Source organism: Streptomyces sp. NC-S4, assembly GCF_054353315.1.
Genome location: NZ_CM135937.1, coordinates 2,599,722 through 2,711,913 on the forward strand (window position 1 = coordinate 2,599,722; position 112,192 = coordinate 2,711,913).

Annotated in this window: 102 protein-coding genes and 2 riboswitches (1 of these 104 running past the window's edge); of the genes, 43 read left to right on the plus strand and 59 right to left on the minus strand. The window is 71.7% G+C overall.

What is annotated here, in order from left to right; genetic code table 11:
- The 3 genes in view from ACXNSR_RS11305 to ACXNSR_RS11315 are tightly spaced (each overlapping or abutting the next) and all read left to right on the plus strand, a layout consistent with a single transcriptional unit that may run on beyond the window.
- On the plus strand, positions 1-684 hold the 3' portion of the coding sequence (locus tag ACXNSR_RS11305; protein ID WP_458641945.1) for an AAA family ATPase. 327 nt of this gene lie to the left of the window's left edge; only the last 684 of its 1,011 coding nucleotides appear in the window; the start codon falls outside the window, past its left edge; it ends in the stop codon at positions 682-684.
- A complete protein-coding gene (locus ACXNSR_RS11310) occupies positions 684-2,057 on the plus strand; it encodes a DUF58 domain-containing protein (RefSeq protein ID WP_458641946.1) in 1,374 nt (457 codons plus the stop codon). Before ACXNSR_RS11305 ends, ACXNSR_RS11310 begins: the two co-directional genes overlap by 1 nt.
- Positions 2,054-4,468, plus strand: coding sequence for a transglutaminase family protein (locus ACXNSR_RS11315; protein WP_458641947.1), 2,415 nt, complete (start codon positions 2,054-2,056; stop codon positions 4,466-4,468). The genes ACXNSR_RS11310 and ACXNSR_RS11315 overlap by 4 nt, the downstream gene beginning before the upstream one ends.
- A 60-nt stretch (positions 4,469-4,528) precedes the next feature.
- Here the strand turns inward: ACXNSR_RS11315 and ACXNSR_RS11320 are convergent, their stop codons facing one another.
- Positions 4,529-4,855 carry a rhodanese-like domain-containing protein gene (locus ACXNSR_RS11320; RefSeq protein ID WP_458641948.1) on the minus strand — a complete coding sequence of 109 codons (327 nt, stop codon included), beginning with the start codon at positions 4,853-4,855 and terminating at the stop codon, positions 4,529-4,531.
- A 37-nt stretch (positions 4,856-4,892) separates the two neighbouring features.
- Between ACXNSR_RS11320 and ACXNSR_RS11325 the strand changes: the two genes are divergently transcribed.
- A complete protein-coding gene (locus ACXNSR_RS11325; RefSeq protein WP_458641949.1) occupies positions 4,893-5,507 on the plus strand; it encodes a TetR/AcrR family transcriptional regulator in 615 nt (204 codons plus the stop codon).
- Between the two features lie 382 nt (positions 5,508-5,889).
- Here ACXNSR_RS11325 and ACXNSR_RS11330 read toward each other — a convergent pair whose 3' ends face one another.
- From ACXNSR_RS11330 to ACXNSR_RS11340, 3 genes are read right to left on the minus strand one after another with little or no spacing between them, the layout of a single operon-like run.
- On the minus strand, positions 5,890-6,522 hold the full coding sequence (locus tag ACXNSR_RS11330) for a TetR/AcrR family transcriptional regulator (protein WP_237404093.1): 633 nt from the start codon (positions 6,520-6,522) through the stop codon (positions 5,890-5,892).
- A 29-nt stretch (positions 6,523-6,551) separates the two neighbouring features.
- Positions 6,552-8,648, minus strand: coding sequence for a YhgE/Pip family protein (locus ACXNSR_RS11335; protein WP_458641950.1), 2,097 nt, complete (start codon positions 8,646-8,648; stop codon positions 6,552-6,554).
- The gene (locus tag ACXNSR_RS11340; RefSeq protein WP_458641951.1) at positions 8,620-9,477 is read right to left on the minus strand and encodes an ATP-binding cassette domain-containing protein; all 858 of its coding nucleotides are present in this window, start codon (positions 9,475-9,477) and stop codon (positions 8,620-8,622) included. Before ACXNSR_RS11340 ends, ACXNSR_RS11335 begins: the two co-directional genes overlap by 29 nt.
- A 172-nt stretch (positions 9,478-9,649) precedes the next feature.
- Here ACXNSR_RS11340 and ACXNSR_RS11345 point away from each other — a divergent pair, with 172 nt between their 5' ends.
- The 5 genes from ACXNSR_RS11345 (at position 9,650) to ACXNSR_RS11365 (ending at position 13,859) form a co-directional block, all read left to right on the plus strand.
- Positions 9,650-10,144 (plus strand): SAV_6107 family HEPN domain-containing protein, encoded by a 495-nt coding sequence (locus ACXNSR_RS11345; protein WP_458641952.1) that lies wholly within the window; start codon positions 9,650-9,652, stop codon positions 10,142-10,144.
- Between the two features lie 73 nt (positions 10,145-10,217).
- Entirely contained in the window at positions 10,218-10,976 is a 759-nt protein-coding gene (locus ACXNSR_RS11350) for a methyltransferase (RefSeq protein ID WP_458641953.1), read from the plus strand.
- 291 nt (positions 10,977-11,267) lie between these two features.
- Positions 11,268-11,669, plus strand: coding sequence for a DUF3040 domain-containing protein (locus ACXNSR_RS11355; RefSeq protein ID WP_327735052.1), 402 nt, complete (start codon positions 11,268-11,270; stop codon positions 11,667-11,669).
- 82 nt (positions 11,670-11,751) lie between these two features.
- Positions 11,752-12,378: a DUF4126 domain-containing protein gene (locus ACXNSR_RS11360; protein ID WP_458641954.1), complete on the plus strand. Its 627-nt coding sequence runs from the start codon at positions 11,752-11,754 to the stop codon at positions 12,376-12,378.
- A 62-nt stretch (positions 12,379-12,440) separates the two neighbouring features.
- Positions 12,441-13,859 (plus strand): phytoene desaturase family protein, encoded by a 1,419-nt coding sequence (locus tag ACXNSR_RS11365; protein ID WP_458641955.1) that lies wholly within the window; start codon positions 12,441-12,443, stop codon positions 13,857-13,859.
- Positions 13,860-13,863: 4 nt separating this feature from the next.
- Here the strand turns inward: ACXNSR_RS11365 and ACXNSR_RS11370 are convergent, their stop codons facing one another.
- From ACXNSR_RS11370 to ACXNSR_RS11390, 5 genes are all read right to left on the minus strand, one after another.
- Positions 13,864-14,751 carry a hypothetical protein gene (locus ACXNSR_RS11370; RefSeq protein WP_458641956.1) on the minus strand — a complete coding sequence of 296 codons (888 nt, stop codon included), beginning with the start codon at positions 14,749-14,751 and terminating at the stop codon, positions 13,864-13,866.
- A 49-nt stretch (positions 14,752-14,800) separates the two neighbouring features.
- Positions 14,801-15,715, minus strand: coding sequence for a methylenetetrahydrofolate reductase [NAD(P)H] (gene metF, locus ACXNSR_RS11375; protein ID WP_458641957.1), 915 nt, complete (start codon positions 15,713-15,715; stop codon positions 14,801-14,803).
- Between the two features lie 146 nt (positions 15,716-15,861).
- Positions 15,862-16,497: a thiamine phosphate synthase gene (gene thiE / locus ACXNSR_RS11380; protein ID WP_458641958.1), complete on the minus strand. Its 636-nt coding sequence runs from the start codon at positions 16,495-16,497 to the stop codon at positions 15,862-15,864.
- 85 nt (positions 16,498-16,582) lie between these two features.
- Entirely contained in the window at positions 16,583-16,948 is a 366-nt protein-coding gene (locus ACXNSR_RS11385) for an Rv2175c family DNA-binding protein (RefSeq protein ID WP_030724382.1), read from the minus strand.
- 212 nt (positions 16,949-17,160) lie between these two features.
- Entirely contained in the window at positions 17,161-18,381 is a 1,221-nt protein-coding gene (locus ACXNSR_RS11390) for an NAD(P)/FAD-dependent oxidoreductase (protein ID WP_458641959.1), read from the minus strand.
- Between the two features lie 81 nt (positions 18,382-18,462).
- A riboswitch (TPP riboswitch) is annotated at positions 18,463-18,574 on the plus strand.
- Here ACXNSR_RS11390 and thiO point away from each other — a divergent pair.
- The 6 genes from thiO (at position 18,572) to ACXNSR_RS11420 (ending at position 25,786) form a co-directional block, all read left to right on the plus strand.
- Entirely contained in the window at positions 18,572-19,750 is a 1,179-nt protein-coding gene (thiO, locus tag ACXNSR_RS11395) for a glycine oxidase ThiO (protein WP_458641960.1), read from the plus strand. (Overlaps the previous riboswitch by 3 nt.)
- Positions 19,747-19,947, plus strand: coding sequence for a sulfur carrier protein ThiS (gene thiS, locus ACXNSR_RS11400; RefSeq protein ID WP_458641961.1), 201 nt, complete (start codon positions 19,747-19,749; stop codon positions 19,945-19,947). The genes thiO and thiS overlap by 4 nt, the downstream gene beginning before the upstream one ends.
- 5 nt (positions 19,948-19,952) lie before the next feature.
- Positions 19,953-20,747, plus strand: coding sequence for a thiazole synthase (locus ACXNSR_RS11405; protein WP_458641962.1), 795 nt, complete (start codon positions 19,953-19,955; stop codon positions 20,745-20,747).
- Positions 20,748-22,352: 1,605 nt separating this feature from the next.
- On the plus strand, positions 22,353-24,269 hold the full coding sequence (gene pknB, locus ACXNSR_RS11410; RefSeq protein ID WP_458641963.1) for a Stk1 family PASTA domain-containing Ser/Thr kinase: 1,917 nt from the start codon (positions 22,353-22,355) through the stop codon (positions 24,267-24,269).
- A gap of 9 nt (positions 24,270-24,278) precedes the next feature.
- A complete protein-coding gene (locus ACXNSR_RS11415; protein WP_458641964.1) occupies positions 24,279-25,136 on the plus strand; it encodes a deoxyribonuclease IV in 858 nt (285 codons plus the stop codon).
- Positions 25,137-25,237: 101 nt separating this feature from the next.
- The gene (locus tag ACXNSR_RS11420) at positions 25,238-25,786 is read left to right on the plus strand and encodes a DUF4396 domain-containing protein (RefSeq protein WP_458643270.1); all 549 of its coding nucleotides are present in this window, start codon (positions 25,238-25,240) and stop codon (positions 25,784-25,786) included.
- Between the two features lie 25 nt (positions 25,787-25,811).
- On the opposite strand, the gene ACXNSR_RS11425 is transcribed toward ACXNSR_RS11420, so the two are convergent.
- Positions 25,812-26,444, minus strand: coding sequence for a sulfite oxidase-like oxidoreductase (locus tag ACXNSR_RS11425; RefSeq protein ID WP_458641965.1), 633 nt, complete (start codon positions 26,442-26,444; stop codon positions 25,812-25,814).
- 173 nt (positions 26,445-26,617) lie between these two features.
- Between ACXNSR_RS11425 and bfr the strand changes: the two genes are divergently transcribed.
- The gene (bfr, locus tag ACXNSR_RS11430; protein ID WP_030010525.1) at positions 26,618-27,094 is read left to right on the plus strand and encodes a bacterioferritin; all 477 of its coding nucleotides are present in this window, start codon (positions 26,618-26,620) and stop codon (positions 27,092-27,094) included.
- Positions 27,095-27,119: 25 nt separating this feature from the next.
- Here the strand turns inward: bfr and ACXNSR_RS11435 are convergent, their stop codons facing one another.
- Together ACXNSR_RS11435 and ACXNSR_RS11440 are read right to left on the minus strand one after the other, a co-directional pair.
- Positions 27,120-27,377: a (2Fe-2S)-binding protein gene (locus ACXNSR_RS11435; protein WP_382515398.1), complete on the minus strand. Its 258-nt coding sequence runs from the start codon at positions 27,375-27,377 to the stop codon at positions 27,120-27,122.
- Positions 27,378-27,560: 183 nt separating this feature from the next.
- Complete coding sequence (locus ACXNSR_RS11440; protein ID WP_150257096.1) at positions 27,561-28,916, minus strand: class II 3-deoxy-7-phosphoheptulonate synthase; 1,356 nt, start codon at positions 28,914-28,916, stop codon at positions 27,561-27,563.
- A 340-nt stretch (positions 28,917-29,256) separates the two neighbouring features.
- Between ACXNSR_RS11440 and ACXNSR_RS11445 the strand changes: the two genes are divergently transcribed.
- Positions 29,257-31,161 carry an anthranilate synthase family protein gene (locus ACXNSR_RS11445; RefSeq protein ID WP_458641966.1) on the plus strand — a complete coding sequence of 635 codons (1,905 nt, stop codon included), beginning with the start codon at positions 29,257-29,259 and terminating at the stop codon, positions 31,159-31,161.
- On the opposite strand, the gene ACXNSR_RS11450 is transcribed toward ACXNSR_RS11445, so the two are convergent.
- The 6 genes from ACXNSR_RS11450 to ACXNSR_RS11475 all read right to left on the minus strand — a co-directional run bounded on the left by ACXNSR_RS11450 (position 31,158) and on the right by ACXNSR_RS11475 (position 36,486).
- Positions 31,158-31,460, minus strand: a complete 303-nt coding sequence (locus ACXNSR_RS11450) for a hypothetical protein (protein WP_458641967.1) — start codon at positions 31,458-31,460, stop codon at positions 31,158-31,160. The two genes, ACXNSR_RS11445 and ACXNSR_RS11450, sit on opposite strands and share 4 nt — an antisense overlap.
- Before the next feature lie 75 nt (positions 31,461-31,535).
- Positions 31,536-32,531 carry a 2-hydroxyacid dehydrogenase gene (locus ACXNSR_RS11455; RefSeq protein WP_458641968.1) on the minus strand — a complete coding sequence of 332 codons (996 nt, stop codon included), beginning with the start codon at positions 32,529-32,531 and terminating at the stop codon, positions 31,536-31,538.
- Between the two features lie 68 nt (positions 32,532-32,599).
- On the minus strand, positions 32,600-33,628 hold the full coding sequence (locus tag ACXNSR_RS11460) for a 6-phosphofructokinase (protein ID WP_458643271.1): 1,029 nt from the start codon (positions 33,626-33,628) through the stop codon (positions 32,600-32,602).
- 166 nt (positions 33,629-33,794) lie between these two features.
- The gene (locus ACXNSR_RS11465) at positions 33,795-34,502 is read right to left on the minus strand and encodes a response regulator (RefSeq protein ID WP_458641969.1); all 708 of its coding nucleotides are present in this window, start codon (positions 34,500-34,502) and stop codon (positions 33,795-33,797) included.
- Entirely contained in the window at positions 34,499-35,716 is a 1,218-nt protein-coding gene (gene macS / locus ACXNSR_RS11470) for a MacS family sensor histidine kinase (RefSeq protein ID WP_458641970.1), read from the minus strand. The genes ACXNSR_RS11465 and macS overlap by 4 nt, the downstream gene beginning before the upstream one ends.
- 38 nt (positions 35,717-35,754) lie before the next feature.
- Positions 35,755-36,486 (minus strand): lysophospholipid acyltransferase family protein, encoded by a 732-nt coding sequence (locus ACXNSR_RS11475; protein ID WP_458643272.1) that lies wholly within the window; start codon positions 36,484-36,486, stop codon positions 35,755-35,757.
- Between the two features lie 170 nt (positions 36,487-36,656).
- On the opposite strand from ACXNSR_RS11475, the gene ACXNSR_RS11480 reads away from it, so the two are divergent.
- Both ACXNSR_RS11480 and ACXNSR_RS11485 read left to right on the plus strand, forming a co-directional pair.
- A complete protein-coding gene (locus ACXNSR_RS11480) occupies positions 36,657-37,436 on the plus strand; it encodes an alpha/beta hydrolase (RefSeq protein ID WP_030010357.1) in 780 nt (259 codons plus the stop codon).
- Positions 37,429-38,025, plus strand: a complete 597-nt coding sequence (locus ACXNSR_RS11485; protein ID WP_458641971.1) for a hypothetical protein — start codon at positions 37,429-37,431, stop codon at positions 38,023-38,025. Before ACXNSR_RS11480 ends, ACXNSR_RS11485 begins: the two co-directional genes overlap by 8 nt.
- Positions 38,026-38,230: 205 nt before the next feature.
- Here the strand turns inward: ACXNSR_RS11485 and ACXNSR_RS11490 are convergent, their stop codons facing one another.
- The 6 genes from ACXNSR_RS11490 to ACXNSR_RS11515 all read right to left on the minus strand — a co-directional run bounded on the left by ACXNSR_RS11490 (position 38,231) and on the right by ACXNSR_RS11515 (position 43,290).
- On the minus strand, positions 38,231-38,980 hold the full coding sequence (locus ACXNSR_RS11490) for an endonuclease/exonuclease/phosphatase family protein (protein ID WP_458641972.1): 750 nt from the start codon (positions 38,978-38,980) through the stop codon (positions 38,231-38,233).
- 92 nt (positions 38,981-39,072) lie between these two features.
- On the minus strand, positions 39,073-40,014 hold the full coding sequence (locus tag ACXNSR_RS11495) for an ROK family glucokinase (RefSeq protein ID WP_382549805.1): 942 nt from the start codon (positions 40,012-40,014) through the stop codon (positions 39,073-39,075).
- 61 nt (positions 40,015-40,075) lie between these two features.
- On the minus strand, positions 40,076-40,540 hold the full coding sequence (locus tag ACXNSR_RS11500; RefSeq protein ID WP_458641973.1) for a DUF5304 domain-containing protein: 465 nt from the start codon (positions 40,538-40,540) through the stop codon (positions 40,076-40,078).
- Positions 40,541-40,618: 78 nt separating this feature from the next.
- A complete protein-coding gene (locus ACXNSR_RS11505) occupies positions 40,619-41,776 on the minus strand; it encodes an ArsA family ATPase (protein ID WP_458641974.1) in 1,158 nt (385 codons plus the stop codon).
- Positions 41,777-41,843: 67 nt separating this feature from the next.
- Entirely contained in the window at positions 41,844-42,284 is a 441-nt protein-coding gene (locus tag ACXNSR_RS11510; protein ID WP_327735075.1) for an SRPBCC family protein, read from the minus strand.
- A gap of 166 nt (positions 42,285-42,450) precedes the next feature.
- A complete protein-coding gene (locus tag ACXNSR_RS11515) occupies positions 42,451-43,290 on the minus strand; it encodes a metallophosphoesterase family protein (protein WP_458643273.1) in 840 nt (279 codons plus the stop codon).
- A 255-nt stretch (positions 43,291-43,545) separates the two neighbouring features.
- Between ACXNSR_RS11515 and ACXNSR_RS11520 the strand changes: the two genes are divergently transcribed.
- A complete protein-coding gene (locus ACXNSR_RS11520; RefSeq protein ID WP_458641975.1) occupies positions 43,546-45,342 on the plus strand; it encodes an AMP-dependent synthetase/ligase in 1,797 nt (598 codons plus the stop codon).
- 21 nt (positions 45,343-45,363) lie between these two features.
- On the opposite strand, the gene ACXNSR_RS11525 is transcribed toward ACXNSR_RS11520, so the two are convergent.
- The 7 genes from ACXNSR_RS11525 to ACXNSR_RS11555 form a co-directional block, all read right to left on the minus strand.
- Positions 45,364-46,980 carry a GMC oxidoreductase gene (locus ACXNSR_RS11525; RefSeq protein WP_458641976.1) on the minus strand — a complete coding sequence of 539 codons (1,617 nt, stop codon included), beginning with the start codon at positions 46,978-46,980 and terminating at the stop codon, positions 45,364-45,366.
- A 155-nt stretch (positions 46,981-47,135) separates the two neighbouring features.
- Complete coding sequence (locus tag ACXNSR_RS11530; protein WP_202201898.1) at positions 47,136-48,278, minus strand: glycosyltransferase family 4 protein; 1,143 nt, start codon at positions 48,276-48,278, stop codon at positions 47,136-47,138.
- Positions 48,279-48,301: 23 nt separating this feature from the next.
- The gene (locus tag ACXNSR_RS11535; protein WP_458641977.1) at positions 48,302-49,417 is read right to left on the minus strand and encodes a hypothetical protein; all 1,116 of its coding nucleotides are present in this window, start codon (positions 49,415-49,417) and stop codon (positions 48,302-48,304) included.
- Between the two features lie 25 nt (positions 49,418-49,442).
- Positions 49,443-50,501: a C40 family peptidase gene (locus ACXNSR_RS11540; protein ID WP_458641978.1), complete on the minus strand. Its 1,059-nt coding sequence runs from the start codon at positions 50,499-50,501 to the stop codon at positions 49,443-49,445.
- A gap of 245 nt (positions 50,502-50,746) precedes the next feature.
- Positions 50,747-51,775 (minus strand): C40 family peptidase, encoded by a 1,029-nt coding sequence (locus ACXNSR_RS11545; RefSeq protein WP_458641979.1) that lies wholly within the window; start codon positions 51,773-51,775, stop codon positions 50,747-50,749.
- A 253-nt stretch (positions 51,776-52,028) separates the two neighbouring features.
- Positions 52,029-53,393, minus strand: coding sequence for an NYN domain-containing protein (locus ACXNSR_RS11550; protein ID WP_458643274.1), 1,365 nt, complete (start codon positions 53,391-53,393; stop codon positions 52,029-52,031).
- A 40-nt stretch (positions 53,394-53,433) separates the two neighbouring features.
- Positions 53,434-53,673, minus strand: a complete 240-nt coding sequence (locus tag ACXNSR_RS11555; RefSeq protein WP_008738811.1) for a hypothetical protein — start codon at positions 53,671-53,673, stop codon at positions 53,434-53,436.
- 136 nt (positions 53,674-53,809) lie between these two features.
- Between ACXNSR_RS11555 and ACXNSR_RS11560 the strand changes: the two genes are divergently transcribed.
- Together ACXNSR_RS11560 and ACXNSR_RS11565 are read left to right on the plus strand one after the other, a co-directional pair.
- On the plus strand, positions 53,810-54,532 hold the full coding sequence (locus ACXNSR_RS11560) for a rhomboid family intramembrane serine protease (RefSeq protein ID WP_458641980.1): 723 nt from the start codon (positions 53,810-53,812) through the stop codon (positions 54,530-54,532).
- Positions 54,529-54,810, plus strand: a complete 282-nt coding sequence (locus ACXNSR_RS11565) for an Lrp/AsnC family transcriptional regulator (protein ID WP_030013053.1) — start codon at positions 54,529-54,531, stop codon at positions 54,808-54,810. The genes ACXNSR_RS11560 and ACXNSR_RS11565 overlap by 4 nt, the downstream gene beginning before the upstream one ends.
- Before the next feature lie 529 nt (positions 54,811-55,339).
- Here the strand turns inward: ACXNSR_RS11565 and ACXNSR_RS11570 are convergent.
- The 6 genes from ACXNSR_RS11570 to ctaE all read right to left on the minus strand — a co-directional run bounded on the left by ACXNSR_RS11570 (position 55,340) and on the right by ctaE (position 62,573).
- Positions 55,340-56,728, minus strand: a complete 1,389-nt coding sequence (locus ACXNSR_RS11570; protein WP_458641981.1) for an aminotransferase class V-fold PLP-dependent enzyme — start codon at positions 56,726-56,728, stop codon at positions 55,340-55,342.
- A 222-nt stretch (positions 56,729-56,950) separates the two neighbouring features.
- A riboswitch (SAM riboswitch) is annotated at positions 56,951-57,067 on the minus strand.
- A 96-nt stretch (positions 57,068-57,163) separates the two neighbouring features.
- The gene (gene trpD, locus ACXNSR_RS11575) at positions 57,164-58,228 is read right to left on the minus strand and encodes an anthranilate phosphoribosyltransferase (RefSeq protein WP_458641982.1); all 1,065 of its coding nucleotides are present in this window, start codon (positions 58,226-58,228) and stop codon (positions 57,164-57,166) included.
- Positions 58,229-58,392: 164 nt separating this feature from the next.
- Complete coding sequence (qcrB, locus tag ACXNSR_RS11580) at positions 58,393-60,018, minus strand: cytochrome bc1 complex cytochrome b subunit (RefSeq protein ID WP_458641983.1); 1,626 nt, start codon at positions 60,016-60,018, stop codon at positions 58,393-58,395.
- Positions 60,015-61,070 (minus strand): cytochrome bc1 complex Rieske iron-sulfur subunit, encoded by a 1,056-nt coding sequence (gene qcrA / locus ACXNSR_RS11585; RefSeq protein WP_458641984.1) that lies wholly within the window; start codon positions 61,068-61,070, stop codon positions 60,015-60,017. The genes qcrB and qcrA overlap by 4 nt, the downstream gene beginning before the upstream one ends.
- Positions 61,067-61,876 (minus strand): cytochrome bc1 complex diheme cytochrome c subunit, encoded by an 810-nt coding sequence (qcrC, locus tag ACXNSR_RS11590; protein WP_458641985.1) that lies wholly within the window; start codon positions 61,874-61,876, stop codon positions 61,067-61,069. The genes qcrA and qcrC overlap by 4 nt, the downstream gene beginning before the upstream one ends.
- A gap of 76 nt (positions 61,877-61,952) precedes the next feature.
- On the minus strand, positions 61,953-62,573 hold the full coding sequence (gene ctaE, locus ACXNSR_RS11595; RefSeq protein ID WP_384395869.1) for an aa3-type cytochrome oxidase subunit III: 621 nt from the start codon (positions 62,571-62,573) through the stop codon (positions 61,953-61,955).
- 199 nt (positions 62,574-62,772) lie between these two features.
- Here ctaE and ACXNSR_RS11600 point away from each other — a divergent pair, with 199 nt between their 5' ends.
- A complete protein-coding gene (locus tag ACXNSR_RS11600; RefSeq protein ID WP_458641986.1) occupies positions 62,773-63,174 on the plus strand; it encodes a hypothetical protein in 402 nt (133 codons plus the stop codon).
- A gap of 108 nt (positions 63,175-63,282) precedes the next feature.
- Here ACXNSR_RS11600 and ACXNSR_RS11605 read toward each other — a convergent pair whose 3' ends face one another.
- From ACXNSR_RS11605 to ctaC, 4 genes are all read right to left on the minus strand, one after another.
- Positions 63,283-64,530 (minus strand): L,D-transpeptidase, encoded by a 1,248-nt coding sequence (locus tag ACXNSR_RS11605; protein WP_458641987.1) that lies wholly within the window; start codon positions 64,528-64,530, stop codon positions 63,283-63,285.
- 125 nt (positions 64,531-64,655) lie between these two features.
- Positions 64,656-65,054 (minus strand): cytochrome c oxidase subunit 4, encoded by a 399-nt coding sequence (locus ACXNSR_RS11610; protein WP_033221882.1) that lies wholly within the window; start codon positions 65,052-65,054, stop codon positions 64,656-64,658.
- Positions 65,051-66,781, minus strand: coding sequence for an aa3-type cytochrome oxidase subunit I (ctaD, locus tag ACXNSR_RS11615; RefSeq protein ID WP_458641988.1), 1,731 nt, complete (start codon positions 66,779-66,781; stop codon positions 65,051-65,053). The genes ACXNSR_RS11610 and ctaD overlap by 4 nt, the downstream gene beginning before the upstream one ends.
- Positions 66,778-67,752, minus strand: a complete 975-nt coding sequence (gene ctaC / locus ACXNSR_RS11620; RefSeq protein WP_458641989.1) for an aa3-type cytochrome oxidase subunit II — start codon at positions 67,750-67,752, stop codon at positions 66,778-66,780. The genes ctaD and ctaC overlap by 4 nt, the downstream gene beginning before the upstream one ends.
- A 282-nt stretch (positions 67,753-68,034) precedes the next feature.
- On the opposite strand from ctaC, the gene ACXNSR_RS11625 reads away from it, so the two are divergent.
- Entirely contained in the window at positions 68,035-69,414 is a 1,380-nt protein-coding gene (locus ACXNSR_RS11625; protein ID WP_458641990.1) for an aminotransferase class V-fold PLP-dependent enzyme, read from the plus strand.
- Positions 69,415-69,688: 274 nt separating this feature from the next.
- Here the strand turns inward: ACXNSR_RS11625 and ACXNSR_RS11630 are convergent, their stop codons facing one another.
- Positions 69,689-70,663, minus strand: coding sequence for a carbohydrate kinase family protein (locus ACXNSR_RS11630; protein WP_327385881.1), 975 nt, complete (start codon positions 70,661-70,663; stop codon positions 69,689-69,691).
- Between the two features lie 131 nt (positions 70,664-70,794).
- Here ACXNSR_RS11630 and ACXNSR_RS11635 point away from each other — a divergent pair, with 131 nt between their 5' ends.
- Both ACXNSR_RS11635 and ACXNSR_RS11640 read left to right on the plus strand, forming a co-directional pair.
- Complete coding sequence (locus tag ACXNSR_RS11635) at positions 70,795-71,034, plus strand: hypothetical protein (protein WP_458641991.1); 240 nt, start codon at positions 70,795-70,797, stop codon at positions 71,032-71,034.
- Between the two features lie 72 nt (positions 71,035-71,106).
- Positions 71,107-72,561, plus strand: coding sequence for a hypothetical protein (locus ACXNSR_RS11640; RefSeq protein WP_458641992.1), 1,455 nt, complete (start codon positions 71,107-71,109; stop codon positions 72,559-72,561).
- A 76-nt stretch (positions 72,562-72,637) separates the two neighbouring features.
- On the opposite strand, the gene erpA is transcribed toward ACXNSR_RS11640, so the two are convergent.
- Positions 72,638-72,994, minus strand: a complete 357-nt coding sequence (erpA, locus tag ACXNSR_RS11645; protein ID WP_030010511.1) for an iron-sulfur cluster insertion protein ErpA — start codon at positions 72,992-72,994, stop codon at positions 72,638-72,640.
- A 305-nt stretch (positions 72,995-73,299) separates the two neighbouring features.
- Here erpA and nadA point away from each other — a divergent pair, with 305 nt between their 5' ends.
- Positions 73,300-74,487 carry a quinolinate synthase NadA gene (nadA, locus tag ACXNSR_RS11650; RefSeq protein WP_458641993.1) on the plus strand — a complete coding sequence of 396 codons (1,188 nt, stop codon included), beginning with the start codon at positions 73,300-73,302 and terminating at the stop codon, positions 74,485-74,487.
- 77 nt (positions 74,488-74,564) lie between these two features.
- Here the strand turns inward: nadA and ACXNSR_RS11655 are convergent, their stop codons facing one another.
- The 3 genes from ACXNSR_RS11655 to ACXNSR_RS11665 form a co-directional block, all read right to left on the minus strand.
- A complete protein-coding gene (locus ACXNSR_RS11655) occupies positions 74,565-77,705 on the minus strand; it encodes an efflux RND transporter permease subunit (protein WP_458641994.1) in 3,141 nt (1,046 codons plus the stop codon).
- A 136-nt stretch (positions 77,706-77,841) separates the two neighbouring features.
- On the minus strand, positions 77,842-78,570 hold the full coding sequence (locus tag ACXNSR_RS11660; RefSeq protein WP_458641995.1) for a response regulator: 729 nt from the start codon (positions 78,568-78,570) through the stop codon (positions 77,842-77,844).
- Between the two features lie 32 nt (positions 78,571-78,602).
- The gene (locus ACXNSR_RS11665) at positions 78,603-79,424 is read right to left on the minus strand and encodes an adenosylcobinamide-GDP ribazoletransferase (protein ID WP_458641996.1); all 822 of its coding nucleotides are present in this window, start codon (positions 79,422-79,424) and stop codon (positions 78,603-78,605) included.
- A 70-nt stretch (positions 79,425-79,494) separates the two neighbouring features.
- Here ACXNSR_RS11665 and ACXNSR_RS11670 point away from each other — a divergent pair, with 70 nt between their 5' ends.
- Positions 79,495-80,265, plus strand: a complete 771-nt coding sequence (locus ACXNSR_RS11670) for a hypothetical protein (protein ID WP_458641997.1) — start codon at positions 79,495-79,497, stop codon at positions 80,263-80,265.
- Positions 80,266-80,367: 102 nt separating this feature from the next.
- Here ACXNSR_RS11670 and pspAA read toward each other — a convergent pair whose 3' ends face one another.
- Both pspAA and ACXNSR_RS11680 read right to left on the minus strand, forming a co-directional pair.
- Complete coding sequence (gene pspAA, locus ACXNSR_RS11675; RefSeq protein ID WP_458641998.1) at positions 80,368-80,646, minus strand: PspA-associated protein PspAA; 279 nt, start codon at positions 80,644-80,646, stop codon at positions 80,368-80,370.
- A gap of 13 nt (positions 80,647-80,659) precedes the next feature.
- Complete coding sequence (locus tag ACXNSR_RS11680; protein ID WP_458641999.1) at positions 80,660-81,454, minus strand: PspA/IM30 family protein; 795 nt, start codon at positions 81,452-81,454, stop codon at positions 80,660-80,662.
- 263 nt (positions 81,455-81,717) lie between these two features.
- On the opposite strand from ACXNSR_RS11680, the gene ACXNSR_RS11685 reads away from it, so the two are divergent.
- Both ACXNSR_RS11685 and ACXNSR_RS11690 read left to right on the plus strand, forming a co-directional pair.
- Positions 81,718-82,326, plus strand: coding sequence for a DUF3043 domain-containing protein (locus tag ACXNSR_RS11685; RefSeq protein WP_458642000.1), 609 nt, complete (start codon positions 81,718-81,720; stop codon positions 82,324-82,326).
- A gap of 50 nt (positions 82,327-82,376) precedes the next feature.
- Positions 82,377-83,135 (plus strand): class I SAM-dependent methyltransferase, encoded by a 759-nt coding sequence (locus ACXNSR_RS11690; protein WP_458643275.1) that lies wholly within the window; start codon positions 82,377-82,379, stop codon positions 83,133-83,135.
- A gap of 81 nt (positions 83,136-83,216) precedes the next feature.
- Here ACXNSR_RS11690 and ACXNSR_RS11695 read toward each other — a convergent pair whose 3' ends face one another.
- Complete coding sequence (locus tag ACXNSR_RS11695) at positions 83,217-83,429, minus strand: hypothetical protein (protein WP_030389078.1); 213 nt, start codon at positions 83,427-83,429, stop codon at positions 83,217-83,219.
- Between the two features lie 93 nt (positions 83,430-83,522).
- Between ACXNSR_RS11695 and ACXNSR_RS11700 the strand changes: the two genes are divergently transcribed.
- The 5 genes from ACXNSR_RS11700 (at position 83,523) to ACXNSR_RS11720 (ending at position 89,790) form a co-directional block, all read left to right on the plus strand.
- Positions 83,523-84,728, plus strand: a complete 1,206-nt coding sequence (locus ACXNSR_RS11700) for a bifunctional adenosylcobinamide kinase/adenosylcobinamide-phosphate guanylyltransferase (RefSeq protein WP_458642001.1) — start codon at positions 83,523-83,525, stop codon at positions 84,726-84,728.
- A gap of 95 nt (positions 84,729-84,823) precedes the next feature.
- Complete coding sequence (cobT, locus tag ACXNSR_RS11705) at positions 84,824-85,888, plus strand: nicotinate-nucleotide--dimethylbenzimidazole phosphoribosyltransferase (protein WP_458642002.1); 1,065 nt, start codon at positions 84,824-84,826, stop codon at positions 85,886-85,888.
- Between the two features lie 83 nt (positions 85,889-85,971).
- Complete coding sequence (locus ACXNSR_RS11710) at positions 85,972-87,837, plus strand: phosphatidylglycerol lysyltransferase domain-containing protein (RefSeq protein WP_458642003.1); 1,866 nt, start codon at positions 85,972-85,974, stop codon at positions 87,835-87,837.
- A complete protein-coding gene (locus ACXNSR_RS11715) occupies positions 87,834-88,535 on the plus strand; it encodes a hypothetical protein (RefSeq protein WP_458642004.1) in 702 nt (233 codons plus the stop codon). Before ACXNSR_RS11710 ends, ACXNSR_RS11715 begins: the two co-directional genes overlap by 4 nt.
- 76 nt (positions 88,536-88,611) lie before the next feature.
- On the plus strand, positions 88,612-89,790 hold the full coding sequence (locus ACXNSR_RS11720; RefSeq protein ID WP_458643276.1) for a sensor histidine kinase: 1,179 nt from the start codon (positions 88,612-88,614) through the stop codon (positions 89,788-89,790).
- Between the two features lie 113 nt (positions 89,791-89,903).
- Here the strand turns inward: ACXNSR_RS11720 and ACXNSR_RS11725 are convergent, their stop codons facing one another.
- The 5 genes from ACXNSR_RS11725 to ACXNSR_RS11745 form a co-directional block, all read right to left on the minus strand.
- On the minus strand, positions 89,904-90,713 hold the full coding sequence (locus ACXNSR_RS11725; protein ID WP_458642005.1) for an endo alpha-1,4 polygalactosaminidase: 810 nt from the start codon (positions 90,711-90,713) through the stop codon (positions 89,904-89,906).
- A complete protein-coding gene (locus ACXNSR_RS11730; RefSeq protein WP_458642006.1) occupies positions 90,710-91,393 on the minus strand; it encodes a spherulation-specific family 4 protein in 684 nt (227 codons plus the stop codon). Before ACXNSR_RS11730 ends, ACXNSR_RS11725 begins: the two co-directional genes overlap by 4 nt.
- Positions 91,390-92,958, minus strand: a complete 1,569-nt coding sequence (locus ACXNSR_RS11735; protein WP_458642007.1) for a hypothetical protein — start codon at positions 92,956-92,958, stop codon at positions 91,390-91,392. Before ACXNSR_RS11735 ends, ACXNSR_RS11730 begins: the two co-directional genes overlap by 4 nt.
- The gene (pelF, locus tag ACXNSR_RS11740; protein WP_458642008.1) at positions 92,955-94,508 is read right to left on the minus strand and encodes a GT4 family glycosyltransferase PelF; all 1,554 of its coding nucleotides are present in this window, start codon (positions 94,506-94,508) and stop codon (positions 92,955-92,957) included. Before pelF ends, ACXNSR_RS11735 begins: the two co-directional genes overlap by 4 nt.
- 93 nt (positions 94,509-94,601) lie before the next feature.
- Complete coding sequence (locus ACXNSR_RS11745; RefSeq protein WP_458642009.1) at positions 94,602-96,629, minus strand: hypothetical protein; 2,028 nt, start codon at positions 96,627-96,629, stop codon at positions 94,602-94,604.
- Positions 96,630-96,974: 345 nt separating this feature from the next.
- Between ACXNSR_RS11745 and ACXNSR_RS11750 the strand changes: the two genes are divergently transcribed.
- The 6 genes from ACXNSR_RS11750 (at position 96,975) to ACXNSR_RS11775 (ending at position 106,394) form a co-directional block, all read left to right on the plus strand.
- Positions 96,975-98,513: a leucyl aminopeptidase gene (locus tag ACXNSR_RS11750; protein WP_458642010.1), complete on the plus strand. Its 1,539-nt coding sequence runs from the start codon at positions 96,975-96,977 to the stop codon at positions 98,511-98,513.
- A gap of 309 nt (positions 98,514-98,822) precedes the next feature.
- Entirely contained in the window at positions 98,823-100,211 is a 1,389-nt protein-coding gene (lpdA, locus tag ACXNSR_RS11755; RefSeq protein WP_052872496.1) for a dihydrolipoyl dehydrogenase, read from the plus strand.
- 54 nt (positions 100,212-100,265) lie between these two features.
- Complete coding sequence (gene sucB / locus ACXNSR_RS11760; RefSeq protein WP_458642011.1) at positions 100,266-102,047, plus strand: 2-oxoglutarate dehydrogenase, E2 component, dihydrolipoamide succinyltransferase; 1,782 nt, start codon at positions 100,266-100,268, stop codon at positions 102,045-102,047.
- Positions 102,048-102,178: 131 nt separating this feature from the next.
- Positions 102,179-102,802 carry a GntR family transcriptional regulator gene (locus ACXNSR_RS11765; RefSeq protein WP_189736630.1) on the plus strand — a complete coding sequence of 208 codons (624 nt, stop codon included), beginning with the start codon at positions 102,179-102,181 and terminating at the stop codon, positions 102,800-102,802.
- A gap of 220 nt (positions 102,803-103,022) precedes the next feature.
- A complete protein-coding gene (gene aceE / locus ACXNSR_RS11770) occupies positions 103,023-105,707 on the plus strand; it encodes a pyruvate dehydrogenase (acetyl-transferring), homodimeric type (RefSeq protein WP_458642012.1) in 2,685 nt (894 codons plus the stop codon).
- A 168-nt stretch (positions 105,708-105,875) separates the two neighbouring features.
- Complete coding sequence (locus ACXNSR_RS11775; RefSeq protein WP_030010629.1) at positions 105,876-106,394, plus strand: DUF4240 domain-containing protein; 519 nt, start codon at positions 105,876-105,878, stop codon at positions 106,392-106,394.
- A 12-nt stretch (positions 106,395-106,406) separates the two neighbouring features.
- Here ACXNSR_RS11775 and ACXNSR_RS11780 read toward each other — a convergent pair whose 3' ends face one another.
- Positions 106,407-107,177: an SDR family NAD(P)-dependent oxidoreductase gene (locus tag ACXNSR_RS11780; protein WP_458642013.1), complete on the minus strand. Its 771-nt coding sequence runs from the start codon at positions 107,175-107,177 to the stop codon at positions 106,407-106,409.
- An 86-nt stretch (positions 107,178-107,263) separates the two neighbouring features.
- Between ACXNSR_RS11780 and ACXNSR_RS11785 the strand changes: the two genes are divergently transcribed.
- Positions 107,264-107,920, plus strand: a complete 657-nt coding sequence (locus ACXNSR_RS11785; RefSeq protein ID WP_458642014.1) for a TetR/AcrR family transcriptional regulator — start codon at positions 107,264-107,266, stop codon at positions 107,918-107,920.
- 71 nt (positions 107,921-107,991) lie between these two features.
- Here the strand turns inward: ACXNSR_RS11785 and ACXNSR_RS11790 are convergent, their stop codons facing one another.
- Both ACXNSR_RS11790 and glnA read right to left on the minus strand, forming a co-directional pair.
- The gene (locus ACXNSR_RS11790; RefSeq protein ID WP_458642015.1) at positions 107,992-108,600 is read right to left on the minus strand and encodes a hypothetical protein; all 609 of its coding nucleotides are present in this window, start codon (positions 108,598-108,600) and stop codon (positions 107,992-107,994) included.
- A 141-nt stretch (positions 108,601-108,741) separates the two neighbouring features.
- Complete coding sequence (glnA, locus tag ACXNSR_RS11795; RefSeq protein WP_189736380.1) at positions 108,742-110,151, minus strand: type I glutamate--ammonia ligase; 1,410 nt, start codon at positions 110,149-110,151, stop codon at positions 108,742-108,744.
- A gap of 185 nt (positions 110,152-110,336) precedes the next feature.
- Here glnA and ACXNSR_RS11800 point away from each other — a divergent pair, with 185 nt between their 5' ends.
- Positions 110,337-110,804: an RDD family protein gene (locus tag ACXNSR_RS11800; protein WP_458642016.1), complete on the plus strand. Its 468-nt coding sequence runs from the start codon at positions 110,337-110,339 to the stop codon at positions 110,802-110,804.
- Between the two features lie 101 nt (positions 110,805-110,905).
- On the opposite strand, the gene ACXNSR_RS11805 is transcribed toward ACXNSR_RS11800, so the two are convergent.
- The gene (locus ACXNSR_RS11805; RefSeq protein ID WP_458642017.1) at positions 110,906-111,604 is read right to left on the minus strand and encodes a DUF4191 domain-containing protein; all 699 of its coding nucleotides are present in this window, start codon (positions 111,602-111,604) and stop codon (positions 110,906-110,908) included.
- 10 nt (positions 111,605-111,614) lie between these two features.
- A complete protein-coding gene (locus ACXNSR_RS11810) occupies positions 111,615-111,812 on the minus strand; it encodes an SCO2195 family GlnR-regulated protein (protein ID WP_458643277.1) in 198 nt (65 codons plus the stop codon).
- Between the last annotated feature and the right edge of the window lie 380 nt (positions 111,813-112,192).

Here is a 112,192-nt window from a genome sequence, read left to right on the forward strand (position 1 = left end):
CAGATCGTCATCGGTGACGAGATCAACCGCGCCTCCCCCAAGACCCAGTCCGCGCTGCTGGAGTCGATGGAGGAGCGCCAGGTCACCATCGACGGCACGACCTACACGCTGCCCAGCCCCTTCATGGTCGTCGCCACCCAGAACCCGGTGGAGATGGAGGGCACGTACCCGCTGCCCGAGGCCCAGCGCGACCGCTTCATGGCCCGCGTCTCCGTCGGCTACCCCAGCCCCGAGGCCGAGCTCCAGATGCTCGACGTGCACGGCGGCATCTCCCCGCTCGACGACCTGACGTCCGTCGCGCACTCCCACGAGATCGTCAAGCTGATCGAGGCGGTCCGCGAGGTCTACGTGGCCGAGCCCGTCCGGCGCTACGTCGTCGACCTGGTCTCCGCCACCCGCACCCACCCCGACCTGCGGCTCGGCGCCTCGCCCCGCGCCACCCTGCACCTGCTGCGCGCCGTGAAGGCCTCCGCCGCGCTCGCCGGCCGGGACTACGTCCTGCCCGACGACGTCCAGGCCCTGGCCGCCCCGGTCCTCGCGCACCGGCTGCTGCCCACCGCGCAGGCCCAGCTCAACCGCCGCACCGCCGAGCAGGTCGTCGGCGAGATCCTGCAGCGCACCCCCGTCCCGGCCGCGCACGCCCGCGGCGAGATGCCGCCCGGCGCGGGCGCCCGGGGCTTCTGATGAGCGCCGGTGCCCCGCGCGGCGCCGGTGGCCCGGGGGACGGCGGCGGACTGCGCGCGTCGCTGTCCGGGCTGACCACCCGCGGCCGCTCGTTCCTGGCCGCCGGGATAGCGGCCGCCGCCTGCGCGTACGTCCTGGGCCAGGGCGAACTGCTGCGGGTCGGCATGCTGCTCGCCCTCCTGCCGCTGGTCTGCGTCTACGCCCTCCACCGCACCCGCTTCCGGGTCTCCGGCAGCCGCCGGCTCAGCCCGGGGCGGGTCCCCGCGGGCAGCGAGGCCCGCGTACAGCTGCGCATGGACAACGTCTCGCGGCTGCCCACCGGCCTGCTGATGCTCCAGGACCGGGTGCCCTACGTACTGGGCCCGCGCCCGCGGTTCGTGCTGGACCGGGTCGAGCCCGGCGGCCGCCGCGAGGTGTCCTACCGGGTCCGCTCCGACCTGCGCGGCCGCTACCCGCTCGGCCCCCTCCAGCTGCGCCTGTCCGACCCGTTCGGGCTGGTCGAGCTGACCCGTTCCTTCAGCACCTACGACACCCTCACCGTCATCCCGCGCACCGAGCCCCTGCCGCCCATCCGCCTGGCCGGCGAGTCCAACGGCTACGGCGACGGCAGCCGCCGCTCCCTGGCACTGGCCGGCGACGACGACGTGATCCCCCGCGGCTACCGGCGCGGCGACGACCTGCGCCGGGTGCACTGGCGCTCGACCGCCCGCTACGGCGAGCTGATGGTCCGCCGCGAGGAGCAGCCGCAGCGCAGCCGGGCCACCGTCCTGCTGGACACCCGGCGCCTGGCCTTCGACGGCGCCGGCCCCGACTCCGCCTTCGAGTGGGCCGTTTCGGCGGCCGCCTCCAGCCTGGTGCACGTCCTGGAACAGGGCTTCTCCGTACGGCTGCTCACCGACACGGGCGACGCGGCGCCCGGTGAGGGCGGCGGCGGATTCTCCTCCGGCGGGCAGGAGTCCGCGGAGGCCGCCGGGCTGATGATGGACACCCTCGCGGTCGTCGGGCACTCCGACGGCGCCGGGCTCTCCCGCGCCTACGACGCGGTGCGCGCCGGTGGCGGCGCCTTCGGCGGAGCCGGCGGTGACGGGCTCCTCATCGCCTTCTTCGGCGACCTGGACGACGTGCAGACAGAACTGGCCGCCCGGATGCGCCAGCGCACCTCGGGTGCGGTGGCCTTCGTACTGGACTGCGCGAGCTGGGGCGGACAGCCCGCTCCGGGGCACGACGTGCCCCCGCTGGAGGAGCGGCTGCGCAGGCTGCGCGACGCGGGCTGGACCGCGCTGGCCGTCCCGCCCGGGGTGGCCTTCGGCGAACTGTGGCGCCAGGCCGGGACCGCACGCGTCGGCACGGGAACCTCCGGAGGTCGGGAATGAGCGGGCGGGCGAAACTGACGCTGTTCGCGGCACTGGCGACGCTGCTCACCGCGTGGTCGCTGAATCCGCTGGTGGACTCGCAGGCCTGGCTGCTGCAGGCGGTGCTGCTGCTCGCCGTGCAGAGCGCGGTGGGCGCCGGGGCCCGGCGGGTGCCGTTGGCCCGGACGCTGACCGTGGCCGCGCAGGCGCTGGTGTCGCTGCTGGTGCTCGCGTTCCTGTACGCCGGCAAGGGCGAGTCCCACGGGGACGGGCCGCTGGCCTACCTGGTGACGGACTTCGGCGCGCTGTTCAACCAGGGCCTGCGGGACGTGGGCGAGTTCGCGATCCCGGCTCCGCTGACGGACGGCATCAAGCTGCTGCTGGTCTCCGGTGTGCTGCTGATCGGGCTCCTGGTGGACGCGCTGGCGGTGACCCTGCGCACGGCCGCCGCGGCCGGACTGCCGCTGCTGGCGCTGTACTCGGTGGCCTCGGGCCTGGCCGGCGGCGGGGACGCCTCCTGGTTCTCCTTCCTGCTCGCGGGCTGCGGCTACCTGATGCTGCTGCTGTCCGAGGGCCGTGACCGGCTCGCCCAGTGGGGCCGTGTCTTCGGCGCGGCCCCGCGCCGGGGCGCCGCCGACTCCGGCCTCGGCAACGGGGCGGGCGGGCAGGCGACGGCGCCCGTGAAGTTCGGGCGGCGGATCGGCGCGGTGACCCTGGGCCTGGCGCTGGCGGTGCCGGCCGTACTGCCCTCGCTCGGCGGCGGACTGCTGGGCGGCAACCAGGAGGCCGAGGAGAGCGGCGGCGGCACGGGCGGGACGATCTCGGCGGTCAACCCGCTGGTCTCCCTGCAGAGCAACCTGAACGCGCAGGACAACCGCGTGATCCTGAAGTACCGGACGAACAGCCCGCAGCAGGCCGATCAGTACCTGCGGATCCTGGCCCTGGACGAGTTCAACGGCGTCAAGTGGGAGGCCTCCGGGCGGGCCCTGACCGACGTGCCGGAGCAGCTTCCGCCGCCGCCGGGACTGCGCTCCCCGGTCAGCGGCACCGCGGTCGAGGTCACCACCAGCATCTCGGCGGCGGACTACTACACCCAGCGCTACCTCCCGATGCCGTATCCGGCGACGTCGGTGGCCATAGGCGGCAAGTGGCGGTTCGAGCCGGCCGGCCGGACCCTGGTCGGCGATCAGCTGGGCCGGGACCGGTTCCAGAACGTCCAGGGCGCCGAGTACACCGTGCGCAGCCTGCTGCTGAAGCCGACGGCCCAGCAGCTCCAGAAGGCCGCCGATCCCGACCCGGCGGTCCGGGAGGAGTACACCAAGCTCCCGGACAACCTGCCGCCGGTGGTCGCCGAGCGGGCCCGTCAGGTGACGCAGGGGGCGAAGGACGACTACACGCGGGCCGTGAAGCTGCAGGACTACTTCGCCGTGAACGGCGGGTTCCGCTACAACACGAGGACGGCCTCGGGCACGGGTCCGCAGGCGGTCGCCCGGTTCCTGGACGACAAGGAGGGCTTCTGCGTCCACTTCGCCTTCTCGATGGCGGCGATGTCCCGCTCGCTGGGCATCCCGGCCCGCGTCGCGGTGGGCTTCACCCCCGGCGAGAGGCAGTCGGACGGCAGCGTGAACGTGTCGATGCGCGACGCGCACGCCTGGCCCGAGCTGTACTTCGAGGGCGTGGGCTGGACCCGCTTCGAGCCGACGCCCCGCTCCGGCATCAACATTCCCGACTACTCCCGGGCACAGACGCCGGCCGCCCAGCCGTCCGCGCCGGCGCCGCTGCCCTCGCAGAGCCCGTCGGCGCCGTCGACGGCGCCGACGGCGACCCCCGAGTGCCCGCCGGCCCTGAAGAAGCTCGGCGAGTGCGACGCCGCGGCGCCCGCGCAGCACGCGGGTGACGGCGGCGGGCCGTCGGTGACGGCGGTCCTCGGCTGGACGGCGCTCGCGGTGGCCGTGCTGGGCGTGCCCCTGCTCCCGCTGCTGTGGCGGACCCGGCTGCGGGCCCGGCGCCTGGCGACCGGGGAGGTCCTGACGGCCTGGCGGGAACTGGGCGACACCGCCTGGGACGCGGGGGTGGCCCCGGACGGGGCGCTATCCCCGCGCCGGGCGGCGAGCCGGATCGTGGACCTGGGGCGCCTGGAGCCGGAACCGGCGGCGGCCGTGCACCGGGTCGCCGGTGCGGTGGAGCGGGCCCTGTACGCGCCCCCGGGCGCGGAGGTCTCGTACCCGGAGCTGGCGGACGACGTGCTGCTGGCCCGTACGGGCCTGCTGGCGTCGGCGGACCGGCTCCCCCGGCTGCGCGCGCTGCTGCTGCCGCGCTCGGCGGCCCGCGTCTCCTGGGCCGTCTCGGCCCGTTGGGCCGCGGTCACCTCGGCGGTGTCGGCCCGCCTGACCGCCGTGCGCCTGCGGCTCCCGCTGAGGGGCCGCGGCTGAGCAGGACCTGGAGCGGGGGGCGGAGGCTCCGTGCGGAGTCTTCGCCCCCGCCGGGTGACGTCAGGCGGTTTCGGTGGGGAGACCGGCCTCGACCCAGTCCTGGATGCCCTCGCGGTACTTGCGTACGTCGGTGTAGCCGAGGGCGGTGAGCCGGTCGGCGACCTGTCCGCTGTTGGAGCACGCCGGGTTGGAGCAGTACGTGACGATCGCGGCCTCGCGGTCGGGGAGCACGGTGGACGCCTGGGCGTCGACGTCCGCCGGGGCCAGCGCCAGGGCGCCGGGCAGGTGCTGCCGGGCGTAGTATTCGCCGCCGAGCGTGTCGACGACGGTCACGGCGCCGTCCTCGATCGCCGCCGCCAGTTCGTCACGTGTGATGAGTACAGTCATGCCACTGCCTCCAAAGGAATCGGACTACAGTCCACTTATGGCTCACGACAGTAACGGACTGCAGTCCGGTTCGCCAGTGCCCCTGGAACTCCTGCGGACGCCGCCGCCCAAGGAACGTGCGGACGCGGCCCGGAACCGGGCCGCCGTGCTGGAGGCGGCCGCCAGGCTGTTCGCCGAGCAGGGCGTCGAGACGGTGTCCATGGACCAGGTGGCAGCGGCCGCCGGCGTCGGCAAGGGCACCCTGTTCCGCCGGTTCGGTGACAAGTCGGGGCTGGCCACCGCGCTGCTGGACGCCCGCGAGCGCGTACTGCAGGAGGCGGTCCTGTCCGGGCCGCCCCCGCTGGGCCCCGGGGCCCCGGCCGACGAGCGCCTGGCCGCGTTCCTCGACGCCTACTTCGACTTCCTGCTGGAGCATCTGGCGCTGGTCCGGATGTCCGAGACCGCCACGCCCGGAGCCCGGTACAGGATCGGGGCCTACCGGTTCTGGCACCGCCACGTGGCGATCCTGCTCTCCACCGCGCCCGACCCCGACCACGCCGCCCACGCCCTGCTCGCCGCCCTGGCGGCCGAGCACGTCGCCGCGCTCCTGCCGGAGCTCGGCGAACAGCGGATGCGTACGGGCCTGCTCGGCCTCGCCCGCTCGGCGATGTGAGGCCCGCTCGGCGGCGTGACGCCCGCCCGCGCACCGCGGGCCGCCGCACGATCCGCCGGACCCGCGGACGCGAGAAGGCGGCGAGGCTCGATCCCCCCGAGCCCCACCGCCTTCTCCCGTCCTGCGTCACCGGGTTCGCGTCCCCCGTCCCGGTCACGGAAGGAGGCACCCGGTCCGCTCCGCAGCCCCGTGTCGGCGGTGCGGACCGGGTCTCCTGTCCGTTGCTCCCAGTCTGCCGTCCGCGCAGGTGGGAGCCCATCCGCGCACGTACTCATCTCCGCGCCTAGGTACGGGTACTCAGCCGCCGCGGCCGGCCCCACCAGTTCTACGGGGCGGCACGCCCGCGCGGCACCGCCGACTGGGGGGTGTGGTGCGCCGGGACTCAGCGGTTGCCGCTGACCCGGCCCCTCAGCAGCAGCGACAGCGCCGAGTGCACGTCGTCCAGGGACCGCTCGCTCTGGAAGGACTGCCAGTCCAGCGCGGCCACCAGCACCATCCCGACCATCGCGGCCGCCGTGAGCGGCACATCGATCTCGGCGCTCAGCTCACCGCGTTCGACGCCCTCGCGCAGCACCTTCTCCACGACGGCTACCGCCTCCTGACGGACCACCATCAGCGTGGACTGCCAGGCGCGGTTGGTGCGCCACAGCTCGGCGACGTAGAGCTGGGTGAAGGCCGGGTACCGGTCGATGAAGACGAGCCCCGCGCGGATCATCGCGTCGAGCGCCTCGACCCGGCTGCCGCCGCGGGCCTCCGTCTCCTCCGCCGCGGTCCGCAGGGAGGCCGTCAGCAGGCCGACGCCGTGCCGGAGCAGCTCCTCGAACAGCTCGTTCTTGCTCGCGAAGTTGTAGTAGACGGTGCCCTTCGCGACTCCCGCCCGCTCGGCGATCTCATCGACCGTGGTCGCGGAGAAGCCCTGCTCGGCGATCAGGGTGACGGCCGCTTCGTAGAGCTTCTGCCGGGTGATCGCACGACGGCCCCCGCCGGTGCCCGTACCGGTGCTGCTGCTTTCCATGGCGCTGATTGTCACAGGTCAACACGTCCCTACAGGCTCAGTTCCGGGTGCAGCCGGTCCATGGTCCACACCTGCTTGCCGCGGGCGGCGAGCGCGGTGAGGGCCAGGGCGCCCGCGGTGAAGGCCAGCAGGACCGCGCCGCCCTGCCAGACCGGGGCGAGGTCGCCGCCGGTGATGAGGCGGCGCAGGCTCTCGACGATGTACGACATCGGCAGGTACGGGTGGATCCAGTTGAAGAAGTCCGGGCTGGTCTGAACGGGGTACGTACCGCCCGCCGAGGTCAGCTGGAGCATCAGGACGGCCAGCACCAGGATGCGGCCGGCGGCGCCGAACTTGGCGTTGAGCCACTGGACGATCGCCGCGAAGCAGCCGGTGACCAGGATCAGGAAGCCGATGGTGAGGGCCGGGTGGGCCATCTTCAGGCCGAGGCCGGGCGCCCAGTGCAGGACGGACATCAGCAGGGCCACCTGCGCCGTGCCGAGGCCCGCCACGGGCAGCCAGCCGGCGAGGGCGACCCGCCAGGGCGAGGCACCGGCGGCCAGGGCCCGCCGGTTCAGCGGGGCGATCAGCATGTAGGCGACCATCGCGCCGACCCAGAGGGAGAGCGGGATGAAGTAGGGGGCGAAACCGGTGCCGTAGTTGGGCGCCTTGTGCAGGGACTGGTTGGCGAGCTGGATCGGGTCGGCCATGACCTGGGTGCGCTGGTCGCGCTGCTGCTGGTCGTAGTCGGGGATCTTCCCGGCCCCCTCGTGCAGGCCGCCGGCGAGCTCGCCGGTGCCGTCGACGAGCTTGTACATGCCGCCGTCGAGCTGGTGGGCGCCGTCGCCGAGCTTGCCGACGCCGTCGGAGAGGGCGCCGGAGCCGTTGGTGGCGGTGCCGATGCCGGTGTGCAGCTGGGCCATGCCGGCGGACACCTTGTGGGCACCGTCGTTGAGGGCGTTGACCTTGGCGACGGCCGCGTCGAGGTCGCCCGCGAGCTGCGGGGCCTTGTCGACGAGCACGCGCGCCTGGTTCTCCAGATCGGTGAGCTGGGTGCGGAGCTTGGCGACGTCGCCGCTCGCGTTCTTGGCCAGGACGCTGACGTCCCCGCTGAGCTCGGCGGCCTCGGCCGTGCTGTCCCGGGCCGCCTTCAGGTCGGCGCAGGAGGCCAGGTGCGGTTCGCCGCCGGGGGTCACGCACTGCTTGGTGTAGTAGGTGTTGGTGATGGTGGCCGCCTTCTTGGCAGCAGCGGCGGCGGCCGGGGCCTTCTCGACGAACTTGTCGAGGTGGTTGCGGACGACCTTCGCGCTGTCGGCGACCAGTTCGGCGGTGTCGGCCAGGTTCTTGGGGTCCTTCACGAAGGGACGGGCCTTGTCCGCGGCCCCGTTCACCTTGTTGGCCAACGCCTGGGTGCCGTCCGCGACGCCCTTGGAACCGGTCTCCAGCTTGCCGGCCGCCGTGTTCAGCTTCTGCAGACCGCTGTTCAGCTCGCCCGACTTCTCCTGCGCGGTGTCGAGGCCGTCGGCGAGCTCCTTGGCTCCCTCCTTGGCCTTGCCCGCGCCGTCCTTGAGCTTGTCCGCGCCGTCGGCCGCCTCGGCGGTCTTGTCGTGCAGGTCGGAGAAGTTGACGAAGATCTTGTCGAGGAAGCCGCGGGAGGCGTTGGCGGACGCCGCGGAGCGGACCTCGGCGAAGACGGAGCGCGAGATCGAGCCGACGATGTAGTTGTTGGCGTCGTTCGTGCGGACCTGGAGCGCCCCGGTGGTGGGGTCGTCGCCGGAGCTGGAGGCGATCTTCGCGCTGAAGTCCTCGGGCAGGGTCAGGGTCAGGTAGTACGTACCGTCCTCAAGGCCCTTGGCCGCCTCGTCGGCGCTCGCATAGCGCCAGTCGAAGGACTTCTTGCTGGCGTGCAGCTTCTCGGCGATCTCGGTGCCGACGTCGATGCGCTTGCCGTCGACGGTCGTGCCCTTGTCGGAGTTGACGATGGCGACGGGCACCTGGTCGAGCCGCTTGTACGGATCCCAGAAGGACCACAGGTACAGGGCTCCGTAGAGCAGCGGCAGCAGGAGCAGCGCGACGAGAGCGGCCCGGGGCAGCTTCCCCCGCCCGAACCGCTTCAGCTCAAGCGCGGCCAGCTTCGGCGAGCGCATCGTCCGCCCCCTTCGTGTCGTCGTTGTCGGTGTCGTGCTTCGAATCGTTCTCGGTGTCGCTCTTGCTGCCGTTCTTGCTGTCGCTGCCGGCGTCGGCGGCGGGCTCGGCAGGTGCGGCGGGTGCGGCGGGCTCCTTGGGCGAGGTCCGCAGGACGATCGCGTCGGCGGGCGCCTCGCTGCACACCGCGAGGACGGTGGTCCCGCGGGCGGCGACCGAGCGGAGCAGGTCCCAGGCCTGGGCGCGTTCGGTGTCCGACAGCTTGAGGTCGAGGTCGTCGAGGGCCAGCAGCCCCGGGGAGCCCAGCAGCGCGATGGCGACGGACAGCCGTACGGACTCCAGGCGCTCCAGGTCCCGTACGGAGGTCCGGCCGCCCTTGGGCAGCGCGGCGAGGTCCAGCCCGGCGGCCTCCAGGGCCGCGGCGATCCGCGCCTCGGCGACGGCACGGCGCTCGGCCCGGGGCCGCAGCATGGCGCGGACGGGGGCGCCGTAGTGGCGCTGGAGCAGGGCGCCCTCGCGCAGCTGCTCCGCGACGGTGAGCGCCTGGTCGAGCTCGTTGACCCCGGTGACCGGGCCGAGTGCGGCGATCCGGCGGACCGCCGTCATCCGCTTCGGCAGCCGGTGGCCGCCGACCTCGGCGTGGCCCCGGGTGGGCTTCATCCGCCCGGTGAGGGCGAGGAGCAGGCAGGTGCGACCGCTGCCGGAGGGGCCTTCGACCGCGATGAGCGAGCCTGGCGCCGCGTCGATCCCGACTCCCCGGAAGGCCCAGCCGCGCGGGCCCTTGAGTCCGAAGTCCTCGGCCTTGACGGCCGCGCCGTGCGGGCTGTCCACGCCGTCCCCCTTCTTTTTGAACTGACCGGTCAGTTCAAAAACTAGCATCCTTCTGCGCAGCAGGCGCACAGGAGGGGGGAGTTGCCCGGTTCGTGACCGTAAAAGCGCAGGTCAGCGCAATTGTCAGTGGGGCCCGTCACGATGGGGGCAACGCATCGACAGGAGGTTCGTCATGGCCACACCGTCCCCGTCCCCTGTCCACCCCGTCCTGCGCAAGTCGACGGCCCCACCGGCCGCCCTCGACCTGCTCGCCAAGGCCCACAGCGGCCTGGCCGAGGCCGCGCGGCTGACCCGCCCGAACGAGCGCTACGCCACCGCCCACCTCGCCGCGCTGCGCACCGCCGCGGCCGTGCTCGCCGCCCGCGCCCGGCCCGAACCGGTCGGCCCGCGGCGGCGGCCCCGGATCCGCAGCGCGTGGGAGGTGCTGCCGGAGATAGCGCCGGAGCTGGCCGAGTGGAGCGCGCTCTTCGCCTCCGGCGCCGCACGCCGGGCCAGGGCGGAGGCCGGGATAGCGGACGCGGCGAGCTGCCGGGACGCGGACGACCTGGTGCGGGCGGCCTCGATGTTCCTTCGCCTGGTGGAGCGGATGCTCGCCGTCCGGGCGGCGCCCCAGCCCCTGGACAAACCCCTGCCGCAACCGCGTCCGGAGCATCCGGACGCGGGATGAGCTGCCCGGCGGCGGAAGGCAATAGGGTGGGCCAGGACCGCTCATCCTTTACCGCGCCGAGGAGCCATCAGCCGTGTCGGACACTTCCCGCCCCCGTGCCTCCCTTCGCACCGCCGTGGTGTGGGAGGTCCTCAAGGAGGCGCTCGACCGCCGGGTGAAGGCGACCGGGCGGGATGTCCTGGACGTGCTCGACACCGGTGGCGGCACCGGCAAGTTCGCCGTGCCGGTGGCCCGTCTGGGCCACCGGGTCACGGTGGTCGACCCCAGCCCGAACGCACTGTTCGGACTGGAGCGCCGGGTGGCCGAGGCCGGTGTCGCCGATCTCGTGCGCGGGGTCCAGGGCGATGCCCAGGGCCTCTTGGACGTCGTCGAGCAGGACGCCTACGACGTGGTGCTGTGCCACGGCGTGCTGGAGTACGTGGACGACCCGGCCGAGGGCGTGGCGAACACGGTGGCCGCGCTGCGGGCCGGTGGCACGCTGAGCCTGCTGGCCGCCGGCCTCGGCGGGGCCGTGCTGGCCCGCGCCCTGGCCGGGCACTTCACGGAGGCCCGTACCGCCCTCACCGACCCGGCCGGCCGCTGGGGCTCCGGCGACCCGGTACCGCGCCGCTTCACCGCCGATCAGCTCTCCGAGCTGGTCGGTGGTGCCGGCCTCGCGGTCGGTGCCGTGCACGGCGTCCGGATCTTCGCCGACCTCGTGCCCGGGGTCCTGGTGGACACCGAGCCCGGCGCCGTGGAGGCACTGCTGCGTCTGGAGGAGGCCGCGGCCGAGCTGCCCGCCTTCCACGCCGTCGCCACCCAGCTGCACGTCCTGGGCGAGAAGCAGGCCTGAACGGCGACCGTCCGCGCGGAGTCGGCCGCACACCCTCCGATCCGCCGGCCGGCCCCGTATGATCAGGTGCAAGACCGGCATGGTGGACGGACCATTGGGGAATAAGGGCCTCAGTGACCGCCCCCGCGGCGGTACGGTTTTCACGCAGCGCTTTCACCGGCTGCATCATTTCTGGGCCGTGTCCAATTGGAACGCGGCGTAGAGGGCGGGTGTCACGGGGGCGATTCCCCGCCTATCCTGAAGGGGACCCCTGGTCGCCACCCCCGCGACCGACGGATGAGGAGGACTCCCGTGCCGCTCTCGGAGCACGAGCAGCGAATGCTCGAGCAGATGGAGCGAGCGCTGTACGCCGAAGATCCCAAGTTCGCGACAGCGCTTGAGGGAAGCGGACTGCGTACGTACACCCGGCGACGGGTCTACCAGGCAGTCGCAGGCATTGTGGTGGGTATCGCGCTCCTCATGACCGGTGTGATCATTCCGAACGTGCTCTGGATCAGCGTGGTGGGTTTCCTCGTCATGCTGGGATGTACGGTCCTGGTGGTCACCGGTTGGCGCAAGGCACCCAAGCCTGGCGAGCAGCCCGTCTCCGGAAGTACCGGTGGTTCGGCCCATGGCCGCAACCGGCAGCGTCGGTCGATGATGACCCGCATCGAGGAACGGTGGCAGCGCCGCCGTGACGAACAGGGGCACTAGCCCCGGACAACGTGGGTGAGGGGATGGCCGCCGTGCGGCCGTCCCCTCACTTTTCTGCGTTCCCGTACGGCATGATGATCCGATGAGTGTGCTCCCCCTGGTCTTCACCAGCGGCTGGGCCAGTGGGATCAATGCTTACGCCGTGGTCCTCCTGCTCGGCATCTTCGGCCGCACCGGCCTGACCGACGACGTCCCCGCCGCCCTGCAGCGCACGGACGTGCTGGCCGTCGCGGCGGTGCTGTTCCTGTGCGAGGCGATCGCCGACAAGGTCCCGTACATGGACTCGATATGGGACACCGTCCATACCGTGATCCGCCCGGTCTCCGGCGCGGTGATCGGCGCGCTGCTGGCCGGGCAGACCGGTTCGCTCCCCGAGATCACCGCCGCCGCGGTCGGCGGCTCCACGGCTCTGGCCAGCCATTTCGTCAAGGCCGGCACCCGGATGGCGATCAACACCTCGCCCGAGCCCTTCACCAACGTGGGGATGAGCATCGCCGAGGACCTCGGCGTGGCCGGGCTCGTCACCTTCGCGATGTTCAATCCCGAGGCCGCCGCGATCATCGCCGCCGTGCTGCTGGCCATCGGGCTGGCCATACTGGTCTTCCTGTGGAGCCGGATCCGCCGGTTCCTGCGTCGTCGTGCCCAGCGCCGCGAGGAGAAGCGGCTGGCCGCCGGGGCCCGAAAGACCACCGGGGCCCCACCCCGCTGACCACCGGGCCACCCGGTCACCGGGTCGCCGGGGCACCGGGGGCGGTCGATAGGCTCGGCCGCATGGCACGAATTGCGGTGATCGGCGCCGGCATGGGCGCGATGGCTACGGCGGCCCGGCTGGCCGTGGCGGGGCACCAGGTGACGGTGTACGAACGCGGGACGACCTACGGCGGAGCCGTGGGCCGGTACGAGCGCGAGGGCTTCGCCTTCGACACGGGGCCCGGGCTGCTGCACCTGCCGGCCGTCTACCGCGACCTCTTCGTCAAGACCGGCAAGCGGCCGCTGGAGACCTGCGTCGACATGGTCCAGGTGGACCCGGCCGTCCGGCACGTCCTCCCCCACCACGGCATCGACGTCACCCTGCCCGGCGCCTCCCACGGCGGTGTCGCCGCAGCCCTGGAATCGGCCTTCGGACCGGGTGCGGGCGAGCGCTGGAACGCCGTCCTGGGCCGCGCCCGCGACGCCTGGGACGCCACCCGGCGCCCGCTGCTGGAGGAACCCCTGCGGTCCGGCGCCCGGCAGAGCCTGGGCGGCGACCCGTATCCGGCCCTGCGCCGCAGCGGCCTGCTGCGCCGCCGTACGCCGACCCTCGCCGAGGTGGCCGACCGGGAGCTCGGCGGCGCCCTCGCGGAGCTGCTGACCGGAGTGGTGCGCGGGTACGGGATCGACCCCGCCACCGCGCCCGCCTCGGCGGCGGTGCTCCCGTACATGGAGCAGACCTTCGGCAGCTGGTACGTGCGCGGTGGGATGCGGGCCCTGGCCACCGCCGTGTACGAGCGCTGCCTGGAGCGCAAGGTCGCCTTCGTCTTCGGGGCGGAGGTCCGGGAGGTCCTGGTCACGGACGGCCGGGCGGCCGGTCTGCGGCTGGCCGACGGCAGCGAGGCGGCCGCCGACACCGTCGTGTGCGGGATCGACCCCCGGCAGCTGCCGGCCGGCTCACTGCCGTGGCCGCCGGAGGCGGTCCCCGCCCGCGGGGACGGCGTACCGGGCCGGATCACGCTCCTGCTCGCGCTGCGCGGCTCCCGGCCCGCGACCGCCGTGCACCGCACCCTGGTCCACGCCCCCGGGGCGCAGGTCACCGTCATGCGCCCGGACGACCCGGCGACCCGGCCCGACGGGGAGCACGAGGCGGTCACCGTGAGCGCCGTACCCGGGCCCGGGACCTCGGACCCCGCCGAGCTGCTGAACCTCGCGGAGAAGGCCGTACAGGGGTTGCGGGAGCGGCTGTTGTGGCACGAGGTGCGCACCCCGGCCGATATCGAGGCGGCGACCGGGGCGCTGGGCGGCGCGGTGCCCCCGCCCGCCCTCGCGGGCGCCGGGGGCCGGCTGCTCCAGCCGGCCAACACCACGGCCGTGCCCGGGCTGTACCTGGCGGGCGGCTGGGCCCACCCCGGCGGCGGGCTGGCGCACGCCGGGATGACGGGGGCCCTGGTGGCCGGACTGATCGTGGAGGGCGCGGAGTTCCGCGGCTCCCAGTGAGCCGTCAGTAGCGGTACTGCTCGTACCCGCCCTGCTGGGGGTACGGGTACTGCTGCGGCGGCTCGCCCTGGTCCTCCATCGGGTAGGGCTGGCCGGCACCGTCGGTGGACCGCTGCTGCGGGACCCAGACCCCGCCGGGCGGGGTGTCCGTGGAGTACTGCTGCTGCCCGTAGTCGGCGTACGGGGTGTAGTCGTACGGCTGGGGCGGGACCATGCCGCCGCCGGTGCCGATGTACGGGTCCGAGTAGGCGGCGTACACCTGCTGCTGGTCACCCGTCGGGTAGCCGCCCGAGTAGTCGTAGCCGCCCTGGTTCTGCTGGTCGTAGTACGCCGCGTACTGGTGGGCGTCCTGCTCGGCCGTGGTGAACGGCGAGGCGAAGGCGGCCGTCCGGTCGGGCTCGGGCGCGAGACTCTGTATCCCGTAGGACCCGGTGTCCTCGGGCACCGGCTCCGGGCTGTAGACGGCCGGAGGCGCGTCCCGGAACGACCGCTCCTGCGCCGCCCCGTCCTCGGCACCGACGCCACTGTCGGCGTCGGAGGCGTCGTCGGCGTCGTACTGCAGCGCGGTGACCTTGAGGGCCGGCTCCTGCTTGGTGCCCGCGGCCCGGCGGCGCCGGGGCTGCGGTGCGGACTCCCCGCCGCGGCGCAGCGCCCAGCCCGCGACGAAGCCCTTGCGGAAGGACAGCGTCACCAGGGTCTGGCCCACGGCGAACGCCAACGCGCCGGCGCCGATGACCGGCACCGACGGCAGTATCACCCCGGCGACGACGCCGAGGAATCCGGCGAAGGCGAGCAGGCGCCAGCGCAGCCGGGCCTTGTACTGCATCAGGACCTCGGCAAGCAGCCACAGCGCGACGAATCCGAACGCGATGTAGAGGACCGTCATTCCCATGCGTGGCCCCTCTCGGTACGGCCGCCGGCTCGGGAACGGGGACGGCCGTTCAGGCCCGCTGGTGCAGGCCCAGGTTCTCGTAGATTTCGAGAGTCGCCGTGGAATTGTTGAGCGTGATGAAGTGCAGCCCCGGGACACCCTCGGACAGCAGCCGCGCGCAGAACTCCGTGGCGAACTCGATGCCAATGGAGCGTACAGCGGCCGGGTCGTCCTTGACGGCGAGCATGCGCTCTTTCACGTCCGCGGGGAAGACCGCGGTGCTCAGCTGGGGCAACCGGTCGAGCTGCTTGATGCCCACAACAGGCATGACCTCGGGGATGATCGGGGTGTCGCAGCCCTCCTTCTCGACGCTGTCGCGCAGCCGCAGATAATTCTCGGGATCGAAGAACATCTGGGTGATCGCGTAGTCGGCGCCCGCGCGGCACTTGTCCACGAAGTGCCGGATGTCCGTGTCCCAGTCCGAGGAGCGGGGGTGCATCTCGGGGAAGGCCGCGACGCCGACGCAGAAGTCCCCGGACTCCTTGAGCAGCCGCACCAGGTCGGCCGCGTAGTGCACGCCCTCCGGGTGGGCCACCCACTCGGCCATCGGGTCGCCCGGCGGGTCGCCGCGCAGGGCGAGCATGTTGCGGATCCCGGCGTCGGCGAACTGGCCGATGACGTGGCGCAGCTCGGCGACCGAGTGGTCCACGGCGGTCAGGTGCGCGACCGGGGTCAGCGTGGTGTCCGCGGCGATCTCCTGGGTGGCCTTGACGGTGCCGCCGCGGGTGGAGCCGCCGGCTCCGTAGGTCACGGAGACGAAGCTCGGGGATACCGCCTCGACCCGGCGCAGGGCGTTCCAGAGGTTTCGTTCACCCTTCTCGGTCTTCGGGGCCCAGAACTCGAAGGAGTACGAGCGCCCGGACGCGAGAAGGTCGCGGACGGTGTGTGCACGGTCCGACCAGGTGGAAGCGGTACCAGAGGCCATGTGGGCAGGTTAGACGCGGCCCGGCGGACACCGAAGCCTTGTCCGCCTTTTGGACACGTTTTTGGACACTTGAGGGGCGCGGTCTGGCCGGAAGACGTCCGTACGGGGTATCGCGACCGCCCCGGTCGGGTCCGGGCGGACCGGATTCAGCCGAGGCGGGCCCGGACCCGCTTCGCGAGCTCCGCGGCGGCCGCGCCGGGGTCGGTGGCCTCGGTCAGGGCGCGGACGACCACGATGCGGGTGGCGCCGGCGTCCAGCACCTCGTCCAGGTTGGAGCCGTCGATGCCGCCGATGGCGAACCACGGGCGGTCCTGCTCCAGGGCGGCGGCGTAGCGGACCAGGTCCAGGCCCGGGGCGTGGCGGCCGGGCTTGGTGGGGGTGGGCCAGCAGGGGCCGGTGCAGAAGTAGTCCACGCCGTCTTCGGCGACGGCCGCGTCCACCTCGCCCTCGGCGTGGCAGGACCGGCCGATCAGCACCCGCCCGCCGAGGATGGCGCGGGCCGCGGGGACGGGGATGTCGCCCTGGCCCAGGTGCAGGACGTCCGAGCCGATGGCGTGGGCGACGTCGGCGCGGTCGTTCACGGCGAGGAGCTTGCCGTGGCGGCGGGCGGCCTCGGCGAAGACCTGGAGGTGTTCGAGTTCCTCCCCCGCCTCCATGCCCTTGTCGCGGAGCTGGACGATGTCCACGCCCGAGGAGAGGACGGCGTCGAGGAACTCGGGGAGGTCACCCTGGCGCTTGCGGGCGTCCGTGCAGAGGTAGAGCCGGGCGTCGGACAGCTGCATGGGTGTACCCCCCGTGATGGAGGCGGTGTACGGACCGGGCCTCGGCCGTGGGCCCGTACACCGCTGTGGAGCGAAGGCGATCAGGTCAGAGGGCGAGCGCCTGAGCGCGGCGCTTCACCTCCGTGCCGCGATTCTCGCTCAGCGCCTGCACGGGGGTGCCGGGCAGGGTCGGATCCTCGGTGAAGAGCCATTCCAGGATCTCCTCCTCGGTGAAACGGTCGTCGCGCAGCACGGTCAGCAGGCCGACGAGGCCCTTGACGACCTTGTCGCCGTCGATGAAGGGGGCCGGAACCTGCAGGGAGCGGTTCTCGCCCCGGCGGACGGCGATGAGCTGCCCCTCCTTGACCATCTGGCGGACCCGGGTCACCTCGATGTTCAGCATCTCCGCGATGTCGGGGAGGTACAGCCATGAGGGGACAAGGGCATCGATCTTTGCGTCAATCTCGGTCACGGACACAAGCCTGCCATCTCGGCTCCGCCGCCGGTACCTGGGCGGCCCCGTCCGGGTCGCGGCCCGTGCCGGGACTCCGCCCCGGACCGCTCCGCAAAGCCGGCGAGGCCGAATCGCCCTGCGGGCAATCCACCCCACCGGGCGGACGGCGGCAGCCGGAATCCAGCCCCGCCGGCGATTGAGGCGCGGGTCCGGGCGGAGCCCGGCGGCCGTCAGGCCGTGGCCGATTTCAGCGGGGTACCGGGGTCGGAGACCTTGGCGGGGTCCACGGGAACGCCCGTCTCGATGAGGCGGCGGCCCTGCGCCAGGTCGCGCGGACGGCCCACGGCCAGGACGGCGACCAGCGCGCCGTCGCGCAGCCAGCACACCGACCAGGCGGGTCCGGCCGGGTCCCCGCGCAGGATCAGGCCGTCGGCCCCGCCGTGGTGCCCGGCGTACTGCACGAAGCGCCCGAACTGCTCCGACCAGAAGTACGGCACCGGGTCGTAGACCTGGGCCGGCTCCCCGGCCAGGATGTTCGCCGCGACCGTCCTCGGCCCCTGGAGCGCGTTGTCCCAGTGGTGCACGAGCAGCCGCGTCCCGTACCGCCCGGACGGGAAGGAGGCGCAGTCGCCGACCGCGTACACCCCGGGCAGCGAGGTCCGCAGGTACGCGTCCGCGGTGACCGAGCCGTCGGGGCCGCGCTCCACGCCGGTCCCGTCCAGCCATCCGGTGGCGGGCCGGGCGCCGATGCCCACCACCACCGCGCCGGCCGGCAGGGCCCGCCCGTCCGCCAGCAGGACCCGCCCCTCCTCGATCCCGGCGACCTTCGCCCCGGTGATCAGCTCGGCGCCCGCCTCCCGGTACCAGCGTGCCATCGGCTCGGTGACCTCGGCGGGCAGGGCCCCCGCCAGCACCCGGTCCGCCGCCTCGACCACGGTGACCTCGCAGCCCGCCTCCCGGGCGGCGGTCGCGAACTCGGCGCCGATCCAGCCCGCCCCGACGACCACGGCGCGCGGCGACGCGGCCAGCACCGGGCGCAGCCGGGCCGCGTCGTCCAGGGTGCGCAGCAGGTGGACGCCCGGGACGCCCTCGGTCCCGGGGAGGGTCAGCGGCTGCGCGCCGGTGGCCAGCACGAGGATCCCGTACGGGACCGGTCCCGCCTCGGTGTCCAGCTCGTGGACGGCGGCGCGCAGTCCGGTGACCTCGACGCCGAGCCTGAGGTCGATGTCGAGGCCTTCGAAGTCCACGTCGAAGGCGGAGTCCTCGGCCTTGCCGAGGAGGACCGCCTTGGACAGCGGGGGCCGGTCGTAGGGCTGGTGGGGTTCGGCTCCCAGCAGGGTCACCGGGCCGGTGAAGCCCTGCTCGCGCAGGGCGACCGCGGTCTGGACCCCGGCCATTCCGGCGCCGACGATCACGACGCCGCGCTGATTCTGTTCCGTCTGCTCGCTCACGTTGCCACCCTATTCTTCTGACGCTCCGTCAGGAATAGGTGCCGCCTTACCCGCCCTCCACCGCCGGGTTAGTCTGGCCACCGTACCTATCGCGGGAGTCCGGCGCACCGGGCTGAGAGGGAGGCTGGCCGGCCTCCGACCGTACGAACCTGATCCGGGTCATGCCGGCGAAGGGAGGGGCTGGACGCCCATGCACTCGTCCCGAACACCTCGGAAGGGATCCGACGTCCTCGTCATCGGGGGCGGAATCATCGGCCTGGTCACCGCCTGGCGGGCCGCCGCGCGCGGACTGCGCACCGTACTCGCCGACCCCGCACCCGGCGGCGGCGCCGCCCAGGTCGCGGCCGGCATGCTCGCCCCCGTCACCGAACTGCACTACGGCGAGGAAGCCCTGCTGGGCCTCGGACTCGCCTCCGCCGCCCGCTACCCGGCGTTCGCCGCCGAGCTCGCCGAAGCCAGCGGCGGCATGGACATCGGCTACCGCGCCTGCGGCACCCTCGCCGTCGCCCTCGACGCCGACGACCGCCTCCACCTGCGCGAACTGCACGCCCTGCAGCGCCGCTGCGGCCTGGAGTCCGAGTGGCTCACCGGCCGCGAGTGCCGCCGCCTGGAGCCCATGCTCGCCCCGGGCGTACGCGGCGGCCTGCGCGTCGACGGCGACCACCAGGTCGACCCCCGCCGGCTCGCGGCCGCCCTGCTGGCCGCCTGCGAACACGCCGGCGTGACCATCCACCGGGCCGGCGCCGAGCGGCTCCTCACCACCGCCGACCGGGCGACCGGCGCCCTCCTCGACGACGGCACGGAGCTGCTCGCCGACCAGGTGGTCCTCGCCGCGGGCTCGCTCACCGGCCGGCTCGCGGGCGTACCGCCACAGGTCGTGGCCCCCGTACGGCCGGTCAAGGGACAGGTCCTGCGGCTCACGGTGCCGACGGCCTACGCGCCGTTCCTGTCACGGACCGTACGGGCCGTCGTCCGCGGCAGCCACGTCTACCTGGTGCCGCGCGAGAACGGCGAGCTCGTCATCGGCGCCACCAGCGAGGAACTCGGCTGGGACACCACCGTCACCGCGGGCGGGGTCTACGAACTCCTGCGCGACGCCCACGAACTGGTCCCCGGCATCACCGAACTCCCGCTCACCGAGACCCGGGCGGGACTGCGCCCCGGATCCCCCGACAACGCCCCGCTGCTCGGCCCGACCGAGCTGCCGGGCCTGCACCTGGCCACCGGGCACTACCGCAACGGGGTGCTGCTGACCCCGCTCACCGGCGACGTCCTCGCCGAGCTGCTGGCCACCGGCGAACTGCCGGAGATCGCGCGCCCCTTCACCCCCCGCCGGTTCTCCGCCGCACGTCAGGAGTCGTACGCATGACCATCTCCGTCAACGGCGAGCCGCGCGAGATCGCGGCCGGCGCCACCCTCGACACGGTGGTCGCCACCCTGACCACCGCCCCCTCCGGCGTCGCCGCCGCGCTCAACGAGACCGTGGTCCCGCGCGGCCAGTGGCCGGTCACCGTCGTGGGCGACGGCGACCGGGTCGAGATCCTGACCGCGGTACAGGGGGGCTGAGCGACATGGCGGACGACCTCTTCACCCTCGGCGGCCGGACCTTCACCTCCCGCCTGATCATGGGCACGGGCGGGGCTCCGAGCCTGGACGTCCTGGAACGCGCCCTCGTCGCCTCCGGCACCGAACTCACCACGGTCGCGATGCGGCGACTGGACCCCACGGTCCAGGGCTCCGTCCTGTCCGTGCTGACCAGGCTCGGCATCTCGGTCCTCCCCAACACGGCGGGCTGCTTCACGGCGGGCGAGGCCGTCCTCACGGCCCGGCTGGCCCGGGAGGCACTCGGCACGGACTGGATCAAGCTGGAGGTGGTCGCGGACGAACGGACCCTCCTGCCCGACGGCGTCGAGCTGCTGGACGCGGCCGAGATCCTGGTGGACGAGGGCTTCACGGTCCTCCCGTACACCAACGACGACCCGGTGCTCGCACGGAAGCTGGAGGACGTGGGCTGCGCGGCGATCATGCCGCTCGGGTCCCCCATCGGATCCGGCATGGGCATCCGCAACCCGCACAACTTCGAGCTGATCACGGAACGCGCGTCGGTCCCGGTCATCCTGGACGCGGGCGCGGGCACGGCGTCCGACGCGGCCCTGGCGATGGAACTGGGCTGCGCGGCGGTGATGCTGGCCTCGGCGGTGACCCGGGCACAGGAGCCGGTCCTCATGGCGTCGGCCATGCGCGACGCGGTCTCGGCGGGCCGCCTCGCCTTCCGCGCGGGCCGCATCCCCCAACGCCGCTTCGCCGAAGCCTCCTCCCCCACGGAAGGCCGCGCCACCCTGGACCCGGAACGCCCGGCGTTCTGAGGGGTACGAAGCCTCGGGGCGGGGCCTTCACCCCCGCGGCGCGGAGCCCCGAACCGGCGGCTGCCCACCCGCCCCCTCGGCGACGGCGGAACGGGGAGCGCGATGCGGGGCGGTGGCTCCGGGGTGATCGGGAGCCACCCGGCCGGTATCAGAGAAGCGGATGGGGGTTTCCCGTCAGTCCCATCGTCCCTCCGGGTCGGGCCGGTCCCTCAAGGGCGCTCCTCCTTCGTCGTCGCGTCGCTTCGCGATGTCGCTGCGCTCCACCCTTGACCGACCGTCCCGCCCCGGAGAAACGAAAGACTGCCGGGAAGCCCCCAAAGGAACGGGCCGGGCGATCAAGGATCAGGACGGGGACGGTCGGAGACACCCAGCCCCGTCCAGCGTGGGGCACGACCGACAGACGGGGCCGATAGGAGCCACCTGCCGGGTCGGGGGTAGCGCATCCAATCGCTACGCGCTCCTGACGTCTCAGCGTCCGGCGGCCGTCTTGGGCTGGACATAGGCCGCCCACGGCCTCGGTCCGGCACTCGACCTGCGTCCGACGACCGGCCCGGGCCGGGCACAGGCCGCCCCAGATCGCTACGCGCTTCTCCCTGACCGCGACCCACGGCCGTCAGCACCTGATGAGAGGGGCGGACGGCCGATAGTCCGGGTATTCCGTAGTGGAGCCGGGTCAGCGCGAACACCACACCACAAACCCACCCCCAAAGAGGGGCAATTGGGGCAATCTGTCGGCCCTTTTGGTCGCCCATGCGCGCTGACCCGCATCCACTGCGAAATAGGCGCTGTCCCACGTCTTTTCGCCCTGCGACGGACGTCAGGCGCCTCCCGGGAGAAGCGCCTGCGGGCCGTGGGCGGCTTGTGGCCGGCCACAGACGGTCGCCGGACGCGGGTCGAGCGCCGCACCGGGGCCTCGGGCGGCTTGTGAACGGCCACATACAGCCGTCGGTCGCTGTCGGCGAGAAGCGCCTGAGGCCGTGGGCGGTCTATGTCCAGCTACGGACGACCGTCGGCCGCTGTCAGTGAGAAACCCTTGCGGGGCGTGGGCGGCCTATGTCCAGCCCAAGACGGTCGTCGGACGCTGAGGGGTGAGGAGCGCGTAGCGATTTGGCGCGCCCCACCGACCCGGGCCCCCGGTCTGGATCGGCCCCGTCTGCCGGCCCTGGCTCACGCGGGACGGGGCTGGGCGGATCCGACGCCCCGTCCCTGGAAAGGATCCTCCGGCCCGTTCCTTTGGGGGCTTCCCGGCAGTCTTTCGTTTCTCCGGGGCGGGACGGTCGGTCAAGGGTGGCCGCAGGCCATCACGCAGTGACGCGACGAAGGAGCGCCCTTGAGGGACCGGCCCGACCCGGAGGGACGATGGGACTGACGGGAAACCCCCATCCGCTTCTCTGATACCGGCCGAGAGGATCCCGATCACCCCGAAGCAACCGCCCCGCCTTGCGCTCCCCGCTCCCCCGTCGCCGAGGGGGCGGGTGGGCAGCCGCCGGTTCGGGGCTCCGCGCCGCGGGGGTGGAGGCCCCGCCGCACCACCCCACGTCACAGCTGCGCTGCAAGGCGGCCGCCCCCGCCCGGCACCCGTCCGGCGGCTCGTAGAATCGGCGGGTGGATACGACCCTGGATGACCCCCTCGTCGGGCGCGTGCTCGACGGCCGCTACCGCATCGACGCCCGCATCGCGGCCGGCGGCATGGCCACGGTCTACCGGGCCGTCGACACCCGCCTCGACCGGGTGCTCGCCCTGAAGGTGATGCACCCGGCGCTCGCCGCCGACGCCGCCTTCGTCGACCGGTTCATCCGCGAGGCGAAGTCCGTCGCCCGGCTCGCGCACCCGAACGTTGTCGCCGTCTTCGACCAGGGCACGGACGGGCCGTACGTGTACCTGGCGATGGAGTACGTCTCCGGCTGCACCCTGCGCGACGTGCTCCGCGAGCGCGGCGCGCTCCAGCCCCGGGCGGCCCTCGACATCCTCGAACCGGTCCTCGCGGCCCTCGGCGCCGCCCACCGGGCCGGCTTCGTCCACCGCGACATGAAGCCCGAGAACGTGCTGATCGGGGACGACGGCCGGGTGAAGGTCGCGGACTTCGGGCTGGTCCGGTCGGTGGACTCGGTGACCAACACCACCGGTTCCGTCCTCGGCACCGTCTCCTACCTGGCCCCCGAGCAGATCGAGAACGGGGTCGCCGACACCCGCGTGGACGTCTACGCCTGCGGTGTCGTCCTCTACGAGATGCTCACCGGCTCCAAGCCCCACACCGGCGGCTCTCCCGCGCAGGTGCTCTACCAGCACCTGCACGAGGACGTCCCGCCCCCGTCCGCCGTGGTCCCCGGGCTCGCCGTCGGGCTCGACGAGCTGGTCGCGCAGGCCGCCGCCCGCAATCCCGAGCTGCGTCCCTACGACGCGGCCGCCCTGCTCGGCCTCACCCGCGAGGCCCGCGCGCTGCTCAGCGACGCCGAGCTGGACGCCGTACCCCCGCAGGCGCGTGCCGAGGCGCGCTCGTCCGCCGAGGACCGTACGGGCGTGATCCCGCGCCCGGTGGCCGCGCAGCAGCCCGTGCAGCACACCTCCCGCCTGGAGATGCCCCCCTCGCCGCCCGCTCCGCCCGCGCAGCGGCCTCAGGCCCCCGCTCGGCGGCCCCGCCGCGGGGTGCTGCTCGTCGTCGCGGGCGTGCTGCTCGCGCTCGGGCTCGGGGTCGGCGTCTGGTACATCAACTCCGGGCAGTTCACCAAGGTCCCCAATCTGCTCGGCAAGACGGAGGAGCAGGCCCGCTCCCAGCTGTCCGAGGCCGGGCTCGGGGTGAAGGCGGTGAACCGGAAGTTCAGCGACGCCTTCGACCGCGGGACGGTGATGAAGACCGATCCCCCGGGCGGCGGGCGGATCCGCGGCAACGACGCGGTGACCCTCACGATCTCCCGCGGCCCCGAGGTCGTGGCCGTGCCCAACCTGAAGGGCCGACCGCTGGAGGAGGCCAAGGCCGAGCTGACGCAGTCCGGGCTGGCGCCCGGCATGGTGACGCAGGCCTTCAGCCAGGACGTCGCCCAGGGTTCGGTGATCAGCACCAATCCGGCGGGCGGCGAGAAGCGGGCGCTCGACACGGCGGTCTCGCTGGTCGTCAGCAAGGGCCGCCCGGTGCCGGTCCCGAGCGTGACCGGGCTCCCCGCCGACCAGGCGACGGCGGCTCTCGAGGCCCTGGGCCTCAAGGCCGTGACGGCTCCCGAGCAGGTCAACGCACCCTTCGCGGCCGGTACGGTCGCCAACCAGTCGATCGGCGCCGGCACCCAGGCCGCGGCCGGGGACACGGTCACGCTGACCGTGTCCAAGGGTCCCCGGCAGGTCCCGGTCCCGAATGTGACCGGCCAGGACGTGGACGCGGCCCGCAAGGCGCTGGAGGCCGCCGGGTTCAAGGTGAAGGTGGACCGGCCGCTGATCTCCTTCAGCAACACGATCGACACCCAGTCGGTGCCAGCCGGGCAGAACGCCCCCGAGGGCAGCACGATCACCATCAAGACCAAGGGGCTGTAGGCCGTAGTGATGCGCAATCCAGTGGGCGGGCACGTCCCCGTTGCCGGGGGGCTCGCCTCGGTCGGCCTGGCGTACGCCCGGGAGATGGGGGCGGAGGCCGTCCAGGTCTTCGTCGCCAATCCGCGCGGCTGGGCCACTCCGGTCGGCAATCCGGCGCAGGACGAACGGTTCCGGGCCCAGTGCGCGGCCGAGTCCATCCCGGCGTACGTGCACGCCCCGTACCTGATCAACTTCGGCTCGCACACCGCGGCGACCGTGGAGAAGTCGGTGGAGTCGCTGCGCCATTCCTTGCGCCGCGGCCGGGAGATCGGTGCGCTCGGCGTGGTCGTGCACACCGGGTCGGCGACCGGGGGCCGCCCGCGGGCGGCTGCGTACGCGCAGGTCAGGGAGCACATGCTGCCGCTGCTGGACGAGCTGACGCATGACGACGACCCGTTCCTGCTGCTGGAGTCCACGGCCGGGCAGGGCTCCTCGCTGTGCTCGCTCGCCGAGGATTTCGGGCCGTACTTCGAGGCGCTGGACCACCATCCGAAGCTGGGGATCTGCCTGGACACCTGCCACATCTTCGCGGCGGGTCACGACCTGGCGGAGCCGGGCGGGACGAAGGTGACGCTGGACCTGCTGGTGCACACCGTGGGCGAGGGCCGGCTGAAGCTGGTCCACGCGAACGATTCCAAGGAGGGCGTCGGCGCCCACAAGGACCGGCACGCCAACATCGGCCAGGGGCACATCGGCCGGGACGCCTTCGCGGAGCTGTTCACGCACCCCGCGATGGACGGTGTTCCGCTGGTCATCGAGACGCCCGGCGGCAAGGAAGGGCACGCGGCGGACGTCGCGCTGCTGAAGGAGCTGCGCGGCCCGCGGTGATCCGCTGATTCCTTGAGGAATACCCCAGGGGGGTATACGGTTCCGTCAGTATCGACGGGACCGCTACCCGGCGTTCCCACGAGGGGGTTGTCATGGAGCACATGCACGAAGGGCACGAAGGCCACGAGGAGCGCACGGGTCACGTCGGCCACGAGGGGCACCACGGCCCCGCGCACGAGCACCACGAGCACCACGAGCACGGCGCCGGCGGCCCGGTCAGCTGGGGCACGGCGGCCCGGGCCACCCTGCACTGCCTCACCGGATGCGCCATCGGCGAGGTGCTCGGCATGATCATCGGTACCGCGCTGGGCTGGGGGAACGTCCAGACGATGATCCTGGCGATCGTCCTCGCGTTCTTCTTCGGCTACGCGCTCACCCTGCGCGGGATCCTCGCCGCCGGCGTCGGCCTGCGTACGGCCGTCCGGGTGGCGCTGGCCGCGGACACCCTTTCGATCGCCGTCATGGAGCTGATCGACAACGGGGTGATCGCCCTGTGGCCCGGAGCGATGGACGCACACCTGTCGGAGCCGCTGTTCTGGATCGTCCTGGCGATCTCGCTGGCGGCCGCCTTCGTGATCACGACCCCGGTCAACAAGTGGATGATCGGCCGCGGCAAGGGTCACGCGGTCGTGCACCAGTACCACCACTGAGCGGGACCGGCCGGCAGGGCGCCCGCTACAGTTCGGGGCCCTCCCCGGGCTCCTCCTGGTACGAGTAGCGCTGCTCGCGCCACGGGTCGCCGATGTTGTGGTAGCCGCGCTCCTCCCAGAAGCCGCGGCGGTCGGCGGTCATGTACTCGATGCCGCGGACCCACTTGGGGCCCTTCCAGGCGTACAGGTGCGGGACCACCAGCCGTACCGGGAAACCGTGCTCGGCGGTGAGCAGTTCACCGCCCTCGTGGGTGGCGAAGACGGTCCGGTCGGAGGCGAAGTCGGCCAGCCGCAGGTTGGAGCTGAAGCCGTACTCGGCCCACACCATCACATGCGTGACCTGCGGCGCGGGCGGAGCCAGGGCGAGGACCTCACGGGCGAGCACGCCGCCCCATTCGGCGCCCTGCATGCTGAACTTCGTGACGCAGTGCAGATCGGCCACGACGGAGTCGAACGGCAGGGCCGTGAACTCCTCATGGTTCCAGCAGTGCTTGTCCCCGTCGGCCGTCGCGCCGAAGACGCGGAACTCCCAGCGGTCCGGCTTGAACTTGGGTACGGGCCCGTAGTGGGTGACCGGCCAGCCCTTCTGCAGCCGCTGCCCCGGTGGAAGCTCCAGCTGCTCTGCTCCCGGAGATTCCCGGCTTTCCGGCTGACCCATGACTCCATGGTGACAGACTGGGCAGGGTGGTCATGACCAGGTCCTGACCGATTCGGGCAAGTCACGGTAACTCCCACTAAGGAGGCACTTACTGGACGGTCTCCGGCGGCGGTGCAAGGATGCGCGCAACTGCCCCGTCACATAGCTGACATTGCCTGGAAGGAGCCTCTGCGATGCAGGGCGACCCCGAGGTCCTTGAGTTTCTGAACGAGCAGCTGACCGGCGAGCTGACGGCCATCAACCAGTACTGGCTGCACTACCGCATCCAGGACAACAAGGGCTGGACCAAGCTCGCCAAGTACACGCGTGAAGAGTCCATCGACGAGATGAAGCACGCGGACAAGATCACCGAGCGCATCCTGATGCTCGACGGTCTGCCGAACTACCAGCGCCTCTTCCACGTGCGTGTCGGGCAGACGCTCACGGAGATGTTCCAGGCGGACCGCCAGGTCGAGGTCGAGGCCATCGACCGGCTCAAGCGGGGCATCGAGGTCATGCGAGGCAAGGGCGACATCACCTCGGCCCGGCTCTTCGAGGAGATCCTGGAGGACGAGGAGCACCACATCGACTACCTCGACACCCAGCTGGAGCTCATCGAGTCCCTGGGCGAGCCGCTCTACATCGCGCAGCTGATCGAGCAGCCGAGCTGACCCGGCCGATCGGGCCGATCGGGCGCTAGGCCGCTTCCGCCAGCTCCGCCGAGCGGGCCGAACCCGGCTCCGCGGCGAGCACGGCCGCGCCCTGGCCCTTCTCCAGCAACTCCCGGCGGGGGCAGGCCCCACGGCCGAGGATGCCCTGGATGGTGCGCACGCAGGATCCGCAGTCGGTGCCGGCCTTGGTGGCCGAGGCGATCTGGCGCGGGGTGCAGGCCCCGGCGGCCGCGTGCTCCTTGACCTGCTTGTCGGTGACACCGAAGCAAGAGCAGACGTACACGCGGTTCACCTCCCAGGGCGGAATGGTTCAGCGGTTCAGCGATTGCGGCGAGCCATCCCCGTTTCGGTGAGGCTTACCTAACCGTACCCAAAGTTAGGGTGGCCTAAAAGCCCTGGATACGACAGTGGGGCGCGGATCACATCGATCCGCGCCCCACTGTCGTACGAAGCTACTGACTGATCCCTACTGGTCGCGGTACATCTCGGCGACGAGGAACGCCAGGTCCAGGGACTGGCTGCGGTTGAGCCGCGGGTCGCAGGCCGTCTCGTAGCGCTGGTGCAGGTCGTCGACGAAGATCTCGTCGCCGCCGCCCACGCACTCGGTGACGTCGTCACCGGTGAGCTCGACGTGGATGCCGCCCGGGTGGGTGCCGAGGGCCTTGTGGACCTCGAAGAAGCCCTTGACCTCGTCGAGCACGTCGTCGAAACGGCGCGTCTTGTGGCCGGAGGCCGCCTCGAAGGTGTTGCCGTGCATCGGGTCGGTGACCCAGGCGACGATCGCGCCGGAGGCGGTGACCTTCTCGACCAGCTCGGGGAGCTTGTCGCGGACCTTGTCGGCGCCCATGCGGACGACGAAGGTCAGCCGGCCCGGCTCGCGCTCGGGGTCCAGGCGGTCGATGTACGTCAGCGCCTCGTCCACCGTGGTGGTGGGGCCGAGCTTGATGCCGATCGGGTTGGCGATCTGCGAGCAGAACTCGATGTGCGCGTGGTCCAGCTGGCGGGTGCGCTCACCGATCCAGACCATGTGGCCGGAGGTGTCGTACAGCTTGCCGGTGCGCGAGTCGGTGCGGGTCAGCGCGCCCTCGTAGTCGAGCAGCAGCGCCTCGTGGGAGGCGTAGAACTCGACGGCCTTGAACTCGGCCGGGTCGGTGCCACAGGCCTTCATGAAGTTCAGCGCGTTGTCGATCTCCCGGGCCAGCTGCTCGTACCGCTGGCCGGACGGGGAGGACTTCACGAAGTCCTGGTTCCAGGCGTGCACCTGGCGCAGGTCGGCGTAGCCACCGGTGGTGAAGGCGCGCACCAGGTTGAGCGTCGAGGCGGACGCGTTGTACATGCGCTTCAGGCGCTCCGGGTCCGGGACCCGGGCCTCCTCGGTGAAGGCGAAGCCGTTGACGGAGTCGCCGCGGTAGGTCGGCAGGGTGACGCCGTCGCGGGTCTCGGTGTCCTTGGAGCGCGGCTTGGAGTACTGGCCCGCGATGCGGCCGACCTTGACGACGGGCACGGAGGCCGCGTACGTCAGGACGGCGCTCATCTGGAGCAGCGTCTTCAGCTTGGCGCGGATGTGGTCGGCGGAGACGCCGTCGAAGGCCTCGGCACAGTCGCCGCCCTGGAGCAGGAACGCCTCGCCCTTGGCGACGGCTCCCAGACGGGCACGCAGCTGGTCGCATTCACCCGCGAAGACGAGGGGAGGATACGACTCGAGGTCCGCGACGACAGCGCGCAGAGCCTCGGCATCGGGGTACGAAGGCTGCTGCGCCGCGGGAAGGTCTCGCCAGGTCGCCTTGGCGGCGGGGGCTTGGGTTTCAGCGTTCACGGTCACCTCGTACACATTACGGCGTCACAGGCCGCGTCCGGCCCCCCGCCCACAACGTGAGACGAACCAGCTCAAAGGTCGCGGACGCCCGGCGGAACGGAATCCATGGTTCAGCTCGCGTCGTGAGACAGATCCTGCCCCGCGGGGCCGGTCTGGGCTAAGGTGCCCCACATGTACGCGCACTCGAACCAGAACTGGTGGTGGCCCGCTCCCGGCGGCCCACTTCTCGCGCGTACCTGAAGACACGCACGACGCGAAGGCCGCCCCGAGGGGCGGCCTTCCGCGTTTTCGACCACGCTGTCGGATCCCAGGGGCCGCTCCTCCCGCCGGAAGGACGCTCCATCCCATGAATCCCAGCCGACCCGACCGACTGAGCCGACTGCTCGATCCCGCCGGTCCGCCGTTCGCCCTGCTGCGCCGGCGGACCCCCGGCCGCGACCACGACACCGTCGAGGTGCTGATCGGGCAGGTGGGCGAGGTCGAGCACCTCGCCGACCTGCCCGTCGGCGAGCTGCCCGCCCTCGCTCTCGTCCCCTTCCGGCAGATCCGGGAGCGCGGTTTCGACGTACGCGACGACGGCACCCCGCTGAGCGTGCTGGTCGCCGAGGAGGCGTACGAGATCCCGCTCGCCGAGGCGCTGGCCGCACTGCCGGACCGTCCGGTGCGGGTCGACGGCGGCGGCTTCGACGTGGCCGACGAGGAGTACGCGGCCACGGTCCGGCGGGTCATCGAGGACGAGATCGGCCGCGGCGAGGGCGCGAACTTCGTCATCCGGCGCACCTACGGGGGCCGCATCGACGGCTTCGGCCGGGCCGACGCGCTCGCGCTGTTCCGGCGGCTGCTGGAGGGCGAGCGGGGCGCCTACTGGACGTACGTCGTCCACACCGGGGAGCGGACGCTCGTCGGGGCCAGCCCGGAGGTTCACGTGCGGATGTCCGGCGGGACGGTCGTGATGAATCCGATCAGCGGCACCTACCGCCATCCGGCCGGGGGGCCGACGGCCGACTCCCTCCTGGCCTTCCTCGCCGACCGCAAGGAGACCGAGGAACTCTCGATGGTGGTCGACGAGGAACTGAAGATGATGTGCACGGTCGGCGACATGGGCGGGGTCGTCGTCGGACCGCGGCTGAAGGAGATGTCCCACCTCGCGCACACCGAGTACGAGCTGCGCGGCCGGTCCTCGCTGGACGTGCGGGAGGTGCTGCGCGAAACCATGTTCGCGGCGACCGTCACCGGATCGCCGGTGCAGAACGCCTGCCGGGTCATCGAGCGGTACGAGGCGGGCGGGCGCGGCTACTACGCGGGCGCACTGGCCCTGCTGGGCGTGGACCCCGCGGGGGCGCAGACCCTCGACTCCCCCATCCTGATCCGCACCGCCGACATCGCGGCGGACGGCACGCTGCGGGTGCCGGTGGGCGCCACGCTGGTCCGGCACTCGGATCCGGCGGGCGAGGTGGCCGAGACCCACGCGAAGGCGGCGGGGGTGCTGGCGGCGCTCGGGGTGCGGCCGGCCGCGCCGCGCCCGGCCTTCGAGGGGGTCCGGCTGGCGGACGACCCTCGGGTGCGGGCGGCCCTCGCGGCGCGCCGCAAGGACCTGGCGCCGTTCTGGCTGCGGATGCAGGAGCGGCCGGCCGGGCCGGCGGGCCATGCGCTGGTGGTGGACGGCGAGGACACCTTCACGGCGATGCTGGCGCACGTCCTGAGGGTGGCCGGGCTGGAGGTGACCGTACGCCGCTACGACGATCCGGGGCTGCGGGCGGCGGCCCTGGCCTGGGCGGGCCCGGTCGTCCTGGGCCCCGGCCCGGGCAACCCTGCCGAGGCCGCGGACCCCAGGATGCGGATGCTGCGCGCGCTGACGGCCGAGCTGCTGGCCGGGCACCGGCACGGTCTGCTCGGGGTCTGCCTGGGGCACGAGCTGCTGGCGGCCGAGCTGGGCCTCCCGCTGGTCCGCAAGGCGGAACCGGCCCAGGGGGCGCAGACCCGGATCGACTTCTTCGGGGCCGAGGAGGTGGTCGGCTTCTACAACACGTACACCGCGCACTGCGAGGGAGCCCTGGCCGCGCGGCTCGCCGCCGAGGGGGTCGAGGTGGCCCGCGACCCCGGGACGGGCGAGGTGCACGCCCTGCGGTCCCCGGCCGGGGGCTTCGCGGGCGTGCAGTTCCACCCCGAGTCGGTCCTCACCCTGCGCGGCGCGGACCTGCTGCGCGAGCTCCTCGCGGCGGTCACGGCCGGGGTCCGGACCGCTTCCTAGGCTCCGCCTCCGGGCGCGGGGGCCGCCCCCGCGGCCCGGCGGGCGCGGACGGACCGGAGCCCCTGCCACGACAGGATCGCCAGCATCACCGGGGCCCCGAACAGCAGGACGGAGACCGCGCCGAGTGCCAGCCCGAGGGACAGCACCATGCCGACGGCGTGGTCGGCGACCTCCAGCCATGCGCCGGTCCGCCGGCCGGGCTCGGCCCGGCGCGCCAGGTGCGCGGCGCGGTAGACGTACAGCAGTTGCACGAAGGCGAAGGCGAAGAGGATCCAGCGGATCCAGTCGGGTATGTCCACGGTGCGAACATAGGCGCTCCGCCGCCCTCCGTCATGGACGGGAGGTGAACGCGGGCGGAAGTCCGGGGGCGTGTCCTATTCGGGCGGGACCAGGGTGTTCTCGGAGCGGCGGCCCGCCAGGTAGTCGGCCACGTTGGCGACGGTGGCGTCGATGATCTGGCCCACCGCGTCCGTCGTGTAGTACGCCTGGTGGGAGGTCACGACGACGTGCGGGAAGGTGACGAGGCGGGCCAGGGTGTCGTCCTCGACGGCCTCCAGCGACTTGTCCATGAAGAAGACGCCGGCCTCCGCCTCGTACACGTCCAGGCCGACGCCTTCGAAGCGGCCCGCCCGGAGCTCGTCGACCAGGGCCTCGGTGTCGATCAGCCCGCCGCGGCTGGAGTTCACCAGGATCGCGTCGTCCCGCATCCGGCGCAGCGCGGCCGCGTCGATGAGGTGCCGGGTGGAATCCAGCAGCGGTACGTGCAGGCTGATCAGGTCCGAGGACTCCAGGAGCTCGTCCTTGTCCACGTACGTCATGCCGAGCTCCAGGCAGGCCGGGTTCTGCACCACGTCCCAGCCCAGCAGGCGCATGCCGAAGCCGTGCGCGATCCGGGTGAACGCCTCCCCGATCTTGCCGGTGCCGAGCACGCCGACAGTGCGGCCGTGGAAGTCCCGGCCCATCAGCCCGTTCAGCCGGAAGTCGAAGTCCCGGGTCCGGGTCGTCGCCCGCACGAGCCGCCGGTTCACGGCCATCGCGAGGGCCCAGGCGAACTCGGCGACCGCGTAGGGCGAGTAGTACGAGACCCGGCCGATCGTCATGCCGAGGCGCCGGGCCTCGTCCAGGTCGATGTTGTTGAAGCCGGTGGACCGCTGGGTGATCATCTTCGTCCCGCCCGCCGCCAGCATCCGCAGCACCCGGCCGCTCAGGTCGGCGTTGACGCTGGAGGAGACGATCTCGTACCCGGCGGCGATCGGCGCGGTGTCCTCCTCCAGGAAGACCTCCAGGCAGCGGACGTCGTGGGTGTCCGCGAAGGCCTGCTCCAGGAGCGGCTTCTCGTCGGCGGTCACTCCGAATGCCAGGATCTCCACGCCCGCTCCCCGCACCTCGACACCATGGGCCGTTCGTCACGATACGGCCCATGGTGGCGGGCCGCCGCTCAGCCGAAGAAGACTCCGGCCTCCTTGTACAGCGCGGGATCCACCGTCTTCAGCTTCGACGTCGCCTCGGAGATCGGCACCCGGACGATGTCCGTCCCCCTGAGCGCGACCATCTTCCCGAAGTCCCCGTCGCGCACCGCGTCGATCGCGTGCAGACCGAACCGGGTCGCGAGCCACCGGTCGAAGGCGCTCGGCGTGCCGCCCCGCTGGACGTGCCCGAGCACCGTCGTACGGGCCTCCTTGCCCGTCCGTGCCTCGATCTCCTTGGCCAGCCACTCGCCCACGCCCGACAGCCGGACGTGGCCGAAGGAGTCCAGGGTGCCGTCCTTCAGGACCATCTCCCCGTCCTTGGGCATGGCTCCTTCGGCGACCACCACGATCGGCGCGTAGCTGGCCTTGAACCGGGAGGTCACCCAGGCGCAGACCTCGTCCACGTCGAAGCGCTGCTCCGGGACGAGGATGACGTTGGCACCGCCCGCGAGGCCCGAGTGCAGGGCGATCCAGCCGGCGTGGCGGCCCATGACCTCGACGACCAGGACCCGCATGTGGGACTCGGCCGTGGTGTGCAGCCGGTCGATGGCCTCGGTCGCGATGCCGACGGCGGTGTCGAAGCCGAAGGTGTAGTCGGTGGCCGACAGGTCGTTGTCGATGGTCTTGGGCACGCCGACGCAGGGGACGCCGTACTCCTCGTACAGCCGGGCCGCGACCCCGAGGGTGTCTTCGCCGCCGATCGCGATGAGCGCGTCCACCTCGTACTTCGCGAGGTTCTCCTTGATGTCGCGCACGCCGTTCTCCGTCTTGAACGGATTGGTGCGCGAGGAGCCGAGGATGGTGCCGCCGCGGGGCAGGATGCCGCGGACGGCGGGGATGTCGAGGGGGACGGTGCGCCCCTCGATCGCGCCCCGCCAGCCGTCCTTGAACCCGACGAACCCGCAGCCGTACTCCTGCTCGCCCTTGCGGACGACGGCCCTGATCACCGCGTTGAGCCCGGGGCAGTCGCCGCCGCCGGTCAGCACTCCGACCTTCATGGAATCTCCAATCGCCATGACCGTCACGCTAGTGGTGACCCAGGTCACATCAAGGGGCTTGGAGAGCGCAATTCCGGTGGAATCGTGAGGCGTTGTGTACACCCGTTCACTCGTACGAGGACGTAAGTACGATCGACGGGCGGTGCGGGACGTCCCCCGGCGGGTGCTACGCGTCGTCGAGGCCGCGTTCTATGGCATACCGGACGAGCTCCACCCGGTTGTGCAACTGCAGCTTGCCCAGGGTGTTCTGGACGTGGTTCTGCACGGTGCGGTGGGAGATGACCAGACGCTCCGCGATCTGCTTGTACGACAGCCCCTTGGCCACGAGCCGCAGCACCTCGGTCTCGCGGTCGGTCAGTTGCGGGGCCTTCGGCTCGTCGGAGGCGGCCGACAGCGGGTCGGTGGCCAGGCGCCGGTACTCGCCGAGCACCAGCCCGGCCAGGCCCGGGGTGAAGACCGGGTCGCCGGCCGCGGTGCGGCGGACGGCGTCGATCAGCTCCTGGGCGCCGGCGGACTTCATCAGGTAGCCGGTCGCGCCGGACTTCACAGCCTCCAGGACGTCCGCGTGCTCACCGCTGGCCGACAGGACCAGGACCCGCAGCGCCGGATTGGCGCCGACCAGTTCCTTGCAGACCTGCACGCCCGGCATGCCGGGCAGGTTGAGGTCGAGGACCAGCACGTCGGGCGTGACGGCGTGGGCCCGGCGGACCGCCTCGGGGCCGTCGCCCGCCGTGGCGACGACGTCGAAGCCCGCCGCGGCCAGGTCGCGGGCGACCGCGTCCCGCCACATCGGATGGTCGTCGACGACCATCACCCTTATGTCGTGCAGCTCGTTCGGCCTGTTCGGGTCGTTCACGTCGGTGCGCTCGCTCATCTCTTGTCCGTCCTCCCCCTGGGTACCTTCAGTTCCACCTCGGTGCCCTGCCCGGGAACGGACACCAGGTCGGCGCTGCCGCCGAGATCGCGCAGCCTGCCGCGGATGGACAGGGCCACCCCCATCCGGCCCTCGCCCGCCGCCTGGTCGAGCCGGCCCGCCGGGATGCCGGGGCCGTCGTCGCGAACGGTCACGATGACCTCGTCGCCCCAGTCCTCGACGAGGATCCAGGCCCGCGCCCCCTCCCCGGCGTGCTTGCGCACGTTGTCCAGGGCGGCGCCGACCGCCGCGGCCAGCTCCTTCGCGGCCGGCACCGGCAGCGGCACCGGGGTGCCCGGCTCGGCGAAGCTGACGCGGGACCCGGCGTGCGGGGCGAGGAGCGTGCGCAGGTCGAGCTCGCCGTCCTCGGCGCCCGGCTCGTCCACCTCGTACGCGTCCACCAGCGCGCCGCGCGACTCGTCGTGGGAGACCCGGGAGGGCTGCACCAGCCCGCTGGAGACCAGCGTGCGCAGCGCCACCTCCTGCTCCCCCGCCATCCGGCCGAGCTCCTCGGCCTCGCCGCCCAGCTCGCTGCCGCGCCGCTGGACCATGGCGAGGACCTGGAGGACCCCGTCGTGGATGTCGCGGGCGAGGCGCTCGCGCTCGCGGGTGGCCGCCTCGATCTCCAGGGCGCGGGCGAGGGTGTTCTCACTGGCCCGGGCGACTTCGACCACGTAGCCGATGGCCACGGAGGCGACCCACACGAGCAGGACGTTGTGCAGGGTGTCCCGGGTCGGCGTGCCGGTGTGGATGGCGAGGTTGGCGGCCGCCACGAAGGTGGAGGCGAAACACGCCCAGCGCCAGCCGCCCTTGATGGCGAAGGCGAGGACCGCGCCCGCCGTCCAGATGGTGGGGAGGGTGCTGCCGCCCGCGTGGATCCGCGCCTGGGTGTCGGCGACCGGCGTGAGCGCGATCCCGACGATCGCGACGGTGAGGTCGGCGACGAGGAAGCCCTTGGTGCAGCTGGCGGCGTTCGCCACCTTGCGGGAGGTGGCGAGGGTCCAGACGGCGAGGGCGGCGAGGTAGCCGATCGCGACCCCGGGGCGGGGGAACTCCTTGTGCGCGACGGCGAACAGCGCCACGGCGTAGACCATGGTCAGCAGCCGGTAGGCGGTCAGGGCGCGCCAGAGCGGCTGCTCGACCGACATGCGTACGACGCGTTCGCGTTTCGCCATCTCCCCCACCCCTCGTGGGCGGTACCGCCCACGCGCAGCTACTCCGACGTGCCGTCGGCCTTCTCGCCCTTTTCGGCCTTGGCGGCCTTGGCGGCCTTCTCGGCGTCGGCGATCTGGCGCTTGGCCGCCGTCGCGTAGATGTCGACGTACTCCTGGCCGGAGAGCTTCATGATCTCGTACATGACCTCGTCGGTCACCGAGCGGAGGATGAAGCGGTCGTTGTCCATGCCGTGGTAGCGGCTGAAGTCCAGCGGCTTGCCGATCCGGATGCCCGGGCGCATCAGCTTGGGGACCACCTTGCCGGGCGGCTGGATCTTCTCGGTGTCGATCATCGCCACGGGGATCACGGGCGCTCCGGTGGCCAGGGCCACGCGGGCCAGGCCGCCGGGCTTGCCGCGGTAGAGGCGTCCGTCGGGTGAACGCGTTCCCTCGGGGTAGATACCGAACAGCTCTCCGGCCTCGATGACCTTGATGCCGCTCTGGATCGCGGCCTCGCCGGCCCCGCGGGCGCCGGAGCGGTCCACCGGGAGCTGGCCGACGCCCTTGAAGAAGGCGGCCGTGAGCTTGCCCTTGACCCCGGGGGAGGTGAAGTACTCCGCCTTCGCGATGAAGGTGACCTTCCGGTCCAGCACCGCCGGCAGGAAGAAGGAGTCGGAGAAGGACAGGTGGTTGCTCGCGAGGATCGCCGGCCCCTCCGCGGGAATGTTCTCGAGGCCCTCCACCCACGGCCTGAATGCGAGCTTCAGTGAACCGCCGATGGAGAACTTCATTGCGCCGTAGATCAACTCGAATGCCTTCCTGTGTCTGTCGAACAGACCATATCCCGTGCCTACACCGGCAGGGGCCCGACGACCCTGGCCGGTGCCACCCCGGTCGCGTACGGTGAAGTCACACAGAGCAACGCACCCACCCGACGTACATCATGATCAAGGAGACCCTGGTGCCCGTCCTCCCTGGAGCCGAGCCGTTCCGCCACGAGGGCGGAGAGGTCGGCGTCCTCCTCTGCCACGGCTTCACCGGTTCCCCGCAGTCCCTGCGCCCCTGGGCCGAGTACCTCGCCGGGCGGGGCCTCACGGTGTCGCTCCCGCTGCTGCCCGGCCACGGGACGCGCTGGCAGGACATGCAGCTCACGGGCTGGCAGGACTGGTACGCCGAGGTCGACCGCGCCCTGCGGGAGCTGCTGGACCGGTGCGAGCAGGTGTTCGTCTTCGGGCTGTCGATGGGCGGGGCGCTGACCCTGCGGCTGGCGGCCAAGCACGGGGACGCCATCAGCGGCATCGTGCTCGTCAACCCGGCCAACAAGGTGCACGACCCGCTCGCCGTGACCCTCCCGGTGACCAAGCACCTCATCCGGTCGACGCCGGGCATCGCCAGCGACATCGCGAAGCCGGGCTCGGAGGAGGTCGGCTACGACCGGGTCCCGACCCGGGCCGCGCACTCGCTGAAGAAGTTCCTGCAGCTCGTGGACGCCGAGCTGCCGCAGGTGACGCAGCCGATGCTGCTGCTGCACAGCCCGCAGGACCATGTCGTTCCGCCGGTCGACTCCGCGCGGGTGCTGGCCCGGGTCTCCTCGACGGACGTCACCGAGACCCTGCTGGAACAGAGCTACCACGTCGCGACGTTGGACCATGACGCGGAGCGGATCTTCGCGGACAGCTATGCGTTCATCGGCCGCCTGGCGGAGAGCGTGGGCAGGGAGGGGGCGGAGGCCGGTGGCTGAGCACGAGGAGCAGTCGGGCGGGGTTCCGCCGCTGGACGAGGAAGCGGCGTGGGCGGCGATCGTCGCCGGGTACGGGCAGGAGCCGCCGGACCCGCCGGGGGCCCGGCCGTTCAGACCGATCGAGAACCTCCTCCTGCCGGAGGAGGACGTCAAGGCGCTGCCCGGGGAGTCCGGAGCGGACCCGAAGGCCGATCCGAAGCCGGACCCGAAGCCGGAAGCGGACCCGGGGCCTCCGGCGGCGCTGGGCAGCTCCGTGGTCTTCGCCCCGGGCGTGGGCATGTCGGGTCCCCGGGACCACTCGCCGGCGGAGCCGAAGGACGACGACCTGACCGCTGCGGAGGAGGGCCACTTCGTCCCCCCGGAGCCGGAGCTCCCGCCGGCGGACACGACGTCGAAGTTCGCGTGGCTGGCGGTCGTCGGCGGCCCGGTACTGCTGCTGCTCGCGGTGCTCCTGCAGTGGGAGATGACCTGGTGGCTGACGACGCTGGGCATCGGCGGCTTCCTGGGCGGCTTCGCCACGCTGGTCGCCCGCATGGCGACCGGCGACGAGGATGACGACGACGACCCGGGCCGCGGCGCGGTCGTCTGACCGGCCTGGCCTGGGGCTCCGCCCCAGCCCCCGCGCCTCAAACGCCGGCGGCGCCGAAATTGCCCTCCTGGCACCAGAGGGGACGGCATCAGCCGAATACAGCCTCGCCAGGGGGCACCTCCCAGCGGTAGCTGGGGGAGATTGAGGCGCGGGGGTCCGGGGGCGGAGCCCCCGGCAACGGCGCCGCGCCCCCGGGATCGCCCGGCTACGGCGCAGCGGCCAGACGCAGGGCCGCCAGCACCGGCAGGTGGTCCGTCGCCGAGCGCAGGTCCGTGGTCGAGACGCCCGCCAGCCCCGCAGGGACACCGCAGGCCAGCACCTCCACCCCCTTCGTGGCGAACACGGCGTCGATCCGCCGGTCCGGTGCCTGCGCCGGGAAGGTCGGTCCCCCGCCCCACGGGGCCACCGCCCGGCAGTCCTGCAGCTCGGCGGCCAGCCGCCCGTACGCCGGCCCCTCCGGGCCCTCGTTCAGGTCGCCCGCGGCGATCGCGTACGGCACGTCCATGGCGGCCAGCCGGTCCAGCAGCAGCTCCGCGTGGGCGCGGCGCTCCGCGGCCTGGAGCGAGAGGTGCAGGGAGGCCAGGCCCACCCGGACGCCCCCGATCCGGACCACCGCCGTGGCGAAGCCCCTGCGGTGCAGGCCGGGGGTGCGCGGCAGCAGGACGTCCTCCGTGCGCTCCACGAAGACCCGTAGTGAGCAGAGCAGCAGCGGCCCGGCGGCCGTCGCGCCCCCGCCCAGCACCACCAGGTCGCACTTGGCGGCCAGCCGTGCCGCGTGTTTGCGCCATCGGAAGAACCGGGGGGCCTCCTGCACGAGGACGAGGTCGGGTTCGCAGGCCCGGATGACCCGGGCCAGCGCCTCCTCGTCGTCGCGCAGGGAGCGGATGTTGTAGCTGAGCACCCGGATCACGGCAGAACCGTCGGGCTCCGTACGGGACTTCGGCAGCTGGTCCATGCTCCGCAAGATACGCAGCCGCCCGCCGCTCCCCCAGGGGGCGCGGCGGGCGGTACGCACGTAAATGAGGGCGAACCCGTCGTGCAGCGGGCTCAGCCCTGGCGGGCCAGGTCGGCCGCTCCGACGAGCCCGGCCTTGCCGCCCAGCTGCGCGGCGAGGACCTGCGCGTGCGGGCGCCAGGCGCCGCCGACCAGCCAGCGCTTGAAGGACTTGCGGATCGGGTCGAGGACGAGGTCGCCCTCGTCCGAGACCCCGCCGCCGACGATGAAGGCGGACGGGTCGAACAGCGAGGCCAGGTCGGCCAGTCCCGCGCCGGCCCAGCGGGCCAGCTCGCGGAAGGCGTCGATGGCCACCAGGTCGCCCTGCCGGGCGGCCTCGCTGATGTGCTTGCCCTCGATGCCCTCGGGGGTGCCGTCGCCGAGCGCGAGCAGGATCGCCGCGTTCTCGGGGGTGGCGTTGGCGCGCTGCTTCGCGTACCGGACGAGGGCGCGTCCGGAGGCGTACTGCTCCCAGCAGCCCTGGCTGCCGCAGCCGCACAGCAGGCCGTCCGGGACGACCCGGATGTGCCCGAACTCGGCGGCGACGCCGAAGCGTCCGCGCCGCAGCTTGTTGCCGATGATGATGCCGCCGCCCAGGCCGGTGCCGAGCGTGATGCAGATGACGTCGTCGTGGCCCTGGCCGGCGCCGAAGCGGTACTCGCCCCAGGCCGCGCAGTTCGCGTCGTTCTCGACGACGACGGGCAGGCCGATGCGCTGCTCGACCTTGTCCTTCAGCGGCTCGTGCCGCCAGTTGATGTTGGGCGCGAAGAGTACGGTCGCGCGCTTGTCGTCCACGTATCCGGCGGCGCCGATGCCGACGGCCTCGATCGTGTGGTTGCTGCTGACCTCGGAGACGGCGGCGCAGATGGCCTCCGTCACTCCGTCCGCGGTCGGCGGGGTGGGCACCTTGTACGTCTCAAGGATCGTGCCCTCTTCGTCGACCACGCCGGCCGCGATCTTCGTGCCGCCGATGTCGACGCCGATGGTGAGTCCCATTAGTCCCTCGGTTTCCGGTCAAACCCCGCCACCGCCAACGGTACCCGAGGCTTCCGGGGGATCAGTCGAGATCGATCCGCTCGGAAGGGCCTTCGTCGGGGCCGTCGTCGCGGTGGTCGCGGTCGTGGGACGCCTGCCGGGGAGCCGGGGGTTCGCCCCGCGTCCAGCGGCGCTCGTGGCCCTCTACGGCCGAGCGGTAGGCGGCGAGCAGTTCGGATCCGGCGGCCGCGAGGTGGTCGAAGACCTCCGGGTTGCGCTCGATGACGGGCTTGGCGGCGGTCCTGGCCTGGTCGACGAACTGGCGCACCGCGCCCTGCGCGGCCACGCCGAACAGCGGGTTGTTCAGCCCGGACACCTTGTCGGCGACGGCTTCGAAGAGCTTGAACAGCTCCTCGGCGGCGGTGCCGGTGCCGTCTGCCGCGGCCCGCTCCTGTCCGCGCAGGCGCTCCTTCTCGGCGGCGAGGTCCTCGGCGCAGGCCTTGGCCCACGCGTCGTCGTCGGTGGGACGGTCGGTGGCCTCGCTCATGGCGGACTCTCTCCTGCGGCGGCTGCTTGACGTGCGGTACGGGCTACCTTCGACGGTACCCGAACGGGGGTACGCGGTTCATCGCGTACGCGGCCACAGTCCCGGGTCGGGGGTGAAGCGGATGCGGAGCTCCCCGTCGGCGAGGGCGGCGCCGGAGACGGTGCAGCGGCGCAGCGCCGCAGGGAGCGGAACGATCCTGCGGTGGGGGCCCGCGGTGAGCAGCAGCTCGTCGCCGCGGCGGACGAGGTCGAGGTCGCTCTTGCGCGCGCCGGGCAGCGGTACCACCCAGACGAGCACCCCGTCCTCGGCGAGCCGGTCCTCGACGGCCCAGGCCCGGCGGGGTGCGGGCGCCGCGGGTACGAGCCCGTCGGCGGCGGCGAGCAGCTCCAGGTCCTGCGGGCCGCGCGGATCGCGGCCGAGGTGGGCGAGGGCCACGACCGGGAGCTCGGCGGCCCACTCGGCGGCGTACTTCTGCTGCTGGGCGGCGAGTCCCGCGAGCCAGGGATCGGCGGATTCCGTCGGCACGGTGCGGTTGGCGACGAGGGCGGAGACGGGCAGTTGCTGCAGGGCGAGTCCGAGCCGTCCCGAGCGCAGCGCGTCGGCCGCGGCCGGGCCGGGCTCGGCGACCAGCCGCAGCTCGGTGGTGTCGGCCTCGACGACGGCCTGGACGGCGGCCAGCTCCTCGTCCCAGCGGGCGGCGGTCTCGTAGAGCCACTGCGCGGGCATGGGCACGCCGGCGAGCTGGGCCAGTACGGGGCGCAGGGCGCGGGCGGCCTGCCGCTCGGCGGGCAGCAGCCGGGCGAGGTAGCGCCGCAGCTGGGCGGGGAGCGCGAGGGTGGCCACGGTCCGGTGCAGGGGCGGCATGTCGACGACGACGAGGTCGGTGCCGGGGGCGGCGGCGGCCCGCCGCAGGGCCCGGAGCAGGGCGAACTCCTCGGCGCCGGGCAGTTCGGTGATCTCCTCGGCGCCCAGCGGCCGGGCCCCGACCATGCCGAGCAGGGCGGATCCGCGCTGCTGGAGGGCGACGAGTTCCTCGCGGAACTCCTCGCCGGAGTCCACCCGGGCCACCCGCAGCCCGGGGGCGGCCGGGTCGCCGACGAGGCCGGTGAGCGGGTCGCCGACGTCGCCGGAGAGCAGCAGCACCCGCTGCCCGTGGCGGGCCGCGGCGAGGGCGGTGGCCGCCGCCACGGTGGTCCGCCCGGCCCCGCCGGGGCCGGTGATCAGCAAGGTGTGCATGGTGCGGGTGCTCCGGTGTGCTGAAAGCGGTCGGCGGGAGACGGGAAGCGGGAAGCGGGAAGCGCGATCAGACCGTTTCGACGCGCTTCTTCAGGCCCGCCAGCGCACGGTCGATGATGACCTTCTCGGCCTTGCGCTTGATCATGCCGAGCATGGGGATCTTGACGTCGACGGTCAGCTGGTAGGTGACCTCGGTGCGCTTGCCTCCGTCGACGGCGGTCAGCCGGTAGGAGCCGTCCAGCTGGCGCAGCATCTGGGACTTGTCCAGGGTCCAGCTGACCTCGTCGGTGCCCTTCCAGCTGTAGGCGAGGGTGTGGTCGTCCTTGATCGCGCCCGCGTCGAGCAGCAGGCGGACCTTCTCGGCGCGCCCCTCGGCGTCGGTGGCCAGCACCTCGGCCTCCTTCACCTCGCCGGTCCACTCGGGGTAACGGGCGAAGTCGGCGATCACGGCCATCACGTCGGTGGGCGCAGCCTCGATCGTGATGCTTGAGCTGGTGTGTTCCGCCATCGCGGGCGCTCCTCCGGGCTGGGGGTGGTACCTCCCAGCGGCAGCTGGGCAAGTTCGAGGATGTGTGCGGCCTGGGGCCGCCGCGTGAAGGCTACCGCGCGTGTGGACGTCGCCACTCCAGCGCCTCCCGCACCCTGCGCGAGCAGGCCGCGAAGCGGCTCGATCTCTACCATTCGAGGACCCAGGGCCGGCCGGTGGCCGCGAAGTGGCCCACGTTCACGCACTCGGTGCCGCCGATGCGCATGCGGCGGGCGAGCGGCTGGTGGACGTGTCCGAAGAGGGCGTAGCGGGGGCGGGTGCGGCGGATCGCGGCGAGCAGGGCCTCGCTGCCGCGTTCGAAACGGCGGGCGACCGTGTCGTAGCAGAGCTCGGGCACTTCCGGCGGGATGTGCGAGCAGAGCACGTCCACCTCGCCGAGGGCCTCCACCTTGGCGGCGTACTCCTCGGGGTCCACCTCGTAGGGGGTGCGCATCGGGGAGGGCAGTCCGCCGCCGACGAAGCCGAAGACGCGGCCGCCGATCTCCACCCGCTGGCCGTCGAGCACGGTGAGGCCGTGCCGGTCGGCGTACTCGGGCCACAGGCCCGGGATGTCGACGTTGCCGTAGGTGGCGTACGTGGGGGTGGGGAAGGCGGCGAACATCTGGGCGTACTGGCGGCGTACGGCGCCCTCGATGAGGGTGTCCCGGTCCAGGCCGGCCCACAGCTCCCGGCCGAAGGCGCGGGCCTCGTCGAAGCGGCGCGCAGTGCGCAGCTCGACGATCCGGTCGGCGTTCTCGATGCCGAACAGGTCGGGGAAGATCCCGCGCGAGTGGTCGGCGTAGTCGAGGAAGAGCACCAGGTCACCGAGGCAGACGAGGGCGTCGGCGCCCTCCCCCGCCCGGGCGAGGGCCTCGGTGTTGCCGTGCACGTCGCTCACCACGTGGACCCGGGTGCGGCCCGCACCGCTGCCCGACCCCCGGCCCGACCCTCGGCCTGATCCGCTCGTGCCGAACTGCTGTCCCCGCATGCTGCCAGCCATGCGGCCAACCCTAGAGCTGCCTGGTGGCGGCGGGTAGAGGGGGTGGGAGAGGCGGCCGGACCTGCGGTTACTTCCGAGTCCCAGGTGGGGTCGACTACTGTCGGCGCGTTGGGGCGAAGCAGGGTAAGTGCAGAATGTGACGCACGGAACATCTGGCCGGTTCCCCCTATCGGGAACCCACTACCGGTGGGTAACGTCCCCTCGGTCCACATGGTGGCGATGGCGCCCAGAGGAGCAGCAGTCTTGCGCGAGTTCAGCCTTCCGGCCCTGTACGAGGTCCCGTCGGACGGGAACCTGACGGATCTCATCCGCCGCAACGCCGCTCAGCATCCAGACACCGCCGTCATGAGCCGCAAGGTCGACGGCCGGTGGCAGGACGTGACCGCGACCGAGTTCCTCGCCGAGGTCCGGGCCGCGGCCAAGGGCATGATCGCGGCCGGCATCCGGCCCGGCGACCGGGTCGCCCTCATCTCCCGCACCCGCTACGAGTGGGTGCTGTTCGACTTCGCGATCTGGAGCGCGGGCGGCGTCACCGTCCCCGTGTACGAGACCAGCTCCCCCGAGCAGATCCAGTGGATCCTCGGTGACTCCGGGGCCGTCGCCGTCGTCGTGGAGAGCCCGGCGCACAGCACGGCCGTGGCCTCGCTGCGCGACCGGCTGCCGGAGCTGCGCGAGGTCTGGGAGATCGAGCAGGGCGCGCTGGAGGCGCTGAAGACCGCCGGCGCGGAGATCTCCGACGCCGAGGTCGAGGAGCGCAGCAGCCTCGCCAACGCCGACGACCCGGCCACCATCGTCTACACCTCGGGGACCACCGGCCGCCCGAAGGGCTGCGTGCTGAGCCACCGCAACTTCTTCGCGGAGTGCGGCAACGCGGTGGAGCGCCTGAGCCCGCTGTTCAAGACCGGCGAGTGCTCGGTGCTGCTGTTCCTGCCGGCCGCGCACGTCTTCGGGCGCCTGGTGGAGGTGGCGGCCGTACTGGCGCCGATCCGCCTGGGCTGCGTACCGGACATCAAGAACCTGACGGACGAGCTCCAGTCCTTCCGGCCCACGCTGATCCTCGGTGTCCCGCGCGTCTTCGAGAAGGTCTACAACTCGGCGCGCGCCAAGGCCCAGGCCGACGGCAAGGGCAGGATCTTCGACGCCGCGGCGGACACGGCGATCGCCTACAGCCGCGCGCTGGACGCCCCGGGCGGCCCGTCGTTCGGGCTGAAGCTCAAGCACAAGATCTTCTCGAAGCTGGTCTACAGCAAGCTGCACGCGGTCCTCGGCGGGCGCGGCGAGTACGCGATCTCGGGCGGCGCGCCGCTGGGCGAGCGGCTCGGCCACTTCTTCCGCGGCATCGGCTTCACGGTCCTGGAGGGCTACGGCCTGACCGAGTCCTGTGCGGCGACCACCTTCAACCCGTGGGACAAGCAGAAGATCGGTACGGTCGGCCAGCCCATGCCGGGCTCCGTGGTGCGCATCGCGGACGACGGCGAGGTGCTGCTGCACGGCGAGCAGATCTTCACGGGGTACTGGAACAACGAGGCGGCGACCGCCGAGGCGCTGACCGACGGCTGGTTCCACACCGGCGACGTCGGCACCCTCGACGAGGACGGCTACCTCACGATCACGGGCCGCAAGAAGGAGATCATCGTCACGGCGGGCGGCAAGAACGTGGCCCCCGCGGTGATCGAGGACCGGATCCGGGCGCACGCGCTGGTCGCCGAATGCATGGTGGTCGGCGACGCGAGGCCGTTCGTGGCCGCGCTGGTCACCATCGACGAGGAGTTCCTCGGCCGGTGGGCCGCGGAGAACGGCAAGCCGGCCGGGGTCACGGCGGCGGAGCTGCGCGAGGACGCGGACCTCGTCGCCGCCGTCCAGAAGGCGATCGACGACGGCAACGCGGCGGTTTCCAAGGCGGAATCGGTGCGGAAATTCCGCATTCTGCCCTCCCAGTTCACGGAGGAGTCGGGTCACATCACGCCGTCGCTGAAGCTGAAGCGCAACGTGGTGGCCAAGGACTTCGCGGACGAGATCGAGGCGCTGTACCGCGGCTAGGCCGTCGGCGCCCGCGGGGCGCTAGCGGGGGTCCTCGGCGAGGATCCGGGCCATGTTCCGCTCCGCGAGGGCGGTGATGGTCACGAACGGGTTCACGCCGAGCGATCCTGGGATCAGGGAGCCGTCGACCACGTACAGCCCCTGGTACCCCTTGGCCCGCCCGTACCCGTCGGTGGCGTCCCCGAGGACGCAGCCGCCGAGCGGGTGATAGGTGAAGTTGTCGGCGAAGGCCTTGTTGTCGCCGAAGAGGTCGTAGCGGTACATCGTGAAGTTCCGCCAGTTGATGCGGTCGAAGAGGTTCTTCGCCGCGTTGACCGAGGGCGTGTTCTGGTCCCGCCGCCAGTTGAGCCGGGCCGAGTCGGTGGCGGCGTCGTAGGTGAAGTGCCCCCGCTCCCGGTTCTTGGTGATGGCCAGGTACATCGAGATCCAGTGCTCGATGCCCATGGGGAGCGGCGCGATCTCGGCGAAGACCGGGTTCGCGGCGTTGTCCCAGTCGTCGATGCCCATCGCGGGCATGGTGGCCTGATTGCAGCCGACCGTGTCCCACAGGTGGTTGGCCCGGGCGGTCATGATGTTGCCGTTGGGCCCCCAGCCGAGCCCGACCTTCTCGCTGAGCCCGGGCAGGGTGCCCTTCTCGCGGGCCCGCAGCAGGATCTCGGTGGTCCCCAGGCTCCCGGCCCCGAGGAAGAGCTGTGCGCAGCCGAGTTCGCGGACCTGGGTGACCCGTCCGGTGACATCGCTGGTCCGGACCGTCAGGACGTATCCCCCGGCCGGGTCGGGCCGTACGCCGACGACTCGCTGCATGGTCTCGATGGTGACGTTGCCGGTGCCGATGGCGGCGGCGAGATAGGTCTTGTCGACGCTCTTCTTGCCGTGGTTGTTGCCGTAGATGACCTCGCCGGCCAGGGCCGAGCGGGGGGCGGTGCCGGCCGCCTCGCGCTTCATGTGCTCGAAGTCGTAGACGTTGGGGACGAAGACGGTCTTCAGGCCGGTGTTCTGGGCGTGCTTGCGGGAGATCCGGGCGAAGCGGTACCACTCGGTGGACTCGAACCAGGCCGGGTCGATGTCGTTGACCCCGAGCATCGCGCGGGCGCGGGGGTAGTACGTGCCGTACATCTCGTCGGCGTCGACCTGGGGCAGCACCTCGGAGAAGTACGAGCGCCGGGGTGTCGGGGCCATGCCGCCGTTGACGAGCGATCCGCCGCCGACGCCCCGGCCGACGTACACGGACATGTCGCCGTAGTTCACGCGGTCCAGGACGCCGGGGTAGGGGCTGATGTCGCGGTTGACCACGTCGAGCCAGAGGAACTGGGCGAGCGGGGCCTCGGTGCGGTTGCGGAACCACATGGAGCGCTGGTCGGGCGCGGAGGTGGAGGGGAAGACCTTGCCGTCGGCCCCGGGGGTGTCCCAGAGCCGGCCCATCTCCAGCACGACGGTACGCACGCCCGCCTGCCCGAGCCGCAGGGCGGCGACGGCGGAGCCGTAGCCGGAGCCGACGACGATGGCGGGGGCGTACCGGGCGGCGGCGGGCTCCACGGCCGCGGCGGAGGCCGCCCCGATCCGGGTGAAGCCGAGCGCGGCGGCGGTCGAGAGGGCGCCGAGCCCCAGTAATTGACGGCGCGTCAGGTTGGATGTCATGGCCGCATCATGGGCGGAATCCGGCCGTCCGCCCAGACGCGGTATTGACAGACATCTGAGGAACAGTCAGGCGTGGCTGCGCGGCCGGTCAGGTGCACCTCCGCTTCTCGGGGTCCGCGGGCAGAGCCCCCGGCAGCGGCGCCGCACCCGATCCGCTACAGCAGCTCGCGCAGGCGTTCCGCCAGGAGGTCCCAGCGCCACTTCTCCTCGACCCACTCGCGGCCCCGCTCGCCCATCCGGCGGCGCAACTCCGGATCCTTCAGCAGGGTGACGATCCGGTCCGCCGCGTCCTCGGGGGACCCGCCCCGCACGACCCAGCCCGTCTCGCCGTCCAGCACCGCGTCCGGCGCCCCTCCCGAGTCGCCCGCGATCACCGGCAGGCCCGTGGCCGAGGCCTCCAGGTAGACGATGCCGAGGCCCTCCACGTCCAGCCCGCCCCGGCGGGTCCGGCACGGCATGGCGAAGACGTCACCCGCTCCGTAGTGGGCCGCGAGTTCCGACCACGGGACGGCTCCGGTGAAGACGACGGAGTCCGAGACCCCGGTGGAGACCGCGAGCTCCCGCAGGTCCGCCTCGTAGGGCCCGCCGCCCACGATCAGCAGGACCGCGTCCGGCACCGCCGCCAGGATCCGCGGCATCGCCTCGATCAGCGTGTCCTGCCCCTTGCGCGGCACCAGCCGGGAGACGCAGACGACCACCGGCCGGTCCGTCAGACCGAGCCGGGCCCGGACCTCCGCCCCGCCCGATCCCGGGTGGAAGGTCTTCTCGTCGACCCCCGGCGGGAGTTGCACCATCCGGGCCGCCGCCCGGTCCGTCACCGCCGAGGCGATCCGCGAGCGCGTGTACTCCCCCAGGTAGGTCAGCGTGTCGGTGCCCTCGCCGATCCTGCGCAGCAACTGCCGCGCGGCCGGCAGCTGGGCCCAGCCCGCCTCGTGCCCGTGGGTGGTCGCCACGATCCGCCGCGCCCCCGCCCGCCGCAGCGCGGGGCCCATCAGCCCGAGCGGGGCCGCCGCCCCGAACCACACGGACTCGCAGCCGTGTTCGCGCAGCAGGCCCACCGCCCGCCGCGTCACGCGCGGGGTCGGCAGCAGCATCGTCGTCCGGTCCCGGACCACCTGGAACGGCTGCTCCGCGTCGAAGGCCGCGGTGGCCTCGCGCCCTTCCGCGCTGTGCTTCCAGGTGGAGGCGTAGACGACGATCCGGTCGGGATCCAGCCGTAGCGCCATGTTGTGCAGGAAGGCCTGGATACCGCCCGGGCGCGGCGGGAAGTCGTTGGTCACGATCAGCGTCTTGTGCATCGCTGACAACGTACCGGACGCCCTCAGCGGAACTCCGCCCGCAGGGCCTCCCGCCAGTCCTTCGTCAGTGCGTCCGGGTCCGTTCCGAGGGCGCCCCGCACCGCCACCGGCCAGGGCTCGCGCCCCGCCCGCCCGTACAGGTCCACGAGCGCCGCCTCGCCCCATCGGTCCGCGATCAGCCGGCAGGCCAGCCAGGCGCCCTCGTACGCCCGGGCCAGCGCCTCCGGATCGCCGCCGAAGGCGAAGTCCTCCGTCCGGGGCATCCCGCCGGGCACCTCGCCCCGCCGTACGGCCCGGGCCAGCGCCGGGGCGGCCCGCTCCGGGGTGGCCGGGGTACCGCGGTAGGCCGCCCAGTCGGCGAAGCCCTCGGAGAGCCACAGCGGGGTGGTGGCGGTGGTCGCCGCCCGGGTGGCCACATGGGTGACCTCGTGGGTCAGGACGACCCCGCGGCCAGCCGGGCTGAGCTCCGCCCACCCCTGCGGGTTCACCACGACCCGGTCGGCCGGCGCGGGGGCCGCGCCCACCCGGCCCGTCGTGACGGCCCCCATGCCCCGGTACTCGGCGGCCGGGCGGCCCAGCAGCTCCGCCATCCGCTCCAGGGATCCGGGGACCAGCACCACGGCCCGGCCCGCCCAGGGCTCCGGCCAGGCGGCGCCCGCAGCGGGCGCCGCCCGGTCGGCCTCCGCCGCGATCGCGGACAGCGTCCCCGCGTCCTGCCCGACGCCCAGCACCAGCGAGTGCGCCCCGCGGACCACCGCCACCGGGCCCTGGTCCCACAGCTGCGGCAGCGCGCCCGGTGCGGCCCGGTCCCCGGTGACGTGCCAGCGCCCGCCGTCCCGGATCAGGCGCACCTCGCGCGCCGACCCGGCCGCGGCCGCGTCGTAGCCGGTCAGCCGGTAGCGCAGCTCCGCCCGGACGGTGGCCCCGGCGCCGTCCCGCCGGACCGCGGAGACCTCGTACGCCCAGCCCTCCAGCGGAATCCCGGCGAGCCGCTCGGGCGGCGTCCGCGACCAGTCGGCGACGGCCTCCCGGATGTCCCGCTCGGCGCCGTCCCGCGGAGCGGGCGCGCCGCACCCCGCGAGCAGCGCGCTCAGCAGGAGCGGCAGCACGCGTACCAGGGACCGGCGGACGGGGAGCATCCGACGATCGTACGCACGGGTGCGGTCAGGGCCGGGTCACCGAGGAGACGGGCATCATCCCGACGGGGTCGTAGCGGACCCGGGCCCCGGGGTACGGGGCGTGCACCACCTGGCCGTTGCCGACGTACATGCCGACGTGGCTGGCGTCCGAGCGGTACGTCACCAGGTCGCCGGGGCGGGCCTGCGACAGCGGCACCTGCCGGCCGGCGTGCCGCTGGGCCTGCGAGGTGCGCGGCAGTGAGACCCCGGCCTGCCGGTACGACCAGACCATCAGCCCGGAGCAGTCGAAGCTGCTGGGGCCGGTGGAGCCCCATACGTACGGCCGGCCGACCGCGGCCCGGGCGGCCATCACGGCGGTCGCGGCGCGTCCGGAGGAGGGGCCGAAGGAGGACAGCTCGGGCAGTCCCTCGGGGCGGCCCGCGGAGCGCGAGGAGCGTTCGTAGTCGGCCCGCTCCCCCGAGGGCATGGCGTTGAGCAGCCGCCGGGCGGCGGCGAGCTTCGCGGTGACGGAGCTCTTGTGCCGGGCCACGTCGGAGCGCAGGGCGTCGAGTTCGGCGAGTTTGCGGGCTGCCTCCCGGCGCTCCTGGCCGAGTTCGCGCTGCTCCTCGCGGAGTTCGTCGAGCTGGCGGGCCTGGCGGCCGGTCAGCCGGTCGAGGGCGGCGGCCCGCTCCAGGTACGCGTCTGGGTCCTCGGACAGCATCAGCCCGACGGCGGGGTCGATGCCGCCGCTGCGGTACTGGGCTCCGGCGAAGGTGCCGAGGATGCCCCGCAGGGTGTTGATGCGTTCCTGGCCGCGGGCCACGGCGTCCTGGGCCCGGTTGACCTCGACGCGGAGCCGGTCGGCCTTCTCGCCCGCCTCGTTGAAGCGTTCGGTGGCCTGCTCGGCCTCCTCGAAGAGACGGTCGACCTGGGCGCTGATGCCGGTTCTCGTCCCGCCGCCGGGTTCGTACGGGAAGCCGGGTGCCGCGTTCGCGGGTACGCCCGTCATGGCGACCGCGGCGGTGGCCGCGGCGGCGGCGGTGAGGACGGTGACCTTCGTGCTCCGGTCGAGGCTGCCGAGCCCGGCCCGGCGATGGGACGCCACGTGAAACCGCTCCCTTCCGCTGTGCGGGGCCCGGGTCCGCCCTCCGTGGACGGCCGTGTGCCGGGTTCCGCGCTGGCAGACAGTAGCGGCGCGACCACGCACCGACCAACGACCGCCGGTGGGCGCACATGCCGACGCCCCGCAGGAGACGCAGGTCACCGGCGGGGCGTGTGGTCAGAGGGAGGCCGTGGAATTCGCCCGGATGGGCGGCGTGCGGCGCGTCCCGGACCGCGGGGCGGAGCGGATCAGCCGACGCGGACGCCGAACTGGAACGGCATGTTGTCCATGGACTCGTACTTGATGCCGCTGCGCGGGTTCGAGGCGTGCAGCGTCATGTTGTTGCCGGCGTAGAGGCCGACGTGGTGCAGGTCGCCGTAGAAGAAGACCAGGTCGCCGGGCTGCAGCTGGCTGCGGCCGATGCGGGTGCCGTCGTTCACCTGGGTGAAGGTGGTGCGGCTGATGTTGACGCCGGCCTGCTTGTAGGCCCACTGCGTCAGCCCGGAGCAGTCGTAGACCGTGGGGCCGGTGCCGCCGGACTGGTAGGTGAAGCCGAGCTTCGTCTTGGCGGCTTCGAGGGCGGCGCCGGCGCGGCCGGAGGCCTTGACGTTGCCGAGGTCGACGCGCTGGCCGTCGGCGCGACTGGCGCGCGACTCCTCGTCCTTGAGCGCCGCGCGCTCCTGCGTGGTCAGGGTGTTGAGGAGGGCCTGGGCCGCGGCGAGCTTCTCGGTGGAGACCTTCTTCTTCTCGCCGAGCTCCTTGCGGGTGGCGTCGAGGTCGGCGAGCTTGCCGGCGGCCTCCTGGCGCTGCTGCGCGAGGGTGCGCTGCTTGTCCTGGATCCGCTGGACCCCCTCGACCTGCTTGGCGCTCAGGTGCTCCAGGGAGGAGGCCTTGTCGAGGTAGCTGTCGGGGTCCTCGGAGAGGAGGAGCGCGAGGGAGGGGTCGATGCCGCCGCTGCGGTACTGGGCGCTGGCCATCGAACCGAGCGCGCTGCGGAGCTCGTTGAGTTCGCCCTGGCCGCGCGCGACCTGGTCCTGCAGCTGGCCTATCTCCTTCTCCAGCTTGTCCTGGCGCTCCTTGGCCCCGTTGAACTTCTCGGTGGCCTGCTCCGCCTCTTCGTAGAGCGCGTCGACCTGGCTCTTGACCTCGTCCTTGCTCGGCTTCGCCGGCGCGGCGGAGGCGCTCTGCGCGGTGAGGGCGACGGCCGCGGCCGCGACCGAGGTGAGCACGGTCACACGAGCGCGGTTCGGCTGCTTGGGTCGACGGTGGGACGCCACGAAGGCGAGCTCCTTCTTCCTGGGAGCCGCCGAAGAACGCAACTCGGCAGCACCTTCGCTGCCACCCCGAATGAGTGATCTACCGCACGAAGGTTTGAGCAGACCCTAGTGACCCATCTGTGATCAGTTCAAATCCTGCCGGGAAAAAACTCGCCGCCCGACCAGGTTCTTTACCTACAGCGCACGCTCTGTGCAGGTCACTTGACGGTGCGTCCCCCGCGAGTCCCACCAATTCGGGCATTGCGGCAAGGAGTTACGAAACGCGCGAAAGCCGCTTCAGCAACAATGCGGACGTCACCGGGCGCGCGCCCGCCTTGGCCACCCCGTCGGCGACCTCCCGGTCCGTGGAGACCACGACCACCGGCCGGCCGGGCGGCTCCGCGCGCACCAGCTGGCGGATCAGCTCGTCCGCCGTCACCCCGGCCTTGGAGAACAGCACCCGCACCCCGCGCGGCGGCGCGAGCAGCACCGGGGCCGCCAGTTCCGCCCCGTCGAAGACACAGGTCATCTCCGCGCCGGTCTGCGCGGCCAGCATCGACAGCCCGCCCAGCAGCCGCAGCCGCTGCTTCTCCAGCGGCATCGTCGGATAGCCCGTCTTGGTCACGTTGTAGCCGTCGACGACCAGATGGGCCTGGGGCAGCGCCAACAACTGGTCCAGCAACGCCGGATCGGTCTCCGAGAGGGCCCGCGCCGCGATGTCCTTCGGCGTCATCCGGCCCGGCTCCACCGCGTCGACCGTGTCGGCAGGGCGGGTGTTCACCGGCGGCAGGGCCAGCTCCCGGCGCAGCCCCTGGGCCGCGTCCAGCACGGTGTCCAGCAGCAGCCGCAGCCGCATGTCCTCGATGCTGCGCCCTTCGCGGGTGGCCCGGCGCGAGGTCTCCAACGCCGCCTCCACCTCCGCGAGACGGGCCTTGAGCCGCCGGGTCTCGCTCTCGGCGGCCGCCACCCTGGCGGCCGCGTCGCCGCGGATCCCGTCGATCTCCGCATTCACCTTGCGCAGGGCCGCGTCACCCCGCTTGACGTCGCTGAGGGCACTGCGCAGCTTGCGCTGAAGCGATTCCGCTTCCTTGCGGGCGGCGTCCAGTTCGCCCCGGACCTGCTCCCCGCCCGCACGCTGCAGCTCCCGCGCGTGGGCCAGCTCCTCGCGCAGCCGCTCCAGCTCGCGCCGGGTCTCCTCGCCGACCCGCTCGGCGTCGGCGCGCTGCGCCTCCTCGCCCGCGGCGGCCACCAGCTTGACCCAGCCGGCCGGGCGCAGGACGAAGGCGGCGGCCGCCACGTCCAGCGGATCCGCCGCGGCCGGGGGCGCGCCGGCCTCCAGCGCGGTGGCCAGGTCGGCCTGCGCCTCGCGCAGCTTCTCGGCGACCCGGCTGCGGAACACGGGGTCGGTCTCGACCGCCGCGGCCATGGCGTTGCCCGCGAACTTGGCGCGCCGGGTCGGGGTGAACCGGGCGTACTGGCGCAGCTGCGCCGGGAGGTCCGCGACCGTCAGCGCGCCGAAGGCATCCGAGACGAGCGCGACGACCCGGCGCCGCACGCCTTCCGGCAGCGGGTGGTCGAGCGCCTCGGCGGCGTCGCCGGCCGCGTCGGCCGGCTCAGCGCCGCTTGCTGGCTCCACAATCCGTCACCCCTACCGTGATCTTCCTGTGGGTGCGCCTCCGTCAGGAGTCCGCGCCCGGCCTGTCCACGAGCTCGATCTGGTCCACCGCGTTGCACCAGCGGCAGCGGACCGACTCGATGGTCTCATTGACCACCTCGCGCTCCTCGACCTTGGGCTCCCCGGCGAGGTCCAGGTGGACGTACTCCACGACCTTCGACGAACGGGTCACGTCGAAGCGCGTGAGATTGCCGCACAGGGTGCAGCGCCACCGGGTGGTGTCGGTCGGCAGGGGAACCGTCATCGGGCCGCTCTCTCCTTCGTAGCTGATTCAATTAAAGCCGCCCGCGCCGCCGTATGCGTCGTCCTGCGGACCGCAGCTCGTAACCCTACGGCCTGCCACCGCTTCAGGTGGGTCCGCTTGCGTCATGCTCTGTCACATGATCGTAAGGTGGCGGGCCGTTCGCGAGGCCGCCCGGGGACCGGTGGTCACCCATGCGCTGATCGCGGGCTGCGCGGTGGTGTTCCTGCTCGGCCCGGCCTCGGGGTTCAACCAGGCCTACGGCACGGGGGAAGAGCTGCTCTCCGCCGGAACGGCCTACTTCCGGCGCTGGGGCGTGGTCCCGGACGAGCTGTTCACGGGCGGGCCCCGCGCCTGGCTGACCCCGCTGACGGCGCTGTTCGTCCACGGCAGCTGGCTGCATCTGCTCGGAAACATGCTCTTTCTGTATGTTTTCGGCGCGATGGCGGAGGAACGGATGGGCCGCCCGGCGTTCCTCGCCTTCTACCTCTGTACGGGGTATCTGGCGATGGCGGCGTACGCGGCGGCCAACGCGGGCTCTCCGCAGACGCTGGTCGGGGCCTCCGGCGCGATCTCGGCCGTCCTGGGCGCCTTCCTCTTCCTGCTCCCGCGGGCGAGGGTGACGAGCCTCTTCCCGTTCCTCTTCTTCCTGCCGCTGCGGTTCCCGGCGTGGATGGTGCTGCTGTTCTGGTTCGCCCTCCAGTGGGTGGCGGCGCAGCGGGCCGACAGCGGGCCGGGAGTCGCCTATCTGGCCCATCTGGTGGGCTTCTCGGTCGGCTTCCTCTACGCGTGGGCCCGCTATCGGGGTACGACTAGAGTGAGGCGACCAGCGACGGCCACCGAGGGAGACAGCCAGCCGTGATCACCGCGATCGTGCTCATCAAGACCAGCGTGGACCGGATCCCCGAGATCGCCGAGTCCATCGCCGCCCTCGAGAACGTCAGCGAGGTCTACTCCGTCACGGGGACGTACGACCTGATCGCGCTGGTCCGCGTGGCCCGCCACGAGAACCTGGCGGACATCATCCCGGGCCGCATCAGCAAGATCCCGGGCGTCGAGGCGACGGACACCCACGTGGCCTTCCGCACGTACTCCCAGCACGACCTGGAAGCGGCGTTCGCGATCGGCCTGGACGCCTAGCGCCGGCTTGGGCGGCTCGGGCCGTCTGCCGGGGCGCTGCCCCGGACCCCGCGCCTCAATCGCCGGCGGGGCTGGATGGTGCGGGCCTGTCGGCCGGGGTCGGGGCGGGGGGCCGGGGCGGGGTGTCTCCTCGGCTCGCGCGGTACGGCATGTCTCGGCTGTGCTCGGTGGTGCGCGCTCGTCCTGCGGGGACACCCCGCCCCGTCCCCCCACCCCTCAGCCGCATGCCCACCGGGAAGACGGCCGGGTTCCCCCCGCCCGGCGGCGCAGGCTCTCCGGGAAGAGGGCGGGCCGTCGCTGTCGAAGCTCTGCCGTGGGGCGGGGACACGCAGGAGGGTCCCCGCAGGACGAGGCGCGACCATGGCCGTCTGGCCGAGACAGGGCCGCGCGCGCCGAGCCGAGGAGACCCTCGTGCGGGGCCCCGCCCCACCCCTCCAAGCCCCGCCGGCGATTGAGGCGCAGCCCCCGCGGGGACAGCCCGCACCACCAACCGCCGAGCACCCCGCAGGGGAAGCGGCGGCGCGCCCCGTCAGACGGCAGGGACGCAGCGGCCTTCCTCCGTGCGGTACTGCCACTTGGCTCCGGAGGTCACCAGTTCCCGCACGGCGCCGAGGAAGCGCTCCACGTGCTCGTCGGGGGTCCCGGCGCCGAAGCTGACGCGGATGGCGTTGAGGGAGCGCTCGCCCGGGGCGGCCTCCGGGGCTCCGCATTCGCCCTGGGCCTGCGGCTCGCTGCCCAGCAGGGTGCGCACCAGCGGGTGGGCGCAGAACAGGCCGTCGCGTACGCCGATCCCGTACTCGGCGGACAGCGCGGCGGCGAAGTGGGAGCTGTTCCAGCCGTCCACCACGAAGGAGATGACGCCGACCCGCGGGGCGTCGTCCCCGAAGAGGGAGAGGATCCGGACCGCCGGGACCTCCGCCAGGCCTTCCCGGACCTTCGCGATGAGCTGCTGCTCGCGGGCGACGAGGTTCTCGAAGCCGGCCTCGGTCAGGGCCTTGCAGGCCGAGGCGATGGAGTAGACACCGATGACGTTCGGGGAGCCGGCCTCGTGGCGGGCGGCGGTGGTGTGCCACTCGACGTCCACGCCGCCGTCCTCGCGCCGGGCCACCTTCCGGGAGGCGCCGCCGCCCGCGAGGTAGGGGTCGGCCTGCTGGAGCCAGTCGGCGCGGCCGGCGAGCACGCCCGAGCCGAAGGGCGCGTAGAGCTTGTGCCCGGAGAAGGCGACCCAGTCGACGTCCAGCTCCTGCACGGAGACGGGGTGGTGCGGGGCCAGTTGGGCGGCGTCCAGCACGATGCGCGCGCCGTGGGCGTGCGCGGCGGCGGCGAGTTCCCTGACCGGCCACAGCTCGCCGGTGACGTTGGAGGCGCCGGTGACGCAGACCAGGGCCGGTCCGTAGGGGTCGCGGTCGGCGAGGGCCCGCTCCAGGGTGGCGACGGCCTCGGCCGGGGTGCGCGGGGCGTTGAGGTAGGTGACGTGGGCGTTCGTCCACGGCAGCAGCGAGGCGTGGTGCTCGGTCTCGAAGACGAACACCTGGCAGTCGGCGGGGAGTACGGCGGCGAGCAGGTTCAGCGAGTCGGTGGTGGACCGGGTGAAGACGACCTGGTCGGTGGGGCGGCAGTCGAGGAACTCGGCGACGGTGACCCGGCTCTGCTCGAAGAGGTCGGTGGAGAGCTGCGAGAGGTATCCCGCGCCGCGGTGCACGCTGCCGTAGTACGGGGCGTACGCGGCCACGTCGTCCCAGACGCGCTGCAGGGCGGGGGCGCTGGCCGCGTAGTCGAGGGCCGCGTAGGTGACCTCGCCGCCGGTGACGAGCGGGACGGTGACGTCCCGGCCGAGGACCGCGAGCGGCTCGGCACAGGCGGGGTCGGCGGTGGCTGCGGCGGCGGTGGCGACGGCGGCGTTCAGGGATGCGGACATGGCGGTATCTCCCGGCAGGCAGGGCTGAATGGCTTCGGTGTGCCCGTACGCGGGTACGGCTCTGCGGCCGTCCGGGGTACGGGAGAGTCCTCGGACGCGCTGGGCGGGGGTACACGGAAGCGACCCTGGTCCGAGGGTTGAAGTGGGGGCGGAGTCGCCCTATCGCATTCGCTTGCTCACGGAAAAAGCTCCTCGAGAAGACCAGGACCCCTGGTGTCGAGGGATCCGCGCTTGCCGTAGGCCTTGCTGCCTACGACCTGGTCATCACCCGGGGCACCCCGCCACGGAAGGAGGGTTGCCGGACAGCAAGCCGGGGCCTAAACGCTGTCACTCGTGACCTGGTCAGCATCCTGCCACATGATCGCGCGTACGCAAGACCCCGGTCCGCATGGTGGACCGGGGTCGTCGTCCTCGCGCCGTTTCGGCCCAGACCGTCTAGGCGTTGCTGGCCGTCACCCAGCGCTCCAGGGCGGCTCGGGCCGCACCCGAGTCGATGGACTGCGCCGCCCGGGCGATACCGGCCGTGATCTGCTCTTCCAGGGTGCCCGGGCCCGGGTCGAGGGCGACCAGGGCCGCCGCCGAGTTCAGCAGGACGGCGTCGCGGACCGGGCCGGTCTCGCCGGCCAGCAGGCGGCGGGCCACGTCCGCGTTGTACGAGGGGTCCCCGCCGGCCAGGGCGGAGACGTCGACCAGGGAGATGCCCACGTCACGGGGGTCGAAGGCCTGCTCGGAGACCTTGCCGTCGCGGACCCACCAGACGCGCGAGGTCGACGTCGTGGTCAGTTCGTCCAGGCCGTCGTCACCGCGGAAGACCAGCGCGGACGAGCCGCGCTCGGCGAGCACGCCCGCGATGATCGGGGCCATCCGGGGATCGGCCACGCCGGTCGCCTGGGCGCGTACCCGGGCCGGGTTGGTCAGGGGGCCCAGCGCGTTGAAGAAGGTCCGGATGCCCAGTTCCTTGCGGGCCGCGGCCACATGGCGCAGTGCCGGGTGGAACTTCACGGCGAAGCAGAAGGTGATGCCGGCCTGCTCGGCGACCTCCACGACCCGTTCCCGGCTCAGGTGGAGGTTCACCCCGAGCTTCTCCAGGACGTCCGAGGAGCCGCTCGCGGAGGACGCGGCCCGGTTGCCGTGCTTGACGACCTTGGCGCCGGTCCCGGCCACCACGACGGCCGACATCGTGGAGATGTTCACCGTTTTGGCCCCGTCGCCGCCGGTGCCGACGATGTCCACCGTGCGGCCCGGCACCTCGATGAGGTTGGCGTGCGCGTACATCGCCCGTACGAGGCCGTTGATCTCCTCGACCGTTTCCCCCTTGGCCCGCAGCGCGACCGTGAAGCCGGCGATCTGGGCGTCGGTGGCCTCCCCCCGCATGATCCGGTCCATGGCCCAGGCGGTGTCCTCCGCGCGCAGGTCCTGGCCGGTCAGCAGGGCGTCGAGAACGCCCGGCCAGCCACGGGCCGCCACGCTGTCGCCGCCTGCCGGGGTCGCAACGTTCATGGTCCGCTCCTGCTGTCGGTGGAGGATTCCACGTCTGATCGGTCAGGGTTCAGCCTATCCAGCCCCGGTTACGGCAAAGAGCCCCGTCCAGACACTGGACGGGGCTCTCGCCGTGGCGACACCAGGACTGACCGGAATCAGTCCCTCATGCGTTCATGCGGGGATCAGTGGTGGCCGTGGCCGGACTGGATCTCCTTGTACTCCTCCACCGTGGGCTTCGGGATCTGGTTGCCCTCGGCGTAGAAGCCCTTGCTGAGCTTCGCGCGCAGCTTCTCGGTGGCCTTCACCTTGCGCTCGACACCGTTCTCGTCGACCGTCGGGCCGATCTCGACGGGCTTGTACTGCTCGTGCGCGGTGAGGGTGTGCAGCTTGCCCTGCGGGAGCGGCTCGTGGACCTCGACGAACTCACCGTGCGGCAGACGCTTGATGATGCCGGTCTCGCGACCGTGCAGCACCTTGTCGTGGTCCCGGCGCTGGAGGCCGAGGCAGATCCGCTTGGTGACGATGAAGGCGAGGACCGGGACGACGAAGAAGCCGATCCGGACGAACCAGGTGATCGAGTTGATCGACAGGTGGAAGTACTGGGCGAACATGTCGTTGCCGCCGCCGATGAGGAGCACGATGTACTCCGCGATCCAGGCGACACCGAAGGCCGTACGGGTCGGGACGTTGCGCGGGCGGTCCAGGATGTGGTGCTCGCGCTTGTCCCCGGTGACCCAGGACTCGATGAACGGCCAGACGGCGATCGCACCGAGCACCAGCGGGAAGAGCAGCAGCGGGATGAACACGCCCAGGACGAGCGTGTGGCCCCACATGTTGATCTCCCAGCCGGGCATGGCTCGGATCAGGCCTTCCGGCATACCCATGTACCAGTCGGGCTGCGCGCCGGTGGACACGTTGTCCGGGCGGTACGGGCCGAGCGCCCAGATCGGGTTGATCGAGGCGATCGCCGCGACGGCCGCGATGACACCGAAGACCAGGAAGAAGAAGCCTCCGGCCTTGGCCATGTAGACCGGCAGCAGCGGCATGCCGACGACGTTGTTGTTCGTCTTGCCGGGACCCGCGAACTGGGTGTGCTTGTGGTAGAAGACCAGGATCAGGTGGGCCACGAGCAGGCCCATCATGATGCCGGGCAGCAGCAGGATGTGCACCGAGTAGAACCGTGCGACGAAGTCGCCGCCCGGGAACTCCCCGCCGAACAGGAACATCGACAGGTACGTGCCGACGACCGGGACGGACAGGATGGCGCCCTGCATGAAGCGGACACCGGTACCCGAGAGCAGGTCGTCCGGCAGCGAGTAACCGGTGAAGCCGGTGAACATGCCGAGGACCAGCAGCAGGAAGCCGAAGATCCAGTTGACCTCACGCGGCTTGCGGAACGCGCCGGTGAAGAAGACGCGCATCATGTGCACGACCATGGCCGCGACGAAGATCAGCGCCGCCCAGTGGTGGATCTGACGGATCAGCAGGCCACCACGGACGTCGAAGCTGATGTCGAGCGTCGAGGCGAAGGCCTCGGACATCATGACGCCCTGCATCGGCACGTACGAGCCGTGGTACACGACCTCGTTCATGCTCGGGTGGAAGAACAGCGTCAGGTACACACCCGTGAGGATGATGATGATGAAGCTGTAGAGGCAGATCTCACCCAGCATGAAGGACCAGTGGTCCGGGAAGATCTTGCGCATGTTGGCCTTGGCGAGGCTGTAGATGCCCAGGCGGCCGTCCGCCCAGTCAGCTACGCGCTCGCCGGCCGGCGCTTTGCGCTCGTTGTTGACGCTGGTGCTCATCCGCGCTCCCAGAATGCAGGACCGACGGGCTCTTCGAAGTCGCCGAGCGCTTCGAGGAAGCCTTCGTCATTCACGCCGATCCGCAGCTGCGGAAGCGCGTGACCGGCCGGGCCGAAGATGACACGGGCGCCGTCGGAGAGGTCGAAGGTGGACTGGTGGCACGGGCAGAGCACGTGGTGCGTCTGCTGCTCGTACAGGCTGATCGGGCAGCCGACGTGGGTGCAGATCTTGGAGTAGGCCACGATCCCGTCGTGGGACCACTCCAGTTCCTTCTTGTCCTTGATGTCCTCCGGCTGAATGCGGACGATCATCAGGGCGGCCTTGGCGATCTGGACCTGGAAGTCGTGCTGCTCCTCCTCCAGGCCTTCCGGCATGGCGAAGGTGAGCGAACCGACGAGGACGTCCTCGGGACGCAGCGGCTCCATCGTGTTCTGGTTGATGAGCAGCTTGCCCTTGGCCCACAGGGTCTTGCGCAGCTTGTCCTCGGGCAGCGGGCCCAGGTCGCGCATGATCATGACGGCGGACAGCGGCAGCATGGCCAGCGCGCCCAGCATCGTGTTGCGGATCAGGGGACGCCGGGCGATGCCGGACTCGTTCGCGCCGTCGGCGAAGTCCTGCAGGACCTGCGCCTTGACCTCCGGCGGAGCGGCGATCTCGTGGCGCTCGGCGGCGACCTCGACGTCGGACATCAGGGTGCGGGCCCAGTGGACCGCGCCCGCGCCGATGCAGAAGAGGGCCACGCCCAGGGTGATGCCCAGCGAGAAGTTGAGCGCGCTGACCTTCCCGATGGGGAAGATGTAGACGATCTTGTCGACCGGGAAGATCACGTAGGACGCGATGAAGGCGACCGTCGCCAGCATCGACAGCGTGAAGAGCATCGCGACGGTGCGCTCGGAGCGCTTCGCCGCCCGCTCGTCGATGTCCTGGATGCGCGGCTTGTGGACCGGCAGGCCCGGGTCGGCGAACGGGTCGTCCGCGACCGCTACGCCGTGGTGGGCGTCGCCCTGCTCGCTCGGCAGGTGCTTGTCTTCGGGAATCTCTTGGCTACTCATGACTTCTTGGCCTTAGCGGTGTGGGCCGCGACCCAGACGGCGACAGCGATCAACGCACCCAGGGCGAAGATCCAGCCGAACAGACCCTCGGAGACGGGGCCGAGGCCACCGAGCTTCAGGCCGCCGGGGCTGGTCGACTTCTCGCCGTTGACGTTCTCCAGGTACGCGATGATGTCCTTCTTCTGCTTCTCCGGCATGGTGCTGTCGGGGAAGGAGGGCATGTTCTGCGGGCCGGTCTGCATGGCCTCGTAGATGTGCTTCGGCGAGACGTCCTCAAGGTTGGGGGCGTACTTGCCGTTCGTCAGCGCGCCGCCTTCGCCGGTGAAGTTGTGGCACTGCGCGCAGTTGTTGCGGAAGAGCTCACCACCGTTGGCGATGTCGGCGCCCGCCGGGTCGTACTGCTTCGCGGTCGGCGTGATCGGACCGGCACCGAGGGACGCGATGTACGCGGCCAGCTGGTCGATCTGCGCCTGGTCGTAAATGACGGGCTTCTTCGGCACCTGGGCGCCGGGCTGCTGGGCGGGCATGCGGCCCGTGCTCACCTGGAAGTCGACGGCCGCGGAGCCGACGCCGACCAGGCTCGGGCCGTCAGAGGAACCCTGACCGCCGGTTCCGTGGCAGCTTGCGCAACCCACGGCGTAGAGCTTCTTGCCCTCCTCGATGGCGAGGGACTGGGCGGTTTCATCGGCCTGCGCCTTGCCCGCGGGGGCGAAGGCGGCGTACAGCCCCCCAGTGGCCGCCAGCGCGAGGAGTAGAACGACGACCGCCGCCAGCGGATGGCGTCGTCGTGCGGAGAGCTTTTTCACGGATTACCCCGGTGTCAGGATCTTCTGCGTCGGTGTGTCTGGATGGAGTGCCGGGTCTTGCCCGGTGACGTGTTCGCTACTTGATCAGGTAGATCGTCGCGAAGAGGCCGATCCAGACGACGTCGACGAAGTGCCAGTAGTAGGACACGACGATGGCCGACGTGGCCTGTTCGTGGGTGAACCTCTTGGCCGCGTACGTCCGGCCGAGGACCAGCAGGAAGGCGATGAGACCGCCCGTCACGTGCAGACCGTGGAAGCCGGTGGTCAGGTAGAACACCGAGCCGTAGGGGTCAGACGAGAGGGACAGGCCCTCATGCTTGACCAGCTCGGTGTACTCGAACACCTGGCCGCCAATGAAGATCGCACCCATGACGAACGTGATGATGAACCACGTCCGGAGCTTCTTCACGTCACCGCGCTCGGCGGCGAATACGCCGAGCTGGCAGGTGAGCGAGGAAAGCACCAGGATCGTCGTGTTCGTCGCCGAGAAGGGCAGATTCAGGGCGTCGGCCTGTTCTGTCCAGAACTCGGGACCCATCACGGATCGCAGGGTGAAGTACATCGCGAAGAGGGCCGCGAAGAACATCAGCTCGGAACTCAACCAGATGATGGTTCCGACGCTGACGAGGTTCGGCCGGTTGACCGTCGGGTGCGCGTGCCCGGTATCTACTGTCGTTGCTGTCGCCACGACCGACATTATGTCGGTCGCTTATCCCGCCCTCACCCCGGGGGGTGCCGTTCGGAGTGTCAGGGGCGTGTGCAAGGCCCGAACGGCCCATCAGATGAGCCCTGCGCGCGGTCACCTGCGACATGTTCGAAGCGATGTTGACGGCGCAGCGGGAGGAGTAGCATCCCGCGCAACATCAACGTGATTCACGGCCACGTGGAGGAACGAAATGCGGGCGACTGCGCGGGTTCTGGTCTACAGCGATGACGCGGGCACCCGGGAGCAGGTGCGGCTGGCGGCAGGACGCAGGCCCGCCGCGGACCTGCCGCCGGTGGAGTTCCTGGAGTGCGCGACGCTGCCGGCGGTCCTGACGGAGCTGGACGCGGGCGGTGTCGACGTGTGCGTGCTGGACGGCGAGGCGGTTCCGGCCGGGGGCATGGGGGTGTGCCGGCAGATCAAGGACGAGATCTTCCGGTGTCCGCCGGTGCTGCTGCTGATGGGGCGCCCCCAGGACGCCTGGCTGGCCACGTGGAGCCGCGCGGACGCCGCCGTGACCCTTCCGGTGGACCCGGTGGAGTTCGCGGACACCCTGGCGGGCCTCCTGAGGACCCGTCTGTCCCTGGACGCCTGATACACCCCCTCAGGGGCCCCTGTGGGCCTCTGAGGGAGCCGTACGGGTGAACGGGCCGGTAACTTCCCCTCCCCCCGGACGCCGTCCGGAGGGAGGGACCGGCACCGGCTAGACGGTGGGGCGCAGGCGGGCCTGGTCGACCGGGCTGCGGCCTTCCTGGGTGCCCTTGAGCAGGGCGCTGCCCTGGCGCCAGTCCTTCCAGTCCATGTTCCAGTCGCCGAAGCCGTTGCCGAAGACGTCCATGTCGTCGCCGATGCTGTTGATCACCTGGACGATGTCGCCCTCGGTGATGTTCTCGTAGAACCAGGCGGCGTTGCCGGTGCTCATGCCCGTGCAGCCGTGGCTGACGTTCTCGTAGCCCTGGGAGCCGACGGACCACGGCGCGGCGTGGACGTATTCACCACTCCAGGTGACGCGGGTGGCGTAGTAGACGGGCAGGTTGTAGTACTCGCTGCCGCCGATGCCGACGGTGTCACCGCGCATCTGTACGAAGTACTGCTTGCCCAGCACCACCTTGATGCCGTTGCGGGTGGAGAAGCCGGGCTTGCCGGTGGTCACCGGGATGGTGTTGATCACTTCTCCGTTGCGCTTGAACGTGAGGTAGTGCGAGGAGGCGTCGGTGGTGACCTCGACCCGGTCCCCGATCTCCAGCTTCAGCGGCTTGGCGACGGCGCCGTGGAGCTCGTCGGTGATCCTGACGCCTTCCAGGTTGCTCCGTACGGAGACGGCGGAGTTGGCGGGCCAGTAGTCCTTGGGCCGGTAGTGGAGGTTCTTGTCGTCCACCCAGTGCCAGGCGCCCTCGACGCCGGGCGGGGCGTCGACGACGAGGCCCCGTTCCACGATGGCGCGGGCGGCCTTGTCCTTGACCGGCTCGCTGAGTTCGGCGGTGATGGGCTGCCCGACGCCGTACTTGCCCTCGTCCGGACCGAATTCGACCTTCAGGATCCCCTTGGACGGGGTGGTGTCGAAGGTGAGCGTGCGCTGGCCGGGGGCGCCCCGCTCGTCCTCGGTGCTCACGATGACCGTGTAGCGGACGCCTGAGGCCATCGGGGTCGTGCTGTGCCAGCGGTCCCCCTTGGCGCTCAGTTCGCCCGCCAGGCGGCGGCCGTGGGTGTCCACGGCCAGCACATCGGTGATCCGGCCGCCGCTGCTCTTGGCGGTGATTTCGAGGGGCCGGTCGGGGTTCACGGGGCGCTTGCCGGCGCTCTGGTTGAAGGCGACCTGATCGCCCGCGTCGTACGGGCGGGCTGACAGCGGGTTCTTGTCGCCGGACCCGCATGCGGTGGCGCCGGCCCCGAGGGACGCGACCAGCAGGGAGCAGCTGAGTACCGTCCAAAGACGCGGTGAGTGCTTCATGGAGCCAACGCTATGAAGATATGACAAATCCGGCGCGCGGGGTGACTGCAAACGAGGGGCCCGGGCTCCTCCCGAAGGAGGGGCCCGGGCCCCTGGTGCTCCGCGGCGGGGCCGCGAAGGTGCTGCTACTGGTTCTGGTTCTCACCGCGGTAGTACTCGTACACCCAGCCCCACAGGCCGATCATGATGATCGGGGCCGAGAAGTACATGAGCCACCAGCCGAAGACGACGCCCAGGAAGGCGAGCGCACCGCCGATGCCCAGCGAGAGCGGCTGCCAGCTGTGCGGGGAGAAGAACCCCAGCTCGCCCGCCTCGTCGGCGACGTCGGCCTCCAGGTTGTCCTGGGCCATCTCGTCGACACGCTTGGCCGTGAAGGCCAGGTAGTAGCCGATCATGACGCTCAGGCCGAAGGCCAGGAAGAGCGCGGTGGTACCGACGGGCTCCTTCGACCACACGCCGTACACGACGGCCATGATCAGGATGAAGAAGGAGAGCCAGAGGAACATCTTGCCCTGGATCTTCACTTGTCGGCCTCCTTGCCGCCGGTGACGGCCTTGGCGGCGACGCTGTGGTCCTCGAGGTGGTCGAGGGCCGCGATCTCAGGGTGGTGCAGGTCGAACGCCGGGGATTCGGAACGGATCCGCGGCAGGGTGAGGAAGTTGTGCCGCGGCGGCGGGCAGGACGTCGCCCACTCGAGCGAACGGCCGTAACCCCACGGGTCGTCGACCTCGACCTTCTTGCCGTACTTGGCCGTCTTCCAGACGTTGTACATGAACGGCAGCATCGACAGGCCGAGCACGAACGAGCTGATCGTCGAGATCGTGTTCAGCGCGGTGAAACCGTCGGCGGCGAGGTAGTCCGCGTAACGACGCGGCATGCCCTCGGCACCCAGCCAGTGCTGCACCAGGAAGGTGCCGTGGAAGCCGATGAACAGCGTCCAGAACGTCATCTTGCCGAGGCGCTCGTCCAGCATCTTGCCCGTGAACTTCGGCCACCAGAAGTGGAAGCCGGCGAACATCGCGAACACCACGGTGCCGAAGACGACGTAGTGGAAGTGCGCGACGACGAAGTACGAGTCGGAGACGTGGAAGTCCATCGGGGGCGACGCCAGGATGACGCCGGTCAGACCACCGAAGGTGAAGGTGACCAGGAAGCCGATCGTCCAGAGCATCGGGGTCTCGAAGGACAGCGAGCCCTTCCACATGGTGCCGATCCAGTTGAAGAACTTCACACCGGTCGGTACCGCGATCAGGAAGGTCATGAAGGAGAAGAACGGCAGCAGCACACCACCGGTGACGTACATGTGGTGGGCCCACACGGTCACGGAGAGGCCGGCGATCGCGATCGTCGCGGCGATCAGGCCGATGTAGCCGAACATCGGCTTACGGCTGAAGACCGGGATGATCTCGGAAACGATTCCGAAGAACGGCAGCGCGATGATGTACACCTCTGGGTGCCCGAAGAACCAGAAGAGGTGTTGCCATAGCAAGGCTCCACCGTTCGAGGCATCGAACACGTGCGAACCGAACTTGCGGTCGGCCTCCAGCGCGAAGAGCGCGGCGGCCAGCACCGGGAAGGCGAGCAGGACCAGAACACCGGTCAGCAGCACGTTCCAGGTGAAGATCGGCATGCGGAACATCGTCATGCCGGGTGCGCGCATGCAGATGATCGTGGTGATGAAGTTGACTGAGCCGAGGATGGTTCCGAAGCCGGAGAAGGCCAGACCCATGATCCACATGTCGGCGCCGATGCCCGGCGAACGGACCGCGTCCGACAGTGGGGAGTAGGCGAACCAGCCGAAGTCGGCGGCGCCGTTCGGCGTGACGAAGCCGGCCACCGCGATGGTCGAGCCGAAGAGGTACAGCCAGTACGCGAACATGTTCAGCCGCGGGAACGCCACGTCGGGCGCGCCGATCTGCAGCGGCATGATCCAGTTGGCGAAGCCCGCGAAGAGCGGGGTGGCGAACATCAGCAGCATGATCGTGCCATGCATGGTGAACGCCTGGTTGAACTGCTCGTTCGACATGATCTGCGTGCCCGGACGGGCCAGCTCGGCGCGCATGAAGAGCGCCAGCAGACCGCCGATGATGAAGAACACGAACGACGTGACCAGGTACATCGTACCGATGGTCTTGTGGTCGGTCGTGGTCAGCCACTTCACGACCACGTTGCCCGGCTGCTTGCGCCGCACCGGCAGCTCGTTCTCATACGAGTCGGCGGCGGCACCCTGGGATTCGTTGAGGATGCTCACAGTTTGTTCACTTCCGCATTCCGGGCCGGGTCGGTCTGCTGGATACCGGCCGGGAGGTAGCCGGTCTGACCCTTCTCCGCCAGATCCTTCAGGTACGCCCGGTACTCCTCGGGGGAGACGACCTTGACGTTGAAGAGCATCCGGGAGTGGTCAACGCCGCAGAGCTCGGCGCACTTGCCCATGAAGGTGCCGTATTCGGACGGGGTGACCTCGAAGACGTTGGTGTGGCCCGGAATGACGTCCTGCTTGAACAGGAACGGGACCACCCAGAAGGAGTGGATCACGTCGTTCGACGACAGGATGAAACGGACCTTCTCGCCCTTGGGGAGGACCAGGGTCGGACCCGGGTTGCCCGTCTGGGGGTTCCGGTCGTTCGGGACACCCTTCTGGTAGACGCCCTCGGCGCCCGCCGGGAAGTCCTTGGTGAAGCGGTCCGGGATGGAGGCAAGCTCCTTGGGGACCGCGCCCGCCTTCGGGGTCGCAGCGTCGCCGTCGACGTTCTCGATGTAGTTGAAGCCCCAGCTCCACTGGAAGCCGATCACGTTGATCGTGTGCGGCGGCTTCGGGGTGAGGGCCAGGAGCTTCGACTCGTCACGAGCGGTGAAGTAGAAGAGCACCGAGACGATGATGAGCGGGACCACGGTGTACAGCGCCTCGATGGGCATGTTGTACCGGGTCTGCGCGGGGACCTCGATCTTCGTCCGGCTGCGCCGGTGGAAGATGACGCTCCAGATGATCAGGCCCCACACGAGGATGCCCGTGACCAGCGCGGCCGCCCAGGATCCCTGCCACAGGGAGAGGATGCGCGGCGCCTCCTCGGTTACCGGAGTCGGCATTCCGAGGCGGGGGAAGTCTTTCCATGTATACGAGCAACCAGTGGCGGTCGCCAGGACCACGCCCGCAGTCAGCGCCTGCAGCAGCTTCCGCCGCATCGGGCGCCGCGGCGAGCGGTCGGAGCCGTAGGGACTCACGTAGCGCCTTCCCGAGAGTCTCGGCCCGCGCGGCCGGCCGCGGCCGTGTTCGGGTCGGTCGCCGGCCCTGACGCAGGCAGGGGTTTGGATGTTTATGCGGACCAAACCCTACTGGACGCTATTTGGGGTCGCGCGGGGAGGGTGCCCAACGCGCCGCTACTGCCCCCGAAGGGATGGATCCGCCGTCCGGGGGACGGCGCGAATGGCCCTGAATGGCGGGCTCCGGAGCACATCTGACGCCCCCTGACCTCGAACGCTCCGGGCTGGAGCTAGCGTGGCCGGATGCCGTACTTCGACAGCGCGTCCGCCGCTCCCCTGCACCCCGTGGCCCGCCAGGCGCTGCAGGCCTCCCTGGACGAGGGCTGGGCCGATCCGGCCCGGCTCTACCGGGAGGGCAGGCGCGCCCGGCTGTTGCTGGACGCGGCGCGGGAGGCCGCCGCGGAGGCGGTGGGATGCCGGGCCGACGAGCTCGTGTTCACTCCTTCGGGGACGCACGCGGTTCACACGGGGGTGGCGGGGGTCCTCGCCGGGCGCCGACGCGTCGGAGCTCATCTGGTCGTATCGGCGGTCGAACACAGTTCGGTATTGCACGCGGCCGAGGTGCACGGGGCGCGCGGCGGGACGGTGACCGAGGTCCCGGTGGACCGGTGGGGTGCGGTGACGCCCGCCGGCTACGCGCAGGCGCTCGTCCCGGAGAGCGCCCTCGCCTGCCTCCAGTCGGCCAACCACGAGGTGGGCACGGTCCAGCCGGTGGCGGAGGTGGCCGAGATCTGCGGGGCGGCCGGGGTGCCGCTGCTGGTGGACGCGGCCCAGTCGCTGGGCTGGGGTCCGGTGGAGGGCGCCTGGTCCGTGCTGACGGCGAGCGCGCACAAATGGGGCGGCCCGCCCGGGGTCGGCCTGCTGGCGGTCCGCAAGGGCGTGCGCTTCTCGCCCCAAGGACCCGCGGACGAGCGGGAGTCGGGGCGCTCCCCCGGTTTCACGAACCTGCCCGCGATCGTCGCCGCGGCGGCCTCCCTGCGGGCCGTACGGGCCGAGGCGGACGCGGAGGCGGCCCGGCTGCGGGTCCTGGTGGACCGCATCCGGCGGCGGGTGGTGCGGCTGGTCCCGGACGTGGAGGTGGTGGGCGATCCGGAGCGGCGGCTGCCGCACCTGGTCACCTTCTCCTGCCTGTACGTCGACGGGGAGACGCTGCTGCACGAGCTGGACCGGGCCGGTTTCTCGGTCTCCTCCGGCTCCTCGTGCACGAGCTCCACGCTGACCCCCAGTCACGTGCTGCGGGCGATGGGCGTGCTGTCGGAGGGGAACGTACGGGTGTCCCTGCCGCCGGGGACCCCGGCGGAGGAGGTCAACGCGTTCCTGGAGGCGCTGCCGCGCGCGGTGGCGGACGTACGGGACCGGCTCGGCGTGTCGGAGCCCCCGGCGGTGGCGCCGGTGGCGGACTCGCTGGAGCTGGACGCGCTGGGGCTGCGGTGTCCGCAGCCGGTGATCGAGCTGGCCCGCGCCATCGTGACGGTCCCGGTGGGCGGGACCGTCACGGTCGTCTCCGACGACGAGGTGGCCCGGCTGGACATCCCGGCGTGGTGCGCGATGCGGGGGCACACCTATGTGGGCGAGACCCCGCGCGAAACCGGCACGGCCTACACGGTCCGCCGAGCCCTGTGACCGGGCCCGCACCCATCCGGCTTCGCCGGGCGAGTTTCAGCCCCTCCGGCTGCGCCGGGCACGCCTCCGCCTCGGCCGGGCAATCCCAGCCTCGTCGGCCAACCCGGCTCCGCCGACCAATCCAGCCCGGCCGGAGCCGAACCCAGCCCCTCCGGCGTTTGAGGAGCGGGGTCTGGGGCGGAGCCCCGGGGAACCCGGCTCCGCCGGGCACCGGGCTCCGCCCGGGCTCGGCCCCGGTGGGCGAGGATGGGCCCGGGCCCAGACGGCGGCGGGATCAGGCGAGGTGGGCGCGGACTTCCGCCGCGGCTTCGTCGCCGTAGGCCTTGGTGAAGCGCTCCATGAAGTGGGCACGGGCCAGCGTGTACTCCTGGGTGCCCAGGGTCTCGATGACCAGCGTCGCGAGCATGCAGCCCAGCTGCGCCGCCCGCTCCAGGCCGACGCCCCAGCCCAGACCGGTCAGGAACCCGGCGCGGAACGCGTCGCCGACACCCGTCGGGTCGACCTTCGCGGTCTCCTCCGGGCAGCCGACCACGATCGGGGCCTCGCCGACGCGCTCGATCCGGACGCCGTTGGAGCCCAGCGTGGTCACGCGGGTGCCGACCTTCGAGAGGATCTCCTCGTCGGTCCAGCCGGACTTCGACTCGATGAGGCCCTTCTCGTACTCGTTCGAGAACAGGAAGGTCGCGCCCTCCATCAGGGTGCGGATGTTGTCGCCGTCCATCCGGGCGATCTGCTGCGAGAAGTCGGCGGCGAAGGGGATCCCGCGCGTGCGGCACTCCTCCGTGTGGCGCAGCATCGCCTCGGGGTCGTCCGCGCCGATCAGGACCAGGTCGAGCCCGCCCACCCGGTCGGCGACGGCCTTCAGCTCGATCAGCCGGGCCTCGCTCATCGCGCCCGTGTAGAAGGAGCCGATCTGGTTGTGGTCGGAGTCCGTGGTGCACACGAAGCGCGCGGTGTGCAGCACCTCGGAGATCCGGACGGACTCGGTGTCGACGCCGTGCCGGTCCAGCCAGGCGCGGTACTCGTCGAAGTCGGAGCCGGCGGCTCCGACGAGGATCGGGCGGATGCCGAGCTGCCCCATACCGAAGCAGATGTTCGGGCCGACCCCGCCCCGCCGCACGTCGAGGTTGTCGACGAGGAAGGAGAGGGAGACCGTGTGCAGCTGGTCGGCGACCAGCTGGTCGGCGAAACGGCCGGGGAAGGTCATGAGGTGGTCGGTGGCGATGGAGCCGGTGACTGCGATGCGCACGGCGTGGACGCTCCTGCTGAGGACGGCGAGGGACAGTCAAAACTACCCGGTAAGCGGCCCTCGGCTGTACCCCAGAAACTACCCCTTAGTAGGTCTTTCTTCGCCAGAGTTCCGATGCCTACGGTGCCTGCATGACCTACACCGACGGTTTCGGCTACTCCGAGTACACCGCGGACAAGCGCGGCGCGGAAGCCTCACGACAGCCCGGATTCGCCCGCCTGCTGGGCGACTGCGCCCGGATGGCCCCGCACTGGGCGGTCCCGGCGGGCCCCCGGCCGGTCCGCGTGGCCCCTTCGCAGATCCACGGGATCAGTGTCCCGCCGGCCTCGGCGCGGCTGATCGCCGCCACGTCCGTGTACGGGGACCAGTAGGAGGGAACCGGTTTCGCTCCCGCTCCGTCACACCCGCATCAGGTACGACGGGACCGGTGAAGGAGCGATGCGGTGACCAGCGAAGGACCCGACGACACAACACGCGGCACACGGCGGCGGCCCGCCTGGGCCGTCGGCTCGATCGCGGCCGCCGTCCTGCTGGCGGGCGGCGGCACCGCGTACTGGGCGTCGACCGCCTACGGCGACGGTGGGCAGGGCCACCGTACGGGTGACAGCGCGGCCTCCGCGCCCCGCGACGCGGGAGACCCCTCGGGCCCGGGCATCGCGCCCGGGGAGCCCGACCCGTCCGGCGGCGGGGTGGTCTACCGGGCCGACGTGAAGCTTCCGGAGGCTCCGGCCGGTGCTCCCACCTACGCGCTGTCCGGCGAGGTCGCGCCGGCGGAGGTGGCCCGCCTCGCGGCGGCTCTGGGTCTGCCCGGCGAGCCGCGCCTGAGCGGGGACGTCTGGCTGGCCGGGGAGGCCGCCGACGGCTCCGGGCCCCGGCTCACGGTGGCCCGTACGGCGCCGGGGACGTGGAACTTCGCCCGCTTCCAGGCGCCGGGCAACGGCAACGGCGCCGGGGACGACTGCGTGCGCGGCAAGGACACCTGTGGCCCGGCCACCGTCCCGCAGGACCCGGGGGCGAGCGCGGGCGGCGGGGCCGAGACGGGCGCGCCTGTCTCGGAGGAGGCCGCCAAGGCCGCCGCAGCCCCCGTGCTGGCCGCCGCGGGGCTGGCGGAGGCCAAGCAGGACGCCCGGTCCCACCAGGGTTCGGTACGGGTGGTGGCCGCCGACCCGGTGGTCGGCGGGCTGCCCACGCAGGGCTGGGCCACGAAGATCAGCGTGGGCTCCGACGGCTCGGTGGTGGGGGGCAACGGAGAGCTGAAGGCACCGGCACGGGCGGCCGATCAGCAGGTGGTCGGGGCCGTGGAGGCGCTGGCCCGGCTGAACGCGAAGTCGGGCGGCCGGGAGGGCGACCCCGAGCCCAGCGGATGCGCGAGCGCGGTCCCGCTGGCGGCGGACACCGCGGTGTCGTCCACGGACGCGGTGCCGTGCAACCCGGAGCCGCGGCCGATGAAGCCGCCGCGGACGGAGACGGTGAAGGGCGCCGTGCTCGGGCTGGTCCCCGGCACGGTGAACGGGGCACAGGGTCTGGTTCCGGCCTGGCTCTTCGAGGTGGCGGGCCGGGACGGCGCGCCCGGGCACACGGTGGCCCAGCCGGCGGCGGCCGCCCAGGAGAGCACTCCCGGCCCGAAGGACATGCGCACGGTGACCGGATTCTCGTACGCGGAAGCCGACCGGAAGCTGACGGTGAACTTCTGGGGCAGCGTGTGCAGCACCTACGCCGTGGAGGCGCGGGAGCAGGCGGAATCGGTCCTGGTGAAGATCACGGACACCCCGAACAAGCCGGGCGGGGCCTGCATCATGCTGGCGCAGGACATGTCCTTGACCGTGCAGCTGCAGCAGCCGCTGGGTGACCGGAAGGTGATCGACGCGGCCACGGGCAAGCCGCTCCCCCGGCAGTAGCCGCGGTCCCGGGTATGCACGAGGGCCCGCCCCCGGTCGGATGCGACCGGGGGCGGGCCCTCGTGGGTGTTCAGGCTTAGCTGAACGAGTCGCCGCAGGCGCAGGAGCCCGTGGCGTTGGGGTTGTCGATCGTGAAGCCCTGCTTCTCGATGGTGTCGACGAAGTCGATGGAGGCACCGTGGAGGTACGGGGAGCTCATCCGGTCCGTGACGACCTTCACACCGTCGAAGTCCTTCACGACGTCGCCGTCGAGGGAGCGCTCGTCGAAGAAGAGCTGGTAGCGCAGGCCGGAGCAGCCACCGGGCTGGACGGCGACGCGGAGCGCCAGGTCATCGCGGCCTTCCTGCTCCAGCAGGGTCCTGACCTTCTCGGCGGCGGCGTCGGACAGGAGGATGCCGTCGCTCACAGTGGTCTTGTCGTCCTGTACGGACATCTGCATTCACTCCCGAAGTGGGCGGCTCCCCGCCGGGGGCGGGGAAACGTCGGACTCTTGCCGTCGGTGGCAACGAGCGGGACCGCGGATTCATTCCGGGACCCGACGCTTGTTTCAGATATTCCATGCTCGCACACCGCGCGAGGGGGTGGACCCGGCGAATCGTGGGCTGATGCGTCACATTGACACTATCGGCATCGTCAAACTGACGTGAAGCGGTTATGATAGATAACGTCAAATAGACGAAAAGTCGAAGTGATGATCCAAGTGATGATCCAGAAGTCCCTTGTCGCAGAACAGAAAGGGTGCGTGTCGTGACCACCGCCCAGCCGTTGGACGTCCAGCCGACGCCCCTTGCCCTGCTGCTGCTCGGCCGTGAGGCCGACCCCAAGAGCGAGCGCGGGGTGGAGTGCCCCGGCGACCTGCCCTCGCCGTCGGACCCGGACCTCGTGGCGCGTGCCCGCGCGGCCAAGGAGAAGCTCGGGGACAAGGTCTTCATCCTGGGCCACCACTACCAGCGTGACGAGGTCATCGAGTTCGCGGACGTCACCGGCGACTCCTTCAAGCTGGCCAAGGACGCGGCCGCCAAGCCGGAGGCCGAGTACATCGTCTTCTGCGGCGTGCACTTCATGGCCGAGTCCGCGGACATCCTGACCTCGGACGACCAGAAGGTGGTCCTGCCGGACCTGGCCGCCGGCTGCTCGATGGCCGACATGGCCACCGCCGAGCAGGTCGCGGAGTGCTGGGACGTGCTGACCGAGGCCGGCGTGGCCGGGGCGACGGTCCCCGTCTCGTACATGAACTCCTCCGCCGACATCAAGGCCTTCACCGGCAAGCACGGCGGCACGATCTGCACCTCGTCCAACGCGAAGAAGGCCCTGGAGTGGGCGTTCGAGCAGGGCGAGAAGATCCTCTTCCTCCCGGACCAGCACCTGGGCCGCAACACCGCCGTCCGCGACATGGGCATGTCCCTGGACGACTGCGTGCTCTACAACCCGCACAAGCCGAACGGCGGCCTCACCGTCGAGCAGCTGCGGAACGCCAAGATGATCCTGTGGCGCGGGCACTGCTCGGTGCACGGCCGGTTCTCGGTCGACTCGGTCAACGACGTCCGCGCCCGGATCCCCGGCGTGAACGTCCTGGTCCACCCCGAGTGCAAGCACGAGGTCGTGGCGGCCGCGGACTACGTCGGCTCGACGGAGTACATCATCAAGGCGCTGGAGGCGGCCCCGGCCGGTTCCAAGTGGGCCATCGGCACCGAGCTGAACCTGGTCCGCCGTCTGGCGAACCGATTCGCCGCGGAGGACAAGGAGGTCGTCTTCCTCGACAAGACGGTCTGCTTCTGCTCGACGATGAACCGCATCGACCTCCCGCACCTGGTGTGGACCCTGGAGTCCCTGGCCGAGGGCAACCTCGTCAACCGGATCCAGGTCGACAAGGAGACCGAGAGCTTCGCGAAGCTCGCGCTGGAGCGGATGCTGGCGCTCCCGTAGCCGCTCCTCCCCCGCACACGCCCGAAGGGCCGCCCCTCGATCCGAGGAGCGGCCCTTCGGCCTTGGTGCGACGGGTGTCAGGCCTTGGCCGGGACCTCGTCCTGCGCGCCGGAGGGGGCCGGGACCACCGTCAGGCGTGCCTCCCGCTTCGCCGCACGCTTGGCGCGGCGGCGCTCCTTGCGGAGCTCGACCATCGTGTAGAGGGTCGGCACGAGCAGCAGCGTCAGCAGGGTGGAGCTGACCAGGCCGCCGATCACCACGACCGCGAGCGGCTGCGAGATGAAGCCGCCCTCGCCGGTGACGCCCAGCGCCATCGGGAGCAGCGCGAAGATCGTCGCCAGGGCCGTCATCAGGATCGGGCGCAGCCGGTGCCGGCCGCCCTCGACGACCGCTTCCACGACGCCGAGGCCCTGGGCGCGGTACTGGTTGACCAGGTCGATCAGGACGATCGCGTTGGTCACCACGATGCCGATGAGCATCAGCATGCCGATCATCGCCGGGACGCCCATCGGGGTGCCGGTGGCGATGAGCAGGCCGAGCGCGCCGGTGGCCGCGAAGGGGATGGAGACCAGCAGGATCAGCGGCTGGACCAGCGACCGGAAGGTCGCGACCAGCAGCATGAACACGATCGCGATGGCCGCGAGCATGGCCAGGCCGAGCGAGCCGAAGGCCTCGTCCTGGTCCTCGGAGACGCCGCCGATGGACGCGGTGGCGCCCTCCGGCAGGTCCAGGGCCTTGAGCTTGGTCTGCAGCTCGGCGCTGACCGCGCCGGTGTTGTCGCCGAGCGGCCGTGCGGTGATGGTGGCGGCGCGGGCGCCGTCGATCCGGGTCATCGCGACCGGGCCGGGGACCTCCTTGACCTCGGCGATGTCGCCGAGCCTGGCCGGGCCGACCGGGAGCGCCTGCAGTTCGGCCAGGGTGGTGGCCGGCTGCGCGGACCTGATGACGATGTCCCGCTCGGTGTCGTCGAGTACGGCCTTGCCCGCCGGGTTGCCCCGGACGGCCTGCGCGACGATCGCGCCGAGCGCGGCCTGGTCCAGGCCGGCCGCGGCCGCCTTGGGGGTCGCGGTCACGGAGATGCGGGGCACGGACTGGGACAGGTCGCTCTGCACGTCGGCGACGTCCTTGAGCTTGGCGACCTCGGCGCGGACCTGCTCGGCGGCCTCGGCGAGGACCTTGCCGTCGCCGGCCTTGACGACCACGCTGAGGTTCTGGTTGCCGAAGCCGTCGCCCGCCACGATGCGGGTCTCGCCGATGCCGTCGAGGGCGGCCAGCTTGCCCTCGATGCCCTTCTTGACGGCGTCGGCCTTGCCGGAGTCCTTCAGGCTGACCTGGTACGAGGCCTGGTTGGAGCCCGTACCGCCGCCGAAGGCCGCGAGGAAGCCGGAGGAGCCGACGGTGACCTGGTAGCTCTTGACCCCGTCGACCGAGGCCAGCGCCTTCTCGATCTTGCGGCTCGCCTCGTCGGAGGCGGCCAGCGAGGTGCCGGGGGCGAGTTCCTGCTTGACCGTCAGGACCTCCTGCTCGCCCTGGTCGAAGAAGTTGGTCTTCAGCAGCGGGGTCATCCCGAGGGTGGCGATCAGGACGACCACCGCGATGGCGACACTGGTCACCCGGCGCCGCGTGGCGAAGCCGAGGACGCGGACGTAGAAGAGCTGGAGGCGGCTGCGCGCCTCCTTCTCCTCGGCCTCGCGGCGGGCCTTGGCCGCGCTCTCGGCGTTCCCGGGCTCGACGCCCTTGGGCGCGCTCAGGAACCAGTACGAGAGCACCGGTACGACCGTCAGCGAGACGAGCAGCGAGGCCAGCAGGGCCGCGGTGACGGTGAGGGAGAAGGAGCCGAAGAGCTCGCCGATCATGCCGCTGGTGAGGCCGATCGGCAGGAAGACGGCGACGGTGGTGAGGGTGGAGGAGGTGACCGCGCCGGCGACCTCCTTGACCGCGGTGATGATCGCGGCCTCGCGCTCCTCGCCGTAGCCGAGGTGGCGCTTGATGTTCTCCAGGACCACGATCGAGTCGTCGACCACGCGGCCGATGGCGATGGTGAGGGCGCCCAGGGTCAGCATGTTGAGCGACAGGTCGCGGGTCCACAGCACGATGAGCGCGAGGACGACGGACAGCGGGATGGAGACCGCCGTGACCAGCGTCGAGCGCAGCGAGGCCAGGAAGACCAGGATCACGATCACCGCGAAGAGCAGGCCGAGCATGCCTTCGGTGGTGAGGCTGGAGATGGACTTGGCGACGGCCGGGCCCTGGTCGCTGACGACGGTCAGGTCGGCGCCGGCGCCGAGCGCGGTGCGCAGCTCGGGCAGCTTGTCCTTGACCGCGTCGGAGATGGCGACGGCGCTGCCGTCCTTGTCCATGGTGAGGACGAGGGCGAGGCTGGGCTTGCCGTTGGTGCGGGTGATGGAGACGGCCTTGGCCGGCTCCTGCTTGACGGTGGCGACGTCGCCGAGGCGGACGGCCGGCTTGCCCGGGCCGGGGGTCAGGCGCAGCTCTTCCACCTGGGCGAGGGAGGTGAAGCCGTTGCCCACGCGGACGGTGCGGTTCTTGCCGGCCTCGTCGAAGGAGCCCGCGGGGACGGACGCGCCGCCCGCCTGGAGGCCCTGGGCGAGGGAGGCGCCGTCGAGGCCGGCGGCCGCGAGCTTGGCGTTGTCGGGGGTGACGGTGACCTGGAGGTCCTGGACGCCGTCGACGGTGACCTGGCCGACGCCCTCGATGTCCGAGAGGACGGGGACGACGGAACGTTCCAGCTGGTCGGCGAGCGCCTGCTGGTCCTTGTCGGCGGTGACGGCCAGGATGACCGTCGGGATGTCGTCGGTGGAACCGGCCACGACCTGCGGGTCCACGTCGGCGGGCAGCCGGACGCGGGCCCGGTTGACGGCCTGCTGGACGTCGGCGACGAGCTGCTTGGTGCCGCTGTCCCCGTAGTCGAAGGTGGCCATGATGAGGGCGTTGCCCTCGCTGGCGGTCGAGGTGATGCCGGTGATGCCGTCGACACCCTTGAGCATGGCCTCGATCGGTTCGACGACCTGCTTCTCGACCACGTCGGGCGAGGCGCCCTGGTACGGCGCGAGCACGGACACCATCGGCAGTTCGATGGAGGGCAGCAGCTGCTGCTTGAGCTGCGGGATGGCTATGGCGCCGAAGAGGAGCGCGACGATCGACACGAGGCCGACCAGGGCCCTTTGGGCCAGGCTGAAGCGGGACAGCCAGGACATGGGTATGAGATCTCTCTGCAGTGACGAACGCGAGGGCACTCCTACCCTGTCGCACCGGGGTGGTGCGTTTCGTCGCTCGCAGGTGCCGTCCTTATGTGCGGCATACCGCGTCTGGAGTACGTCGTTCGGTGCGGCGCTACTCCGCGCGTGGGCGGACCAGTCCCGATTCGTAGGCAATAACCACCAATTGGGCCCGGTCGCGGGCGCCGAGCTTGGCCATGGCCCGGTTCACGTGGGTCTTGACGGTCAGCGGGCTGACCTCCAGCCGCCCGGCGATCCCGTCGTTCGAGAGGCCGGCCGCGACGTGTACGAGGACCTCGCGCTCCCGGACGGTCAGCGCGGCGAGCCGCTGCGCGTGCGCCCCGGCCGAGGCCCCGGTGGCGGCCGGGTCGGCGCCGCCGCCCTGGGCGAGGAAGGTGGCGATGAGCCCTTTGGTGGCGGCCGGGGAGAGCAGCGCCTCGCCGGCCGCGGCGACGCGGATCGCGTTGAGCAGTTCCTCGGGCTCGGCCCCCTTGCCGAGGAAGCCGGAGGCGCCGGCCCGCAGGGCCGAGACCACGTACTCGTCGACCTCGAAGGTCGTCAGCATCACCACGCGCACGCCGGCGAGTTCCGGGTCCGCGCTGATCATGCGGGTGGCGGCGAGCCCGTCGGTGCCGGGCATCCGGATGTCCATGAGGACGACGTCGGGGCGCGTGCGGCGGGCGAGTTCGAAGGCCTGCGCCCCGTCGGAGGCCTCCCCGACGACCTCCATGTCGGGCTCGGAGTCGACGAGCACCTTGAAGGCGCTGCGCAGCAGCGCCTGGTCGTCGGCGAGCAGCACCCTGACGGGCGCGGCGGAGGGCAGGTCCGTCGCATGTTGGTCCACGGTGTGAGCGTACGCGGGCCCGCGGTCCGCGCTCAGCCCAGGGCGAGGACGATCAGGGCGGTGGTCGCCGCGACCTCGGCGAGGGCGCCGAAGACATCGCCGGTGACCCCGTCGAAGCGGCGTACGCAGCGGCGGAGCAGCAGCTCCGCGGCGAGCAGGGCGGCCAGGACCGCCGCCGCGCTCCGGCCGGCGGCGGGCAGGCCCAGCGGGAGTGCGGCGGCCGCGGCCAGGGCGACGGTGAGCACGGCGAGCAGGGCGGCGGCGCGGCGCGGGACCACCCCGGCGACGGCGGCACCGAGCCCCCCGGGGCGGGCGGCCGGGACGCCTTCCCGGCAGGCCAGGGTCATGGCGAGGCGGGCCGCGACGGCCGCGACCACGGCGGCGAGGGCGCCGCGGATCCAGCTGTCGGCGTAGATGTCGGACAGGGCGGCCACCTGCAGGAGCAGCACGAGCACCAGGGCCACGACGCCGAAGGGGCCGATGTCGGACTGCTTCATGATCCGCAGGGCCTCGTCGGCGGGTTTGGCGCTGCCGAGGCCGTCGGCGGTGTCGGCGAGGCCGTCGAGGTGCAGTGCGCGGGTGAGCGCGGCCGGCACGGCGACGGTGAGGGTCGCGGCGAGCAGCGGGCCCCCGCCGAGCAGCAGCGCGAGCGCTCCGGGCAGGGCCGCGAGCACGCCGACGACCAGCCCGGCGAGCGGAGCGCAGGCCATTCCGGTGCGGGCGGCGGGGCGGTCCCAGCGGGTGATGCGGGCGGGCAGCACGGTGAGGGTGCCGAACGCGAAACGGAGGCCGTCGGGGAACGAGGCGCGTTCCGGGGGCGGCGTCTGGGGCGGGCCGTCGTACGAATCTCTCATCGGCGGGAACGGTACCCGCTCCACGCGGGCGGTAAATTACCCATTACATGCCAAACAGGGAGTCAGTGGGATGGGTCACTGGTGGTATCGGAACATTGTCGAACCGGGGAAGCTGCCGCTCCTGCTCGCCCTGCTCTCCTTCGTGATGTCGTTCCTGGTCACCCGTGTGATCACCCGGATGATCCGGGCCGGCCGGGGCCCCTTCAAGAACGTCACCCCGGGCGGTCTGCACATCCACCACGTGGTGCCGGGCGTGATCCTCGTGATCATCGGCGGCTTCGGCGCGGTCGGCAGCGGCCGGTACGGCTTCGGCGCGTACGCCTCCGCCGTGATCTTCGGCCTGGGCGCGGGCCTGGTCCTGGACGAGTTCGCGCTCATCCTGCACCTCGACGACGTCTACTGGAGCGAGCAGGGCCGCAAGAGCGTGGAGCTCGTGGTGATCACGGCCGCCGTCGTGGCCCTGGTCATCGGCGGTTTCGTGCCCTTCGGGGTGAACGACCTGTCGACCGAGGAGCGCCAGAGCCGCGGCCTGGTCGTCATGAACGGGGCCACCAACTTCTGCCTCGCCCTGGTCGCCCTGTGGAAGGGCAAGGCCCGCACCGCGCTCTTCGGCGTGGTCGTGCCCTTCGTGGCGCTGGTCGGCGCGATCCGGCTGGCCCGGCCCGGATCCCCGTACGCGAAGAGGTTCTACGCGAACCGGCCGCGCGCCCGGGCCAAGGCCGGGCTGCGCGCCTTCCACCACGACCGGCGCTGGGCGAGTCCGCGCCGCAGGTTCGAGAACTTCATCGGCGGGACCCCGGACCCGAACCCCGTCCCCCTGGAGAAGCCGCCGCAGCACTGACGACGGCGGCGGGCCCTCCCCTGCCCGGGGGGCCCGCCGCCGTGCCGTCGGTGTGCCCGGCCCCGCACCGGCACGGGACCGGCCCGGGAGCCGGCCCGGGGATCAGCCCGGGATCAGCCCGTCGTCGCTGAGCATCTCCCTGACCTCTTCCAGGGCGGCGTCAGCACCGGGGAGGATCAGCTCGGACGGCTCCAGAGCGTCGTCCGGGAGCGGCGTGCCGAGCCGTCGCACGGCGTCGAGCAGTGCGCCCAGCGTCCGCCGGAAACCCTCCTCGTCACCGCCCTCCAGCTCGGCGAGCAGTTCGTCGTCCAGCTTGTTGAGCTCGGGGAAGTGGCTGTCGGCCACCTCCACCTGGCCTTCCCCCATGATGCGGACAATCATGACGGGCCCCGTCCTACTGCTTGTCGAACCGGTGCGGGGTCTGCGACTGCTGCCCGTTGCCCTGCGCACCGCCCTCGATGGCCTGCTGCTGGGCGGCCGGGCCGCCCGCCAGCTCGGCCTTCATGCGCTGGAGCTCCAGCTCCACGTCCGTACCGCCCGAGAGGCGGTCCAGCTCGGCCTGGATGTCGTCCTTGGAGCCGAGGCCGCTCTGGTCGTCGAGCGCACCGGAGGCCAGCAGCTCGTCGATGGCGCCGGCGCGGGCCTGCAGCTGGGCGGTCTTGTCCTCGGCCCGCTGGATGGCCAGGCCGACGTCGCTCATCTCCTCGGAGATGCCGGAGAAGGACTCCGCGATCCGCGTCTGCGCCTGGGCCGCCGTGTACGTGGCCTTGATGGTCTCCTTCTTCGTGCGGAAGGCGTCCACCTTGGCCTGGAGCCGCTGGGCGGCCAGCGTCAGCTTCTCCTCCTCGCCCTGCAGGGTCTGGTGCTGCACCTCCAGGTCGCTGACCTGCTGCTGGAGCGAGGCGCGCCGCGAGAGGGCCTCACGGGCCAGGTCCTCGCGGCCCAGGGCGAGGGCCTTGCGGCCCTGGTCCTCCAGCTTGGCGGACTGCCCCTGGAGCTGGTTCAGCTGCAGCTCCAGGCGCTTGCGGGAGGTCGCCACGTCGGCGACCCCACGACGCACCTTCTGCAGCAGCTCCAGCTGCTTCTGGTACGAGTAGTCGAGGGTTTCGCGCGGGTCCTCGGCCCGGTCAAGGGCCTTGTTCGCCTTCGCGCGGAAGATCATCCCCATACGCTTCATGACACCGCTCATGGGCTTCGCGCGCCCCCTTCTAGACGGACTGTGCTCCAGGTCACCGACAGAACCCACAGTACGGGCCCTGTCTCCATTACCGCACTGTTCGAGTACGGATGCGCTCCTCCTCCAGGACGACTACGCCCGCGCCCCATCAGGCGTAAGGAGTAGGTGATCCCAGGAGGACGGGCCCACCGCACGCACCGTGCATGGGGAAGGACGCCCGCCGTTGCCGGATCGTTCCCCAGCGGGGTGGGGCCCGTGGCCGCAACCACGTAGGCTTGGGTTTTGTGTTTGGTAGCCGCTCCTCCAAGGAAGAGAAGGCCGCCGCCACCGACAAGGTGAGCGCCGACCTCTCGCAGCCCCGTGACCCGCAGGCCCCGAAGGGCCGCCCTACGCCGAAGCGTGCTGTGGCCCAGTCGCAGCGCAAGGCCGTGGTGGCCTCGACCGGCAACCGCAAGGAGGACGCCAAGCGAGCCCGCGAGCGTCGCCGTACCGAGATGGCCAAGCAGCGCGAAGCGCTGGCCAACGGCGACGAGCGTTACCTGCCGACCCGTGACAAGGGTCCCGTCCGCCGGTTCGTCCGCGACTACGTGGACTCCCGCTACTCGGTCGCCGAGATGTTCCTGCCCCTGGCGGTGATCATCCTGGTGCTGAGCATGGTGCGCCAGCCCTCGATCCAGACCATCGCGCTGACGCTGTGGCTCGTCGTGATCGTCCTGATCCTGCTCGACTCCATCGGCCTGTGGTTCCGCCTGCGCAAGGCGCTGACCACGCGCTTCCCGGACGAGCCCCGCCGCGGCGCCATCGCCTACGGCCTCATGCGCACCCTCCAGATGCGCCGGCTCCGTCTCCCGAAGCCGCAGGTCAAGCGCGGGGAACGGCCCTGAGCGGAGGGACGCCCGGCGCGTCGGGGGAAGGCTTCGCCGAGGGGGCACGCCTGTGGCTCGAGGGCCTGGGCGGACTGCGCAACGCGGTCCGGCAGGAGCTCGTGGGCCGACAGGTCGACGAACAGATCGCGCAGCGCTTCCCGGTCGGGCAGCGGCTGCGGGTGCTCGACGTCGGCATGGGCCAGGGCACGCAGGCACTGCGGCTGGCCCGCGCTGGGCACAAGGTGACGGGCCTGGAACAGGATTCCGGCATGCTCGACATCGCCCGTGAGGCGCTGGCCGCCGAGCCCGAGGGAATCCGTGACCGGGTGACCCTGCTGGAGGGGGACGGGCGCGAGACCGGCGCCCACTTCCTGCCGGGCAGTTTCGACGTGGTGCTGTGCCACGGGGTGCTGATGTACGTGCCCGAACCGGACGCCATGCTGGCCGGGCTGGCCCGGATGCTGGCCCCGGGCGGACTGCTGTCCCTGCTGGTGCGCAACGGCGACGCGCTCGCCATGCGGCCGGGGCTGGGCGGTGACTGGAAGGGCGCGCTGGACGCGTTCGACTCCACCGAGTACACGAACCGGCTGGGCCTGGACGTCCGCGCGGACCGGCTGGCCGGACTGACCGCGACCCTGTCGGGGATCGGTGCGCCGCTGCAGTCCTGGTACGGCGTCCGCGTCTTCACCGACGGCACCGAGGCGGGCGAAGTCCTGCCGCCCGACGAGGAGCTGGAGCGGCTGCTGGCCGCCGAGGACCGCGCCGGCCGGACCGACCCCTACCGGGGTGTGGCGGCGCTGCTGCACCTGTGCGGGGTACGGGGCTAGGGCCCGTACGAGACGTGCGCGGGCGAGGGGCGGGCCGGAGGGAAAACCTCCGGCCCGCCCCTCGCTCGACTGCGGCAGGGCCTACGCGTCGAGCGCGGCGCGCAGGCTCATCGTGTAGAGCTCGGTCCCGGCGTCGTCGGACAGCTTCACCTGCTCGACGCCGCCTTCCAGCAGGTCCTTCCAGTACTCGCCGATCCAGGACTCCGCGTCCCCCTGCGTGGTGAACTCCTCGGGTACCACCGACGGGCTCGTCTCGGTGCCGTCGGCCGTCTCGAACCGCCACGTCCACGCCATGTCCGCCTCCGTTGCTCGCACACTTCCTAGCCTGAGTGTGCCCGCAGAGTAACCGGGCGCGCAGCAGTCTCGGCGACGCGGGAGGATCATCCTGTGGAACTCACTCTGCTCGGCACCGGAACACCCGAAGGCCTGCCCCGTCCCGGCTGCCCCTGCGCGGCCTGCGCCGTCTCCGTCGGCTCGCGTTCGCGCGCCGCCACGGCCGTCCTCGTCGACGGGGCGCTGCTGCTGGACCTGACGCCCGGGGCAGTGCTGGCGGGCGCCCGGGCCGGGCATTCGCTGGCCGGTGTGCGGCAGGTGCTGCTGACCCATCCGCACGACGGGCCCGCCGTCGAGCTGCCGCCCGGGCTGCCGGCCGCCGGGCGGGTGCCGGACGGGCGGGAGCTCGCGGTGATCTCCGGGCACCGGGTGCGGGCGGTGCCGATGGACGCGCCGGGCACCGGGTACGAGGTGACCGGCCCGGACGGGGCCCGGCTGCTGTACCTGCCGCCGGGCGGGGCCCCGGCCGGGCTCGCCGACCGGGCCGGGCGGCGCCCGTACGACATGGTCCTGATGGACGTACTGGGCCGGCCCGAGGCGCTGGCCCGGCTGCGGGCGAGCGGCGCCGTCGGCCCGGCGACGGACGTGATCGCCGTCCACCTGGACCACGACACCCCGCCGGGCCGGGAGCTGGAGCGCCGGTGCGCGGCGGCCGGGGCCCGGGCGGTGCCGGACGGCACGACCGTGATCGTCGGGGAGTACCGCGCGGTGCCGGACCTGCCGCGCCGGACCCTGGTGCTGGGCGGGGCCCGTTCCGGCAAGTCCGTGGAGGCGGAGCGGCGGCTGGAGTCCTTCCCGGAAGTGGTCTACGTGGCCACCTCCGGCACCCGGGACGGCGACGCGGAATGGGCCCAGCGCGTCGGCCTGCACCGGGAGCGGAGGCCGGGGAACTGGCGGACGGTGGAGACGTGCGAGCTGGCCGCGCTGCTGGCCGCCGACGGGCCGCCGCTGTTGATCGACTGCCTGGCGCTGTGGCTGACGGACGCGATGGACCGGGCCGGGGCGTGGGACGACGCGGTGTGGGCGGAGAGTGGCCGGCAGCAGCTGGCGGGGCGGACCGCCGAGCTGGTGGCGGCCGTGCGCGCGACCCGCCGCCCGGTGGTGCTGGTCAGCAACGAGGTGGGCTCGGGCGTCGTGCCGGCGACCGCCGCGGGACGGCGCTTCCGCGACGAGCTGGGCCGCCTGAACGCGGCCGTCGCGGGCGAGTGCGAGCACGTGCTCCTCGTCGTCGCGGGCCTGGTGACCGTACTGAAGGAATAGCCGGGGAGGGCATCGGAGCGGCAGGCCGGCCAGGAGTCCGACGACCGGTCACCGAAGGCCTGAGGGAGGGCCTTACCGGCTGTACTCTCTGGCAGATGAGCACGCTGAATCTCGACGACTTCTCCGATCTGATCGAGCGCCCCGACGGGGGCGTCCGGCGTGACGCCGAGGAACGCCGTGAGCGCCTCGCCGTCCCGCCCGGCGCGCTGGGCCGGCTCGACGAACTCGCCGAGTGGCTCGCCGCCGCGCAGGGTCGGGTTCCGGTCAAACCGATCGAGCGCCCGCGCGTGGTGCTGTTCGCCGCCGACCACGGGATCGCCGCCGAGGGCGTCTCCGCCCGGGCCGCGTCCACCGGCCACGAACTGGTGCGGGCGGTCCTCGACGGGGCGAGCCCCGTCGCCGTCCTGGCCGGCCGGTTCGGCGCCACCATACGGATCGTCGACGCCGGGCTCGACTGCGATCCCGAACTGCTCCCCGCGGACGTGGTCGGGCACCGGGTCCGGCGCGGCAGCGGCCGGATCGACGTGGAGGACGCGCTGACGGCCGAGGAGGCCGAGGCGGCCCTGCGGCTCGGGATGCGGATCGCCGACGAGGAGGCCGATTCCGGAACGGACCTGGTCGTCCTCGGTGACCTGAGCGTGGGCGGGACCACGGTCGCCGCGACCCTCGTCGCCGCCCTGTGCGGAACGGACGCCTCGGTGGTCACCGGCCGCGGCGGCCTGCCCATCGACGACCTGGCCTGGATGCGCAAGTGCGCGGCGATCCGCGACGCGCTGCGCCGGGCCCGTCCGGTCCTGGGCGACCAGGTGGCGCTGCTGGCCGCGGTCGGCGGTGCGGACGTGGCCGCCATCACCGGATTCCTCCTCCAGTGTGCGGTGCGCCGTACGCCGGTCATCCTTGACGGTGTCGTTTCGGCGGCCTGTGGGCTGGTGGCCCAGCGGGCCGCGTTCCGGGCTCCGGACTGGTGGCTGGCCGGACAGGCCAGCGGCGAGCCGGGCCAGGCGAAGGCACTTGACCGAATGGCGCTCAACCCCGTGCTCGATCACGGCGTCACAGTAGGTGAAGGTACCGGGGCACTGCTGGCCCTCCCCCTCGTCCAGGCGGCCGCCGCACTCGCGGCGGAACTCCCGGAGCGGGCGGTGGAGGAGCCGACGGAATGAGCCGCCGGGGCCCCCGGTCCTGACCCGGCCGAGGCCCCCGACTGCGCGATGACGGACAGTTGCGCCCCATATGATCGCTTTTTATGGGAGAGGTCCGTTTGACCAGCGCAGAGACCGACCGCACCGCCGCACCGGCGACCGGTCCGTCAGCCGGCAGGAAAGAGACCGGCGGCGACCCCGTCGGCCGGGCGGCGGGGAGCGGCCGGGAGACCGGCCGGGGGAGCGCCCGTTCGCGGCGCGCCGCCGCGTTCGCGGTGTGGTACCTGCGCGCCGTCACCTTCATCAACTTCCTCAGCGCGGTGTGGGTTTCGCTCGGGCAGGACCTCAGGCGCCACAACATCGAGGACTTCTACACCCCCTACATGCTCACCGCGGGGTTCGCCTCCGGGCTGTTCACGCTGCTGCTCGCCGTCACCCTCGGCCGCCGCAAGCGGGCCTCCTGGATCCTCAACCTCGTCCTCAGCGGCATGCTGGCGCTGCTGCTCGCCTACGCGCTCTCCACGCACGAGGAGATCCGCGAGCACGCGCAGAACTGGGTCTCCCTGGTCCTGACCGCCGCCTTCACGGGGGCCCTGCTGCTGGGCCGCCACGAGTTCTACGCCAAGGGCGACCGCTCCAACCCGACGCTCGCCAGCGCCGTCGCCGCCGTCGGCCTGCTGCTCACCTCGCTGGTCGCGGCCCTGCTCGTCGGCGCCACCAACACCTCCCCGATCAGCGCCGAGGCCTCCTTCCCGGAGCGCTGGTGGTACGGCGTGATGCGGCTGATCACCCTGACGCCCGGTGAACGCGCCTCCGAGGCGATCACCACGCCCGGCTGGGTGGACGTCTTCATCAACGTCATGTCGATGCTGCTGCTGCTCGCCGTGCTGTTCGCCGCCTTCCGCTCGCGCCGCGCCGTCGACCCGATCAGCGAGGAGGACGAGGAGCGGCTGCGAGCCCTGCTGGCCCGCCAGGGCGACCGCGACTCGCTCGGCTACTTCGCGCTGCGCCGCGAGAAGTCCGTCATCTGGTCCCCCACCGGCAAGGCCGCCGTCACCTACCGCGTCGTCGGCGGGGTCTCCCTGGCCTCCGGCGACCCGATCGGCGACCCCGAGGCCTGGCCGGGCGCCATCGATCCGTGGCTGGCCGAGGCCCGCGAGCACGGCTGGGTGCCGGCCGTGATGGGGGCGAGCGAGGAAGCCGGGCAGATCTACGCCCGGCACGGCCTGGACGCCCTGGAACTCGGTGACGAAGCGATCGTCGAGACCGCCGAGTTCACCCTGGAGGGCCGCGCGATGCGGACCGTCCGGCAGGCCTTCAACCGCGTCAAGCGGGCCGGGTACACCGTCCGCATCCGCCGCCACGACGACATCCCGGCCGACGAGATGGCCGAGCTGGTGCGCCGCGCCGACGACTGGCGCGACGGCGCCACCGAGCGCGGCTTCTCCATGGCGCTGGGCCGGCTGGGCGACCCCGCCGACGGGCAGTGCGTGATGCTGGAGTGCACCGACGGCAACGGCGAACTGCGGGCCGTGCTGTCCTTCGTACCGTGGGGGCCCAAGGGTCTGTCGCTGGACCTGATGCGCCGCGACCGGGATTCCGAGAACGGCCTGATGGAGTTCATGGTCATCGAACTCCTCGAACGCTCCAAGGAGATCGGGGTCACCCAGGTCTCCCTCAACTTCGCGATGTTCCGGTCCGTCTTCGAGCGCGGGTCCCGGCTCGGCGCGGGTCCGGTGCTGCGGATGTGGCGCTCGCTGCTCAGCTTCTTCTCCCGCTGGTGGCAGATCGAGTCCCTCTACCGGGCCAACGCCAAATACCGGCCGATCTGGGAACCGCGGTTCATGCTCTTCGAGAAGAGTTCGGACCTGCTGCGGATCGGTGTCGCGGCCGGCCGGGCCGAGGGCTTCCTGGAGGCTCCCGGCCTTCCGAAGTGGCTGCACCGCAGACACCTGGAGACCCGCCGTTGACAGCGTGGAACACCTCCTCACTCCGGCGGTTCGCCCGCCGTGAGTGGGGACCCCTGTTCTGGACCGTCCGGGACGCGCTCGTGCGCGACAGGTGGCGGGCGATCCCGATGACCATCGGCGCGGTCTGTCTGACCTCGGTCTTCCAGATCGTGCAGAACACCTCCTGGGGGTTCCAGCCGGTCCAGGACCTCGGATCGGTCAAAGCCGCCGACCCGCTCGCCCTGGCCCTCGTGCGCACCCCGCTGTCCCTGTTCGTCCCCGCCCTGGACCTGCCGGTGTGGGGGGCGCTCGCCCAGATCCTGCTCGTCTTCGGCATCGCAGAGATCTGCATCGGCTGGTGGCGCACCCTGCTGATCGGCTACGTCGCCACCCTCGCCGGGACCACGTACGCGCGGATCGGGCTCGCGCTCGGGCCGGAACATCCCCTCGGTCTGCCCGTGTCCGACCGGATCGTCAACGACACCGGGCCCTCGGCGGCGGTGGTGGGGCTGGCCATCTACGTGTGCTGGCGCTACCGGGCGTACCTGACCGGCGCCCTGGTGATCCTGGCGATGATCGGCGAAGTGCTGGTCAAGGACAACCTGGCGGGCAAGGAACACCTGGCGGCCATCACCGCCGTCATGGCGGTGTGCGTGCTGCGGGCGCACTGGGGGCCGGTGCGGTCCCGCGTCGCGGTCGGGCCCCACCCTCCGCCGTAGGGGGCGCCGGCGGACGAGGCCGTACCGTATCCGGGTGACGACAGACCTCGGGCGGTTCGCCCCCACCCGGCAGTGGATGCGGGCCCATCCGCTCGCCACCGATGCCGTGCTGGCGTTCGGGGCGTTCGTCGCCATGGTCGTCGGCTCCTTCGCCGATCCGCACGGGGCGCACGGACCCACCTTCGGGACGCGAACCCCGGAGCCGTTCTCGCTGCTGCTGATGCTGCTCGGCGCGGCCGCCCTGGTGTTCCGGCGCCGGCAGCCGCGCGCCGTGCTCGCCGTGACCTGCGGGCTGTCCCTGCTGGAGCTGACCACCGGGGAGCCGCGGGCGCCCGTCGCCATGTGCACGGTGATCGCCCTGTACACGGTGGCCGCCCACACCGACCGGCCGACGACCTGGCGGATCGGGCTGCTCACCATGGCGGGGCTGACGGGCGTGGCCATGCTCGCCGGGCCGCTGCCCTGGTACGCCCAGGAGAACATCGGGATCTTCGCCTGGACCGGGATGGCCGCGGCCGCCGGGGACGCCGTGCGCAGCCGGCGTGCCTTCGTCGACGCCATCCGGGAACGGGCCGAGCGCGCGGAGCGGACCCGGGACGAGGAGGCCCGGCGGCGGGTCGCCGAGGAGCGGCTGCGGATCGCCCGGGACCTGCACGACGTGGTGGCCCATCACATCGCCCTGGTGAACGTGCAGGCGGGCGTGGCCGCGCACGTCATGGACAAGCGGCCGGACCAGGCGAAGGAGGCGCTGGCGCACGTACGGGACGCCAGCCGGTCGGCGCTGAACGAGCTGCGGGCCACGGTCGGACTGCTGCGGCAGTCCGGCGACCCGGAGGCTCCGACGGAGCCCGCGCCGGGGCTCGGCGTCCTGGACGAGCTGGTGGACACCTTCCGGCACGCCGGGCTGCCGGTGGAGGTCATCGTCCAGGTGGACGGCGAGCCGGGGGTGCTGCCGGCGGCGGTGGACCTGGCGGCGTACCGGGTGATCCAGGAAGCGCTGACGAACGTCCGCAAGCACGCGGGTCCGGGGGCGAGGGCGGAGGTCAGCGTGGTCCGGGTCGGGCCGTCGGTGGAGGTGACCGTCCTCGACGACGGCGGCGAGGGCCCCGAGCCCGCCCCGGAAGCGGCCGACCCGGGCGGCGGCCACGGCCTCCTCGGAATGCGGGAGCGCACCGGCGCGCTGGGCGGCACCTGCTTCGCGGGCCCCCGCTACGGCGGCGGCTACCGAGTCCACGCCATCCTCCCCCTGGGGTAGCGCAACTTCAGCCTCGGCCGGCCAAGTCCAGCCTCGCCGGCGAGGCTGAAATCGGCTCCGCCTGAAGATGGCGGCAGGGTGGGGCCGGTCCCGGGCTGGAACTGCCGGCGAGGCTACGGGCAGGTTTGGCGCCACGCGTCCAAGTCGTACCGTTTCTGCATCGAGCTCAGCTTCGCCGCACGGGCCCGCGGGCACCAGCGGTTCGGCTTGCCCTCGTACTCCACGTGGAACACCGCCTTGCCCGCCTCGATGAACGGCACGTACCGGTCGCACTCCTCGTACTCCATGCACTGCTCGTTCACCGCGAAGTCGAAGTCGCCCACCAGCTCCGGGATCTGGTCCAGGTCGTTCTTCAGCCCCACCGACATGCCCCGCTCGTGCGCCATCCTGGCGATCAGCCGGTTGTACTTCAGCTGGTCGTCCGCGGTCAGCGGGAAGCCGGACCGGTTGGCGTAGCCGTCCATGTTGTCGGGCTCCACCGCGTCGAAGCCCTTCGCCTTGCACATGTCGAACCGCTTGCCCATCAGCGGTTCCAGTTCCGCCAGGCGCCGGATGTCCAGCCAGCGTTCGCCGTCCCAGCCGTTGCCCTGGCCCAGCAGCGCCTTCGGGAAGGCTCCGGCGTCCGGGCGGAAGTCCTCCCAGGCGCCGGTGGAGATGTAGCAGATGGTCTTGCGACCGGCCCTCTTCAGCGTGGCCAGCTGTTCCTTGGTGGTGTTGAACCCGTCGACGTCGTACACGGCCGCCTTCACCGAGGTGTCCAGCCTGCCCGTGAGCTGCCACTGCCAGCCGACCCCCGGCTCGGGCCGCCAGAGCTGCCCCGGCGGTGGGTCCGGGGACAGTGCGTCCGGTTCCGGTTCCGGTTCCGACGTGCACGCCGCGAGCAGCAGCAGGGGCACCACCAGCAGGGCTGCGAGCTTCCTCATCCCGTCGCCTCCAGCTCGTACGGCAGGGTCCCCCAGGGGTGCGCGCCGCTGCCCGGGACGGCGCAGTGCACCCCGGCCCCGCGTTCGGCGGCCAGTTCCTCGGCGCGCCGGGCGGCGAACGGGCCCGGCGGGACGGCGTAGACGAGGTGGCAGAACCGCGCGGCCGGGTGGTCGGCGGTCCACTGCGGTGTGGGTTCCGCGTCCCGGTAGGCGTCCCAGGGGCCCTCGAAGGTGACGAGCAGGTCGGCGAGTTCGGCGTAGCCGGGGTGCGGGTGGACCCCGTGGTTGAGGACGAGGGTACGGGCCCCCGCGGCCCGGGCGGCGACCGCGAGCCGCCCGTAGTGCGGGAGCAGTTCCGGGTCGGCGGAGGCCTGGTCGAGGAAGGCCCCGTCGGTGGCGTACCAGTCGCGGTGGCGCAGCAGGTCCTGCACCACGTCGGCGTGCGGGCGCCGCCCGTAGTCGGTGTCGGCGTACCCGAGGACGGGTACGCCGGCCTCGCGCAGCCGTTCTGCGACGACGGCGAACCGTTCGTCGCGGGCGGCACCCGGTCCGCTGTCGGGGTTGAGGACCACCGAGTGCAGCCGGCCGGCGGAGCGGATGAGCCGCTCCCAGGCTTCCGGCCGGTCGGCGGGATGCTCGTAGAGGGGCACCAGCAGCATGGGGTCCTTCTTTTCGGTCATCGGTGGGCGGTCGCACGGCCGAGCAGCAGGCAGACCAGGGTGGCCAGTACGGTGGCGGCGGCGCCCGCGACGACCAGCTGTACGGCCCGGGGCTGGCCGAGCCCGGTCAGCAGGGCCAGGCTCTGGGCGACGGCTGCCGAGGAGCAGACCACGGCCGCGGGCCGGACCGCCCCGAAGGACTGCAGGAGCAGCCCGGTCCACATGACGGCCCCGAGCAGCAGCAGGGTCGCGATCCGGACTCCGGTGAGGACCGGGGCGCCGGGCCAGAGCAGGGTGCCGGTCAGCCCGAGGGCCAGCAGGACGGTCAGGTAGACGGCGAGGCACCGGGTCAGCGTGGAGAGCATCCTCCTGCGGAAGGCCCGGGGCGAGCGGGCTCCCCGGAGTCCGGAGAGGGTGCCGCTGCGGAACCGGTGGAGCAGCCATTCGGCCGGGCCCATGCTGAGGGTGAGGGCCACTGCGGAGGGGGCGGCGACCGCCTCGGCGGGGCCTCCGGCGAGGACTTCCCCGAGGGCGGCGTACAGCACGAGCAGGCCGGTGCCGAGGCCGAAGACCCCGTAGGGGACCGAGTCCCCGATCCGGGGTCCGCGGGGTGCGAAGTCCTCCTCGGCGCCGCGCAGCATCTGCCAGCGCACGGGGCCGTGGCCCGGCCTGCGGGACGCGGAGGCGCGGATCCGGCGTACGGCGGACCGCAGTCCGGCGCGCAGCGGGAGTTCCCGCAGGGCCAGGGTGCAGGCGGCCAGCAGGGACACCACGAGCAGGGTCACCCGGACCGGCACGGGCAGGTCGACGAAGAGCGAGAGCACTGCTCCGACGGTCATCGGGGCGAGTGCGGTGAGCAGGACCCGTTCCCGGCCGAGGACCAGCAGGACGGTGGCGGCCCCGACGTAGAAGGCCTGTCCGGCGGCGAAGGCGTAGGAGAACGGGGGGCCGCCGGGGACCGCGAGTGCGGCGGCGGTGCCCAGCAGGGCGCCGACGGGGGCGCCGACGAGCAGGGTCCGCCCGGCGGCGCGCCGGTCGCCGAGGCCGAGCCAGGAGTAGGCCCGGTGGGACAGGGTCTGGTCCCAGACCCAGCCGATGAGCGCGCCGGCGAGCAGGGTCAGGGTTCCGGCGGGCAGGCCGAGGCGGTCCTGGGGTCCTTCGAGCAGGGGTGCGCCGAGCAGGTAGGCGAGGCCGGGCAGGGCGAAGATCACCCCGCGCAGCAGGCAGGCGGTGAGGGAGACCTTCCAGGGGTCGGGGGCGGCGCCCGGCTCCGGGAAGGAGCGGGGCACCCGGGCGTAGAGCTCCTCGGCGAGTGCGAAGGAGTCGCGGCGGCCGTAGGTGAGCCGGATGTACTCGTCCGTCATGCCGTCGGATTCGAGGATGGCGGCGATCTCGTCGGGGTGGACGGCGGAGGCGATGAACACGTCGAGGCGTTCGGCGAGTTCGTCCATGGGGTCGGCGGCGGCGTCGGCGGCGGTGACGGCGGCGCCGGGGCCGTCGCGGCGCGGCCGCGGGACGGCCGGGAGCGTGTCGGATCCGGAACCGGGTCCGGAGCCGGGCGGCTTGAGCCAGAGGGATCCGCTCACCGCAGGCTCCCTTCGCCGGACTCCGTCTGGGGGTGCCCCATCGCCGCGAGTTCCCGGTACCAGGGATCGGCGAGCCGCTGGGTCCATGCGTCGTCGGCGTGGACGGGCAGGACGGGCTGGCCGGCGAGTTCGCGGTAGATGTGCCGGAAGCCGTCCACGGAGCGGTGGAGGGTGAACTTCTCCACGACCCGCTTGCGGGACATCCGGCCGAGCTCGGCCCGGCGTTCGTCGTCGCGGAGCAGGGCGAGGGTGGCCCGGGCCATGGTCTCGGGCTCGCGCGGCGGTACGACGAGGCCGGTGTCGCCGACGGCCTCGCGGACTCCGCCGACGTCGGTGGAGACGGTGGTGCGTCCGCAGGACATGGCCTCGATGATGCTGAAGGGGAAGCCTTCGCTGATGGAGGAGAGCATGACGATGCTGCCGGCCGCGTAGGCCTGGGCCACCTGCTCGATGCGGCCCTCGTAGGTGATCCCGTCGGTCACGCCGAGTTCGGCGGCGAGCTTCTCCAGGCGGAGCTTGTACTCCTCGCAGCCGGCCGGGACGGGTCCGAAGAGGCGCAGCCGCAGGGCGGGGAGCTCCGCGCGCATGAAGGCGTAGGCCCGGATGAGGGTTTCGAGGTCCTTGATCGGGTCGATGCGGCCGCACCAGCTGAGGGTGGGTACGTCCGGTTCGGGGCCGGCCTCGGGGAAGGCGTGCGGGTCGACGCCGTTGTAGACGGTGCGGATGCGGTCGGACTCGGCGCCTCCGCGTTCCTCCCAGCGGCGGTTGTACTGGTTGCACGGGGTGATCAGGTCGGCCTGCCGGTAGCCCTCGGTGTTGAGTTCGCGGTAGAAGCCGAGCATGAGCGCCTTGACGGGCCAGCGCTGGGCGGCGCTGCGGTAGCCGAGGTAGCGCTCGCGCAGGTAGATGCCGTGCTCGGTGAGCAGGAAGGGCACTCCGTCGAGGTATTTGGCGGCGAGCGCCGGGAGGGTGGCGAGGCCGCTGCTGACGGCGTGCGCGACGCTGTCGGGCGGGATCCGGACACCGAGCGGGCGCAGCGCGTGTTCCAGCAGGTCGGTGGCGGTGAGCGCGTCGTGGATGGTGGGCTCGGCCTCGGCGGTGACGAGCCCGGGCCGGGTCCACACGTCCATCAGCAGGCGCAGGACCGACTCGGAGCGCAGGGCCGGTGCGAGTTTTCCGGCGCGGGCGAGGACGGCCAGTTCGCGCAGGGCCTCGGAGAAGCTGTGCCGGGCGGGATCGGGCTCGGGGTCGAGCAGGGAGAGCAGGAAGCTCTCGTAGATCTGGGTGAAGCGGCGGTGGGCCCGGCCGCGCAGGGCCGACCGGCGGATGCGGGACGGCAGCGGTCCCCAGAGGGGGAAGGCGGTGTGCCGGTAGACGTTGCGGGGCAGTTCCCAGGTGACCGGCTCTCGTCCGGAGCCGGTCAGGGCTATGACGTTGAAGTCGACCTCCGGCATGCCTCGTACCAGTTGGTCGCACCAGGTGCTGACGCCGCCGTGGACGTGCGGATAGGTGCCTTCGGTGAGCATGGTGACGTGACGCCCATGACTCATGCGGTGTGTCCCCCCAGGACGGAAAAGGGGCCGGCGCCCGTGTGTTCGCGGAGCGCCGGCGCTAGGTGGTACGCGTGGTGACGTGCGGGACGGTCAGCTGGGCAGCTTGAGCGTGACGGCGCTCTGCAGCGTCTCCGGACCGGTCCAGGCGGAGCGGGTACCGGCGTAGGCGGTGCCGAAGTCGGCGGTGCCGAGCAGCAGCTGCTTCTTGGTGCCGGTGGGGGCGGTCACCGGGGCGACGACCCCGGAGGGCGCCTTGATGGTGACGTCGTTGCCGATGCGGTAGGCGGTGACCTTGCCGTCGGCGAGGGCCTTGTCCCAGGCGGCGCGGCGCTGGAACTCGACGCCGGTGTCCTTCATGCTCTGGTTGACGATCGGCGCGCTGGGGGCGTAGAGGGCGCGGTAGGTGTCGAGGACCTGGTTGAGCACGGGGTAGAGGGTGCGGTCCTCGGCCAGGTTGGACTGGTGGACGTAGTGCGGCCGCGGGTCGTTGGCCAGGACGTGCCGCAGGGCGGTGCGGGCCTCGGCCGGGACGATGGTGTCGAGGTATCCGGTGTTGACGTTCAGCGGGGCCGGCAGGCAGGTGGAGGTCGCCGGGTTGTCCTCGCAGATGCCGCTGCCGCCGTGGGCGCGGCTGGTGTAGATCCAGTTGTACTCGTCGGCCATCTCGGCGTTGGTGCCCGTGTTGTAGTACACGTTCATCGGGTGCCGGGGGACGGTGAGGGCCGCGCCGACCGCCCGCTGGGCCGGTTCGCGGGAGTTGTCGCTGCCCGCCCACTTGACCCCGTTGTCGGCGAGGGCGCCGGCCAGATTGGGGTTGTCCACGGGCTGCTGGGGTGCGGTCTTGAGGCCGGAGTGCTCACCGGTGACCAGTTCGGTCCTGTCGGTGGTGATGCCCTTGGACGCGGCCCAGTTGTTGTTGTCGCGGATCTGGGCGGAGATGTCGGCGCGGCTCATGTACTGGATCGCGCCGGCGGCGTTCTTCGTACAGGTCCACGGGGTGACGGCGGTGTTCTGGACGCAGCCGAGGAACGGGTGGGTGTAGGTGTGGTTCATCCACCGGTACTTGGCCCGGTCGGCGACGAGCTGGGCGGTCATCGCGTCGACGCCGCCGTTCTCGGCCTTCCACTCCTCGCCGGCGCCGCCGTTGAAGAGCATGTCCAGCTTGAAGTTCTTGGACGTCTGCCACTGCGCCGCGTACACGGCGTCGGCGGCGCTCATCCGGATGGTGCTCTCCTTGCCCTCGCCGCCCGCGCAGGCGTAGTCGCCCGGCGTGCAGTTCAGGTCCTTGTTCCAGCGGGCGTCGGGGGCGAAGACGTCGTCGACGTGGACTGCGAAGTAGTTGCGGCTCTGGCCGAGGTGCACCCCCTGGGTGAGCCAGTCGACGATGCCGCGGGCGAGCAGCCGGAACTGCTGCTGGTACTGGTTGTAGCCGAAGGTGACGACCAGTTCGCTGCGGCCGTCGTGCGTGTACTCGCCGACGAGCGAGGCCCGGCCGGAGCCGACGGGCGCGTCGACGTAGCTGGTGTAGCCGGGGCGCGGCTTGCCCATGAAGCCGAAGCTCTCGGGGACCAGGGCCGAGTTGTCCTCGAAGGTGACCTGGCCGCCGAGGTAGGCGAAGGGGCCGGCCTTTCCGGCGGTGGTGACGGCGGCCTGGGTGCCGTCGAGCTGGCCGCTGTAGCCGCCGTTGTCGGTGTATTCCAGCCCGACGCCCGGGTGGGCCCAGGTGTACGCGTCGACCTGGCGGATGCCGTACGTCGTCTCGTAGGCGGTGAGGGCGGCCATCTCGGCCGAGCCCTCGCCGAACGGGTTCTCGTTCGGCAGGACGACACCCTGGTACTTGGCGCGCGGACGGCCGTCCACCGTGTCGCTCAGGAAGCCCGCGTTGATGACCGGGCGGCCGCTGCTGCCCAGCTGGACGCGGGTGTAGGGCACCCCCGTGTCGCGGAGTTCCGCGGTGATCGCCTCGACCGAGCTGCCGCCGTCGTCGACGACCAGTACCTTCAGGTCGATGCGCGGTGCGACGGCCGCCTGGGCGGTCGAAGCGGGTACTGCCACGGACACCAGGGCGGCTGCCGCCATCATCGCGGCGACCCTGTTCATCCGGTTCTTGTTGACCATATTCGGCCTTTCCCCCCGCAGGCGTCCCTCGACCGGCCCTTGGCGGACAGCCGGGCCTGGGAGGCTCTGTGGAAATCATGCAAAGGAACCCCGCGTCCCCTTGCGAGAGTGGACCGAGTCTTTCGGACCTCGTCAGGTCTACGAGGCAAACCTGGAGCAGAGTCCACAGATGGGTGAACCTGATGGCCTCGTGATCGAACAACTTGCCAAACCTTCGAGTGACGTACGGACGAGCGCCTACGCGTAGGCTCGTTTCTGGCGGCTGTCGGGCCCGAATACGATCGCTACGGATGGCCGTCCACCCACTCGGCCCACACACACAAACGGAAGCGAGACTTCACCACCGTGACTGCTCTGACTCTCAGCACTGCCGGCGCGGCGACGCTCCGCGCCGACGCCCTCGTGGTCGGTGTGGCGAAGGGCCCCAAGGGACCGATCGTCGCCGCGGGCGCCGAGGCCGTGGACAAGGCGTTCGACGGTAAGCTCGCCGGCGTCCTCGACGCGCTGGGCGCCTCGGGCGCCGAAGGCGAGATCACCAAGCTGCCGGCCCCGGCGGGCCTCAAGGTCCCGGTCGTGCTGGCGGTGGGGCTCGGCTCCGTCCCCGAGAAGGACGAGTCGTTCGACGAGGAGGTGCTGCGCCGCGCCGCCGGCGCCGCCGCCCGCGCGCTGCACGGCAACAAGAAGGCCGCCTTCGCCCTCCCGCTGGAGGACGCCTCGGCCGTCACCGCCGTCGCCGAGGGCGCCCTGCTGGGCGCGTACGCGTTCACCGCCTACCAGGGCGGCGAGAACAAGGCCCGCAAGGAGACCAAGGGCTCGGGCCCGAAGCAGCCGCTGGCCGAGGTGGCCCTGCTGGGTGCCAAGCCCCGCGACAAGGAGCACAAGGCCGCCGCCGAGCGCGCCGCTGTCGTCGCGGCCGAGGTCAACGTCGCCCGTGACCTGGTGAACACCCCGCCGAACGACCTGACCCCCGAGGCCTTCGCCGCGGTCGCCTCCGCGGCCGCGAAGGAGAACGGCATCAAGGTCCAGGTGCTCGACGAGAAGGCCCTGATCAAGGGCGGCTACGGCGGCATCATGGGCGTCGGCAAGGGCTCCGAGAACCTGCCGCGCCTGGTGAAGCTCACCTACACGCACCCCAAGGCGGAGAAGACCCTGGCCTTCGTCGGCAAGGGCATCACCTACGACTCGGGCGGCATCTCCCTGAAGCCGGCCGGCCACAACGAGACGATGAAGTGCGACATGGCCGGCGCCGCCGCCGTGTTCGCCTCCGTGGTCGCGGCCGCGAAGCTGGGCCTGAAGGTCAACGTCACCGGCTGGCTCGCGCTCGCCGAGAACATGCCGTCCGGCTCCGCCACCAAGCCCGGTGACGTGCTGCGCATGTACAGCGGCAAGACCGTCGAGGTCCTCAACACGGACGCCGAGGGCCGCCTGGTCCTGGGTGACGCGCTGACCAAGGCCTCCGAGGACAACCCGGACGCGATCGTCGACGTCGCCACCCTGACCGGTGCCATGGTGCTCGCCCTCGGCGACCGCACCTTCGGGATCATGGCCAACGACGACGCCTTCCGCACGTCGATCCACGAGATCGCCGAGGAGGTCGGCGAGTCCTCCTGGCCGATGCCGCTCCCCGCCGAGCTGCGCAAGACCATGGACTCCCCCACCGCCGACATCGCGAACATGGGTGTCCGCATGGGCGGCGGCCTGGTGGCCGGCCTCTTCCTTCAGGAGTTCGTCGGCGAGGGCATCACCTGGGCCCACCTCGACATCGCCGGCCCGGCCTTCCACGAGGGCGCGCCGCACGGCTACACCCCCAAGGGCGGCACCGGCTCCGCCGTCCGCACCCTGGTGCGGCTCGCCGAGCGCACCGCCACGGGCGACCTGGGCTGAACACCCCGTTCGATGTGACGTGACGCACCCCGGGCCCGGGCAGGGCCCGGGGTGCGTCCGTCTCACGACGAAACCTGAAGGAATCGGTAGGTATCTCGGTAGGTATCTACGCAGCGGTAACCCCCGGTCCGGGCAGATCGCCCGATCACATCGTGGGCCCGGCGTCCCGCGTGCCCCCGACAAATGCGAAGATGGGTTCTCGGCAGGACAGGGCCCCCACCACAGGGCCGAAGAAACAAGCGGCCGTATACCAGCCGCCGCCCGGTCACTGAGGACCGGTGCCCGGCGCACATGCATGGAGGACGTGACGTGGCGAACGACGCCAGCACCGTTTTCGACCTAGTGATCCTCGGCGGTGGCAGTGGCGGTTACGCCGCGGCGCTGCGCGCATCCCAGCTGGGTCTGGACGTTGCCCTGATCGAGAAGAACAAGCTCGGCGGCACCTGCCTGCACAACGGCTGCATCCCCACGAAGGCTCTGCTGCACGCGGGCGAGATCGCGGACCAGGCTCGCGAAGCCGCCCAGTTCGGTGTCAAGACCTCCTTCGAGGGAATCGACATCGCGGGTGTCCACAAGTACAAGGACGAGGTCATCTCGGGCCTGTACAAGGGTCTGCAGGGCCTGGTCGCCTCCCGCAAGGTGACCTACATCGAGGGAGAGGGCCGCCTCTCCTCCCCGACTTCCGTCGACGTGAACGGCCAGCGCATCCAGGGCCGCCACATCCTGCTGGCGACCGGCTCCGTGCCGAAGTCCCTGCCGGGCCTGAACATCGACGGCAACCGCATCATCTCCTCGGACCACGCGCTGGTCCTGGACCGCGTCCCCGAGTCGGCGATCGTCCTGGGCGGCGGCGTCATCGGCGTCGAGTTCGCCTCGGCGTGGAAGTCCTTCGGTTCCGACATCACCGTCATCGAGGGCCTCAAGCACCTCGTGCCGGTCGAGGACGAGAACAGCTCGAAGCTGCTGGAGCGCGCGTTCCGCAAGCGCGGCATCAAGTTCAACCTGGGCACCTTCTTCGACAAGGCCGAGTACACGGAGAACGGCGTCCGCGTGACGCTGGTCGACGGCAAGACCTTCGAGGCCGAGGTGCTGCTGGTCGCGGTGGGTCGCGGTCCCGTCTCGCAGGGTCTGGGCTACGAGGAGCAGGGCGTCGCGATGGACCGCGGCTACGTCCTGGTCGACGAGTACATGCAGACCAACGTGCCGACCATCTCGGCCGTCGGTGACCTCGTCCCGACCCTCCAGCTCGCGCACGTCGGCTTCGCAGAGGGCATCCTGGTCGCGGAGCGTCTGGCCGGCCTCAAGGCCGTCCCGATCGACTACGACGGTGTCCCGCGCGTCACCTACTGCCACCCCGAGGTCGCTTCCGTCGGCATCACCGAGGCCAAGGCCAAGGAGATCTACGGCGCGGACAAGGTCGTGGCCCTGAAGTACAACCTGGCGGGCAACGGCAAGAGCAAGATCCTCAAGACCGCGGGCGAGATCAAGCTCGTCCAGGTCAAGGACGGTGCCGTGGTCGGCGTCCACATGGTCGGTGACCGGATGGGCGAGCAGGTCGGCGAGGCCCAGCTGATCTACAACTGGGAAGCTCTGCCGGCCGAGGTCGCGCAGCTCATCCACGCGCACCCGACCCAGAACGAAGCGATGGGCGAGGCCCACCTGGCCCTCGCCGGCAAGCCGCTTCACTCCCACGACTAATTCGTCACGGGCGCGACGACCACTTCCGCACTTTCGTTAGGAGCAACTGAAACCATGTCGGTTTCCGTAACCCTTCCGGCGCTCGGTGAGAGCGTCACCGAGGGCACTGTCACCCGCTGGCTGAAGGCCGAGGGCGAGCGCGTCGAGGCCGACGAGCCGCTGCTCGAGGTCTCGACCGACAAGGTCGACACCGAGATCCCCTCCCCCGTGTCGGGCATCCTGGCCTCCATCAAGGTCGCCGAGGACGAGACCGTCGAGGTCGGCGCCGAGCTGGCCGTCATCGACGACGGCTCCGGCGCTCCCGCTGCGGCCCCGGCCGCCGAGCCGGCCGCCGCTGCCCCGGCCCCGGTCGCCGAGGCCCCCGCGGCCGCTCCGGCTCCGGTCGCCGAGGCCCCCGCGGCCCCGGCCCCGGTTGCCGAGGCCCCCGCCGCCGAGGCGCCCGCCGCCTCGGGCACCGATGTCGTGCTCCCCGCCCTGGGCGAGTCCGTCACCGAGGGCACCGTCACCCGCTGGCTGAAGGCCGTCGGCGAGTCGGTCGAGGCCGACGAGCCGCTGCTCGAGGTCTCCACGGACAAGGTCGACACCGAGATCCCCGCGCCGGTCTCCGGCACGCTGCTGGAGATCCGGATCAACGAGGACGAGACCGCCGAGGTCGGCGCCGTCCTGGCCGTCATCGGCGCCGCCGGTGCCGCTCCGGCCGCTCCGGCCCCGGCCGCCGCCCCGGCCCCCGTGGCCGCCCCGGCTCCGGTCGCCCCGGCTGCCCCGGTCGCCGCTCCGGCTCCGGTCGCCCCGGCCGCTCCGGTCGCCGCTCCGGCCCCGGTCCAGGCCGCCGCCCCGGTGGCCGCTCCGGCCCCGGTCGTCCCGGCTCCGGCCGCTCCGGCCGCCGCTCCGGCGTCCGCCGGTGACGAGGGCGCGTACGTGACCCCGCTGGTGCGCAAGCTCGCCTCGGAGTCCGGCGTCAACCTGTCCACGGTCTCGGGCACCGGTGTCGGTGGCCGTATCCGCAAGCAGGACGTCCTGGCCGCCGCCGAGGCCGCCAAGGCCGCTGCCGCCGCCCCGGCGCCGGCCGCTGCTGCCGCTCCCGCCGCGAAGGCCCCGGCCGCCGCGGTGTCCGAGCTGCGCGGTCAGACGGTCAAGATGACCCGCATGCGCAAGGTCATCGGCGACAACATGATGAAGGCCCTGCACTCGCAGGCTCAGCTCAGCTCCGTGGTCGAGGTGGACATCACCAAGATCATGAAGCTGCGCGAGCAGGCCAAGGCCGGCTTCCTCGCCCGTGAGGGCGTCAAGCTGTCCCCGATGCCGTTCTTCGTCAAGGCCGCCGCCCAGGCGCTGAAGGCCCACGCGGTCGTCAACGCCCGGATCAACGACGACGAGGGCACCATCACCTACTTCGACTCGGAGAACATCGGCATCGCCGTCGACTCCGAGAAGGGCCTGATGACCCCGGTCATCAAGGGTGCCGGTGACCTCAACCTGGCGGGCATCTCCAAGGCGACCGCCGACCTGGCCGCCAAGGTCCGCGGCAACAAGATCACGCCGGACGAGCTGTCGGGCGCGACCTTCACCATCAGCAACACCGGCTCGCGCGGTGCGCTGTTCGACACGGTCATCGTGCCCCCGAACCAGGTCGCCATCCTGGGCATCGGTGCCACGGTGAAGCGCCCGGTGGTCATCGAGACCGCCGAGGGCACCAACATCGGCATCCGCGACATGACGTACCTGACCCTGTCCTACGACCACCGCCTGGTGGACGGCGCGGACGCGGCCCGGTACCTCTCGGCCGTCAAGGCGATCCTCGAGGCCGGCGAGTTCGAGGTCGAGCTCGGTCTCTGAGCCGAACGGCTTGTAACCAGCCTCACTGTCGGCGCCCCCGTCCGGGATACTCCCGGGCGGGGGCGCCGCCGTATTGTCTACGCATCAGGCCCCGTACGACCCTGCACACACCAGGAGATGAACCGCCGATGATCACCCCACCCGTCGTGCACTCGCTGCGCGAGCAGATCCGCGAGCACATCGTGGAGGGGATCGTCAGCGGCCGCTGGAAGCCCGGCGAGCGGATCGTCGAGCGGCGGATCGCGGTGGAGCTGGAAGTCAGCCAGACCCCCGTACGGGAGGCCCTGCGCGAGCTGGAGACGCTGCGGCTGATCGAGTCGGCGCCGAACAAGGGCGTGCGCGTACGGAACCTCTCCGCGGCCGACCTGGAGGAGATCTACCCGGTCCGGGCCGGTCTGGAGCAGATCGCGGCCGAGCTGGCCGCGCCGCGGCTGGCGAGCGACTGCTCGGCGCTGGAGCCGCACGTGGCGGCCCTGTGGGAGGCCGACCGGACCGAGGACGGGACCGCGCAGGTGCGGCACACCGTCGGGTTCCACCGGGAGATGGTGCGGGCGGCCGGGAACAGCGTGCTGCTGCACACCTGGGAGAGCCTGGGCATCGAGGTGTTCACGGCCCTGTCCATCCGCTGGCTGGGTACGGTCCAGAAGTCCTACGCGGAGGAGCACGAGGCTCTCGTGGAGGCCTTCCGCACACGGGATCCGGACATCGGAGTGCTCGTGAAGCGGCATGTCCTGGGGTGCGCCCCGCGCGCCTGAGTGCCCGGATTGCACCGGTTTAACCGGCACCGCGTGCCCTGTTTCCTGGCACGCGGTGCCGACTTTTCGTCGAACGGACGTTTCTTCGTCACTTTCATTTGATCGATCATCGATCAGGGATTTACAGTCGTCGCGGGCCTCAACCAGGTCCACCGACCCTGTCCTGCCCGTCAGGGATTTTTTCACCACCTCTCCTTTGTCCGGAAGGCGGCGCACAGCGATGTCCGACCCCGTAGGAAAGCTTCCGAGCGAGCTCGACCAGCTCCCGGACCGCGACACCGAGGAGACCGCCGAATGGGCGGCCTCCCTCGACGCCGTCGCACAGGCCGCCGGTACGCGCCGCGCCGAATACCTGCTCCGCCGCACGCTCCAGCACGCCGAGGCCGCCGGCCTCGCCCTGCCGAAGCTGCTGGAGACGGACTACGTCAACACCATCCCGACCGCCGCGGAGCCCGAGTTCCCCGGTGACGAGGCGATGGAAGCCAGGATCACCGCGTGGAACCGCTGGAACGCGGCCGCCATGGTGACCCGCGGCTCCAAGTACGGCGTCGGCGGCCACATCGCCACCTTCGCCTCCGCCGCCTGGCTCTACGAGACCGGCTTCCAGCACTTCTTCCGCGGGAAGGAGACCGACGGATCGGGCGACCAGCTCTACATCCAGGGCCACGCCTCCCCCGGCATCTACGCCCGCGCCTTCCTCGACGGGCGCGTCTCCGAGCAGCAGCTCGACAACTTCCGCCAGGAGGCCGGCGGCAACGGCCTGCCGTCCTACCCGCACCCGCGGCGCCTGCCGTGGCTGTGGGAGTTCCCGACGGTGTCCATGGGCCTCGGCCCGCTGTCCGCGATCTACCAGGCGCGCTTCAACCGCTACCTGCAGAACCGCAACATCAAGGACACCTCGAACTCGCACGTATGGGCCTTCCTCGGCGACGGCGAGATGGACGAGCCCGAGTCGACCGCCGCCCTGGCCCTGGCCTCCCGCGAGCAGCTCGACAACCTGACCTTCGTCATCAACTGCAACCTGCAGCGCCTCGACGGTCCGGTCCGTGCCAACTTCCGCGTGGTCCAGGAGCTGGAGGCCCAGTTCCGCGGCGCCGGCTGGAACGTCATCAAGACCCTGTGGGGCTCCGCCTGGGACGAGCTGTTCCAGCTCGACACCACGGGCGCCCTGGTCCGCCGCATCCGCGAGGTGCCGGACGCGCAGTTCCAGACGTACGCGACCCGCGACGTGGCCTACATCCGCCAGCACTTCTTCGGCGCCAGCGCCGAGCTCGTGCAGCTGGCCGGCGTGCTCTCCGACGCGAAGATCGCCGAGTGCTTCCACACCTCGCGCGGCGGCCACGAGCCCCGCAAGGTCTACGCCGCGTACAAGGCAGCCCTGGCGCACAAGGGCGCGCCGACGGTCATCCTCGCGCAGACCGTCAAGGGCCACACGCTGGGTGCCGGGTTCGAGTCGAAGAACGCGAACCACCAGATGAAGAAGCTGACGATCGACGAGTTCAAGGACATGCGTGACCTCCTTGGCCTCCCGATCCCGGACAGCGCCTTCGCCGACGGCAAGGTCCCGTACGGCCACCCGGGCGCGAACAGCCCCGAGGTGCAGTACCTGCACGAGCGCCGCGCGGCGCTCGGCGGCCCCGCCCCGGCCCGCAAGGTCCACCACGTGGCCCTGCCCGCCCCCGCGGACCGTTCCTTCGCCCCGCTGCTCAAGGGCTCCGGCAAGCAGGAGATGGCCACCACCATGGCCTTCGTCCGGCTCGTCAAGGACCTGATGCGGGACAAGGAGACCGGCAAGCGCTGGGTGCCGATCGTCCCCGACGAGGCCCGCACCTTCGGTATGGAGTCCCTCTTCCCGTCGGCCGGCATCTACTCGCCGCTGGGCCAGACCTACGAGCCGGTCGACCGCGACCAGCTGATGTACTACAAGGAAGCCAAGGACGGCCAGATCCTCAACGAGGGGATCACCGAGGCCGGCGCCATGGCCGACTTCATCGCCGCCTGCACGTCGTACGCGACGCACGGCGAGCCGATGATCCCCTTCTACATCTTCTACTCGATGTTCGGCTGGCAGCGCACCGCCGACCAGATGTGGCAGCTCGCCGATCAGCTCGGCAAGGGCTTCATCGTCGGCGCCACCGCCGGCCGCACCACGCTGACCGGTGAGGGCCTCCAGCACGCGGACGGCCACTCGCACCTGATCGCGTCCACGAACCCGGCGTCGCTCAACTACGACCCGGCCTTCGCCTACGAGATCGCGGTGATCGTCAAGGACGGTCTGCGCCGGATGTACGGCGAGACCCCCGAGGACGTCTTCTACTACCTGACGGTCTACAACGAGCCGAAGGTGCAGCCCGCCATGCCGGAGGGCGTGGAGGAGGGCATCCTGCGCGGCCTCTACCGCTTCAACACGGCGGCGGACCTGGCGGAGGCGGCCCCGGCCGCCGACGCCCCCAAGGTCCAGCTGATGGCCTCGGGTACGGCGATCCACTGGATCCTGGAGGCGCAGAAGCTGCTGGCCGCCGAGTGGAACGTGGCTGCCGACGTCTGGTCCGCCACCTCCTGGGGCGAGCTGCGGCGCGACGCGCTGGAGTGCGACGAGGCACTGCTGCGCGGCGAGGTGCGCACCCCGTACGTCACCCGCGCGCTGGAGGGTGCCGCCGGTCCCGTGCTCGCGGTCTCCGACTGGATGCGTCAGGTCCCGGACCAGATCAGCCAGTGGGTGGAGCAGGACTACACCTCGCTCGGTACGGACGGCTTCGGCCTGTCCGACACCCGCGAGGGTGCCCGCCGCCACTTCGGTGTCGACCCGCAGTCGATCGTGGTGGCCGCGCTGGCCCAGCTCGCCCGCCGCGGCGAGGTACCGGCGTCCGCCGTCAAGGAGGCCCGGGAGCGCTACGGCCTCTGAGCCGCCGGCCCCGACCGCGCCCGTCCCGTGAGGCGGCCCGTCCCTTCGGGGACGGGCCGCCTCACGGCGTTTCCCGGCGGACGGAAGGTCGCGGGGCGCGAGGGGCACCGGCCTTTGGCCGTATGAGCGGTGGCGGTCGGGGGGTGGACCCGTGATGCTGGAGCGGTGATGGACGAGACGGAGTTCTGGGAGATCGTCGACCGTACCCGCGAGGCCGCCGACGGCGACCCCGAGGAACACGCCGAGCTGCTCGTGGAGCGGCTCGCACTGCTCGACCCGGACTCCGTCCTGGACTTCGCCCGGCACTTCGAGTCCCGGTACAACCGGGCGTACACCTGGGACCTGTGGGGAGCGGCCTGGGTGCTGCTCGACGGGGCGAGCGACGACGCCTTCGACTACTTCCGCTGCTGGCTGATCGGCCAGGGGCGGGAGGTGTTCGAGGGCGGGGTGCACGATCCCGACCAGCTGGCGGAGCTCCTGGGCGACTTCGACGAGGAGATCGACGGGGACGGCGAGGAGCTGGGGTACGCGGCCGACGAGGCGTACGAGCAGCTGACCGGGGCGGTGGCGCCGGATCTGGGCATCCCGCTGCAGGCGGCCGAGCCGGAGGGCGCCCCGCTGGACTTCGAGAACGAAGCGGTGCTCGCGGAGCGCTTCCCCCGGCTGTGGGACCGGTTCCGCGCCTGATCGGCGGCGGGGTCAGTAGTGCGTGCCGCCGTCGATGCGGATCTCCGTACCGGTGATGAACGCACCGTCCTCGGAGCCGAGCATGGCGACGACTCCGGCGACGGTCTGCGGGCCGGCGAAGCCCTGGCCGAGGGCCGGGGCCAGCTTGGTGAAGAGGGACCAGTCGGTGTCCTCCGGCAGTCCGGGGCCGGTGCCGGTGGTCATGCCGCTTTCGATGGAGCCGGGTGCGACGCTGACGAAGCGCAGGCCCTGCTTGCTGTACTCGGCGGCCAGGGCGTGGGTCATGGACTGGATGCCGCCCTTGCTGGCCGCGTAGGCGGACATGTAGGGGTGGGCGAAGGACGCCGAGGTGGAGCTGAAGTTCACGACGACCGGCCGGTCGCCCGCGAGCAGTGCCGGGAGGGATTCGCGGATCATCAGGAAGGTGCCGGTCAGGTTGACCCCGATGACCTGGTTCCAGAGGTCGAGGGTGGTCTTGTGGGTGTGCGCTGAGCGCAGGATGCCCGCCGCGTTGACGAGTACGTCGATCCCGCCGAGGACGCCGGCCGCGGCGGCCACGCCTTCCTTGACGGCGCTCTCGTCGGATATGTCGAGGAGCGCGGTGGTGAGCCGGGCCGTGTGGCCGTCGTCGGCGGCCCGGTCGGCGGTGGCCTTCAGGCCGGCCTCGTCGACGTCCACGGTGTGGACCCGGCCGCCCTCGGCGAGGATGCGGTGGACGGTGGCCCGGCCGATGCCGGAGCCACCGCCGGTGATGAGGACACGACGTCCTTCGTAACGGTTCATGGCGCGAGCGTACCGAAGCAATGGCACGCTTTGCCATGGCGACAAACAAAGCAATCGCCGAGGATGGCGAGGGGTACGCTTCACCCGTGAGATCCCCTCGTCCGTACTCTCCCCGGACCGGCCCCGGAGCCCAGTCGCTGACCGAGCGGCGCAAGGCCGCCACCCAGCTCGACATCGCCCGCGCGGCCTGCGAACTGTTCGCCGAACACGGCCCCGACGGCACCACCGCCGAGGACATCGCCCACCGTGCGGGCGTGGCCCTGCGCACCTTCTACCGCTACTTCCGCAACAAGCAGGAGGCGGTGGCCCCGCTGCTGGCGGGCGGCGGTGACGCCTGGCGCGCCCTGCTCGCCGAGGAGGACCCCGGCACACCGCTGGGCGAGGCGCTGGAGCGCGCGGTCACCCGGTCCCTGAGCGGGCAGCAGGCGGTCGAGGAGGGCCTGGAGGTGACCCGCGGCCTGCTGCGCGCGGCGGCGGACGACCAGGCCCTGCGCGCGGTCTGGTACCGCGTGAACCAGGACTCCGAGGAGCACCTGGTCCCGGTGATCTCCCGGCTGGCGGGCCCGGACGCGGACCCGCTGGAGGTACGCCTGCTCGCGGCCGCGGCCACGGACGCGATCCGCGTCTCGCTGGAGCTGTGGTCGACGACGCAGGACCCGGTCTCGGGCCCCGGATCCCCGGCGGAACTCGCGGTCCGCTGCCTGCGCGACCTGACAGGGGCGATGCCCCTGCTCCTCCGCTAGGGGAACAGGGGCATCGCACCGGGTCGGGCCGGGTCGGTCCGGGCCGGGGGCCCTGGGTTCACCGGCTGGGTTCAGCCACCCCAGCCGCCACCGCCGCCGCCTCCGCCCCCTCCGCCGCCGCCACCCCAGCTGCCGCCTCCGCCGTCGCCGCCGCGACCGCCGTCACCGCCCCCGCCGCCCCAGTTGCCGCCGCCGTCGCCACCGCGACCGCCGCCGTCACCGCCCCCGCCGCCCCAGTTGCCGCCGCCGTCGCCGCCACGTCCGCCGTCGCCGCCGCGGCCGTTGCCCCAGTCACCGTTGCCCCAGTCACCGTTGCCGCCGCGACCGTTGCCCCAGTCGTCGTGGTGGCCCCAGTCACCGTTGCCACCGCGGCCGGAGTCGTTCCAGTTCGACCAGTTCGAGTCGCGCCAGTTGTGGTTGTCGCGCCAGTTGTCGTTGTATCCGCCGACGCCGCCCTGGTCCCAGCACCAGCTGGGACGGTTGCGCCAGTCGTGGTTGCAGCAGGCGTCCCACCGGGCGTCGGAGCGGTTCGAGGGGTACCGGTAGCAGTTGTAGCCGCCGTTCCCGCCACCGCCGCCGCTGCCGGCGACGACCGAGGCCGAGGCGCTGGCGACGGGCAGCAGACCTATCGCGACTCCCGCGGCGCCCGCCATGGCTGCCGCAACGATCTTACGGCGCATTTTCATGCACCTCCGCACATGTCTCGCTTATGAGGCTTTTAGGTCATTTCCACCCTCACTCGCCCGTGCGGCCCTGTCAAAGCGGAAAGGCCCCCCGCCTCGCTCCGTGGAGCGTGGCGAGGGGCCTCCCATCAGGCGTTTTTAGATGTCGAAGTAGAGCTCGAACTCGTGCGGGTGCGGACGCAGCGCGATCGGGGCGATCTCGTGCGTGCGCTTGTAGTCGATCCAGGTCTCGATGAGGTCGGGGGTGAAGACACCGCCGGCCAGGAGGTACTCGTGGTCCTCCTCCAGGGCCTTGAGGACGTCCTCGAGGCTGGTCGGGACCTGCGGGACGCTCGCGTGCTCGTCGGGCGAGAGCTCGTAGAGGTCCTTGTCGATCGGCTCCATCGGCTCGATCTTGTTCTTGATGCCGTCGAGGCCCGCGAGGAGCAGCGCCGAGAAGGCGAGGTACGGGTTCGAGGACGGGTCCGGCGCGCGGAACTCGACGCGCTTGGCCTTCGGGTTCGAGCCCGTGATCGGGATGCGCATGGCGGCGGAGCGGTTGCGCTGCGAGTACACCATGTTGACCGGCGCCTCGAAGCCCGGCACCAGGCGGTGGTAGGAGTTCACCGTCGGGTTGGTGAACGCCAGCAGCGACGGGGCGTGCTTGAGGATGCCGCCGATGTAGTAGCGCGCGGTGTCCGACAGGCCCGCGTAGCCGGCCTCGTCGTAGAACAGCGGGTCGCCGTTCGCCCACAGCGACTGGTGCACGTGCATGCCCGAGCCGTTGTCACCGAAGATCGGCTTCGGCATGAAGGTCGCGGTCTTGCCGTTGCGCCAGGCGACGTTCTTCACGATGTACTTGAAGAGCATCAGGTCGTCGGCCGCGGCGAGCAGCGTGTTGAACTTGTAGTTGATCTCGGCCTGGCCACCGGTGCCGACCTCGTGGTGCTGACGCTCGACCTGGAGGCCCTGGGCGTCCAGCTCGAGGGAGATCTCGGCGCGCAGGTCGGCGAAGTGGTCGACCGGGGCTACGGGGAAGTAACCACCCTTGTAGCGGACCTTGTACCCACGGTTGTTCTCCTCGGAGCCCGTGTTCCAGGCGCCGGCCTCGGAGTCGATGTGGTAGAAGCCCTCGTTCGCGGAGGTCGCGAAGCGCACGCTGTCGAACACGTAGAACTCGGCCTCGGGGCCGAAGAACGCGGTGTCGGCGATGCCGGTGGAGGCGAGGTACGCCTCGGCCTTCTTCGCGATGTTGCGCGGGTCGCGGCTGTAGGCCTCACCCGTGATCGGGTCGTGGATGAAGAAGTTGATGTTGAGCGTCTTGTCCTTGCGGAACGGGTCCAGACGCGCGGTGGTGATGTCGGCACGCAGCGCCATGTCGGACTCGTGGATCGCCTGGAAGCCGCGGATCGAGGATCCGTCGAAGGCGAGCTCCTCCGCCGGGTCGAACGCTCGCGCCGGGATGGTGAAGTGCTGCATCACACCAGGCAGGTCGCAGAAGCGGACGTCGACGAACTTGACGTCGTTCTCCTCGATGTACTGCTTCACTTCGTCGGCGTTCTTGAACATCCAACTCCTCCTACTCCCGACCCCGGGGCAGGGACGGGCTTTATAGCTCGTGGCGCGTCAGTGCGGTGCCGCACGCTGACCCGACCATAAGCAGACGGGATTTCCCAAGCATGACCCATTTGTTTCGCACAAGTTAACCAGGGTCCGGACGGAGGGCCGTGCGGCGCCACGGGTACCGTGTTCGGGTGGACAACAGACAGGCAATCGGATCCTGGCTCTCCGGCCCCCGCGCGGCCGCCGAGGAGATGGGCGTCGACTTCGGCTATCCGGGTCAGCAGCTCGGCCTGCCCCAGCAGGGGCCCGGCTCGGTGGCCCGCTTCGGGCGCCGGTTCGGCGCCGTCGCGATCGACTGGATCGGCTGCCAGCTGATTGCCTACGGGCTGATCACGGGCGGCAACCTGGCCGCGGCGGGCAACTGGACCCTCGCCCTCTTCGTCATCCTCACCATCCTGACGGTCGGCACCGTGGGCTTCACCCCCGGCAAGCGGATCCTGGGCCTCCGGGTGATTTCGGAGTCCGGCGGCCGCCTGGGCATCGTCCGTGTGGTCCTGCGCACGCTGCTGCTGGCCCTGGTCGTCCCGGCGCTGATCTGGGACCGCGACGGCCGCGGCCTGCACGACCGGCTGGCCCGCGCCGTCCAGGTCCGCATCTAGGAACGGGCCCCGGAGAACACGTACGACGACACAGGGGTGCCCCCCGAGCCCGTGGGCTCGGGGGGCACCCCTGTGTCGTATACGAATATCGGGTGACCGGGTCAGCGCATCTTTCCGCCGCGCGGCATCTTCATGCCCTTCGGCATGGGGCCCTTCGGCAGCGGCATGTTGCTCATGAGATCGCCCATGGCGCGCAGCTTGTCGTTGACCTCGGTGATCTGCGGGCCGGCCAGCACGCGCGGCAGCTTGAGCAGGGTGGTGCGCACCTTCTTGAGCGGCACCTCGCCCTCGCCCGTGCCCACGATGAAGTCGTGGACCGGCACGTCCGGCATGATCCGGGCCATCTTCTTCTTCTCGTTCGCGAGCAGCGGCTTGACCCGGTTCGGGTTGCCCTCGGCGATCAGCACGACGCCGGCCTTGCCCACGGCCCGGTGGACGATGTCCTGCTGCCGGGTCATCGCGATGGCGGGGGTGGTCGTCCAGCCCCGTCCCACGTTGTCCAGCACGGCCGCGGCCGCTCCCGGCTGTCCCTCCATCTGCCCGAAGGCAGCCCGCTCGGCTCGCCGCCCGAAGACGATCGCCATCGCGAGGAACGCCACCAGGAATCCGAGGATGCCCAGGTAGAGCTCGTGCTCGACCAGGAAGCCGATCGCGAGGAAGACACCGAAGGTGACGATGCCCACGCCCGCAACGATCAGACCGACCTTCGGGTCCGCCTTGCGCGTCATCTTGTACGTCAGGGCGATCTGCTTCAGTCGCCCGGGGTTCGCAGCAGTCTCTGCGTTTGACTTCCTCGCCATACAGCGAAGTTTACGTGGCCTGCGGGGTTCGGGTAGCCGCGGCCTCAAGTACATGTTCGGTTTCGACCCGGTCCTTGGCCCTCTTGCGGTCCTCCAGGACCGCCGCCCAGGCGTTGCGGCGGGCCCCGCTCATCAGCAGGGACTCAATGCCCCGGAAGGCGTCGGAGAGGGTCGGGATGGCGATGGCGCGTACGGGCGCGGCCTGCATGATGTCGATCCCTTTCTCGATGCTCACGTCTGCGCGAGGTGGGCGCGTATCCACGGTGCGTGGACCAAGCGTCACTGACTGGTGTTACCAGGGCGTGACCGGTCGGTCAAATGTGATTGACGCGTTGCAAACGCCGACGCGGCCCGCCAGAGCTCTTCCTCGGGAAAGAGCCTAGGGGCCGCGTTGATGCGGTATTACTCACTGGTAGCACTTTGTGCGCGACTTCACACGTACAGTCGCGCCCCGCGCGCTCAGACTCGGCTGCGCTTCTCCGCACGCCCGGTCGAGCTTCGCCTCGTCACCGCTCCGGCCGAGTGCCCGCCCTCGTGCCTCGGACGGACCCTCAACCTGCGCTCAGACTCGGCTGCGCTTCTCCGCAC

Excerpts from the sequence above, each read along its gene's own strand:
- ACXNSR_RS11445 (WP_458641966.1), top strand. The coding sequence starts at position 29,257 with ATGAATCCCAGCCGACCCGACCGACTGAGCCGACTGCTCGATCCCGCC.
- ACXNSR_RS11730 (WP_458642006.1), bottom strand. The coding sequence starts at position 91,393 with ATGACCGAAAAGAAGGACCCCATGCTGCTGGTGCCCCTCTACGAGCAT.
- ACXNSR_RS11360 (WP_458641954.1), top strand. The coding sequence starts at position 11,752 with ATGAGTGTGCTCCCCCTGGTCTTCACCAGCGGCTGGGCCAGTGGGATC.
- thiO (WP_458641960.1), top strand. The coding sequence starts at position 18,572 with ATGCACTCGTCCCGAACACCTCGGAAGGGATCCGACGTCCTCGTCATC.
- ACXNSR_RS11320 (WP_458641948.1), bottom strand. The coding sequence starts at position 4,855 with ATGACTGTACTCATCACACGTGACGAACTGGCGGCGGCGATCGAGGAC.
- ACXNSR_RS11475 (WP_458643272.1), bottom strand. The coding sequence starts at position 36,486 with ATGAAGTTCTCCATCGGCGGTTCACTGAAGCTCGCATTCAGGCCGTGG.
- ACXNSR_RS11335 (WP_458641950.1), bottom strand. The coding sequence starts at position 8,648 with ATGCGCTCGCCGAAGCTGGCCGCGCTTGAGCTGAAGCGGTTCGGGCGG.
- bfr (WP_030010525.1), top strand. The coding sequence starts at position 26,618 with ATGCAGGGCGACCCCGAGGTCCTTGAGTTTCTGAACGAGCAGCTGACC.
- ACXNSR_RS11625 (WP_458641990.1), top strand. The coding sequence starts at position 68,035 with ATGCCGTACTTCGACAGCGCGTCCGCCGCTCCCCTGCACCCCGTGGCC.
- ACXNSR_RS11600 (WP_458641986.1), top strand. The coding sequence starts at position 62,773 with ATGCGGGCGACTGCGCGGGTTCTGGTCTACAGCGATGACGCGGGCACC.
- pelF (WP_458642008.1), bottom strand. The coding sequence starts at position 94,508 with ATGAGTCATGGGCGTCACGTCACCATGCTCACCGAAGGCACCTATCCG.
- ctaE (WP_384395869.1), bottom strand. The coding sequence starts at position 62,573 with ATGTCGGTCGTGGCGACAGCAACGACAGTAGATACCGGGCACGCGCAC.
- ACXNSR_RS11665 (WP_458641996.1), bottom strand. The coding sequence starts at position 79,424 with ATGAGAGATTCGTACGACGGCCCGCCCCAGACGCCGCCCCCGGAACGC.
- ACXNSR_RS11370 (WP_458641956.1), bottom strand. The coding sequence starts at position 14,751 with ATGGGAATGACGGTCCTCTACATCGCGTTCGGATTCGTCGCGCTGTGG.
- ACXNSR_RS11465 (WP_458641969.1), bottom strand. The coding sequence starts at position 34,502 with ATGAGCGAGCGCACCGACGTGAACGACCCGAACAGGCCGAACGAGCTG.
- ACXNSR_RS11805 (WP_458642017.1), bottom strand. The coding sequence starts at position 111,604 with ATGGCGAGGAAGTCAAACGCAGAGACTGCTGCGAACCCCGGGCGACTG.
- thiE (WP_458641958.1), bottom strand. The coding sequence starts at position 16,497 with ATGCAGCTGTCCGACGCCCGGCTCTACCTCTGCACGGACGCCCGCAAG.
- ACXNSR_RS11330 (WP_237404093.1), bottom strand. The coding sequence starts at position 6,522 with ATGGAAAGCAGCAGCACCGGTACGGGCACCGGCGGGGGCCGTCGTGCG.
- ACXNSR_RS11710 (WP_458642003.1), top strand. The coding sequence starts at position 85,972 with ATGGGAGAGGTCCGTTTGACCAGCGCAGAGACCGACCGCACCGCCGCA.
- ACXNSR_RS11570 (WP_458641981.1), bottom strand. The coding sequence starts at position 56,728 with ATGTCCGCATCCCTGAACGCCGCCGTCGCCACCGCCGCCGCAGCCACC.
- ACXNSR_RS11775 (WP_030010629.1), top strand. The coding sequence starts at position 105,876 with ATGGACGAGACGGAGTTCTGGGAGATCGTCGACCGTACCCGCGAGGCC.
- cobT (WP_458642002.1), top strand. The coding sequence starts at position 84,824 with ATGAGCACGCTGAATCTCGACGACTTCTCCGATCTGATCGAGCGCCCC.
- ACXNSR_RS11635 (WP_458641991.1), top strand. The coding sequence starts at position 70,795 with ATGACCTACACCGACGGTTTCGGCTACTCCGAGTACACCGCGGACAAG.
- ACXNSR_RS11720 (WP_458643276.1), top strand. The coding sequence starts at position 88,612 with ATGCGGGCCCATCCGCTCGCCACCGATGCCGTGCTGGCGTTCGGGGCG.
- ACXNSR_RS11560 (WP_458641980.1), top strand. The coding sequence starts at position 53,810 with ATGATCGTAAGGTGGCGGGCCGTTCGCGAGGCCGCCCGGGGACCGGTG.
- ACXNSR_RS11555 (WP_008738811.1), bottom strand. The coding sequence starts at position 53,673 with ATGACGGTTCCCCTGCCGACCGACACCACCCGGTGGCGCTGCACCCTG.
- ACXNSR_RS11425 (WP_458641965.1), bottom strand. The coding sequence starts at position 26,444 with ATGGGTCAGCCGGAAAGCCGGGAATCTCCGGGAGCAGAGCAGCTGGAG.
- ACXNSR_RS11510 (WP_327735075.1), bottom strand. The coding sequence starts at position 42,284 with ATGGCGGAACACACCAGCTCAAGCATCACGATCGAGGCTGCGCCCACC.
- ACXNSR_RS11780 (WP_458642013.1), bottom strand. The coding sequence starts at position 107,177 with ATGAACCGTTACGAAGGACGTCGTGTCCTCATCACCGGCGGTGGCTCC.
- ACXNSR_RS11315 (WP_458641947.1), top strand. The coding sequence starts at position 2,054 with ATGAGCGGGCGGGCGAAACTGACGCTGTTCGCGGCACTGGCGACGCTG.
- pspAA (WP_458641998.1), bottom strand. The coding sequence starts at position 80,646 with ATGATTGTCCGCATCATGGGGGAAGGCCAGGTGGAGGTGGCCGACAGC.
- ACXNSR_RS11310 (WP_458641946.1), top strand. The coding sequence starts at position 684 with ATGAGCGCCGGTGCCCCGCGCGGCGCCGGTGGCCCGGGGGACGGCGGC.
- qcrB (WP_458641983.1), bottom strand. The coding sequence starts at position 60,018 with ATGAGCACCAGCGTCAACAACGAGCGCAAAGCGCCGGCCGGCGAGCGC.
- thiS (WP_458641961.1), top strand. The coding sequence starts at position 19,747 with ATGACCATCTCCGTCAACGGCGAGCCGCGCGAGATCGCGGCCGGCGCC.
- ACXNSR_RS11535 (WP_458641977.1), bottom strand. The coding sequence starts at position 49,417 with ATGCTCCCCGTCCGCCGGTCCCTGGTACGCGTGCTGCCGCTCCTGCTG.
- ACXNSR_RS11495 (WP_382549805.1), bottom strand. The coding sequence starts at position 40,014 with ATGGGACTCACCATCGGCGTCGACATCGGCGGCACGAAGATCGCGGCC.
- ACXNSR_RS11680 (WP_458641999.1), bottom strand. The coding sequence starts at position 81,454 with ATGAGCGGTGTCATGAAGCGTATGGGGATGATCTTCCGCGCGAAGGCG.
- ACXNSR_RS11405 (WP_458641962.1), top strand. The coding sequence starts at position 19,953 with ATGGCGGACGACCTCTTCACCCTCGGCGGCCGGACCTTCACCTCCCGC.
- ACXNSR_RS11515 (WP_458643273.1), bottom strand. The coding sequence starts at position 43,290 with ATGCGGGGACAGCAGTTCGGCACGAGCGGATCAGGCCGAGGGTCGGGC.
- qcrA (WP_458641984.1), bottom strand. The coding sequence starts at position 61,070 with ATGAGTAGCCAAGAGATTCCCGAAGACAAGCACCTGCCGAGCGAGCAG.
- ACXNSR_RS11745 (WP_458642009.1), bottom strand. The coding sequence starts at position 96,629 with ATGGTCAACAAGAACCGGATGAACAGGGTCGCCGCGATGATGGCGGCA.
- aceE (WP_458642012.1), top strand. The coding sequence starts at position 103,023 with ATGTCCGACCCCGTAGGAAAGCTTCCGAGCGAGCTCGACCAGCTCCCG.
- ACXNSR_RS11420 (WP_458643270.1), top strand. The coding sequence starts at position 25,238 with ATGCACGAAGGGCACGAAGGCCACGAGGAGCGCACGGGTCACGTCGGC.
- ACXNSR_RS11810 (WP_458643277.1), bottom strand. The coding sequence starts at position 111,812 with ATGCAGGCCGCGCCCGTACGCGCCATCGCCATCCCGACCCTCTCCGAC.
- ACXNSR_RS11605 (WP_458641987.1), bottom strand. The coding sequence starts at position 64,530 with ATGAAGCACTCACCGCGTCTTTGGACGGTACTCAGCTGCTCCCTGCTG.
- macS (WP_458641970.1), bottom strand. The coding sequence starts at position 35,716 with ATGGCGAAACGCGAACGCGTCGTACGCATGTCGGTCGAGCAGCCGCTC.
- erpA (WP_030010511.1), bottom strand. The coding sequence starts at position 72,994 with ATGTCCGTACAGGACGACAAGACCACTGTGAGCGACGGCATCCTCCTG.
- ACXNSR_RS11505 (WP_458641974.1), bottom strand. The coding sequence starts at position 41,776 with ATGCACACCTTGCTGATCACCGGCCCCGGCGGGGCCGGGCGGACCACC.
- ACXNSR_RS11460 (WP_458643271.1), bottom strand. The coding sequence starts at position 33,628 with ATGAAGGTCGGAGTGCTGACCGGCGGCGGCGACTGCCCCGGGCTCAAC.
- ACXNSR_RS11325 (WP_458641949.1), top strand. The coding sequence starts at position 4,893 with ATGGCTCACGACAGTAACGGACTGCAGTCCGGTTCGCCAGTGCCCCTG.
- ACXNSR_RS11695 (WP_030389078.1), bottom strand. The coding sequence starts at position 83,429 with ATGGCGTGGACGTGGCGGTTCGAGACGGCCGACGGCACCGAGACGAGC.
- ACXNSR_RS11790 (WP_458642015.1), bottom strand. The coding sequence starts at position 108,600 with ATGCGCCGTAAGATCGTTGCGGCAGCCATGGCGGGCGCCGCGGGAGTC.
- ACXNSR_RS11365 (WP_458641955.1), top strand. The coding sequence starts at position 12,441 with ATGGCACGAATTGCGGTGATCGGCGCCGGCATGGGCGCGATGGCTACG.
- ACXNSR_RS11655 (WP_458641994.1), bottom strand. The coding sequence starts at position 77,705 with ATGTCCTGGCTGTCCCGCTTCAGCCTGGCCCAAAGGGCCCTGGTCGGC.
- ACXNSR_RS11345 (WP_458641952.1), top strand. The coding sequence starts at position 9,650 with ATGGCCACACCGTCCCCGTCCCCTGTCCACCCCGTCCTGCGCAAGTCG.
- ACXNSR_RS11530 (WP_202201898.1), bottom strand. The coding sequence starts at position 48,278 with ATGCACAAGACGCTGATCGTGACCAACGACTTCCCGCCGCGCCCGGGC.
- ACXNSR_RS11490 (WP_458641972.1), bottom strand. The coding sequence starts at position 38,980 with ATGGACCAGCTGCCGAAGTCCCGTACGGAGCCCGACGGTTCTGCCGTG.
- ACXNSR_RS11725 (WP_458642005.1), bottom strand. The coding sequence starts at position 90,713 with ATGAGGAAGCTCGCAGCCCTGCTGGTGGTGCCCCTGCTGCTGCTCGCG.
- glnA (WP_189736380.1), bottom strand. The coding sequence starts at position 110,151 with ATGTTCAAGAACGCCGACGAAGTGAAGCAGTACATCGAGGAGAACGAC.
- sucB (WP_458642011.1), top strand. The coding sequence starts at position 100,266 with ATGTCGGTTTCCGTAACCCTTCCGGCGCTCGGTGAGAGCGTCACCGAG.
- ACXNSR_RS11525 (WP_458641976.1), bottom strand. The coding sequence starts at position 46,980 with ATGACATCCAACCTGACGCGCCGTCAATTACTGGGGCTCGGCGCCCTC.
- ACXNSR_RS11670 (WP_458641997.1), top strand. The coding sequence starts at position 79,495 with ATGGGTCACTGGTGGTATCGGAACATTGTCGAACCGGGGAAGCTGCCG.
- ACXNSR_RS11415 (WP_458641964.1), top strand. The coding sequence starts at position 24,279 with ATGCGCAATCCAGTGGGCGGGCACGTCCCCGTTGCCGGGGGGCTCGCC.
- metF (WP_458641957.1), bottom strand. The coding sequence starts at position 15,715 with ATGGCCTCTGGTACCGCTTCCACCTGGTCGGACCGTGCACACACCGTC.
- trpD (WP_458641982.1), bottom strand. The coding sequence starts at position 58,228 with ATGAACGTTGCGACCCCGGCAGGCGGCGACAGCGTGGCGGCCCGTGGC.
- ACXNSR_RS11500 (WP_458641973.1), bottom strand. The coding sequence starts at position 40,540 with ATGAGCGAGGCCACCGACCGTCCCACCGACGACGACGCGTGGGCCAAG.